Source organism: Pseudoalteromonas sp. CO342X, assembly GCF_004208915.1.
Lineage (GTDB): Bacteria > Pseudomonadota > Gammaproteobacteria > Enterobacterales > Alteromonadaceae > Pseudoalteromonas > Pseudoalteromonas maricaloris.
In genome coordinates this window covers 115,343-230,685 of record NZ_SGPH01000020.1, presented here as the reverse complement: position 1 = coordinate 230,685, position 115,343 = coordinate 115,343, and the positions used below count along the sequence as shown (strand labels likewise).

Sequence of the window (115,343 nt, the reverse complement as noted above, 5' to 3'; positions counted from 1 at the left end):
GGCAGTGGGGTACGCGCCTTTGAGTGCTCAGCCGGGTAAAACTGCGGGTGAGAAGCAGCTGATGGCCATTAAAGTCTCAAAATTAGAAGCCTATCGAGAATTGGCTGAGCAACTGTATGGCCAGAATTTGACATCCACTATTACGGTAAAAGGTGCTATTGCCCAAAACGACGGCCTTAAGAGCCAAGTAAATGGACTCGTACGAGGAGCTAAGGTGCTGAAAAGTTACGCTGTTGGTGATACTTACGCTACGGAATTAGAGCTTGATATGAAACGCGTTTATGATTTGTATATTACTCAAGTCAAGCCGCAGAAAATTAAGAAGATATCTTACAGCTTTAAGTAAGCACCCATCGCATGTTGCTTACTTAATGCGCTTCACTTCGGTTGTTCTTCAAAACTAAAATATGGCTGGCGTGGCTACGCCTTTAGATTACGTACTAACTCACTGTCGCTACTTTTCACACTACCATCCTGACCATATGTAATCGAAGTTGGTGCGCCAATTAAGATCCCTTTTAGTTCACGTGTGCTTACATTGGCCTGATGAGCCGTTTTAGCATTGATTTCATTTTTGGTTTGGCACTCACTGAGTAATGCTCGCACTTTAGCGACGAGCGGGGCTACTTCATTGTGTTCAAAGACGTGAGACTCAGTTTTTGACAATTCATTGTCGAGCTTTTGCAGTTTTGAAATGAGAGTTAGCTTTTCACGAGCGATTTCTTTTAAATTGTCGCCACGTCGGGACGCAAGCTCGTCAAGCTCACGCGCTAGAAGCTGGGTCATCGCTTCTAGCGTCGAGATTTGTTCTGAAAGTTTGTGGTGGCAAAGCCGAACCAAATCATCCATATATTTCGAACTCAAATGCAGCTATGTTTTTGGCGAGTTTTTCCGCGTCAACTTGATACTTGCCTTCTGCTATCGCTTTTTTCAGTTCTTCGACTTTCTTGTCGTCAAAGCCTGATGATTGCTGCGCTTTTTCGTTGACTGTTTTCAGCTGTTGCGCTTGTGGAGTCAGACTGACTGAATCCGCCGCTGCTTTCGGTGTAGCTGGTGATTTAACTGATGCGCTATTGGCATCATTTCTTTGCAATTCAGCTTTCTGTTGCTTAACATTATTAGCAACGGATGTAGACTGATTCTGACCGTTAACTTGATTAACCATGATTGTAGACCCAATAAAATTATACTCTCAGCCTTGTTATCGGCGTTTAGTAGTATTACTTTAGCAAATTTTTTATAAATTCACCTCTACTGTTTCCACTTCTATTACTCTAGCACGTAAGGTTTTGCCAGAGCGAGAGTTTTTAATATTAATAAGTTCACCACGGTTGCCATCTTGCTGTGCTTCTCCTTGAGTTTTGATCACGAGTCCACCTGATTTAGCAATAATCGTCACAGTATCGCCTTTGCAGACCATGCAAATATGGGCTTGGGTAAAGGCTTGGCCCTCTCTTATATTACGTTTGCTGCGACTGCCTATTAGTATTGACTTATCTTCTATATAAGAAACTCTGCGAAAACGTTTTGGCTGATACTCTATTTTTACATCTTCATCTTGAATAACACGGCCTTTTTCTAACATGGTTGCACTAACTAATATGGGGAAGAGGTGATCGATACGTACGTGGACGTATTGAGTCCAGCTGAGGGTATCGTTGCATCTAATTTGAACTGTCACTTGAGTATCAAAAGGTGGAGCCATCGCTGTACTATATTGCAATGGCGATTGACAATCCCGTGCTGGAATTCTTGAATCAAGTGGTATAGCAGTCAGTGACAGCTGACTATCGGGATCTTGCTCTACATTCGGTTCAACAAATTCTATTGCGTTTTGTTCTAAAGTTTTGTTGTCATATTGCTGACAATAACCATAGTCAACGCCTATAAAATAAGCGAACAAACAAAAAAACTGAATGTAATGGGTTTTTTTTAACAAACTCATGATGTTTCGACTATGCTTATGGGGTGAAACAAGGTATAAAGATTCTGCTTTAATAACTGCACCTAATCAAGGGTGGTAAACCATATCAGAGTCGAAGCAAAGATCGTTCCGATTAGCGGTTTATACAGTAGGAGATTGAAATGGCAGGTATTTTAGACTCGGTTAACCAACGTACACAGCTGGTTGGACAAAACCGTCTCGAGCTATTACTTTTTCGACTTCAAGGTCGACAGCGCTTCGGCATTAATGTTTTCAAAGTCCGAGAAGTGCTTCAATGTCCAGCATTGACAAGCATGCCCAAGTCAAACCCGCTTATCCGAGGGGTTGCTCATATTCGAGGCCAAACTATATCCGTAATTGATATGTCACTTGCGGTAGGTGGACCTCCTATTCAAGATATTCGTAACTGTTTTATTGTGATTGCAGAATACAACCGTTCAGTTCAAGGTTTTCTAGTCAGTGCAGTAGAACGCATTGTGAATATGAACTGGGAAAAAATAATGCCCCCGCCATCTGGGGCTGGTCGTTATTCCTATTTGACAGCGGTTACAGAAATTGAAAACGAGCTAGTTGAAATATTAGACGTAGAAAAGATCCTCAATGAAATTTGCCCAATCAACACAGAAGTCAGTGCTGACATTGTATCTGATGGTGAAATGCAAAAAGATTTAGGCGAACGTATTGTCTTTATCGCTGATGACTCCGCAGTTGCTCGTAATCAGGTCAAACGCGCATTGGAGCCATTAGGTGTTCAGACTGAACTTGCGAAGAACGGCAAAGAAGCACTCATTAGGCTTCGTGAAATTGCGGAAATGGACTGTCAAAATAATGTCACTGAGCGAGTAGGGCTATTAATTTCTGACGTTGAAATGCCAGAAATGGATGGTTATACGCTAACGGCTGAAATAAAAGCTGATCCAAAATTAGCGCCATTGCATGTGATACTCCATACTTCACTGAGTGGTGTATTTAATCAGGCCATGATTGAGAAAGTTGGCGCTGATGATTTTATTGCTAAGTTTAACCCAGATGAATTAGCTTCAGCGGTTAAAAAATGGGTTCATTGTGATTAAAGCTGGTGGTAGCACTTGGAAAATAAGCATTTAGAGCAAAAAGAGTACGACCAATTTAGAACCTTTTTGGAGCAACAGTGCGGTATTGTACTGGGTGATAATAAATTGTACTTGGTCAAAAGCCGACTCGCTCCTCTGATGGCTCGCTTTGGTGTGGAAACACTTTCGTCCTTAGTAGCTAAAACACTCAGTCCCCATGAGCGGCAATTGCGTGCCGCTGTGGTGGACGCGATGACAACGAATGAAACACTTTGGTTTAGGGATACTTATCCGTTCGAGCTAATTAAATCGAAAATCTTACCAGAGTTTAAAGACTTGAGACGTCCAGTTAAGATTTGGTCGGCGGCAAGTTCATCAGGACAAGAGCCATATTCAATCGCGATGTCTGCGAGTGAGTATGTGAGTAAAAGCCCTGGCGCGCTAAAAATGGGTGTACAGATAGTCGGTACAGACATTTCTAACACCATGCTGGATATGTGTAAGAATGCTGAATATGACGCGCTAGCGTTGGCGCGAGGGTTGTCGCCTGAGCGTAGAAAGAAGTTCTTTATGGATAGTGGCAATGGAATGGCTAAGGTTGTTGAACCGATCCGTAAAATGGTCAGTTTTAGACATTTAAACCTGCTAGATTCTTATGCATTGATGGGTAAGTTTGATGTAATTTTCTGCCGTAACGTCCTGATATACTTTTCACCGGAAGTGAAAGCCAAAATCATTTCGCAATTTGCTCAGTCGTTAAATCCTAATGGTTATTTGTTTTTAGGTGCGTCAGAATCGATGGCGGGTTTAAGTGACGACTTTAATATGATCCGTTGTAATCCTGGTATTATCTATCAGAAAAAGACTTAATATTCACATATAGCGGCAGGGACGTTCGCTATAATTAGGTATTGAATATTTGTACTCAGTCGCAGTTCCAGTGTCTACACTAATTAACCTTGGATTTTCTAAGTTCAACCGCTGACTCTTCAGACGCTTCCTCTTATTTATTTCACTCATCAATATTGGCTCAAGTTTAATTATTCCAAAAACACGATGTAAAACATTGAAATTTAATGAATAAATCTTGTTTTAAAACTGGCCTAAAGATTGCTTTGTCATACCTGAGTCAATTTTTTGGAGTCAGATAATGGCAATTAGTTTCGATAAAGCGTTGGGTATACATCAGCATACGATGCTGCTGCGCTCGCAGCGCGCTGAAATTCTAGCAAGCAATATCGCAAACGCAGACACTCCAGGATACAAAGCTAAAGATATTGACTTTGCTAGTGCTTTAAAAGCGGCAAAGACAATGCAAAGAAGCGGCAATGATATGGTTAGAACAGATGCAAAACACCTTAGTGGTGGTACCAAAATGAGTAATTCATCTGAGCTATATCGTTCGCCAAATCAAGCAGATACAGGTGATGGTAACTCAGTTGATATACAAGTGGAACGAAACTTGTATGTACAGAATGCATTAGAGTACCAAGCCAGTTTGCAATTTCTTGGTGGTAAGTTCAGTAGCCTTAAAAAGGCACTCGGCGGGCAAGGGGCATAACAATGAGTCTATATAACGTTTTCGATATTGCGGGTTCAGGAATGAGCGCACAGAATGTGCGACTTAATACCACCGCAAGTAATATCTCAAACGCAAACTCAGTGAGCTCTAGTCAGGATACTGTGTATCGCGCTAGACACCCTGTATTTGCCGCTGAACTTTCCAAAGCTGCAGCTTCCCAGAACAATGTTGCGGGATCTTCAGTTGGAGTAAAAGTCTTAGGTGTGGTTGAAAGCGACAAGCCGCTTCAAGTTGAGTACAACCCAAACCACCCAAGTGCTGACGCAAATGGCTACATTTATAAACCGAATGTGAATGTGGTAGAGGAGATGGCAAACATGATTTCTGCTTCTCGCTCTTACCAAACCAATGTTCAAGTTGCAGACGCTGCAAAGCAAATGCTTAGTAAAACATTGCAACTAGGCCAGCGCTAAATTGGGAGTAACAGCTGATGAGTAATAATGTAAATGCCACTTCTTCAACGGGTGTAGATTCACTCTACTGGGATAGGCAAAAACAGGCCGAGGAGAAAAAGCCCAGAGATGAGCTATCGCAAGAAGATTTCTTCTCGCTGCTTACTCAACAGCTCTCTTTCCAAGATCCAAGTAAGCCTGCGGACAACGATCAGATGATCGCGCAGATGACCAGTTTTACCATGGCTGAGGGGATCTCGAAGCTAAATGAGAATTTTGACTCGTTAGCTGCATCAATGACTTCTAACTCAGCGCTTCAAGCATCAACGCTGATTGGTAAAAAAGCATTACTCGAATCAACGACGTTAGAACATGGTGATGATGCACTTACAAAGGGCTCGGTGATTGTCCAAGAGCCTGTGCAGAATTTATCTGTGGGTATTTATGACGAATCTGGAGCGATTGTTAAGACGCTTGAGTTTGGTGAGCAAAGTGTAGGCGCTGTGCGTTTTGAGTGGGATGGTAAGAATAAAGATGGCGAGATGATGCCCCCTGGGGAATACACCATAAAAGCCGAAGGCATGATTGAAGGTGAATATCAGACTTTACCTTCGGCCACATTTAGAAATATTGACAGTGTTAATGTTAATGGTGCTAACGGCATCGTCATTAATACCAAAGAAGGCGCGGTGCGCTTAACTGATATTGCTGAAATAGCATAGTAGTTTTAAAGAATTAACCTTAAGAACTTAGAGGTGAGAGTATGAGTTTCAATATAGCACTGACAGGTATTGCCGCCGCGCAAAAAGACTTGGACGTAACAGCAAATAACATTGCTAACGTGAACACGACGGGTTTTAAAGAATCTCGCGCAGAATTTGCTGATGTTTACGCGTCTTCGGTTTTTAGCTCTGGCAAAACGAAAAATGGTGATGGTGTACAAACTACTATGGTAGCGCAGCAGTTTCACCAAGGGTCATTAAAGTTCACGCAGAACTCGCTAGACTTGGCGATTGAGGGCGAAGGCTATTTTGCCATGTCAAATTCTCTTCAATCACAGGATTTTACGTATTCTCGAGCTGGTGCATTTAAATTAAATAAAGACAACTTTATCGTGAATGCAAAAGGTGACTACTTGCAAGGCTTCCCTGTTGATCCATCAACAGGTGATACAACGTCTTTGAGTCTAAGCACAACATCGCCAATTCAAATTCCAGATGCATCAGGGTCTCCTCGAGCAACATCGCAAATTTATACATCATTTAATCTAGATGCAACGGCGCAGCCACCTACGATTGCATTCGATCCTACGCAAAGTGCATCGTATAACTCAAGAACGGCAATTACGGTATATGACTCACTGGGTGAATCACATACACTGCAGCTATTCTTCAGAAAAACGGCGGATAATGAATGGTCAACTTACGCAACAATGGACGATAAGCCATTTAACCACAATGCGCAGCAAATTGACCCAACCGCCACACCACCTGTGCCATACACTCCAGTAAGCGTATTTCGTTTTGACGCAAGTGGTATTCCTTCACAAACGGCGGATGATCCATCAGCTTCACCACTGACATTTAGTAACAATACGGGTACGACGTTTAACCCGCTTAGTCTTGCAGGTCCTCAAGATGCGGTCGATCCAACTATTGGTATGTCAAACTTGTTAGAAAACGGCGCAACCTTCCCGAATGATATTGTTGTTAACTGGCGTGATGAAGCAAACACGGCTCAGAAGTTACCGACACAATATTCATCAGGTCGATTTGAAGTGAAAGCTCTGGAACAAGACGGTGCAACCGTAGGTCGACTAGCTGGTATTGATATTGGTACTGATGGCAAAGTAGTAGCTTCATACACTAACGGTGACTCGACTTTCCTAGGGCAAGTCGCGCTCGTACGCTTCCCGAATTCTCAAGGCCTCCAAGCGATTGGTAATACTGAGTGGAAGAAAAGTCTATCTTCCGGTGAGCCCCTAGCAGGCGAGCCAAACACAGGTACGCTTGGTGGTATTAGTTCATCGGCGTTAGAGCAATCGAACGTCAACCTCACAAACGAGTTAGTTGACCTTATCAGTGCCCAGCGTAACTTTCAAGCGAACTCTCGAGCGCTTGAGGTTAACTCAACATTACAACAAAATATATTACAGATCCGATAATATATTATGCCCTCCAAAGGCTGCTACAAAGGCAGCCTTTTTTATGCCCGTCAAAAACATCTCATCACTTTGGCACTGTGTTTGCATTAACTAGATTAAGTTTGAATTTTATAGGTCATCGTCATGGATAAAATGGTGTATATCGCAATGTCAGGCGCTAAGCAGAGCTTACGCGGTGTGGCACTTAAAGCGAATAACCTTGCTAATGCCAACACGACTGGCTTCAAAGCAGATTTTGCTCAAGCGCGTTCAATGCAGGCATTCGGAGAAGGATTACCCTCTCGGGTTTTTGCTATGCAAGAACGTCCAGGTACTAATATGACCGGTGGTGCAATCGTTGAAACTGGCCGTGAGCTTGATATTGCTGTAGATGATAAGTCGTGGATCAGTGTAGTTGATGCATCGGGCGAAGAAGCTTACACCAAAGTCGGCACGCTAAACATTCGTAATGACGGTGCGTTAGTTACAGCTCACGGGCGTCAACTTATTGGCGAAGGTGGACCTATTGTCTTACCTATCCCCGTTGATAAAGTGGTGTTTAGTGACGATGGCTCTATTCAAGTGCGTCCACAAGGTGCCCCCGCTAACTTTCTTGAGGTGGTTGATAGGCTGAAAATTATTGAAGCAGATAATAGTAAGCTACAAAAAGGCAATGACGGCCTGTTTAGACCAAGAGAAGATAAGTTAGAAGATGGGATCTGTGGTTTTTGTGAAATATCTCCAACTGCAAAGGTAATGAGTGGCTTCTTAGAGATGTCCAACGTCAATCCCGTTCATGAGATGGTGGATATGATCAACCATCAAAGACAATTTGAAATGCAAATTAAGCTGATGAAAACAGCTGAAGAAATAGATGAGCGACACACTTCGCTCCTACGCATAGTTTAAGAGTGAGGTAGAGATTATGAATCCAGCATTGTGGATAAGTAAAACAGGCTTAGATGCTCAGCAAACTGATATTTCAGTTATTTCGAACAACTTGGCGAACGCCAGTACCGTCGGCTACAAAAAGAGTCGGGCGATATTCGAAGACTTGCTGTATCAAAACATCAATCAACCAGGTGGCCGCAGCTCTCAGGATACAGAACTACCATCAGGCTTAATGCTTGGTGCAGGTGCCAAAGTGGTCGCTAACCAAAAGAATTTTTCTCAAGGTAATATGTTAAGTACCGAAAACTCTTTGGATTGGATGATCCAAGGTCCGGGCTTTTTTGAGATTCAGATGCCAGATGGCACAACTGCGTATTCAAGAAACGGTCAGTTCACGACGGATGAAGAGGGACGGATAGTTACTTCTGGTGCGGGTTTTCCTGTGTTACCAGAGATGAATGTGCCCGACGATGCACAGTCAATCACTATTTCTCAAGATGGCGAAGTATCAGTGCGCGTTGCAGGGCAAGCTGAAAACGTTGTCATTGGGCAATTGACGATCAGTGACTTTATTAATCCATCAGGTCTTGAACCAATTGGTCAAAACCTGTACACAGAAACTGCGGTAAGTGGTGCACCTGTACAAGGTAACCCAAGCGTTGAAGGGTTAGGTAAAGTAGTTCAAGGCGCACTTGAGACGTCAAACGTTAATGTGACCGAAGAGCTTGTAAATCTAATCGAGACACAACGCGTGTATGAGATGAACTCAAAAGTGATTTCAACGGTAGATCAGATGCTGAGCTACATTAATCAACAGTTGTAATTGGGTAGGGGGTATTATGCGTGCATTATATTTAGCCATCGTAACGGTCGCTGCATTATCTGGATGTAGTACAACACAAAATAAAAATGTGGTGCGTGACGATCCGTATTATGCACCTATCTATCCCGAGGATAATCAAGCCCAAATGGTGGCAACAGGGTCATTGTTTAATACGCAGTTTTCCAATGATCTTTATGCTGACAAAAAAGCGTTAAGAGTCGGTGATATTATTACCATTGTACTCAGAGAAACGACCCAGGCGACCAAAGCTGCGAATTCTCAACTTGATAAATCTAGTGACGCTAGTCTTGATCCGATTATTGGCCTTGGTGGCAATGCCATCAATATTGGTAAGGAAGCGATACAATTTGGAGCAAGTTCAAGCTCTTCATTCTCTGGTGATTCTCAAGCCAATCAGTCAAATAGCCTATTTGGTAATATATCGGTCAATGTCACCCGAGTACTTCCAAACGGCAATTTAGTGATCCGTGGTGAAAAGTGGTTAACGCTCAATACTGGCGAAGAGTTTATTCGCTTAGAAGGGTTAGTAAGGCCTCAGGATGTGACCGCAGATAACACCGTTGAATCCAATCGAGTGGCAAACGCTAGAATTCAATATTCAGGTAAAGGCGACCAACAAGAAGTGCAAAGTGCAGGTTGGTTAACGAGTTTCTTTATGAGCGCGCTGATGCCGTTTTAAGGTGCTGAAAATGAACAATATGCTTAAGAATATTTTGCTTATCGGTGCGGCCATTACGTTGGTTGGTTTTTCTTCTTTGGCATCTGCTGAGCGAGTTAAAGATGTCAGTATGGTTGAAGGTGTTCGTTCAAACCAACTGGTTGGTTACGGCCTAGTTGTGGGCTTACCTGGTACCGGTGAGCAAACCAGATTTACCGAGCAAAGCTTTAAAGCGATGTTGAATAGCTTTGGGATCACGATGCCAGCAAGCTTAAAGCCAAAAATTAAAAATGTCGCGGCTGTTGCGGTTCATGCTGACTTACCACCTTTTGTTAAACCCGGTCAAACCATTGACGTTACTGTGTCATCTATTGGTAGTGCTGGTAGTTTACGAGGCGGCACGTTACTTCAGACCTTTCTTAAAGGGGTTGATGGTAACGTATATGCAATTGCGCAAGGTAGCTTGATTGTCGGTGGTTTGGGCGCTGATGGCGCCGACGGGAGTCGAGTTGTGATCAATACCCCGACAGTAGGTCGGGTGGCAAACGGCGCGACAGTGGAGCGAGCAGTACCAAGTCCGTTTACTCAGGGTGATTACATTACCTTTAACTTGAATAGGCCGGATTTTACTACCGCAAAGCGCTTGGCCGACACTATCAATGGTCTTGTTGGACCAAACAGTGCTAAACCTATGGATGCAGCTTCAGTTCGAGTAATTGCACCAAGAGATCCGTCTCAGCGCGTTGCGTATCTATCTACGCTTGAGAATCTTGAATTCAAACCAGCGGATACCGCTGCGAAGATCATCGTTAACTCGCGCACAGGTACTATCGTTATCGGCAAAAATGTCAAGTTGCAGCCTGCGGCAATTACTCATGGCGGTCTTACCGTAACGATTGCTGAGCAACAAAATGTGTCTCAACCTAATGCGCTGGCAAATGGCGAAACAACAGTGACGCAGCAAAGTATTATCGACGTAAATCAGGACGACTCTCGAGCGTTTGTGTTTGACCCAGGCGTGAGCCTTGATGATTTGGTTAGGGCAATTAACCAAGTTGGCGCAGCGCCTGGTGATTTAATGGCGATCCTTGAAGCGCTAAAAGAAGCGGGCGCAATAAATGGTCAATTAGTCGTCATTTGATGTTCTATTATTAATCAACTAGTTAGCCTCACAATTGTGGGGCTTTTTTTTGGCTCGGATTTTGCATTTCTATTTGTATAGTTATTAACGTCAAACAGTGCTGAGTGTATGAACACCGACCAATTGAAAAATCAAAGCTTTTTTGACCTAGGAAACCTTGATTCGATCCGTAAAGAGGCGCTGAAAGGTGCTGGCGATCAAGGTGCCTCAGATCAGGCATTGAAAAAGGCGGCACAACAGTTTGAGTCTATCTTTACGCAAATGTTGTTACAAAGCATGCGTAAAGCGAATGAGGCGCTAGAGGATAAAGACAGTCCATTTAACTCTAGTGGTGTCAAATTTTTTGAAGAAATGCATGATCAGCAACTTTCGATGCATTTATCTGAGCAGGGCAGCTTAGGACTTGCAGATCTGATTGTGCAGCAGTTGTCTCCTAATTCTGAAAAGTATAAGCCTGCCTCAGTAATGAGAGCTGACGGCGATATTTCCTTTAAAAGACAGGCGACAGCGAGTGAGAGTGTACGTAAACCTGAACCGCAGGCTGTCAATGTTAAGGCAGATACCTCAAGCGATGAACAAACAGGCTTTGGTTCTCCTGAGGAATTCGTCGACAAAATTTGGGAATACGCTCAAACAGCTGCGAAAAAGTTAGGCTTGAACCCTGCGGTAATGGTTGCACAAGCTGCACTGGAAACCGGTTGGGGTAAGCACATCATCAGCAAAAAAGATGGTAGTAGCAGTTTTAATCTATTCAATATCAAAGCGGATAGCCGCTGGAGTGGTGAAAGTGCCAGAAAATCGACACTTGAATTTGAGCAAGGGTTACCGGTGCAAAAGCAAGCCGATTTCCGTGCTTATAAGTCGCTAGAACAAAGCTTTGATGATTATGTCAGTTTCCTAAAAGGTAATCCGAGATACGAGCAAGCCTTAAACAAGGCTGGTGATAGTCATGCTTATTTAAGTGAGCTTCAAAATGCAGGCTACGCGACCGATCCGAATTATGCCAACAAAATTAAGTCAGTTTTAAAGCGTATTGATGTATCCGATTTCTTATCCGGTGCGCTAACAAAGGGAGTCAGATGAGATGTCATTTGATCTATTAAATATTGGTGCAGCAGGGGTTAGGGCTAACTCTGAGTTACTACAAACCACCAGTAAAAACATCGCTAACCTAAATACCAAAGGGTATATCCGTGAACGGACTGAACACGGAACAATGATAGGTGGCATGGTTGGCCGCGGTGAAACCGTGCGTTTGCTCAACCAATTTGCGCAGCAGCAATTAAATCGTGATATTTCTAATCAGTCTTACTATGAGCAGTTTGTCACTGAGGCAAGCCGCGTTGATACGTTGTTTGCACAAGACTCAAACAGTCTGAGCAAGAGCATCAACTCTATGTTTAACAATTTACAAAGCGCGATTAACTTACCTTCATCGACAACTAACCGCTCTTTATTTATGACGGGCGCTCAAGGCCTTGTTGATCAAATGGATAGACTGTCAGGTATTGTTGTTGATCAAAACAGTATTGTGAACGAGCAATTGGATATTTTCTCAGAAGAAGCCAACAATCTTGTGCAAAAAATCAGCGAATTAAATAAACAAGTAGCGAGTAAATCAGCACTCAATCTGAACAATGTCGATCACAGTGTACTTAACGAGCGAGATCAAGCTATCAAGGAGCTCGCTGAACTTGTAGATATAGAAACACTCGATGGTGAAAATGGCGAGAAGCTCGTATTTTTAGGCACTGGGGATGCACTTGTGATGCAAGGTGGAGCCTTCAATTTATTCGCGATGAAAGGCAATCCAGATCCTAATCATAAAGAACTAATCCTAGACATTAAAGATAAAAATGTTGTGCAGCTCGAGTTAGATAGCGGCAGCTTGAAAGGCAAAATCGGTGGGTTACTGGCGTTTAGAGATGAAGTGTTGATCCCGGCACAAAACCAACTAGGTCAAATTGGCCTCGCATTGGCAGATGCTTTTAATCAGCAAAATAGATTGGGAATGGACTTAGATGGCAACATAGGTGGAGATATATTTAAAATACCTACCGTGGGTGGCTTTGCTTACAGCGAAAATACAGGCACCGCAGCGCTTACGGCAACCCTTGAGCCAGGGCGCGGCAATGAGTTGCCAGCTACCGATTTCCAAGTTACTTATACCAGTGCAACAACCGTTGAAATAACAGCTGTAGATGCCAAAGGCAATCCTATCGGTACTCCGACGACTGGTAATATTGCAGGTGGAGTCATCACGGGAACGGGCGATTATTTTGGCTTACAAATGAACGTAACGGGTAGTGGTGCAACAGGTGATAGATTTCTTGTGAAATTAAATCAACAGGCTGCAACTGGCTTGGAGCTTGCAACTCAAAGACCAGAAGCACTCGCATTAGCGTCGCCAATTCGTACTGAAAAATCAGCAGACAATAATGGTACGGCGACCATTTCAGCCGGAGTCGTCACTGATACCGATCCCACGACCAGTGCGTTTACTGCGGGAACGCCGCCAACGTTGAATGATGGTCCTTATACTTTGACTAAAACAGCCAATGCTAACGAATATACGTTAACCAGTAATTCAGGTACAACGCATACCTTTACGGCTCCTGCGGATGGCAAAGATATTCTTTCTGGAGTGGGAGCTGCGCCTGCACCTTTTGATAATCTTGGCTTCACTTTCGATATTGAGGGTACGCCGAATACCGGTGATAGTTTTGAGATTAGTTTTAACACTGGTGGCTTTGATGACAACCGTAATGGTGCAGCGCTCGATGGTCTGAAATCATCGGATTTAGTTAGACAAAATGTAGAGTCTACAGGTAGTACAGAAAGCCATAAAACCTTTAATGAAGCATATGCCGATATTGTCACTGGTGTAGGGGTTATTACCAATCAAGCGAAAACCAATGGCGCGGCATTTGAAGCGTTAGCCAATCAGTCAAGCGCATGGTTTGAGTCTCTTTCGGGCGTGAACCTAGATGAAGAGGCGGCTAACTTGTTACGTTTCCAACAGTCTTACTCGGCTTCGGCGCAAGTCATTTCGGCAGCAAGAACTGTGTTCGATACCTTATTAAGTGCAGCGAGGTAATTATGCGTTTATCTCAAAATCAAATTTTTAATTCTAATCTCAATTCTATTTTGCGTAATCAGCAAGACGTGAATAAAGCAACACAGCAGTTGAACACGCAAAAGCGGGTGTTGAGTGCTTCTGATGATGCTTCAGCGACTGCTAGAGCCATGCTTTTTGACGACCGGATCCAAGCAAACGATCAGTTTACTAAGAATTTGACTATGTTGTCTTCGAGATTAGACACTCAAGAGTCAGTACTAGAAAATATTAAAACGGCCATTGATAGTGCTTATACCAAGTCGATACAAGCAGGTAATGGTGGGTTATCCGATGTTGACCGCCAAGCAATCGCTGACGAGCTAGAGTCAATCCAAGATACTATTTTGGATTTGATGAACTCAAAAAGTGAAGATGGTAAGTTTATATTTTCCGGCTACCAAGACAATACGCAAACTTATAGTTTCGATTCAGCCACTGGAAAGTACGTATATAACGGTGACCAAGGACAGCATAAAATAAAAGTCTCTGAAGGGGTCGAGATACGTTCCAGTGATAACGGTTTTGATGTATTTGAAAGTGCAGAGAAGCGACTGAATATTACTTCAAATACAGGTGTGGTTTCTGGTGGTATCACCTCTGCATCGGTTTATGTAGATGAGCAAGCTGTGTTTGATAAGTTTCATAAAGCGAATTACAACGCGGATCCAAGTGCGCCTGCAGGTGCAAACACCTTTGACTTAGTGGTGACAGCGGGTACGCCAAATACTTACCAGCTTGAGCAGGGGGGAACGGTTATTTCAACCGGTACTGCAGAAGGCGGAACTATTAAAGTCGCTGGCATGGAGTTTGACTTCGCTGGTGCTGCGCCAGGCCAAATAAGCTTTGATTTGGAAAAACCTCAGAAGGAAAACATTCTAAATACATTAGAATCTATGATTACGTCATTGAGAGACACCAGCATTACGGGTGATGATTACAAACAGGTACTGGCTGACGGCATTACTGGCCTAGATAATGCCAAGATTAAAATATCGCAAGGACAAGCGGGGCTTGGTGGCAGGTTAAATGCTGCAAAGCTTGTATCTGATGCAAATTCAGACTTGGACGTTGATAATAAAGCAAATAAAGCGGCTTTGATTGAAGTCGATTTTTATTCAGCGATTTCAGAGCTCACCAAGCATGAAACTGCATTACAGGCCTCTCAGGCAACATTTGGCCGCCTAACTAACCTTTCTTTATTAGACTACATTCGTTAAAAAGGTGGCCTTTAAAGGTTACCTTCTTCAAAACAGCCTAAAACACTACTATCTAATTTAATGTATTGAAAGTAATAGTACTTTCAATACATTTCTTCAGTATAAGCTCATAGCCATAACTTCCTGTCCTTTGTTCCATATAAAACAAAAAGTCTCTATCAATCAGTTGTTTATGTTTTTTTTAAAAAAAACACTAAAGGAAAATTTTTGCCGACCGATAACTTAAATAACCAAGCCGGAGAGTGAAAAACATTCAAAGGTTGGAAAGTTTCTAAGTTTGAGAGTGAAAGACTCGATTTAAAGTGGGAGAACCATCATGGCACTTTATGTAAATACTAACGTAAGTTCATTGAACGCACAAAGACAATTAATGCAATCTGGTAACGCACTAGATACATCATTTAAGCGTCTATCTTCAGGCTTTCGTATCAACAGCGCTGCTGATGATGCTGCAGGCCTACAAATTTCTGACCGTTTGACTTCACAAATCAATGGTCTTAATCAAGGTAACCGTAACGCGAACGACGGTATCTCTCTTGCTCAAACTGCAGAAGGGGCAATGGACGAAGTAACTTCAATGTTCCAACGTATGCGTACCCTAGCTCAACAAGCTTCAAACGGTTCGAATACTGATGAAGACAGATTGGCGATTCAAGAAGAAATCCGTTCTTTAGCATCAGAAGTTAACCGTGTAGCAAAAGATACAACTTTTGGTGGACAAAATTTACTAGATGGCTCATACGAGGCTAACTTCCAAGTCGGTGCTGATGCAGTACAGACAATTGGCTTCAGCATGAAAAACGTTGGTTCGTCTGCGAATGGTTCCAACTCTTTGACAGCAAATGGCGGCTTCACAATGTCTGGTATCGCGGGGATCGCTTCCGCGGTAACTGGCAAAACAATGTCGACCCTTGCTGCTGGTATCAGTAATGTTGGTACAGGTGTTACAGAAGCGACAGCTGGTTTCACCAACATGGCAGCTACAATCATTAGTGTATCGTCACAGGAAAATGCACAACAAGTGTTAGCTGCGATGGATTCAATGATTGCAGTAGTTGATAAGAAACGAGCTGAGCTTGGTGCGGTACAAAACCGATTCCAATCAACTATTCGTAACCAATCGAATATTCAGGAAAACTTATCAGCTGCAAAATCTCGAGTGAAAGATACTGACTTTGCTCAAGAAACAGCTAGCTTGACTAAAATGCAGATTCTACAGCAGGCAAGCCAAACAATTCTAAGCCAGGCTAACCAACGTCCTCAAGCTGCACTAAGTCTACTAGGATAATTTAACTAGGATGGTAAAAGGTGCCTAAGCCAGATGGGGTATTTGCTTAGGCACCGAATTGGATGATAAAGCGGAGGAGCTAAAAAATCCAATAGCGTTCATTAAAACAATGAACACGTTAATTAAAGCACATACCATGCCAAGTTTGTGTTAAAAAAATGACACTCACTCTCAAACTTACTAAAGAGGGGCTAGCCAGCCCCTCTTTTACTTCATATAACTTCCTTTAGTACCAACTATATAGAGCGTAAAATCTATTTGTTTGCCGCTAAATCAATGTATGAGGCCTTGGATAAGGCGTTAGATGCTCGATGCACAGATTATTTAACCAGCTACTTCAATGCCTAGGCTATTTTGTCTAAGATTTATTGGTGAGCATCGCTCATACGGTATATGAGTACCGCTCAAATAAGCACAGTAAATTGACGCTAAGATAATCTCTATATCCAAATTTCAAAATAGAAATCTATAAATTTCATATTTATCATGGTTTTAAATTTATTCTTTAGCTGTGTCTATAACCTTGTGTCTTTTTGGCCTATAACTTGCTTTAAACCCAGTAGAGTTAATTTTGGCGTCAAAGTGGCAATTGGTTGCCTTAGTAAAAAGAAAACCTGAAACATGCATGCCGCTTTGTCATTTAACTATCTATCAATTAGATATTGATTTGGCAAAAAGAGAGTGAGTTATGGCTTTATATGTAAATACCAATGTCAGTGCAATTAATGCACAAAGACAATTGACTAATTCAGGTAATGAACTAGATACTTCTTTCAAGCGTCTATCATCTGGTTTGCGGATAAACAGTGCTGCTGATGATGCTGCAGGTTTGCAGATCTCCGACCGATTAAATTCACAGATCATGGGACTTGAACAAGGCAACCGTAATGCGAATGACGGTATTTCTCTTGCTCAAACAGCTGAAGGTGCAATGGACGAAATCACCTCTATGTTCCAGCGAATTAGGACGCTTGCACAACAGGCTGCAAACGGCTCTAATACCGATGAAGACCGTTTAGCGATCCAAGAAGAGATTCGTCAGCTATCAGCTGAAGTAAATCGAGTCGCAAGTGATACAACATTTGGTGGTCAAAATCTACTTGATGGAACCTACTCTGCAAACTTTCAAGTAGGTGCAGATGCCGTTCAAACAATTGGTTTTAGCATGAAGGAAGTTGGCTCTTCTGCAAACGGTAGCAACTCAATGACCACCAATGGTGGCTTCACTATGTCTGGAATAGCGGGGATTGCGTCTGCGGTTTCAGGTAAAGGGATGTCAGTGTTGGCTGCTGGTATTAGTAATATTGGCACCGGAGTAACAGAAACGACTGCCGGTTTTACGAACATGGCTGCAACTTTGATCAGTGTTTCTTCGCAAGAAAATGCTCAACAAGTTCTCGCAGCGATGGATGCAATGATAGCAGTGGTGGATAAAAAACGTGCAGAGCTGGGTGCTGTTCAAAACCGCTTTCAGTCGACCATTCGAAATCAGTCGAACGTATCTGAAAATCTAAACTCAGCGAAATCGCGAGTAAAAGACGCGGACTTTGCTTTAGAAACTGCAAAGTTAACGAAGAATCAGATTTTACAACAAGCTAGCCAAACTATATTAGGTCAAGCAAATCAACGACCTCAAGCAGCTTTAAGTCTACTACAAGGCTAATGAGTTAAATTTTTTAAAAAAAAAGCTAAAGCTTCCTCTTTTATAGTCGATAGAAGAGTTAGAGAACTATCAATCTAGTACTCTAACCTCTTCAATACTGCAGGGTAGGGGTATCCCGCAGCATTGAAATATGTATTATAAAGCGGAGGCTATTATGGCTATTTACGTTAATACCAATGTCAGTTCATTGAATGCACAAAGACAATTGATGAACTCAGGTAGTGCGCTTGATACTTCTTTTAAAAGATTGTCATCAGGCTTTAGAATAAACAGTGCAAAAGATGATGCTGCAGGTATGCAGATCTCGAACCGTCTAACAGGACAAATTAACGGATTAAACCAAGGTATTCGAAATGCGAATGATGGTATTTCTCTTGCGCAAACCGCAGAGGGTGCTTTGGATGAGACGACACAAATGTTTCAGCGTATTCGTACGCTAGCGCAACAAGCATCAAATGGTTCGAATACAGACGAAGACCGATTAGCACTGCAAGAAGAAATTCGCTCGTTGGCGTCGGAAGTTAACCGTGTTGCTAAAGACACAACTTTTGGTGGTCAAAATCTACTAGATGGCACCTATGATTCAAATTTCCAAGTTGGCTCTGATGCCGTTCAGACTATAAGCTTTAGTATGAAAGACGTTGGTTCGTCTTCAAACGGTTCTAACTCTTTGACAGCAAATGGTGGCTTCACAATGTCTGGTATCGCCGGCATTGCGTCAGCAGTATCAGGAAAAACAATGTCAACATTAGCTGCTGGTATCAGTAATGTTGGTACTGGAGTTACAGAGGCTACCGCTGGTTTCACCAACATGGCTGCCACCGTAATTAGTGTATCTTCGCAAGAAAATGCACAGCAAGTACTGGCTGCAATGGATACCATGATTGCGGTAGTTGATAAGAAACGTGCTGAGCTTGGTGCGGTACAAAACCGATTCCAGTCAACTATTCGTAACCAGTCAAATATCCAAGAAAACTTATCAGCAGCTCAATCTCGAGTTAGAGATACCGATTTTGCTCAAGAAACAGCCAACCTGACTAAGATGCAGATTTTACAACAAGCGAGTAGCTCTATTTTGAGCCAAGCTAATCAGCGTCCACAGGTAGCACTATCGTTACTTGGGTAATATTCTGAGAAAAGCGTCAAGTTTGGGAATGTTCGCGAACTTGGCGTATACTCTTTATAGGCTTTACAGGAGGTCTAGATGAGTGATGTTCAAATTTCTCAAGGGCTAAACTATTCGGTTGATAGCCAACTGATTAAGCAACCAAGACAAGAATTAAACAATGAACGCGGTAATACTCCAGATGGAGTAAAGCCTGAAGATTCACCTGAGCATAATGGCAAAGGTGCTAGCAGTAATGAACAGTTAATATCAGAAGTTAAAGACAATTTAGCTAGACTAAACGATGTTATCCCCGTTACGGCTACGAACTTACAGTTTCAACTTGATGAAGAGGGTGATCCTCCAGTTGTTCTTGTTTTAGATAAGTCTAGCAATGAAGTAATTAGGGAAATTCCTTCAAAAGAGTTTAGGGAAGTAGCTAAGGCTTTGGAAGAGTTTGCCGATAAACTTACAAAGCGTGGCGTGTTATTTGATAGAACCGCCTGATATAGATTTGGAGGTAGATTATGCCACTTATTACATCTGCGGGTGTTGGCTCAGGGCTTGATTTAGAGTCAATTATAAAAGCTTCTGTGGATGCGGAAAACGTACCCAAGATGCAAAGGTTTGCTGCAAAGCAAGAATCACTGAAAGTTGAGTTGTCTTCTGTCGGTGAGGTTAAATCTGCCATTTCAAAACTTAAAGACACAATTGAAAAACTAGCGGACATCGATAACTTTGGCAAGCGAATCGCGAATATTCGTCAACCAGATGGTGCTGAAATAATCAGCGTAACACCAACGTCAGATATTTCTACGGGTAATTTCAAGATTGCTGTAGAACAATTGGCGCAAGGAAGCCGAGCCGTTTCTGCGGACGGTGCTTTTGCTTCAGCCGACGCAGTTGTAAGTGCAAGCGGTGGTACTTTGTCTTTTTCAGCAGGTGCAGATAAATCATTTGATTTAGAAGTAACTGCTGGAATGACTCTGGCTGAGTTAAGAGATGCTATTAATGCATCAGATACCAACTTCGGTATCACTGCCAATATTATTAACACAGGTGATCCCGATGTAGGCTCCAAACTTGTTTTTACGTCAAATGTCAGTGGCGATGGAAACGACCTGGTGATTACAAGTGATACTGCTGAGCTTGATGCTATTGAGACATATGACGCGACAACAAACCCGTCCGGTGGCATGGTAATTGCGGATGCAGACAAAGCTCAAGATGCAATTATAACGGTAGATGGCCTTACAGTTAACAGCGATACAAACACATTTAAAGATGCTGTTCAAGATATGACGATAAGAGCACTCGAAGTTAGCCCTGAGGACACATCTGGTACAAAATTAACAGCTAAATTGGACGTAGATTATGACAGAGAGTCTGTCACTAAGCTCGTCGATGAGTTGATTACAAATTACAATAATCTCGTTGGAATGATTGGCCTGCAAACACGAGTCGGAAAGCCTCTAAATGGTGATGCTTCGATGAGAGCATTGAGTGATCAGTTGGTTTCTACTCTGGGTTCTACGTTGACTGATGCTGGACCATTTGAGTCAGTGTTTGACATGGGCCTTGGTGTTAATAAAGAAGGTTATTTAGAAAAGTCATCACTAGTTCGCAGCTTAAACGAAGCAATGGATGATAATTACGATGATATTGGTACAGCATTTGCAGGGGAAAATGGTGTAGCCAAAAAATTAGAAGAATTGCTCGGAAACTACGTCGATTCAGATGGACTTATGAAACAACGTGAGACTAGTTTGAATGCTCAACTTGACGATTTAGAGGACGATGTCATAAATCACCAGGAGCGTATGAAGTCATTTGAAGCTAGCTTACGTCAAAAATATGCAGGGCTTGATGTACTTATCGCGCAAATGCAGCAAACTCAATCTTATTTGGGGGCTCAACTTTCTAATCTTCCTGGCTTTACCAAATCCAAGTAATAGAGAGGATTGAACATGTATAATGCAAAAGTTAAGAATTACCAGAGAGAAGCACTTAAAACTCGAGTGGCAGGTGCGGATCGTTATGAAATTATCCAGATGTTGATGGCAGGCGCTATTGAAAAAATGGTACTGGCAAAGGTAGCTATTGATAAAAGAAATCTTGAAGCCAAATCCGAACATATTTCAAGAGCATCAGCAATTATTGAAGCGTTACGTGAATGCTTGGACTTTGATGTTGGTGGTGAAGTAACAGAAAACTTATATGCCCTGTACAGTTATATGATGGATAGGCTACTGGATGCATCAGTACAAAATGATTCAGCCATCGTAGATGAAGTGTCTAACCTGTTGAAAGAAATTAAATCAGCTTGGGATGCGATCCCTGTAGATGTCCGCATTAAAACACTGAATAATGCTTCTCAAGACGCTAGTCATGGATAGCCAGCATAGAGACGAACTTGGGGAATTGTTGTGTTTGATTTTCGAACACCTTCAAAGAGGTGAGATGGAACTCGCTGAAACAGAAACAAAGAAATTTTGTTTATATATTCAAAAGCGTTCAGACTTGATAGAAGATGTTGAAGAAAAAAGGGTCTACTTAGAAGAGTCAATCGCAATGTTGAATGAAGTGATTGAACGTATGAATCAAGAAAAAAGAAGTACCCGAGAGCAGTTGCTGAAGATTCAGCGAAAACAATCCTCAATCAAGAAATATAACGAGTTCAAATAATATCATGGATCCAATTAAGTCCCAGTTAGAAACTCTTGAAGTAAAATTAAAGGCCGTGGAAGAACAGGCGCTTAGAGAAGAGTTGTTTATAGAAGCTGCCAATTTAAAATTTGAAAGAAACCTCAAAGCCTTCAAATCACATTTTCCAGAAATTTACGAAAAATACTTAACCTACGAGCCAAACTCGCTGTTTAACTTATTTGTTAATCCTAACGGCAGCGCCAATATTATTGATTATAAAACTGGTGTACCGATGTATAGCGAAGACCCAGTTTCACAAATACAAAAGCAGACACAGAAAAATATCGAAAATCCAATTCTTGGACGTTTAGACCACTCCGGTGTTGCATTTGTTGAAAATGGTGACATCGAGTTTCTTCATGTTGAATTGATGCGAAACTTAGGGGAAATCTTTGTTGAGACGAAATCGAACTTAGCGCCATTTAAGAAGTTAGGTAGTGCAGTTCCAAACAAGATGATTTTTGGTATTGGGCTTGGCTATCACCTTGAAGACGTTATCGATGCTTGTAAAGCTGGTTACGTAAATATTTTTGAACCGAATGAAGACTACTTTTTTGCTAGTTTGTTTGTTTCCGATTGGGTTTCTATACTTGAAAAAATTGAGGCTCAAGGTGCTTACCTTTATCTAGGTGTAGGGGTCACAGAACATGAAATTTACGAAAAGGTTTATTCACGCTCAAGAGAAATAAGTGTAGCCAGTGTCTGCCACTCTTGGTTTTATCAGCATTATCCATCAGTTGAAGTAAATAAATGGATCGCAGAATTTAAAAAGAATTACCACCAGTTTTTCGCGGGATTTGGCTTCTTCGATGATGCTATGATCGGGATAGCTAACTCATTGGGGAATGTTAAAAACAACTGCAACTTCATGTTTTCTGCCAATGAACAGCAAGATAAAGCGCTATTGCATGATATACCAGCCGTAGTGGTTGCAAACGGTCCTTCATTAGACGCCAATATTGAACCGCTAAAGCGGATCCAAGATAAAGTCATTATATTCGCGTGTAACTCAGCGACTACAGCATTAATAAAGCATGGGATTATTCCCGATTTTCACGTTGCACTGGAACGAACTAAATCAACTTATTATTTCCTCAAGCAGCATATACCCGAATCGATGCGCAAAGACTTAAATTTGCTTGTTACTAATGTGATGCATCCTGATGTGGCTGGTCTATTTGGATGGGCGGGAATGGCGCTTAAACCTGGTGAGTCAGGTACACAAATGTTGCAACTATCTCACTACAGGAATGAGAATAAAGTGCTTCGAAGCCTGTCATTTTCAAATCCTCTAGTGGGCAACACTGCGCTGAGTTATGCATGTCATCTTGGATTTAAAGACATCTATCTGTTTGGTGTGGATAATGGCTACATAGACCCTGAACATCATCATAGTAAGGCAAGCTTTTATTACAGTGAAGAAGGTGAGACTGTCATTGAACCAACCAAAATAGGGGGGCAAGTCAGGATCCCAGGAAACTTTTGTGAAACGGTACTTTCTGATGAGTTTATGTATGTTGGCAACTGTCAAATGGAAAGGATTCTAGAATCATTTCTTAAAGAAAATGTAAACTGTTACAACTGTAGTAATGGTGCAAAGATTAAGCACTCTATACCACTGGAGAGTAAAGACATTTTGTTGCCTGAAAGGGGAGTTGATAAACACCAAGTTGTGGAGCATATCAAAACTAACCTTTTTGCAGCTAAAGCTGACATTGCATCTATGGAAAAGCTACTTTGCGAAGAAGAGTTTGAGCAGCTGTGCGGCACAATGGTGGAGCTTTTGGAAGAAGAGTTTGATTGTCGAGAATCTGCGCAAGAAATTTTACTGAAAAGTCTCAGGTATTTGTACTCATTTAGAAATTCTGCAGATCATTTAGGCTTGTATCAGTTACTAGAAGGTGAAGCTCTTTATACGTCATCAATATTAATTTCAATTCTTCATAACTTTGGTGATGATTACGAAGTGGTTCCGTATTTTAGAAAAGCGTTAAAGGCTTGGGTTGATTTTCTTAAGCAATGTCCTGAATACTACCGCCAAAGAAATAGACTTTGTCAGTAAAAGTCGATATGTAAAAGGGTGACAAGATTTTGTCGCGGCTCCGAAGTTAATGAGTAGACACTTCGGAGCCAGCTTAAACCAGAAATAATAAACGTTTTGCATGGCTTGTTACTCTCTACGTTTCCCCCCATTTTCTTTTAAAATTAGCTGTTTATTTAAAATTCCCTTACACTTTACTGAAATCTGATTCTTGAGTGAAAAATGTCAGTAAAACTCCCCTTGATTTCCCTGAAGGAGTTGTTTACTGAAGATTAAAAGTGACTCAAGCCAAATTTAAAGGTTAGTTACCACCTAATTGGTACTAACTTTGCTTCATCAGTGAAGTTGAAAATGTTAGTTGAGAAATCATGACGAATAAAAATACTGAAATGCAAGCAAAAGCGAAGCAACTGATCCCTGGTCTTTCACAATTATTGTCAAAGCGACCCGACATGTTTAATCAAAGTGTGTGGCCAGGTTACTTCAGCAAAGCGAAAGGTTGTTATGTTTGGGACCTCAATGAGCAACGATATCTTGACATGTCGATATCTGGCATAGGGGCAAACATTCTAGGGTATGCTGAGCCTGCCGTCGATCAGGCTGTAATTGAAACAATCAATAATGGGGTTAGTTCTAGTTTAAACTGTCCAGAAGAGGTCATGCTGGCAGAGAAATTAGTAGAGCTGCATCCATGGTCAGATCAAGTCCGATTCGCAAGGTGTGGTGGAGAGGCAATGACAATTGCAGTAAGAATTGCTCGCGCCGCGACAGGAAAAGATAAAATTGCATTTTGTGGTTACCATGGCTGGCATGACTGGTACTTGGCGGCAAATGTGTCCTCGAAAGAAAACCTAGATGAGCATTTAATTGCGGGTTTATCTCCGGCGGGGGTTCCAAAAGCGTTGGCCGGCACTGCAATACCATTTTCATATAATGACATTGACTCTCTAAAAGAGGTTGTCGAGCAACATGGCCCTGAGCTCGGCGCTATTGTTATGGAGCCAATGCGTAATATTGCACCTAATTCAGAGTATTGGAGTTTCGTTGGAAAAATAGCCAAAACACTGGGTATCCCATTAATAATTGATGAAATATCGATGGGTTTCAGAATTAACTGTGGAGGATCGCATTTACTGCTTGGTATAGAACCTGATATTGCCGTATTTTCTAAAGCATTAGCGAATGGTTATGCGATGGCCGCAATAATCGGAAAAGAGAAGTGGATGGATGCTGCACAATCAAGTTTCATTTCCAGTACGATGTGGACGGAGCGAGTGGGTCCAACCGCAGCACTAGCAACTATACGTTATTATGAAGCAAATAACGTGCATGATCATCTTCAAAAAATTGGTGCACTGGTTAAAGCCGGTTGGCAGTCTCTTGCTGAAAAACATGGTTTGAGCATTCATATTTCTGGTATTGATGCCCTGTGTCATTTTTCTTTCGAGCATGATAACCCACTGCAGTTGAAGGCGTATTTTATAGAGCAGATGATAAACCAAGGAGTGTTAGCTACAAATATGTTCTATGCAATGTATGCACATAAAGAAGAACACGTAGATGAATATCTATCTGCAGTAGACAATGCATTTAAAGCAGTAAAAGTCGCTCTGCATGATCCTGAAGTGCTGAAGGAGGTTACTCCGACAACTGCTGGTTTTAAAAGGTTAAATTAATATTAACAACCTTTTAAATACTGATATTTGATATTAGACGGGAAAGCACAAAATGATGATTGTTTCCGAGCGTTTCAAAATGAGAGGGTTAACTCCGTCCGACGCAACCGCTGATTATCTTTCATGGTTAAATAGTGACGTCAGTCAGTTTATTTTAAACCGACAACAAACGACCGACGATTTAGTGACATATATCAATACACAAAATAATACGCCAGATACTTATTTGTATGGAATTTTTACAAAGGAAGCTGAGCAGCATATTGGCAACGTGAAGTTTATTCTTTCAGAATATTCTGGTGGGACCTCGGCTGAAATGGGGATCTTGATTGGCGATAAAAATTGGCATGGCAAGGGAGTTGCGAAAGAGGCAATTTTTGCTTTTATCACAATAGCAAAAGACAAATACAACCTTAAGAGAGTGTTTTTGGGCGTTGATAAGTCTAATGTCCCAGCTGTGAAAGCGTACATTAAAATGGGTTTCAAGACTTTGGAACCTGATCAACTCGATGATGAAAGTCTCTCTGGGGTTAAAATGGAATTGTTATTAAATTAGTTATCGGTTTGGCCGATAACAAAGCATTGAAGTATTTTAGTTATTAGTATGAATCAGAGTAACTCTATTTATGAAAGCTTAAAAAATAAGGACTTTCATATTATTATTCAGGCGCGGATGACATCAACTCGCTTGCCGAAAAAAGTGATGTTGCCTTTGTGCGGACGTCCAGTGCTTCAGGTTATGATTGAGCGCTTATCCCCTTTCAAAGACAAAATTATTGTAGCAACAACCAATGATGGCTCCCAAACTCCAATTACCGAACTGTGCAAGTCTTTGGGGGTAAGGTTTGTTGAGGGGGATACTCACGATGTGCTCAGCAGGTATTACTTAGCAGCAGAATTAGTAAACGCGAAACCAGATACAGTACTTGTTCGCTGTACTAGTGATTGCCCTTTGATTGATGCCTATGAAACCGCTAAGGTCGTTTCTCATTTCTTTAATATCCGCAACAATTTTGATTATGTATGCGCGGGTCCTCATTGTGGATTTCCAAATGGCCTTGACACCGAGGTATTTACATTCGCAGCGCTAGCACAAGCACATGCCAGTGCTAGCCAAGATTTTGAGAGAGAGCACCTGACACAGTATATAGTGAAAAATTTGAAGGTCGCTGATTATAGTTATCATGAGGATTTATCTGGTTGGCGTTTGACTTTAGACGAACCAGATGACTATCTAGCAATACAGAAAGTTTTTCAGCTCTTCGATAATAAGACTGAATTTAGTTTTCCTGAACTGAAGAGAAAATTAAAAGCACACCCAGAAGTACTCGACATAAATAAACATGTTGAGCAAGTAAAAGTTGGATAAATATGTTTAAACAAGAGCTTAAAATAGATGGGCGTCTAGTCGGACATCAACACCCAAATTATATTATTGCTGAGATGTCTGCAAACCATGGACAAAGCTTAAGTCGAGCCAAAGAGTTGGTTTATGCGGCAAAGGAAGCGGGTGCCGATGCAATTAAATTACAAACATATAGTGCCGACACGCTTACAATGAAGTGTGACTTACCACATTTTTTTATTAAAGATGGGCCGTGGAAGGGGCAGTATTTATACGATCTTTATCAACATGCGTACATGCCTTGGGAGTTTCATGCTGAACTTTTTGAATTAGCTAAAAAAATAGGGATTACTTGCTTTTCTTCACCATTCGATAAATCAGCTGTTGATTTATTAGAACAACTTGATGCGCCGGCATATAAAATTGCGTCTCCAGAGCTGATTGATCATCAACTTATTCGTGATGTTGCCGCAACCGGCAAGCCTGTGATTATGTCTACTGGCGGTGCGACGCTGCCTGAAATTGCAGACGCAGTAAAAGTAGCAAAAGATGCCGGTGTCACTGAATTATGCCTGTTAAAGTGTACCAGTACTTATCCGGCACCTGCTGATAGTATTAATCTAAGAACAATACCGCATATGCGAGAAGCTTTTTCGGTTCCTGTTGGTTTGTCAGATCATACTCTAGGGAACGATGTGCCTTTAGCGTCGGTTGCTGTGGGTGGATGTGTTATCGAAAAGCACTTTGTAATGGATAAAAATGATCAAACTGCAGATAGCTTTTTCTCAATGACACCAGAAGAATTACAAAACCTTGTACATGGTGTAAGACAGATCGAGAAAGCAATGGGGCGAGTACATTACCCAGATACTCCTTGTCAAAAGCGCCGTTGTGTTTACCTTATTAAGGACGTTAAATCGGGTGAAACGCTGTCTGATATGCACTTGCGACAAATGCGCCCAGGTGGAGGCGAAATTCAACCAAAGCACTTGCCATCGCTTATCGGGCGACGAGCAAATAAGTCTTTACCTGCAGGTACTCAGCTTAAATGGGAGGATTTTTGTTAATGCCTAGCGAAACTCAGCTACTTGAATTTTTTCAGACCTTTCTATTAGCTCGTGGTGTAGCCGTTAAGAGTGAACAGCTACAAAGTTTTAATTTTATGGAGTCCGGGTTATTAGACTCATTTGAAATGTTATCAATGGTAATGCAGATCGAAACCGATTTTGGGGTTCGATTAACACCTGAGCAAATGTTGAGACCAGACTCAGCGACAGTGGGTGGCCTCATTGATGTAATCTTGAGGTCTTGATGTTTGTTTTTCGTGTTAACAGCACTCAAGGAATTGGCCACTTAAAACGATGCTTGAATTTGGCTAAGGAGCTTAGTGTTCGGGGTTGTGGTAGTCATTTCATTTTAGATGAAAATGACTGTCTGAGTGACTATATCAGTGGTATTAACGACAGCGTCACCCTAATTACTCATGGGACGAGTGAATATGATGATGCCCAACAAACTTTATCTATCGCTTACCAAGTAAGTGCTGAAGCTATCGTTGTTGACTCTTATCTATTAGGTAGAGAGTGGGAAAGCCAGATTCAAGATCAATTTAAACTTGTTGTAATAGATGATTTGGGTCGTGAACATTTAGCCAATACATTAATAGATATTAGATGGCGAGGAGATCAAACCGAAGCTTATTATCATCATTTGGTATCTCATGACTGTGAAACGCTTTTGGGACCTAAATATGCTTTACTTGAAAGTGTATATCACGACAGTTCGCGCGCAGATATAGAACGTTCTCATCTGCTATTTTCTCTCGGTGGTGGCGGGGATTGGGAGTTATTGACTCCTATAATTGAATTAGTGTGTCAGCTTAGGCCATGTCAGCCGATAGAAATTGTCCTAGGACCATCTGCAATAAATTATGAATCGATAATATCGTTGCAGCATATTTATCCACAAGTTGAGATAAACAGAAGTCCAGAGAGTTTGTACCCAAGCTTTATTAGAGCACAGTTATTTGTTGGTGCGTTGGGTACTTCGTTGTATGAACTTGCTGCAACAAAAACACCTGCACTAACATTTAGTATGGCTAAAAATCAAGAGCATAATCAGAGCTGGTTGGATGATTTAGGGCACTGTTTACATCTGCCTGAGTTTTTTTCTAGTGATCCGTTGGAAGTCGTTGAATTGATTAATATATTACTTGATAATTCAGACAAGCTAGCTGAGTACAGAAACCACAGTAAAGTTTGCGTTGATGGCCGGGGAGCTGCTAGAGTTTCAAGTCATTTATTATCACAACAGACACAGTCTGAAGCGGAAATACAGTCACTTTGTAAACGTGAATATCTACCTATAGCAGCAGATTTAACCGTTAGGATGGTAGACTTTTTTGATATTAATCGCTATTTACACGCCCGCAATAGTCAACATAATAACGTCAGAATGACTATCACGGAAGCTATCCCGACACTTGGTCACTACAAGTGGTGGCATCAAAATCAGCGTGAAAACTTTGTCGTTGAATTAGATGGTAATCCTCTTATCTATATTTGGCACCAATCACTTGAGCAAAACGGACAAACATACTTATATGGTGGCTGGTTTTCAGCTCTTGAGCAGGTTAATTTTGCGTATGTCCAGTTGGCATTAAACTGGCAGCTAAAACTCTGTGAGGAAGAATATCCTGATGGTATTTGGCTTGCAGTAATCCATAAAGACAATAAATTTGTTAATTTGCTGAATCAGCATAATGGTTTCAAAGCTATTGAGGTCGATAGTCCTCATTTTCAGGTTACACAATCAATTTTCCCATCAGCTGATCCTAAAAAGTTTAATTATGTAATGTTAACGAGAGAGAACGAGCATGGTTAATATATACCACCTTTTTCATCGAAATGTGGAAAAGTCGCCAGATAAGGTAGCAGTAGTATTTTCCGGAACGGAAGTTACCTACCGCTCGTTATTTAATTACGTCCTAATTTTAAGTCGCTTTTTTAAGGACCAGGGTCTAACACCGGGGCAGCGAATTGCATTGTTTGCACCCAATGGCATTGAATACCCTGTTGTATTGCTAGCTGCTGCGAAATTGGGTTTAGCTGTGGTACCGTTGCCAATAACCCTAAAGGGAGCTGCGTTAGAAATAGCGCTGAAGAAGACTCCTGTAAGTATGGCCATTTGTTGGCCCACTGTTAGTCGTACTTTACTGGAAAGTGCGGTTGTGAGAGAAGATGAGGTAATAACTATAGGTGAAAGCGTTCTCGGTGAACGTTGTTGGGAAGATATTTTCACCGATGTAGAACATGACGAAGAATACTCGGATGCAGCGCCTGAGTTGGACTTTATTTTGACTATGACGTCAGGCTCAACAGGTTCACCAAAACCAATCGTGTTAAGTCAAAAGTGTAAGATTGAACGCGCGTTTTCAGCAACGATAAATTACTATCAATTAACGTCAGATGATGTCATTTTGGTCGCAACACCGCTTTATCATTCCCTTGCCCAACGAGGGGTATTAATGCCGTTAATGCTCGGCGCTACAACTGTGATTTTACCTAAGTTTCAGTTACAAAGCTGGCTAGGTGCTATCGAACAGTATCAAGTCAGTTTCTTGTTTGCGGTGTCTTCACAGCTTGAGGGGCTAGTTGCCCAAGGTGTCGAAAACAAAGACATTTCCTCCGTCCGAATACTTGTGTCTTCATCAGCTGTTTTAAACACAGTTACGAAAGGGAAGTTATTAAAGTTACTTAGCTGCGAGTTTCATGAATGCTATGGCGCATCTGAAGTGGGGGTAGTAACGGACTTTTGTATCGATGATGAAGGTGGAAATCAGGGCAGTGTAGGTAAACCTCTCCCATTTGTTGATGTAAAGATCTGTGACGGCCACAGAAAGCCTGTTGAAATCGGAGTTGTCGGAGAAATTGCCTGTAAAACTACAACTCAATTTTCAGGTTATTTGAAACAGTTAGAGGCTACGAAAGCAGCATATGATGATACAGGTTATTTTTACACAGGCGATTTGGGCTACCTGAACAAGGAAGGTTTTCTATTTTATGTGGGTCGCAAAAAAGAGGTAATATCAAGTGGTGGCATCAATATTTACCCACAAGATATTGAAGAGGTAATAAAACGTCACCCCTTAGTTACTGATTGCGTTGCTTTTGGCGTTGCCGATCCTACTTTAGGAGAAGTCATTAAAGTAGTCTACGAGCAGGCGAATGTACAACAAGAAGAAAGCCTTGAGCGAGCGTTACGTAAATTATGCTTCGCTGAATTGACCGATTATCAACAGCCTCGGATTATTGAAAAGTGTGACAATTTAGCCCGAAATGCGATGGGAAAAGTACTCCGGCAGCAAGTCAAAGAGACATACAGCTAGTCAGGTAGATAAGCACTTTAGAGAGTAATAGCATGAAGATTTCACTAATAGTACCAACTTACAACAGCGCTGAGTATATTCAAGCTTGTCTTGCAAGTTTGGTGACTCAATTAGAAGATTTCGCTGAGATCATCGTAATTGATGATTGCTCAACGGATGGTACTTTTGCGTTGTTATCAGCTTTTGCAGAGCGCAATCAAGCTGTGCATGTGCTCCAGACTGAGACTAATAGTGGTCCGGGAGTTGCGCGTAATTTGGGTATAGAGCATGCTAAAGGGGAGTGGATTTTATTTGTTGACAGTGATGACGCATTGACTGATCTAGCGTTAAAGCAGTTGATACAATTTGTTGATCCCGAAGCTGTTAATTGTGATGTGGTGGCTTTTGACTGGCGATATAAAAAAGATAACGTTAACAATGAGACATTTCATTTTGAAGGTCGGTTTGATAAACCTGAATTTACAAATGAAAAAGCGTTGTTGTTAGAAAAATACGTAAAATTTAGAATGGATCATTCGGCAATTTACTTGATGATCAAGCGTCAATTATTGATAGAGCATCAGGTGTCCTTTGCTGGTGGCTTCCATGAAGATATTGACTTTACCTTTTTAGTGTACTGGCATGCAAGGGAAGTAAAATTACTGGATGAAGTTATCTATTTAAAAACCCCACGACCTGGTTCAATAGTGAATTCGGTTAGCACGTCTCACATCAAAGGGTTTTATCGTTCTTATGCAGTGATCCACACACTCCTCAAATCAGTTTCAAAGAACCAAAGCCTGCATACTGCTTTCTTAACCGGTGTAATTGGGTTGGTTGCTACTTGCATCCGGAAAATATTCTTAAAAGCGCCAAGTAAGGAGCTTCGAGAGCCTCTCTATGAATATACGTTTAAACAACTTAACGATTTTTCTGTGCCTATTGATAGCCTACCATTGGACAAAACCTATTACAGTTTGTTAGTAAAACACTTTCTTAATACCATGATGACGCATGAAGCCGCAGCGCAGCGCCGAAGTGAAGTAATAGATGAATTCCTAGAAGAAAACGAAGGGAAAAAGTGGAGCTGTATAGACTTACATCACTCCGCGTTTCTTGCACCAAAAGAAATTCGTACTTGTTGTAAGCGTTTCTTTGTTGACAACGAAATGCGTGGCGACGTAACTATTGTTAATAGTGAGCAGCTCGAGCAATCCGAAAATCTAGTAAAAACGATAATGGATGCAAAGAAAAAGCTATTTGCAGATATCAATATGGGTGAGCCGACAGGTTGCGATGGTTGCCCTTACCTAGAGTTTAAACAGTGGGGGGCGATTGAATCTAGTAAAATTACAAAGGTATCGTATGAGCATCACTCAGTATGTAACTTGAAATGTAGCTACTGTAGCGATACTTACTACGGTGGAGAAAAGCCAGCTTACGACGTACTGGCTTTGCAAAAAGCATTATTAGATGAGCAACGACTGAGTGAAAAAGCGCTTTGCATTTGGGGTGGGGGGGAGCCTACCTCTGATAAGCATTTTTCTAAATTACTTTTGCAGACAACGGAGCGATTACCGCTATCAAGCAACCGGGTTATAACTAATGCGGTAGTGTTTAATAAAGCGATCTATGAGCTACTGCTCGCTAAGAAAGTTAGCATATTTACGAGTATAGATGCGGGGACTGAAGAAACGTTTGTCAAGATAAGGGGTAAAAACAGCTTACATAAGGTGATGGAAAACCTTGTAAAGTACTCCAGTGCTAATGCCGAAGCCGTTACGGTTAAATACATATTCACGGATGGAAATAAGTTTCAAGCGGAAATTCGTGCGTTTGCCGAGCTAATTGATCGATATCAGCTGAAAGCTTGTAATTTTCAGATAAGTTTTGATTTTAAAGAAGAGCGTATTAGCAGCGATGATTTGGTGCTTATTGTGCGTTTATATAAATCATTAAAGCAGCTTGGCGCACACGTGGTTTATTTAGACGACTTGATACTCATGCGTATCGGAGAGTTAAGCGCTGATGAAGAGGCGTTGTTAGCGGATAAATTGGAGCTGGCTGGGCTGAATGATATCGTCGCGTTAGCGGACTCCAAAGTGCCTGTTGCTCTTTGGGGGGCAGGAGAAACAGCACGTCTGTTATTGGAGCATAGCAACTACTTCAAAAGAGTCGAGTTAGCTTATTTTGTTGATCCAGACCCCAATAAAATTGGAACCACGTTTATGGGTAAACCGGTTTATGCACCAGATGTGCTGACAAAAACCCAGACACCGGTGTTTATCGCAGCGGTTCAGTACTATGCTCCGATATATAGAGAATTTAAGCAACTAGGCTTGCCTGACAGCCGTTTGATTAACAAGCTTATTATCTAATCAGAACAGTGGACAAACAGGAAGGCCGATTGCACGTTTACGGCTGGCTTTGAGGCTACACGATGTAAAAGCACTATTATGTTCAGCACAAGGTGAGCTACAAAAGATAGGTTGAACAACACCTTATGCAAGGGGGAGATATCCCGAAAGTGATTTTTATTTTAGTGGTATGAAGAGCTAAACCGAAGGTAAAAGTCGTTAGCAAAGCTTGGCTCATTCAGAACTCGAGAGCGAAGTGTTTGATGCAATTGGCTGAAAATTTATTCCCTAAAATTGATTAGGGAATAAATAAGGTCTATTGAAACGATGTTAATTCGCTATTTTTTCCCATGTACCAGAGTGTACAGATTCTTTGGCGGCTTTAAATAGGCACAGACCTGCTTTAGCTTGCTCTAGGCCAAATACGTAGTCATTGCTTTTCTTTTCACCTTCCAGATATAAGCATAGCTCGTGGTGTATATCTGCGTATAGGTTAGCGAATGCTTCGACAAACCCGGTAGGGTGGCCTGGCTTCATACGGTTATACCGAAATTGACCTGCGTACTCACATTGCCCAGCGCGGTCCAAAATTTCTCTGCGGCCATCATTATAGTTGAGTTCAAGTTCATCTGGGTTGAGTTGATACCAAAACGCACTCCCTTTTTCACCATAAATGCGCACTTTTAAGCCATTCCTATGTCCTATTGCTGTCTTAGACATCCACATACTACCTTTAATATTACATGGATATTTTAATAGCATATGTACATCATCTACTAAATTTGGGTACTGCGAGTGATTCGCAAATTCTGCTATGGTTTCGTTCGGTTCAATGTCGAGCAAGTAAGTGGACAAGTGATGTAAATGAACGCCTAAATCCAAACAAATTGTTGGAACTTCGCTGTCGTGTAAGCGCCAAGCCTGAGGGCTAGAAGCTTTCCCCGCAATATCTGGAGGTCTACGAAAACCCTCTTGAGGCATCTCTAAATGAACTTTCTGTATGGTTCCCAGCTTATCGTGCTTAATCAGATGCTTTAGCTCTCTGATCATGGCATAACCTGAATAGTTATAGGTAACTGCTAAGAAGTGCTTACTGGCGTTATAAGTCTTCTCGAGAGTTGCTATTTCAAGTGGGCCGCAAACTAATGATTTTTCGCAAATTACGGGTATATCTTGCTCCAACAAAGTTGTGAGAACTTCGATATGGTGGGGTGTAGGTGTCAGTACAACAAAGGCATCTACGTTACTTTTCTCTTTTTTTATAAGCTCTTTCCAGCAACGATAAGTGCGTTGCTCTGATATACCCCAGCGATTTGAGGTTGCAATGTTTTGTTCCGTATCTCGTGAAAAAGCACCAGCAACAACGGTGAATTTGTTGTCGAGTTGAGTGGCTGCAAAGTGTACATAACCGACAGCTGAATTATTGCCACCACCAATGAACGCAAGCTTTAGTGGGGACTGGTTTGTCTTCATTTGCATTTTAATTCCTATTCGTTATGGCCACAGTGCGGGGTTGGTTAACGCTAAATCATCCACACTCAAATCTGGCAAGTCACTTGAAGCTATGTGAATCGCATTCTCAAAAGCTGATAGTATGTCAGTAAGCTCTCGAGCCTTATTTACTCCAACAACACAGTGATCTATCGCTTTTTGCTGTAATACATAAGCGAGGCTAATAACTAACTTGGAGGTATTGAAGGTCTCTGCGAGTTTTGAAATCTGTTCAAGGTTGCTTATCCAAGGCTTGAAGTAAGGCGGTACTTTGTCAGATTCCATCAAAAGCAACCCCTGTAGAAATATACTTCGAGCATGAACTTCAATTCCTCGTTGTCGGAATTGAGCTAACCATCCTGTCTGTTCAAAGTATCTGTCCAATACATTGTATGGTAGTTGAACTAGATCAAGCTGATAAAGTGATAAGAGCTGTTTACAGTCAGCATTGGCATACATCGATACACCTAGCTTTGAAATTTTTTTTTCACTTTGAAGGGCTGTTAGTCTTTGCCAGATTGCTTCTACTCCGGGCTTTAGGAGATCTGCACTTTGGTGAAATAACACGCCGTATAAAGAGTCGGCGCCGAGTTCCTCAAAAGCACTTTCAATATATTGCAGGTAATGGTCTACATCCGACTTTTCGAAGTAAGCTTTGTTGAGCGGAGGAAGTTTCGTGATCAGATTGAAATCACGTTTGGCTACATGATGATCGTTTAGGACGTTGTGACTATTGCCGTAACCGATAGCAGTATCAATCAAGTTGATATTATTTTTTTCAGCAATCTCTAGAATTTGAGCCACTTCTGCTGTGCCCGGTCTGCCATCAAAATTACTCACTCCATAATCTAAACCAAATTGAACGGTACCTAGTGCTAACTTCATAATAGCTCCGACAATATGGACGAGATGTAAGCAATATCTTGTGTTGTCAAATTAGGGTGTAGAGGCAAAGTAATGGCACGTTTATAGTACGCTTCCGCATTGGGAAAATCACCTTTTTTAAATCCGAGAGACTGGTAAAACGGCTGTAAATGAATCGGGATATAATGGACGTGTGCAAACACTCCCTTATCGCGTAAATGTGTGACCACGTATTTTTGGTCCAAGCCTTCAGGTAGCAGCACGATATAAAGGTGATAGGAGGAGCGACGATTAGATAGCCGAGTTAAATGGCAAAACTGCTTAGGCAAATTATCACTGTAAATCTCAGCCAACTGGTTTCGCCGAGTAACAAAATCTTCTAGGCGCGACATTTGACTTAGACCGAGAGCTGCTTGTATATCTGTCAGTCGATAATTAAAGCCTAAAGATTGCTGTTCATAATACCAAGGACCGTGACTTTGCTGGAGTAATTCTTTTGGATCAGAGGTAATACCGTGGCTTCTAAATGACTTGGCTCTGTGTGCTAATTGTCCATGCTTAGTTGTAAGCATGCCTCCTTCAGCACTTGTGACAATCTTTACTGGATGAAAGCTAAATACGCAGATATCACTGTATTTACAGTTTCCTACAGGTTCCCCTTTGTAATTCGCACCGATAGCGTGGGAGGCATCCTCTATTACTTTAAATCCATATTTTTTCGACAGTTCAGCAATTTCATACATATCGCAAGGCTGACCTGCAAGGTGCACTGGAATGATAGCTTTGGGTAATTTATTTTCAGATTTTGATTGCTCAAGTTTTTTTGTCAAAGCTTGAATCGACATATTACCCGTTTGGGTGTCTATATCAACAAAGTCGATGCTTGCACCGCAATATAGGGCACAGTTACTACTTGCTACGAATGAGACTGGTGATGTCCAAACGATATCATCTGGACCGATTTCTATTGCTAAGCACGCTATGTGCAAAGCTGAAGTAGCACTATTACATGCGATAGCATGTTCAACATTGCAGTGTTGCGCAACTTTTAACTCAAAATCTTGAACTTTAGGGCCTTGGGTTAGCCAGTCTGACCTTAGAACTTCAATGACAGCATTTATATCATCTTGATTAATATCTTGTCTGCCATATGGGATCATTTAATTGCCTCAATGTTAAATGCCAATATTTCTTCAACAGACATATAATCAGGGTTATCGAGAGAGTTAAATTCGAAGTTAGTACTAACAGGGTGGCCTTTTTCGCCAATTGCGTTGATCGTAAAGTCGTTACTTCGACTACTGAACTTTATACCCGGAGCGATAACGAAATGATCGTCATATTCAAAAGTATCAAAGCATAAGTCTGCAGGACACATTACTTCGTGAAGTTTTTCGCCTGGACGTATACCAATAATTTTCTGCGGTAAGTTGGGGGCCATCGCGGTCGCCAAATCCGTAATCTTTATGGAAGGTATCTTTGGAACGAAGATTTCACCACCTAGCATCCGCTCAAAATTCTTCAGTACAAAGTCAACCCCTTGCTGCAGGCTTATCCAAAAACGGGTCATTTCAGGGTGTGTGATAGGAATGTGATCTTTACCTTCATCAATGAACTTTTGAAAGACAGGAACTACAGAGCCTCTGGAGCAGACAACATTGCCATAACGGACAACGGAAAAAAGAGTTTTATGTCCACCTGCAATATTGTTCGCAGCGACGAAAAGTTTATCTGATGCGAGCTTCGTAGCACCGTATAAATTAATTGGATTTGCTGCTTTATCTGTAGAAAGTGCGATAACCTTTTCTACATCATTATCTAAAGCGGCTTCAATCACATTTTCAGCCCCATTAATATTGGTTTTAATACACTCCATAGGATTATATTCAGCAGCAGGAACTTGTTTCAATGCAGCGGCATGAATGACGTAGTTGACGCCTTGCATTGCTCTTCGTAACCTATCTTTATCTCGTACATCTCCGATAAAGTATCGCATGCAGCGTTGATTAAACTCTTGTTGCATCTCAAACTGTTTTAACTCATCTCGAGAAAAGATAATGATTTTTTTAGGCTTGTATCTCTCGAGCAAAGTTTTTACATATTTTTTGCCAAAAGAGCCTGTGCCGCCGGTTATTAAAATGGTTTTATTATCAAACATAGGGTGTCCACCTACAGGTGCAATCAAAACTTTACAGTATCGAGTATCGAAACTGCTCTAGATATCTCACCGATACAATAAATTAGCTACTACTCAATACTTTATATCACTTCTATGTGTTTTGCAGTATTTATGCCAGTCATTGCAGGAAATTTAACGGCTATGGTGACTTTTTGCTCACAATAGCGTAGATTTAACCTAATGATAGTGAATGGGGGTATATATGAAAATCCAATCACAAAGTACTGCTTTTTTTAATCGTACGGAGCAGACTGCTAATAAACTCAATCAACAGCTGGCTTCTGGTAAGAAGGTTAATTCTGCTGCAGACGACGCTGCGGCTTTGCAGATCGTTAATCGTTTGACGTCTCAACAGGACGGCTACAGTCAATCTATTCGTAACGCATATGATGGTATCTCGTATTCGCAAACTGCTGACTCGGCATTATCTGGTGTGAATGATGCGGTTTCCCGAATTAGAGAATTATCGATTCAAGCCGGTAATGGGGCGCTGACAGATAGTGACCGTCAAGCATTGCAAGAGGAAGTATCGCAGTTGCAAACGCAAATCAGCGAAACGTTTGAAAACACTACATTTGGTGGCGCACAAATTTTTGACGGTGAGTCTCGTAGTTTTCAGGTAGGTCCCGACGCTAATACCACTCAGTCGCTACAGCAGACTGATGGTGGTTTTGCCAGTGCAATATTGAGTGTGGACATTTCGACGCAGGCGGGCGCACAAGCTGCCATTGATGCGGCAGATACAGTCTCTGAGGATTTAAACAGCCAACGCGCGGAGCTTGGCGCATTTGAAAATGCGGTATCTAGTACAATTCGCTCTGCAAGTAACCAACGTGAGAACATTGCGGCGAGCCAAAGTCGAATTCAAGACACCGATTACGCGCAAGCGGTGAGCGATCAAGTTGCCAACGATATTTTATCGCAAGCTTCTATTGCTTTGCGTGGTCAAGCTAATCAGTCTGCATCATCGGTACTAGGTTTGTTATAAATTAATACCAAAGTATTGATATAGAACAGCTCTAGTGGCGATTTTTTGGCGTTAATGTCAAAAAGTTGCCACTTAGGTATTGCATCCCCCTTAATCTCTCTTACAATCTAACTATTGAAAAAATTTTAAGTAGATTGGTTCTCAAGCAATGGTCTTGATCTTAGATAACAACAACAAAAGAGCGATCGGATTAGGTGCGGCACTTAGTTTTGTCGGTCAAGCAAATGAAGTGCTGGCCGAAGAGCGTTATGAGCCCAAGATCCTTGATAACAACCAAGAACCAATTTTTGTGCTAGGCGCTTTGCAAAGCTTAACACACGAAGCGTTGATAAAATCTCATCCCGCCGTCCCGTTTTTATTAATAGGTGAAACGCTCAGGCCGCTACTTGCATTACCGAATGTAATAGGGCTTATCACCGAACCCTTTGGGCAAGAAGTCACGATGCAATTGCTACATGACTGCCAGCAATACTTGCGTATGCTTCCAAACAAAGAGAACAAGCTACTAAATAAGAGCTTTGATGGTTTAGTTGGGGAAACCGAAGCGGTTAAAAACGTTCGTTTCTTGATTTCTCAAGTGGCTAAAACCGACGCCAATGTCCTTATTTTGGGTGAATCGGGAACCGGTAAGGAAGTGGTTGCACGTAACGTACACCTATTGTCTAAACGTGCGCAGGGACCATTTGTGCCAGTTAACTGTGGTGCTATCCCTGGGGAGTTGTTAGAAAGCGAGCTTTTTGGTCATGAAAAAGGCGCGTTTACTGGCGCGATTTCAGCCAGAAAAGGGCGCTTTGAACTGGCGCAAGGAGGTACGCTTTTTCTCGATGAAATCGGTGATATGCCACTGCAAATGCAGGTGAAATTGTTACGAGTTTTACAAGAACGCACCTATGAACGAGTAGGGGGCACAAAGCCGATTCAGGCGGATGTTCGTGTGATTGCCGCAACGCACCGTAATCTTGAAACCATGATTGAAGACGGCAAGTTTCGCGAAGACTTATTTTATAGACTCAATGTATTCCCCATTGAAAACCCCTCTTTAAACGAGCGTGCGGAAGATATTGCGCTACTGCTAAAAGAACTAACACGTAGAGTAAATGAACAAACGGGCAATTCGGTTAAGTTTACTGATAGAGCCGTAGACAGCTTAAAGTCGCACGCTTGGCCTGGGAATATTCGAGAGCTTGCAAACCTTGTGGAACGAATGGTGATTATGTTCCCAGACAAGGTTGTCGATGTGACTGATTTACCACAAAAGTACCGTTATATAGAAGTCGAAGCGTTTGAGCCTGAATATCCAGAAGAACTTTTGGAAAAAGATGCCTTCAACGAACTATTTAGCGATGGTTTTAGTGACGATGAAGAGGATATGGTAGCAGAAGATTTTGCGCCGCAAGCATCGAATGTTGGCTTACTGCCGGACGAGGGGATAGAGTTAAAAGAATATTTAGCAGAGCTTGAAATTGATTTGATCACTCAAGCTTTAGAGCGCTACGATTATGTGGTTGCTCGCGCGGCTGAAATCTTGGGCGTTCGCCGTACAACATTAGTTGAGAAGATGAAAAAGTATAATCTCAATCGCGACTGATAGTTTATCAGTTACTACCGAATCAACTTAGCAAGGCCGCTTAATACGCGGCCTTGTACTTTATTGTTTAAAGTTGAGTAAAATCCAAGTCTTGATAACTGGCAATAATGGTTTGTTTGCAAAAACAGTTATCGGCATGGTCGTTAACCATGCCGCAAGCTTGCATATGTGCATACACGGTCGTTGAGCCTAAAAACTTAAATCCACGTTTTTTTAAGTCCTTGGCAAATTTGTCACTGAGTTCACTGGTGGCAACGGCATCGTGTTTGTCACGCATGGAGTTGATAACAGGCTTGTAATTAACGAATTGCCACTGGTATTTTGCAAAGCTGCCAAACTCTTGCTGAATTTCAATAAATCGCTTAGCGTTGTTTATCGTTGCTGCGATTTTTGCGCGGTTTCTGATAATTCCGTCAAATGCTAATAGCCGCTCGATATCTTGCTCTGTCATCAGGCTCACTTTGTGTACATCAAAATCGTGGAATGCTTTTCTATAGCCTTCACGTTTTTTCAAAATGGTATACCAGCTTAAGCCAGCTTGTGCAGATTCCAATGTGATAAACTCAAACAAGCTCTGGTCATCCAGTACAGGTCTTCCCCATTCCTTATCATGGTATTCAACATAATCGGGTTTGCTCTCGTCCACCCAGCCGCATCGTATTGTCATTGTTGGCTCTCTTCTATCTAATTGTGAATATGAATAAGCTAAATGATTTACTACGCCAACTACTCATTGCGGCATCACATTTGGCTTTCAAAAACTCTAGCATAATGCTGTATATAAAAACAGTGTCAATAAATTGATATTGTTAAGTGTTATATAACTCTATGTTTTAAATGGAATATAAAGTTGGATCGTTTTTTGCTTTTATCCATTGAGTTTATTTTTAAGAGAGCGGAAAAATGGCATTAGCACATGTTATTAATCCACAATTTGTACCAACGACGAATCGCTACAATCCCTGTTTGCTGCAAGAAGCCTACGTCGGTGAGCTAAGCGACCTTAGGCAGCAGGCGAGTTGGTTAAGCCATCTTGTTGATACTATGCCAGCAGGTGTCGTGGTACTTGATGGTCAAGGTATGATTGCCAAGGCGAATCAAATTGCGATGGATATGTTGGGTGAACCACTCGAAGGTGAAAAGTGGTTTAGCGTTATTCAGCGTTCATTTCGACCACAGCAGGACGATGGTCATGAAGTCTCTCTTAAAGATGGCAGAAGAATTAAGTTAGATATTACCGCGCTAACACCAGAACCTGGGCAACTCATTTTGATGACAGATCTCACCGAGACGCGCCGGCTTCAAAGCCGTGTTGCGCATATGCAAAGGTTAAGTGCGTTAGGAAAAATGGTTGCTTCATTGGCGCATCAAGTGCGTACGCCGTTATCGGCTGCGATGTTATATGGTGCAAACCTAGGTGCAGCTAATCTTCCTCCGGCTTCTCGAGAAAAGTTTCACGATAAGTTGATGTCTCGGTTAAAAGACTTAGAAAGCCAAGTTAATGACATGCTGTTGTTCGCTAAAAGCGGTGAGCAACAAGTGGTTGAGCGAGTGTCAATGCAACAGTTATTGAGTGAAGTCAAAGCGGGTGCTGACGCTATGGTTGAGCTTAACCAAGCAACATTGGAAGCATTTTTACCTGAGCCAGATATCGAAATATTAGGTAATCGTACTGCGCTTGCAAGTGCGATCCAAAACCTGATCCACAACAGTATTCAAATAATTGGCAGTGCGGCACACATTGAACTTAATGCAGAGCGCGAGCCGTGTGGCGAGTATGTACGTATCTCAGTTGTTGATAATGGACCTGGCATTGATGAAACCTTAGTAGACAAGTTGTTTGAACCATTTTTTACAACTAAGTCGCAGGGGACTGGGCTAGGACTTGCGGTGGTTAATTCGGTCGCTAACGCGCACAAAGGGTTTGCGCAGGCAGACAATGTTGAAGGTAAGGGTGCGCGTTTTAGCTTGGTACTACCACTAATTGAGGCGGAGGAACTATGAGTAACAGAGTTTTAGTTGTTGAAGATGATGCTGGTTTAAGAGAAGCACTCATCGATACATTGCAGCTTTCAAATATCGAGTGCGTAGAAGCAAGTTGTGCGGAGCAAGCCGTTTTATTGCTAAAGCAGGAAGCCTTTTCTTTGGTGGTGAGTGATGTGCAAATGGGTGCCATGAGTGGGCTTGACTTGTTAAAGACCATTAAACTCAACTATCCCGAATTACCGGTATTGATGATGACAGCATACGCGACCATTGATGATGCGGTTGAAGCGATGAGATTGGGTGCCATCGACTATATGGCTAAGCCATTTGCGCCTGAAGTATTGCTCAATATGGTTGGACGTTATCTACCTGAGAAGGAAAAAGAGACAGACGGCCCCATTGTTGCCGATCCAAAGAGTATTAAACTACTTGAACTGGCTGCAAAAGTAGCTAAGTCAGATGCCAGCGTTATGGTACTTGGACCGAGTGGTTCAGGTAAAGAAGTGTTGGCTCGCTATATTCACGATAAATCCGACAGAGCAGACGAGCCTTTTATCGCAATTAACTGCGCTGCAATCCCAGAAAATATGCTCGAAGCGACCCTGTTTGGTTACGAAAAGGGGGCATTTACAGGTGCCATTCAGGCGTGTCCAGGTAAGTTTGAACAAGCACAAAAGGGAACGATTTTGCTTGATGAGATCACAGAGATGGATTTGGGATTACAAGCAAAATTACTTCGCGTGTTACAAGAGCGGGAAGTAGAGCGTTTAGGCAGTAGAAAAACCATTTCACTGGACGTCAGAGTGTTGGCAACCAGTAACCGCGATTTAAAAGAAGCGGTGGAGGATGGGGTGTTTAGAGAAGATTTATATTATCGCCTCAATGTTTTCCCGCTAGAGTGGTTGCCACTGAAGGATAGAGCGGGTGATATCGCGGTGTTAGCCGAGCATTTGTTGGTAAGACATACGCAAAAAGCAGGCAAGCCAACACCTATATTAAGCAGCGGTGCAAAGCACAAGCTCAGTTCGCACAGTTGGCCTGGAAACGTAAGAGAGCTAGATAACGTTATTCAACGTGCCCTGATTTTGTTCCAAGGTAATGAAATTCAAGAAGATGATATTTTTATCGAAAATTTCTCACCTATGGCTTTGATTGAGTCTGCACCACTTGTAAATCATGAAGCATCAGCTTTAATGGAGCGCTCTCAAGGTGAGGATGAGATCATTAGCTATAAAGATGAGTTACAGGATAAAGAACACCAAATTATTTTAGATACGCTGGCAAAGTTTAACGGTAAACGCAAAGAGGTGGCGGAGGTATTAGGTATGAGTCCTCGCACACTTCGCTACAAGCTGGCAAAAATGCGAGATTTAGGGATTGCGCTACCCGCTTAACCTAAGTTAGCTGAGCTTAAAAAACAATGAGTTAGTTCGTTGCTTATCCAAACCTCAGGCTAAGCTTTATCTGTTAATTCAAATTTAATCAGGTGCCTATAAAGATCAGCAGATCTTAGGCGCCTAGTTTTCACTTCTATGTACTGCCAATTTTTCGACATGATTAAAATTCTATAAGGTGTTGAAAATAAAGGGTTTTAAGTTGGCACGTTTTCTGCTTTATTACAGGTAACTAAGAGTTATTTTGAGTAAAGCATCATGAAAGTACAATCATCAGCGCTATTTCAAGAAATGCAGGCAATGGCTGCAGAAGCGACGAGAAACACACAGCCATCAGTGCAGCCGGTTAAGACGGCGGCATCTTCATCGGCTCAGTTTGGCGATTTACTCTCAGACGCACTTAATACGGTTCATGGCTTACAACAAGAAGCGAAACAAAAAGTCACCGCTGTTGAAATGGGTGACAGAAGCGTTTCTCTTGCAGAAGCCATGATAGCGAAACAAAAATCGTCGGTCGCTTTTGAGGCAACAGTGCAAGTTCGTAATAAACTTGTTGAGGCCTATAAAGAAATCATGAGCATGCCAGTTTAATTGAGTGACTGTGGAGAGTAATCGTGGCTACTAATCAATCAACAGATCTTACGCTTTCCGATGCAGCGCTGAATAATGACAGCGGTTCGGATGAGCAACAAGAGCAAAAATCAGGCTACTTCAGTGCGCTAAGCGGTGTTGATATGTTGCGCCAGGTTACTCTGGTTATTGCCCTTGCTATTTGTTTAGCAATCGCAATCTTTATTATCATTTGGGCGCGCCAACCAGATATGCGCCCACTTGGTAAATACCCAACAGAAGAACTCGTTGAAACGTTAGACTTTTTAGACCAACAGAAAATTGAATACCAATTAGATGGTAATACCATTTTAGTTGCTGAGTCGGACTATCAAGACATAAAACTACGTATGGCGCGTGACGGTTTTACTCAGTCTCCGAGTTCTGGAACTGATATTCTGATGCAAGATATGGGTTTTGGTGTTAGCCAACGTCTTGAAAGAGAGCGCTTAAAACATAGCCGTGAGCAACAACTTGCGAGAACAATTGAAGAGTTACAAGATGTAAACCGTGCAAAAGTGTTACTTGCAATTCCAAAAGAAAACGTCTTTGCACGTCGCGAGAAAAAGCCCTCTGCAACCGTAGTTATTACCCTTAAACGTGGCAAAACGCTTGGCGGCGAAGAAGTTGATTCAATCGTAGACATCGTGGCATCAGCGGTACAAGGCCTAGAGCCTTCACGCGTGACCGTCACCGATCAAAACGGTCGTCTACTCAACTCTGGTTCTCAAGACTCTTTAGCTGCACGCTCGAGAAAAGAGTATGAAATCGAACGTAAGCGTGAACAAGAATATCTAGAAAAAATTGATAGCATCCTGATCCCAACTGTAGGTCTTGGTAACTTTACCGCGCAGGTTGACTTAACGATGGACTTCAGCGCAGTTGAAGAAACGCAAAAACGTTATAACCCTGATCTACCAGCGGTTCGTAGCGAAACGACGTATGAAGAAAATAATATTGGTGGTTTAGCTGTAGGTATTCCGGGGGCGCTGACTAATCAACCTCCCATAAACTCAAATATCCCAGAGATTGCGGGTCAAGGCGGCAATGGTCAAAGTGCAACACCAAGCAGTAATCAAAAAGAAGCAACCCGTAACTATGAGTTAGATACCACTATTAGCCATAAACGTCAGCAAACAGGGGTTATTCGCCGGATCAGTGTGAGTGTGGCCGTTGACTACCTCGCAAAACCTGATGCTGAAGGTAACATGGCAATGGCGCCGCGTACGCAAGAAGAGTTAAATAACATCCGTCGTTTGCTACAAGGTGGTGTGGGCTTTGATATGCAGCGAGGTGATGCGTTAGAGGTAGTTACTGTGCCATTCGTACGTGAAGATCTCACTGAAATGCAGGAGATACCACTTTGGGAGCAAGATTGGTTCCAAAAGACAATTCGTCTTGCAGCAGGTACCTTAGTGATCATTGTGCTAATCTTAGCGGTAGTAAGACCTATGCTTAAGCGTCTAATTTACCCAGATGATACGCTTGAAGATTTTGATGAAGATGCGTTGACCAGTGGTGTTGATTTAGGTGACAGTACACTCGATATGCTAAATAACGAATTCGATGAGTCTGCGGTTGGCTTCTCTTCTGACGGTAGATTACAATTGCCAGACTTACATGGCGACGAAGACCTACTCAAAGCAGTACGTGCCTTAGTTGCTAACGAACCAGAACTCTCATCACAAGTTGTGAAAGCGTGGTTGACAGAAGATGACTGATCAAGAACAAAAACAATTGCCCGCAGCCTTTGACGTTGACAAGCTAGATGGCGTCGACAAGGCTGCCATCTTACTGCTTAGTTTGACTGAAGAAGATGCGGCTCAGATTTTGAAACACTTAGAGCCAAAACAAGTGCAAAAGGTCGGTATGGCAATGGCCTCCATGGATGACCTATCTCAGGCTAAAATAGCAGCTGTGCACAATTTGTTTATCGAACAAATTCAAAGTTTTAGTACAATTGGTTTCCAATCGGAAGATTTCATTAAGAAGGCGCTAACCGCAGCACTTGGTGAAGACAAAGCGGCAAGTCTTATTGACCAAATCGTTATGGGCTCCGGTGCAAAAGGGTTGGATTCGTTGAAGTGGATGGACTCGAAGCAAGTTGCCAATATTATCCGCAACGAACACCCGCAGATCCAAACGATTGTATTGTCTTATCTCGAGCCTGAGCAATCCGCCGAAATCTTGTCTCAGTTTCCTGAGAAAGTACGCTTAGATTTAACTATGCGTATTGCAAACTTAGAAGAAGTACAACCTGCGGCACTACAAGAACTCAACGAGATCATGGAGAAGCAGTTCGCTGGTCAAGCTGGTGCACAAGCAGCGAAAATGGGTGGCTTAAAAGCCGCTGCAGATATCATGAACTACTTGGATACTAATATTGAAGGTCAGTTGATGGATTCAATCCGAGAACATGACGAAGAAATGTCGCAACAAATTCAAGACCTCATGTTTGTGTTTGAAAACTTGATGGATGTCGAAGACCGAGGGATCCAAGCCATACTGCGTGAAGTACAGCAAGACGTACTGATGAAAGCAATTAAAGGCGCGGACGAATCTTTAAAAGAAAAGATTATGAAGAATATGTCTAAGCGTGCTGCTGAGATGATGCAAGATGACCTTGAGGCTATGCCTCCAGTGCGGATCAGTGAAGTGGAAGCTGCACAAAAAGAAATTTTGGCAACGGCTAGACGTTTGGCTGACTCAGGCGAAATTATGCTTGGTGGCGGTGGTGGCGAGGAGTTCCTATAAACCATGGTCGATAAAAAGTTGTATAAAGGCCGCCCAGTCAGCACCGAAGCGCTGGATGAGTTATTAGAAAACTGGCCTATTCCAGATGTTACGGATAAGCCCGAAAAATTCCGCGGTCGTTCGACCGCATTCGGTACACCACTTGAAGAGTTGTATACGAAAAAGCAGGCACACCCCGAACCTGAGCCACAAGAGCCTGAATTTCCTACTTTGACCATTGAAGAATTAGAGCAGATCCGCCAGGACGCCTACGACGAAGGAATAAAGCAAGGCCATGAGCAGGGCTATATTGAAGGCTTTGACAAAGGGGTTTCTGAAGGTAAAGAAGCCGGTTATAAAGAAGGCGTAGAAATAGGTAAAGAAAAGGGACTTGAGGAAGCACAACCGCTTATTGAAGAGAGGATGAAGGCGCTATCCACTATACTAGATGGCATGCAAACGCCACTGAAAAAGGTTGATGATGAGTGTGAAAAGCAGCTGGTTGTACTTGTCAATTTATTGGCGGAGCAGGTTATTTTTAAAGAGCTTAAGACCACGCCTGACCTCATTTTAAACGCGTTGAAAAAAGCAATGGACGCGTTGCCTGTCAAAGATCAAACAGTACGCATCCATCTGCATCCAGAAGATTTGGCCTTAGTGCAAGCCATGTACGGCGAAGAACATATACAATCACAGCATTGGCAGTTACTTCCAGAGCCGACGTTGGACAGAGGTGGCTGCGAGGTGAAAACGCCACAGTCATCCATTGATATGACGCTTAAGAACCGTATTAGCGAAGTGTTGGAATCATTTTTGCAAGATAGCGGTATAAACCAATAATACTGCACTGTTATCTAGATAAGCGAAGCAATCAAATCAGGATAACGATGCCTTCCTAAGGTAATTGCGAACATGTCGACATCTGCTGCTATGAGCGAGCGCATCAGTAAGTATCAGAAATTTATTAAACCATATGGGGTTGCGGTTGCAGGCAGCCTCACCCGTGTGGTTGGCCTCACCCTTGAAGCTAGGGGGCTAAGTGCTCCCGTCGGCAGCCAATGTAAAATCGAGACACTGGGCGGTTTTATTGATGCAGAAGTCATCGGTTTCAATCAAGAAACGCTTTACCTTATGCCAAACGATCATATTACAGGCGTCCTTCCTGGAGCGCGAGTGATCCCAAAAGTTAAGGATGCTGGATTACCTGTCGGAATGGGTCTACTTGGCCGCGTGGTTGACGGACTTGGTAGGCCACTAGATGGCCTTGGTGCCATTGACGCTGAGAAACATCTGAAATTTGCCGCAGCGCCCATTAACCCACTAGCAAGGCGTCCAATCGACTCACCAATGGATGTAGGTGTACGCGCGATAAATTCGATCGTGACAGTGGGTCAAGGCCAACGTATGGGTCTGTTTGCAGGGAGTGGTGTGGGTAAATCGGTACTGCTTGGCATGATGACACGAGGCAGTGAGGCGGATGTTATCGTCGTTGGCTTGGTCGGTGAACGCGGTCGTGAGGTGAAAGAATTTATTGATGAGATTTTGGGCGTCGAGGGTAGACGCCGCTCCGTAGTGGTTGCCGCTCCCGCCGATGCCTCACCGCTGATGCGCTTAAAAGGCTGTGAGAGTGCAGTGACTATTGCGGAGTATTTTCGCGATCAAGGATTAAACGTACTGTTATTACTGGATTCGGTGACGCGTTATGCCATGGCACAGCGTGAGATAGCGCTTGCGGTTGGTGAGCCGCCAGCCACAAAAGGATATCCGCCTTCCGTGTTTGCAAAGCTCCCAGCATTGGTTGAGCGCGCAGGTAATGGTGGTGAAGGACAAGGCTCAATTACCGCATTCTTTACGGTATTGAGTGAAGGTGATGATATGCAAGACCCCATTGCCGATGCTGCCCGAGCTATTTTGGATGGTCATATTGTGTTATCACGAGAGCTTGCCGATAGTGGTCATTATCCAGCGATAGATATTGAAAAGTCCATTAGTCGAGTCATGCCTCAAGTAGTATCAGAGGCACATATGCAGCAAGCCAGAGTGCTCAAACAAGTCTATTCAATGTACCAGCAAAATAAAGACATGATCACCTTAGGTGCTTATCAACGTGGCAGTGATCAGATGTTAGATCAGGCGATAAATATGATGCCTGCGGTGAATAACTTCCTTCAGCAAGGCATGAAAGACGTGATCAATTATGACGAGTGTTTACAAGGCCTCGCTAAGCTACTAGGACAAGCATAATGGCAAATAACAAACTGACTTTATTGCTTAAGCTAGCAAAAGACAAAGAAGATAGCCTTCGAGCGAACTTTGTTCAAGCCCAGCAGCACTTAGCAACAAACCAACAACGGTTATCGGGACTAAACGATTTTCGTCTGGAATACAGCATGCAGCTTCATAGTAAAGCACAAGTTGGTCTGTCTAGTGGCGGATTCAATCAATATCATAACTTTATTAATAAGATTGAGCAGGCAATTGATCAGCAAGCAAAAACGGTCAACACCGCGAAGCAGGTGGTTGAACAACGTCGCAAGCTATGGCTAGCGCAACAGGCTAAAACGAAGGCAATTGAAAAGCTTATCGAGAAGCAAGCCCTCGCGAAGCAAACTCGTCTTGCCAAAGCAGAGCAAAAGATGCTGGATGAGTTTGCAACGAATCAGTTTGTACGAAGAGAGCGTGCTTGGTAAGTTGGCTCGAAATATGCTTCGTAATAATTAGCGTTTTATTATTTAGGTAGTTCACTCGTAAAAGTCACTAATATTCATAGTGTTGGTTTTTAACGGTGTATTACAACGGCAGGACATTGCCACTTTATGAGGTAGCTTTAAGATGAATCTAATGCTTGCATCCATGCTGCAACGAGGCAGTAACGAGGTTGATATTAAAGAAAAATCCCAAGATATGGATGCTGAGGGTTCTGAGGGCGGCTCTGGGTTTAGTGCTTTAATGGCTGAGTTAGCGGAACAAGAGAGTGCAAGCAAGCAGGTAAAAGAGTCTGCAGATCCTGTAACCTCAGATCTGGATGCGCCAATAGATAGCGAAGTCGCATCAGATGATGCTCCGCAGTCTGATAGTAAAGCACAAGCCTCTTCTTCTAAGCAGCAAGGGGAAGTACCAACTTCTACTGTTAGCTACACTGACAAAGGTCAGATAGTTGTGGACAAACCGCTTCCTGATTCCCCGGATAATGACTTGTATGCTCAGATCAACGCTGCAAAACAGCAGAGCACTTCATTGAGCCAATCCCCAACAGCAATTGCGCAATCAGTCAAAGAAGCATTGGGCAATGCTTCTTTGACTGATGAAGAGGTTGTAGCTAGCGATAGTGCGCCATCTCAGGAGCCGCTACAAGACGAAGCAAGTAAACTCATTCGAGGGGGGAAAGGCCAAACTGAAAACGCCGGCACTAAAACAAATACTTTGCTACAACCAACCGTTTCTTTGGATAGTCAAGACGCAGACGGTGAGGTTGCTAAACCTTCGTTAAGAAACGACAGCGCAGAGACTGAAGAGCAAATATTACAGCCTAAGTTGCAAAAGGATACTGGCACTCAAGCCTTGGCTACCAATACAAACGTAGAAAAGCGGGATCTAGGTGCTGATAAGTCAGTTGGGACTCAAGTTGAAGATGAGTCTGAAACCGCGCAACTGAAAGAACTCTTAGGCGCTAAGAAATCAGAGCTTGCTCAATCGGTTTCCTCATCTGAAGCTAAGCAATCAGAGACAAAGCAAATCGTCTCTGAGGCTAGTACACAAACTGCGAAAGACAAAAACTCAGTAAGTACAAAAAGCACTACAGATGTGCAAACCATGGTAGAAAAGTTGACCGTACAGCAACAACAAGAATTAAAAGCCGTGATGGCTGGTAAGCTTGATATTTACGATGCGTCACCAAGTGTACAAAAAGCCGTAGCTCAGTTAATTGGTAAAGGTGTTGATATCGCAAATGTACAGCCGTTTAAAGCATTTGTGCCATCCTCTGTCGCAACACAAACTTCAACAAACACGCCGCAAGGAGCTGCTCCGGATGTTAAAAATGCTACTCAAGCGTCTTTGAATCTAGATAGCACGCAAGAAAAGTCTAACAATAGTGAGCAGCAGGCTGTGGTAGTTAAAGAGGGTGAACGTGCTGAAAAAAATATAGCTGTAAATAAATTGACTAGCGATGAAAAGTTGGCTGCAGAGAAGCAGAGTTCAGAAAAACAGAACTTAGAAAAACAAATAAGTGAAAAGGTAGTTGATAAAGAAAATAGTAAGCTGATGCAAGCGGAAGCAAGCATCGCGAAAGAGGCTGTCAAAAATGAGCGTCAATCGGCCAATGCCGCAACAGCGATACCAACTCCAGTCAAGCCTGAAGCAAGCCCTGTAAGTGCATCGCAAGACACAAGCTCACTAAACCAAACATTGAAAGAAGTTCAGCAAATTCAACAGTCTCAGCCAACAAACCAAAGTACAACACAGACAAAACAAGCAACAGATGCTAATCTTCAACAGGCGATTAACATAGCGCGTCAAGATGCCGCTAAAGAGCTTCATCAACGGGTAGGGCTGATGCTTAATCTTAACAATAAAGAAGCTGAAATTCGCTTAGACCCACCAGAGCTTGGCGCAATGCAAATTCGGATAAAAAGCGATGCAGAGCAGGCTCAAGTGAATATTGTGGTGCAAAATCAGCAAGCTAAAGAGTTGTTAGAGCAATCACTTCCAAGACTAAGAGAAATGTTAGCTGAGCAGGGTATTGAACTGGGTGACAGCCAAATATCACATCAGCAAGGTGGAAATACTGAATCAGAGTCGCAAACTGCTGGTGGCAATACGAGTGGACAGCAAACTTTAGGTGATGAATCGGGGGGTTCTGATAATTCACAATCGCCGCAAAAGAGAAATACTGATTCTGCAATAGATTACTATGCCTAACACCTGCTATTATTGTAATTAATAAAGATCATAAGGGCTTGCTATGGCTGAAGAAACCGACTTAGAAATAGAAGAAACGGGTGGTTCTAAGAAAAAGCTGATTATCATTATTGCCGCGGCGGTATTGGTACTCGGCGGTGTCGCAGGGTTTTTCTTATTTTCAGGCTCAGACGCACCAGAAGAATCCTTAGCAGAAGAGACGACAGCAAGCGAAGTTAAAGCGGAGCAAGGTAGCGCTGCGCAAATGGGGAGCGCACTGTACGTTGCTATGCCTCGCCCTTTTGTTTTTAATGTGCCAGGTGCCAGTCGCGATAGAATCGTGCAAATTAAAGTTCAGCTGTTGGTTCGCGGTGATGTTAATGAAGAAGTAGCAAAGAAGCATATTCCCTTGATTGAAGGTACTTTACTGAGCGTGTTTTCAACGACTACGGCTGATGAGCTAAGCACGAGTGCAGGTAAAGAAACTTTGCGCTTAACGGCGCTAGATAAAGTCCAAGCTGCGATGGAAGGGGTTGAAGGTAGCAAAGTAATCGAACGTGTGTTGTTTACTGGCTTTGTAATGCAATAAGGTAGTATTTGTGAGCGATTTATTATCCCAAGACGAAATTGATGCGCTACTCCATGGTGTAGATGAAGTCGAAGAAGACGAAATCGGCGACGGTGGTGACGGCGAAGGTGCAGGTGCCTTACAGTATGACTTTTCGTCTCAAGATAGAATTGTGCGTGGGCGAATGCCGACGCTTGAAATCGTAAATGAACGATTTGCCCGCCATATGCGGATCAGCCTTTTCAACATGATGCGCCGCACCGCTGAGGTGTCTATCAATGGCGTACAAATGCTGAAATTTGGCGAATATATCCATACTCTATTCGTTCCTACCAGCTTGAATATGGTGCGCTTTAGACCGCTAAAAGGTACTGGCCTGATAACCATGGAAGCGCGTCTGGTCTTTATTCTTGTAGACAACTTTTTTGGTGGGGATGGTCGTTATCATGCCAAGATAGAGGGGCGTGAGTTTACACCAACAGAACGTCGTATCGTGCAGATGCTCCTTAAGATCATCTTTGAAGATTACAAAGAAGCCTGGGCGCCGGTGATGGATGTGTCGTTTGAATACCTCGACTCAGAAGTGAACCCTGCGATGGCTAATATTGTGTCACCGACAGAAGTGGTGGTGATTAGCTCTTTTCACATCGAGTTAGACGGTGGAGGGGGCGATTTCCATATTTCACTGCCTTACTCTATGTTGGAACCTATTCGAGAGTTACTCGATGCTGGTGTTCAATCAGATACTGAAGATACCGATCTGCGTTGGAGTAAGGCGCTTCGTGATGAGATTATGGATGTAGAAGTTGAGATTTCTTCCCAGCTACTGGAAGTTGACTTATCGCTTGAGCAAATAATGAAGCTTCAAGCTGGTGATGTTATTCCTGTGGAAATGCCAGAACATGTAACGGTTTTTATTGAGGAATTGCCAACGTTTAGAGCAAAAATGGGCCGTTCTCGTGACAATGTCGCGTTGCAGATCAGTGAAAAAATTAAACGTCCAGAATCAGTTAAGTCTGAGCTTCATGTATTTACCAAAGGTGGTAAAAAGCTCGATTCTGATGCTGAACTGGCAGAATTAGAAGAAGATCTACATCTTTCCGAAGGTGTAGATTTAGATTGGTAGTCGCGGACTTGTATAGGCAAAATCGTGAGACTAATTATGGACAACAAATTAACTTAATCAGGTAGTAATCCAATGAGCGATGATCAAGATACTATGGACGAATGGGCAGCAGCACTCGCTGAAGCCGAAGGTGCCGAAGGTGGCAGTGAGCCAGAAGTTGCAGAGTTAGATGAACTCAAAGATTCAGCGCCTGCATTATCGTCAGATGAAAAACGTAAACTCGATACCATTTTAGACATTCCAGTCACCATTTCTATGGAAGTTGGCCGTTCTAAAATTAATATTCGTAATTTACTCCAGCTAAATCAGGGTTCTGTTGTTGAGCTTGATCGCGTGGCCGGTGAACCGTTAGATGTGCTTGTTAATGGCACATTGATAGCGCACGGTGAAGTGGTTGTAGTAAACGACAAGTTTGGTATTCGCTTAACGGACGTCATTAGTCAGGTTGAGCGTATTAAAAAGCTACGTTAATGCGCTGGGGTTGGTCTTTAGCAGTATTTGGCATCGCTTTTTATACACGGGCTGTCACTGCAACAACCTCAGAGACAGTACCTAAATCTTCTGTAGGGGCTGGTACCACGGGGTTAAGCTCAGAGCTACTTTCCATGGGATTGTCTCTGATGTTGGTGATCCTACTTATTTTAGGCTTAGCGTTCGTTTTAAAACGTTTAAATCCCAATATTGTAAACCAGAAAGACTTTAAGGTGATCCGCAGTATATCGCTCGGTACGAAAGAACGTTTGCTGGTTATCGAATTGGATGAAAAGCAGCATTTGCTTGGAGTAACACCAAATAATATCAACTACTTATACCAGTTGGAAACACCGTTAGATGATGTTAGCCGAACACCATTTGCAAATGAGTTACAAAAGTTTTTAGCGGGCAAAGGGCGAGTAGCCAATAACCATAATAAGAAAAGTCATGATTAGATTGCTGATACTCTGTTTATTACTGTTTTCTGGTGTAGCTTCTGCAGAAGGGATAGAAGCAATAAACGTTACAACAAACCCTGATGGCTCTCAAGAGTACTCAGTGACACTTCAAGTACTCGCCATTATGACAGCGCTGAGTTTTATTCCAGCAGCTGTTATCATGATGACTTCGTTTACTCGAATAATTGTTGTGCTTGCGATTTTGAGACAGGCGATTGGTCTGCAGCAGTCGCCATCGAATCAAATTTTACTCGGTTTATCGTTGTTTTTGACGCTGTTTATAATGGCACCCATATTTTCGCAGATAAATGATGAGGCGGTGCAGCCGTACATAAAGGAAGAAATCACGTCAATCCAAGCACTTGAACGTGCTAAAGAACCGATGAAAGCCTTTATGCTGTCACAAACTCGAATTAAAGACCTTGAAACCTTTGCCAAGATAGCGGGTTATGACAAGCTTGATAGCCCTGAAGACACGCCGTTTATCGTTATTATTCCGGCTTTCGTTACATCCGAGCTGCAAACGGCTTTTATTATCGGCTTTATGTTCTTTATTCCATTTTTGATAGTCGACTTAGTCGTAGCCAGTGTCTTGATGGCCATGGGTATGATGATGTTATCTCCAATGATAGTTTCCTTGCCGTTTAAGATTATGCTTTTTGTGCTCGTCGATGGTTGGAGTTTGGTCATGGGTACACTGGCCAGAAGCTTCGGATTGGGGGTGTAATGTGGAACCAGAAGTCTTTGTTGATATCTTAAGTGATGCATTGTTTTTAGTCATCAAGCTGGTGGCGGCGATTGTAGTACCTGGGCTTCTAGTTGGTTTAGTTGTTGCTGTGTTTCAAGCAGCAACATCGATTAATGAACAAACATTAAGCTTTTTACCTCGTCTCATTATTACTATCCTTGCGCTGATCATTGGCGGCCATTGGCTCACTCAAGAACTAATGGACTATTTTACCTCTTTGGTGATGCGCATCCCTGAAATTGCAGGCTAATCATGGAGTTCACCTTTGCGGTAATCATGCAGTGGCTAAGTGATTTTTTACTTCCACTGGTGCGGATAAGCTCAATGATGATGGTAATGGCGGGGCTTGGGGCACAGAGTGTACCTGCCCGAATTAAGTTTGCACTCGCCGTGGTCGTTACTTTTGCCGTGGTCCCCGTTTTGCCCAAATCAGAATTTACCGATTTGTTCTCCTTTTCGATGATTTTAGTTGTTATTCAAGAAATGGTCACTGGGGTAGCTATTGGGTTTGGTTCATTGCTACTTCTGAATACTTTTATCATTGCGGGTCAAATCCTTGCTATGCAAACCGGTCTTGGTTTCGCATCTGTAGTAGATCCGGCCAATGGGTTGAGTGTACCTGCTGTCGGTCAGTTTTATTTAATATTAGCGACATTACTGTTTTTTGTTTATAACGGCCATCTGATGATGATCCAAATGGTTATGTATAGTTTTGAAAGCTTTCCCATTGCAGGGAACTGGTGGGCGGTAGACAATTTTTGGCGAATAGTTAATTGGGGGGGATGGATGTTCTCTACGGCTCTTGCACTTGCATTAGCTCCATTAACTGCAATGTTGATTATCAATATCTCATTTGGGATTATGACTCGAGCCGCGCCTCAAATGAACATTTTCTCTGTGGGGTTTGCTTTTACCTTAGTTGCAGGGCTTACCATTATTTGGGCGACATTGGGTAATTTTTTAGCACAATTTGAATTTCAATGGCTCAAAATGACAGAGCTGATGTGCGATCTAATTGGTTGCACGGTATAGGAGTCTGAAATGGCAGAAGATTCCGGTCAAGAACGCACCGAAGAACCCACCTCCAAGAAAATAGACGATGCTAGGAAGAAGGGCCAAATAGCCCGTTCAAAAGAACTCGGCACGACGTTTGTGTTATTGTTTTCTGCAATAGCTCTACTTTTGTATGGGCCTGGAATTGGGAAGGCGCTCTACAATGTTATGGGGCGAATGTTGTCGCTCAATCGCAATGAAACCTACGATACAACCAAAATGTTTGCTGTGTGGGGAGATATTGCTGCTGAACTGCTATTTCCAATGGCCATGTTTGTTTTTATCATCGCAATTGCAGGAATAGTGGGGAATACGTTACTCGGGGGCTTTAACTTTTCTTGGCAGGCAGCCGCTCCAAAAGCAAGCAAAATGTCTCCAATGAAGGGATTGAAGCGAATGTTAGGCCCGCAAGCGGCAATAGAGTTATTGAAGTCCGTTCTTAAGTTTGTATTAGTAGCTGGCTTTGCAATCTTGCTTATTAATATGTATTTTAACGAAATATTACACTTGAGTATTGAACAAATCCCTTCGAGTATAGAGCATGCGTTAGAAATCATTGCGTGGATGTTCTTAGCACTTAGTTGCACTATGATCATTATTTCAGCGATTGATGCCCCTTATCAAAGTTATAATCACCATAAGCAGCTAAAAATGACGCTGCAAGAAGTCAAGGATGAATACAAAAACTCAGAAGGTGACCCTCAGATAAAAGCGCGGATCCGTCGAACACAAAGAGAAATGTCGCAACGACGTATGATGCAAGATGTACCAGATGCAGATGTTGTTGTGACCAACCCTACTCACTATTCGGTTGCGCTTAAATACGACACTGAACGAGCGGGAGCGCCTATAGTTATTGCAAAAGGGGTTGATGAACTTGCGATGCAAATTAGAAAAATAGCCAAAGGAAATGCAGTGCCGATTGTGGAGTCACCCGTATTGACTCGTTCACTTTATCACACCACAGAAGTAGGTGATCAAATCCCTGAACAATTGTTTACCGCGGTTGCACAGGTACTTGCTTATGTATTTCAGCTAAATCGTTTTCAAAAGGGCAAAGGGAAAAGACCCGTTGCACTTACTCGAGATTTACCAATCCCAGACGATTTGAAGCATTAAAATTGCTCTCATAAAAATAAGCTATTAATTGGAACGTATATTGCATTTGTTGCTATGTGTCAATTTTTTGCTTGTGTTAAGTTATGGAATTTAAAGCAGTTTTACAACAACTCAATCGAGATAAAAAAGAATATGCTAAAGGTGTGGGTACTCCATTGTTGGTGCTTGCAGCACTTGGCATGGTTATTCTGCCGCTACCTCCTTTTTTGCTTGATATTCTATTTTCCTTCAACATTGCATTGGCACTTGTGGTGCTATTGGTGACTGTTTATACCTTGAAGCCACTTGAATTTGGTATGTTTCCTGCGGTACTACTGATCGCGACTATCATGCGATTGGCACTAAACGTAGCGAGTACTCGCGTCGTATTACTTGAAGGTCATAATGGTGGTGATGCGGCAGGTAAGGTGATCGAAGCCTTTGGTAGTGTTGTTATTGGTGGCAACTACGCCGTCGGTTTAGTTGTATTCCTTATCCTTATTATTATTAACTTTGTCGTAATTACCAAAGGTGCAGGCCGTATTTCTGAGGTGTCTGCGCGTTTCACCCTTGATGCTATGCCGGGTAAGCAAATGGCCATTGATGCAGACTTAAATGCCGGTTTTATCTCTGCAGATGACGCCCGGGCTCGTCGTGAAGAAGTGACTCGAGAAGCTGACTTTTACGGTTCAATGGACGGTGCAAGTAAATTCGTTAAAGGTGATGCTATTGCAGGTATCGTGATCCTTGCCATTAATATAATAGGTGGCCTTTTCGTTGGGATGATCCAGCATGATTTAAGCTTTGGTCACGCGATGGAAGTATATACCATGCTGACAATCGGTGACGGTCTGGTCGCGCAAATTCCTTCTCTTTTACTCTCAATTGGCACTGCAATTGTCGTAACGCGTCAAAATGAATCGCACAACATGGGCGATCAGTTTAAAAACCAACTGGGTAATGAAAAGTCGCTGGCTATCGCGTCAGGCATTTTGATCACCATGGGACTCGTTCCAGGCATGCCACATGTTGCCTTCTTAGGATTAGGCGTATTACTTGGCTATATAGCCTATTACACAAGTCAGCAAAAGAAAAAGGCGGAGATCGAAAAGGCGGAACAAGCTGCCAAAGGGCCTGCCGCCAAAGGAGGCCATCAACAAGATCAAAAAGAGCTTGGTTGGGATGATGTACAACCTGTTGATGTGATTGGTTTAGAGGTAGGTTATCGCCTAATTCCTCTAGTTGACCAAGCCCAAGGCGGGGAGCTTCTCAGTCGTATTAAAGGGGTGCGTAAAAAGCTATCTCAGGAACTGGGCTTTTTAGTACCGCCGGTACATATCCGCGATAACCTAGAATTAGATCCAAATGCATACAATATTACTTTAATGGGAGTTGGCTCAGGAACCGGTGAGTTGAAGCATGGCGATGAGCTCGCAATTAACCCAGGGCAGGTGTTTGGGCCGATTAAAGGCATAGAGACTAAAGATCCTGCATTTGGCCTAGATGCAGTATGGATTAAGCCAGACCAAAAAGATGAGGCGCATTCACTTGGCTATACAGTAGTAGATGCTGCAACTGTGGTGGCAACACATATCAGTCAATTATTAACGAATAATGCGTCACTATTACTTGGTCATGAAGAGGTACAAAATCTATTAGATATGCTTGCGAAAAGTCACCCTAGATTAGTAGAAGGCTTAGTACCTGATATTTTACCGCTCACTACCGTGGTAAAAGTGCTACAAAATCTGCTTAATGAGGGCGTTGCAATTCGAGATATGCGCTCGATTGTACAAACTTTAGTTGAGTACGGACCACGTAGCCAAGACCCTGATGTATTAACGGCTGCGGTAAGAATTTCATTACGTAGATTGATTGTTCAAGATGCCGTTGGAAGCGAAGAAGAAATTCCTGTCATAACATTGGCGCCTGAGTTGGAACAGATGTTGCATCAGTCACTTCAGAACGCAGGTGATGAGGGGGCAGGTATTGAACCTGGCTTGGCTGAGAGGCTTCAAGAATCATTAAGAGAAGCACATCACAACCAAGAAATGCTAGGGGAACCGTCCATCTTATTAACCTCAGGTATGTTAAGAAGTGTGTTATCTCGATTTGTTAAACATACAATTCCAGGTCTTAGAGTGATGTCATATCAAGAAGTGCCGGAAGAAAGACAAATTAAGATAGTGAGCTCGGTTGGACAATAGAGGATAAAGGGGCTGTAACATGAAAATTAAACGTTTCTTCGCAAAAGATATGCGTACGGCTTTAAATGAAGTAAAAGAAGAGCTTGGTGCAGATGCTGTCATTATGTCTAACAAAAAGTTAGCAGATGGTGTTGAAATCGTCGCAGCAGTTGATAATGACCGTGCTGCTGCACCAGTTAAGCAAGCTCCCACTGCCCGTGCGACTGCCTCAAATGAGGCTCCGACCCGCTTTGTCCGTCCAGAGCCTCGCCAAGCACAGCCAGCAAAACAAGCGCAAGTTGCCGATAGCTTAGCGGCATTGCTCGAGCGTCAGGCACCGCGCCCGCGCTCACCAGAACTTGCTTCTATGTTCTCCCAGTCGGGGATTGATACAGAGCAAATGTTAAGCAGCCAACGTAAAACACAAACTGCTGCACCGACGCATCAAGCGAAGCCACAGCAAGCTCGTCGCCAATCTTTTGACTTTGATGATGATGCATTTGAGCAGCCACAGCAGTGGGGCGAGTCGGATGAGTTAGACAACGGTTTTGGTGATGATTTACCGGAGTTAAATGCCAAGCCTGACGAAATGAGTGCAATGCGTGAAGAAATGAACGCTATTCGTCAATTACTTGAACATCAAGTATCTGGTCTAATGAAACAAGAAATGGCTCGTCGCGATCCAACCCGTGCGTGTCTTGTAGATCGTTTGGAAGGAATGGGCATAGACAAAGATGTTGCTGAGCAAATGGCATGCTTTATCCCTGATGATGTTTCTCGTAAAGAAGCCTGGAATGCATTGTTAAATATGGTGATCAACCAAATGCACACCACTAACAATGATATTCTTCGTCAAGGTGGCGTATTTGCGATGGTGGGTCCAACTGGTGTTGGTAAAACCACAACGGTTGCAAAATTAGCGGCATTAGGTGCACAAAAATACGGTGCAGATAAAGTGGCGTTAATAACGACTGATACCTACAGAATAGGCGCTTACGAGCAGTTAGCTACCTATGGTAGAATTATTGGTTGTCCGGTTAAGCAAGTTAAAGATGCAAATGAACTTGCAGAAGTGCTTTATCATTTACGCAATAAGCGTCTAGTATTAATAGATACGGCGGGAATGAGTCAAAGAGATTTGCGCTTAACTGAACAGTTAAATACACTTATGCGTAGCGCGAGAGTAGATATTCGCAGCTATTTAGTATTAAGTGCGACAGCACAGATGAATGTGTTACAAGAAACAGTAAGACACTTCAAAAAAGTAAATTTAAGTGGCTGTATTTTCACAAAACTTGATGAAAGTCTAAGTTTAGGTGAGATAATTAGCATAGCGATTCAAAATCGCTTGCCAATAGGGTATCTTACCAACGGTCAGCGAGTGCCAGAAGACATTCGCGTAGCAAATGCTCAAAAGCTAGTAAAAAAGGCTGAGCAATTGTATTTAAAAAGAATAAAAGCACAGCACTCTCGACGTGTACCTGTAGCGTCAGAGTCAGTAGGAATGTATGATTAACACAGTTTTAGATCAAGCAAGTGGCCTGCGTAGAATGAGTCAAAATAGCAACCAGGGTGTAAAAGTAATAGCCGTGACCGGTGGAAAAGGTGGGGTGGGTAAAACCAACGTCTCGCTCAATACTGCCATCGCTATGGGCCAACAAGGACAGCGAGTTCTCGTTTTAGATGCGGACTTGGGCTTGGCAAACTGTGATGTGATGTTAGGTCTAAGGGTAGAAAAAAATCTGTCGCACGTGTTGTCGGGTGAATGTGAACTAGATGAGATTCTCGTAGAAGGTCCCGCTGGAATTAAAATTGTACCGGCGACCTCAGGCTCTCAAAGTATGGTAGAGCTGACTCCCGCAGAGCATGCAGGACTTATTCGTGCATTTAGCGAGCTTAACACGCAATTTGATGTCTTAATTGTTGATACCGCAGCTGGTATCTCAGATATGGTTCTGAGCTTCTCTCGAGCTGCACAAGATGTGATGGTTGTGGTGTGTGATGAACCGACTTCCATTACAGATGCTTACGCGTTGATCAAAGTTTTGAGCAGAGAGCATGGTGTCTATCGTTTTAAAATTGTTGCCAACATGGTCCGCAGTATGCGTGAAGGGCAAGAATTATTTGCTAAACTTTCAAAAGTTACAGACCGTTTTCTTGATGTAGCACTGGAATTAGTGGCCACCGTACCGTTTGACGAAAACATGCGTAAATCTTCTCGCAGACAAAGAGCTATCGTGGATTTATTTCCGAGTTCCCCTGCGGCGATTGCGATTAAGGGACTAGCTGCTAAGGCAGTTAAATGGCCAATTCCGCATCAACCTTCTGGTCATCTAGAATTTTTCATTGAACAACTTGTAAACGGGTGATTATGGCTTCTCCGGTCAATAGAGCTGCGGGATATCAAACTTCAGACCACATTCATAAGGTGGTTGAACGGCATGCTCCACTTGTCAAAAAAGTGGCATGCCACCTGATTGCTCGACTTCCGGCAAGTGTGCAACTCGACGATCTGATCCAGTCAGGTATGATTGGATTGATTGAAGCATCTAAAAATTTCGATGCAACTAAAGGCGCTAGTTTCGAAACCTTTGCGGGGATCCGTATTCGAGGCGCAATGCTGGATGAAATCCGTCGTGGTGATTGGGCGCCTCGTTCTGTTCACAAAAATAGCAGAATGGTTGCAGAAGCTATCTCCGAGTTAGAATCTCTCCTTGGTCGAGAACCAAAAGACACTGAAATCGCTGAAAAACTTGATATATCTCTAGATGAGTACCATCATATTTTACATGATGTAAATGCAAGTAAAGTCATCGGTATTGAGGATCTTGGGGTTGATGAAGACGTGATAACCCCAGCAAACAGCGATTTTGCGCTAGACAAACCGTTTAATAACGTTAAAAATGAACGTTTTAACGAGTCTTTAGTAAATGCTATCAAAGCGTTACCCGAAAGGGATGCTCTGGTTTTATCACTTTACTATAACGACGAAATGAATTTAAAAGAGATTGGTGCCATCCTTGATGTCAGTGAATCTCGAGTAAGCCAAATTCACGGTCAGGCAATGATAAAGCTTAAAGCTAAAATCAATGACTGGATAAATTAGAGTACATAAAATAGTTGGGTTCGAACCTCACTGGAGGAAGTTTTGGATAAGAACATGAAGATTCTCGTGGTTGATGATTTCTCTACTATGAGAAGAATAATCAAAAACCTATTAAGAGATTTAGGCTTTACCAATGTTCAAGAAGCTGATGATGGTAGTACAGCACTTCCGATGCTACAAAATCAGGAGTTTGACTTTGTAGTAACTGATTGGAATATGCCGGGCATGCAAGGTATTGATTTGCTTCGTGCAATACGCGCAGATGAAAAGCTTAAGCACATTCCAGTGTTGATGGTTACCGCAGAAGCGAAAAAAGAACAAATTGTTGCAGCAGCGCAAGCTGGGGTGAACGGATATATTGTTAAACCGTTTACTGCAGGTACGCTCAAAACTAAGCTTGAAAAAGTATTTGAGCGACTAGGCTAACAGCAAGGGGATATGGCCTATGTCTGTAAATGCTGCGCCTCAAATTACACTTGAACAAGCTAAGCAACTTGTTGAGCTTCTAGAGCAAGGTGAACAAGAAAAAGCTGACCAGCTGATTTTAGAAGCTGCTAACAAAGAGCAATCGGAGTTATTTGCAGAAGTCGGAAAGCTGACTCGCCAATTACACGAGTCCTTGAAGAACTTTGAGCTGGATACTCGCCTCGCAGATCTCACGACAGAGGCTATTCCTGACGCCAAGCAGCGTCTTAATTATGTTATGGAAATGACAGAAAGCGCTGCTAACAAAACGATGGACGCGGTCGAAGAAAGCTTACCTCTTGCGCAGAACCTAGCGGATGAGTTAGCGCAAATAAAGCCCACTTGGGATCGATTGATGAGCAGAGACATTCAACTCGGTGAGTTTAAATCTCTGTGTCATGATCTCGACAGCTTTATGCAGACTTCAAAGACACGTACAGACGAATTACAAGGTTTAATGACGAATGTGCTGATGGCTCAGGACTATCAGGATTTGACTGGGCAGGTTATTCGGCGCGTCATTGAGCTTGTGAGAGAAGTAGAAGATAGTCTCATTCACCTCCTGACTGTTTTTGGTACTTCAGATGAAGCGCCTTCAACTGCTGTGAAAGCGAATGAAAACGAAATAAAAACAACCGAGACTATCAGTGATGAATTGTCTGGACCTGAAGGTCCAATTATTGACGCTGAATCGCGAGATGACGTGGTTTCTGGTCAAGACGAAGTCGATGACTTGCTATCTAGTTTAGGCTTCTAGTTGGAGAGTGTGTATGAGCTTTGAAGTCGATGAAGATATCTTGCAGGACTTTCTTGTTGAAGCAGGCGAAATATTAGAACTGTTATCTGAACAGCTTGTTGAACTAGAAAATAATCCTGAAGATAAAGAACTTCTCAATGCGATTTTCCGTGGCTTCCATACCGTAAAAGGTGGGGCTGGCTTCCTAGGTATGACCGAACTGGTCGATGCCTGTCACGGTGCGGAGAACGTGTTTGATGTACTACGACAAGGGCAACGAAAAGTAACTTCCGAACTGATGGATGTTATTTTGCAATCTTTGGATACGATCAACGAAATGTTCGCTTGTATTCAAAACCGTGAGGAACCAGAAGCGGCCGACCCTGTGTTGCTTGAAACACTCCACAAACTTAGCCAGCCTGCATCTGAAGACGAAGTCAGTGAAGTGATTGACGAACCTACTTCTGAGCCAGAACCTGTGGTGCCAGATTTAAGTGCTGATGATATTTTATTCGACGCCGATGTTGGTTCAGGCGATGATAGCGGCTCCAGCATCGATGAGATAACAGAAGAAGAATTTGAAAATCTTTTAGATGAATTACACGGTTCGGGTAATGCGCCTGCTGTTGCTCCGGCAACTAAACCTGAAGCTGTATCAACCGCAGATGATGGTGATATCACCGATGACGAATTCGATAACCTCTTAGATGAACTTCATGGTGTTGGTAAATTCGGTGGAGCACCAAATGCAGAAGATGCTGTTGCCCCAGAAGCGAGTGAACCTAAGGCTAAATCAACCTCACCAGCAGCCCCAAGTGGGTCTACTGGCGACGAAGAAATTACCGACGATGAGTTTGAAGCTTTGTTGGACGAGCTTCATGGTAAAGGCAGTGCACCTAAAGCGGTCGATGAATCGCCAGTAGAGGTTTCAGAGACTAAACCTGCGCAACCAGAGCCTGTTAAAGCCGCGCCGGCGCCGAAACCTGCACCAAAGCCTGCGCCCAAAGTTGAAGCTAAGCCTGCGACTCCAGCACCAGCACCGCAAAAAGAGCCCGAGGCTGCAAAAGCTTCCACACCAGCCGCTGCGAAGAAACCTGCGGCACAAGCTGAGACCACGGTCCGAGTTGATACTAAACGTCTTGATGAAATCATGAATATGGTTGGCGAATTAGTATTGGTTCGTAACCGTTTGGTTAGCTTAGCGAATAACACCAACAGCGAAAGCATGGGTAAAGCTATTTCGAACCTTGATGTAGTCACTGCTGATTTGCAGGGCGCCGTGATGAAAACGCGGATGCAGCCAATCAAAAAGGTATTTGGTCGCTTTCCTCGAGTAGTGAGAGACCTTGCTCGCAGCTTGAAAAAAGAAATCAACCTAGTTTTACAGGGCGAAGAGACGGATTTAGATAAAAATTTGGTTGAAGCGCTTGCAGATCCATTGGTCCACTTAGTGAGAAACTCAGTAGATCATGGCATTGAAATGCCTGACGTACGCGAAGCGTCGGGCAAACCAAGAATGGGTACAGTCACATTGTCAGCATCTCAAGAGGGAGATCACATTCTTCTCACGATTCGAGATGATGGTGCCGGTATGGACCCTGAAAAGCTCAAAAAGATTGCTATAAATAAAGGCGTTATTGACTCCGATCAAGCAAGCCGACTGTCCGATACCGAAGCCTATAATTTGATCTTCGCACCAGGGTTCTCAACAAAAGAGCAAATTTCAGACATTTCTGGTCGTGGTGTTGGGATGGACGTTGTTAAAACGAAGATCACTCAATTGAATGGCTCGGTAAATATCCAATCAGAATTGGGTGTTGGTACCGTATTAGAGATTAAGGTACCGCTTACATTGGCTATTTTGCCTACCTTGATGGTGGTAGTCGGAGAGCAAACGTTTGCGTTACCACTTGCCGGCGTGAACGAGATCTTCCATTTAGATTTGACAAAAACGAATGTGGTTGATGGTCAGTTGACTATCATAGTGAGAGAAAAAGCAATTCCGTTATTTTATCTTGAACATTGGTTGGTAAAAGGTGCGAACAGGGGCATGAGAAAGGCTGAAGGCCATGTTGTCATTGCGCAAATTGGCACTAAACAAGTCGGTTTTGTGGTTGACTCTCTGATAGGTCAAGAGGAAGTCGTAATCAAACCACTAGATGCGTTATTACAAGGTACACCAGGTATGGCTGGTGCTACCATCACATCTGATGGTGGTATTGCGCTAATCCTTGATGTCCCCAACTTATTAAAACACTACGCCTAATTTTATTAGGCGTAGTTCGAATTCTAGAGCGGCATTTGCTGCTCTGCTGTAGAGCAAATTAAAGAGCGTTGCCAATGGCAGTTAAAGTGTTAGTCGTAGACGATTCTAGTTTTTTTCGTCGTCGAGTCAGTGAAATTTTAGAAAAAGACAGTGAAATCAAAGTTATAGATTTCGCAGTTAATGGCAAGGAGGCGGTTGAAAAGGCCGCTTCATTGCGTCCAGACGTAATTACGATGGACGTGGAAATGCCTGTGCTTGATGGGATCAGTGCGGTGAAGCAGATCATGCAGGCCACTCCGACCCCAATCTTAATGTTTTCTTCGTTAACTCGTGAAGGCGCTAGTGCTACGTTAGATGCACTGGATGCGGGCGCTGTAGATTTTTTACCGAAAAAGTTTGAAGACATCGCTCGTAATAGCGAAGAAGCAATTAAGTCGTTACAAAATAAGGTAAAGGAAATTGGCCGCCGTCGCGTTAGCCGTTTTACTCGCCCTACTATTGCGACTCCGCCAAAGCGCGTCGAGTCTAGAGCAACTCGCGCTGATACAGGACGAGCAACGATCCCTCAACCGGATAGAAGTTTTCAGAGGCCTGTATCTGGTGGTACGTCTAGTGCTGCGGGTGCTAGAGCATCGGGTAAGAAATATGGACTGGTTGCAATTGGTACATCAACAGGTGGACCCGTTGCACTGCAAACAATACTAACTCAGTTGCCTGCAAACTTTCCTCATCCAATTTTACTTATCCAGCATATGCCGGCCGCATTTACACCTGCGTTTGCAGCAAGATTGAATAGTTTATGCCAGATTAAGGTTAAGGAAGCCGAGCAAGGTGATAGATTAATGCCTGGGGTGGCCTATTTAGCCCCTGGCGGTAAGCAAATGCTGGTTGAAAATCGCGGTGGTAGTAAGACACTAAAAGTGTTCGAAGATGATAGTCCAAGGATCACCTATAAGCCCAGCGTTGATGTGACATTTGCAAGTGTTGCAAAAGCTTATGGTGGCGACACGTTAGCGATTGTCTTAACGGGAATGGGCGCAGATGGCCGAGATGGTGCTCGTATGCTAAAACAGGTAGGGGCCACTATTTGGGCGCAAGATGAAGCGACTTGTGTTGTTTATGGTATGCCTCAAGCTGTCGCTGGCGCTGGACTTTCGTCGGATAGTATCGCCCTACAAGACTTTGCTGCGAGAATTAATAAAGAAGCGGGTAACCAATAGACTAAGTCATCACTTGGTTGCTTTGCTTGAAGCTTGTAAATATCAAACGTCTAAAAAGAATGAATAACATTGAGTTGGTATAGTATCTATTGAATGAAATCAATAGTGATAAGCGAAGGAATATAGAGTGAAAATTTGGACAGTAGCAAATCAAAAAGGTGGCGTGGGTAAAACCACGACGACGGTGAGCTTAGGAGGCATTCTTGCTGAGCAGGGTCACCGAGTTTTGCTTATTGATACTGATCCACATGCTTCACTGACATATTACTTTGGTATTGATTCTGAAGAGTTAGAAGTCAGTGTGTATGATATTTTTGCACGCGGCAGCAGCATGACGAGTGAAGAAATTTTACAGTCTCTTTGCCCATCAACCATAGAGAATCTTGATATTTTGCCTGCCACTATGGCCATTGCTACGCTTGATCGTAGTATGGGTAATAAAACGGGCATGGGACTTATCTTAAAGAAATCGCTCGAAAAAATAGCGGATCAATATGACTATGCTATTTTGGACTGTCCACCAGTGCTTGGCGTACTGATGGTCAACGCATTAGCAGCGAGTGAGCGGATTTTAGTACCTGTCCAAACTGAATTTTTGGCATTGAAGGGACTAGATAGAATGATGCGCACGATGGAGCTGATGCAGTCTTCACAGCAGAAACAGTATCAATATACTATCATTCCAACTATGTATGATAAACGGACCAAAGCGTCGTTGGAGGCGTATAAAACGTTGCTAGCAACATACAAAGAGGCTGTTTGGCCAGGTGTGGTTCCTGTAGATACTAAATTTAGGGATGCGAGTCTTGCACAGCAAGTCCCAGTACAATTTTGTCCTAAATCACGAGGCGTGTTCGCTTATCGTGCACTTTTGGACTATTTGAAGCAGTTAAGCTAGAGAGCATAATGAGTAAGCATTTATTTGCAAATGAAAAGGTGATGAAGCAGTATCTTGGCGCTCTATTACAAGAGGAGCCAGAGATTGAACAATGCGAATTATCACCGGTTGCAAAGCTACTTGAACAAGTAAAAGAGCCGGAATCCGAACTTGAGGATATAGACCTTCCAGTTGTCGTTGCTACAGAGCCTCAGGAGTCGGTGAGTGAAGTTATTGAAGAACAACCGAGTAAATTAGCTCAAGATCTTGAAGTCACTGAAAATACATCTATTATCAAAGAACAGACAACGATAGAATCCGTTTCTGCAAGGGAAGCCTATCAAGAAGGTGAATTTCAGGCATTGTTTTTTGAAGTTGCAGGCTTAACACTGGCGGTTCCGCTTAAATCACTTGGGGGAATACACCAACTGGGTGAAGTCAATCAACTCTTTGGTAAACCTAAATGGTTTAAAGGCGTGATGCTAAATCGTGAAGAAAAGCTTAATGTTGTTGATACTGCGCGATGGGTAATGCCTGAGAAGTTAACACCAAAATTAGAAGATGCTCTGGATTACCAGTATTTGATTACGCTTGGGGATAGTAACTGGGGACTGTTAGCAGAGAAACTAGTCAACAACTTAACACTCAAGCCTGAAGACATAAAGTGGCGCACAGCAGATGGTAAACGGCCTTGGTTGGCTGGGGTGATTAAAGAGAAAATGTGCGCGCTGATTGATGTAGAGAATTTAAACCGTTTGCTAGAACAAGGCCTCGATAGTCGAGAGCAGTAACTAGTATATTGATGGAGTGAAACCATGAGCCAAGATAGACTACTTTCTGCAGACAAAAATGCTGATAGTAATGATGAAGTATTGCAATGGGTTACTTACAAGCTTGAAGAGGAAACTTACGGTATCAATGTAATGCAAGTGCAAGAAGTATTGCGTTATACCGAAATTGCACCAGTCCCAGGTGCGCCAAGCTACGTACTCGGGATCATTAATCTGCGTGGTAACGTTGTAACGGTTATAGACACGCGAGCTAGGTTTGGCCTGCAAAGTGCAGAAGTAACGGATAATTCAAGAATTGTGATTATCGAAGCCGAGAAGCAAGTTATTGGTATATTAGTCGATAGCGTTGCTGAGGTGGTTTACTTACGTAGCTCGGAAATTGACAGCGCGCCAAACATCGGCACTGAAGAGAGCGCTAAGTTTATCCAAGGCGTATCAAACCGAGAAGGCGAGCTATTGATCTTAGTCGATCTTAATAAGCTATTAAGTGATGACGAATGGGATGAGCTGAGTCATATCTAGATGTCTGAAGTAGTAAACGCACAAACCGTTTTACTCGTCATATCAATAACCTCAAGCATACTTGCGTTAGTATGCTTGAGGTTTGTTTTTGTGCTGGGTAAAAAATTACAAGATGCGCAGGGTCAAACAGCGCAACTTTCGAGCTCACTGCAAGGCTCTGAGCAACAAATAGCAATATTACGCAGCGAAGTTGCGGAGTTACGCGCCAGTATCATGAGTATTGGTAAGCGGGTGGTCGCAACCGAGCAAGAATTAAATGATGTTGCGAATCAGCAAGCAGCACAGAAATATGATGACCCCGACGCAAAAATGTATTCTCGCGCCGTGAAAATGGTGGAACTTGGCGCTGATATTGAAGAGGTGATGCGCGAGTGTGAGTTGCCAAGAGCTGAGGCAGAGCTGCTCATGTCTTTACATAACAAATCAAAATAATCGTCTAGAAAGTAGCAAGTTAGAAAATTTTGGCTATGCCTTAATATCTAGCTTGCCACGAAAACCTTCCCAGCCAGGTGGAAACTTACCACGCATAATGTAAGAAAAAGCGATGAGTTCAGCAATCACATAGTAGAGCTCCCGTGGGATCTCTTGGTGTAACTCAAGTGCACTGAGTGTTTGTGCTAATGATTCATCTTCATGGATCATGATGTTTTTCTCTTTTGCCAGCGCAATAATTTCCTCTGCCAGCTCGCCATATCCTTTAAAGGTGACCTGAGGTGCGCTTCCAGCTTCATATAACAGTCCAATAGCAGATTTTTGTGTCATCTTTTTTACACCTTAATGTTGATAATTGCGTGTTCATTAAAGAACTTATCTTGAAAGCTGGCTTCTTCCCTAAGGCCTATCTCTGCGACTTGTAGCCCATGAGATGCTAACTTATGTCTGAGCGTTGCTAAATGTGGCTCTGCGAGCTGCTTGACCTGATTGGAGGTGGCTACTAATGCACATTCTAGGGCTTTATCCATCAGCTCGGCTTGGGCATGGATCTGACCTTTTTCTGCAAAATCAAAACAAAGACGAATAAACCACACAGACTTCTCTGGCATACCAGGTTTGGGCGACTTTTTATATTCACCTATTTGTAATTGTGTTTGCTGTTGCTCTTGTCCTACTTTAGTGGGGAAGAGCAGGTTTACAATCAACTGTGCTTCGCTGTCTTGTTTCGCAGAGTTGGTCGCTGTAGTTGGTGATTTTTGCGGTTGTAATTGGTTGTGCAATTGCCCCAATTCGTTTAACAGCTCTTTTGCTTGTGGTTGTTGAAGCGCGTCTGCTATTTGCTTGGGGGAGAGCAGCTTCAGCTGTGGTAGTAGCGTATCCAGCAAGGCTTGTATTTTTTGCGTTGCTTGCTCATTGCTCTGAGCTTGGTTTGCCACCTGGCTACCTAATAACGACACAATTAAACGGTCCAACATTTGTGTAAAGCTCGATTGAGCTAAACTTGTTGGCGTGTTAGCAAAGGTTGCCATGCCCAGTTGGCTTTCTAACTGGTTCTTAACGGTAAGCGCGCTCACTGAACGGTCATCAAGCAAGCGCGTAAATGCTTGGTTGACTAATTTCTGTAATTCAGGCGTTTGTTTGAATGTATCTGCTTTTACGAGTTTTTCGATAGTTGCAGAAGCTTGGCGTAACATGTTTGGTGTGTTTTCTTTTTGTTCGGATTTAGCCATGGGCAGAGTAAGCAGGGCTTCAATCACCCCTTTAATTTGATTGCTGGTAGACTGCGGTACTTGAGAAGGCGTAGCGGTTACTTGTGTGCGTTGTGAATGTGTAGATGGCAACTGGAACGTTTTAGCCGAATCTACAGGCGCAGAACTCGTTTTACGATAAAGCGGCCGCGCTAATGCTTGTGTTAGCTGTTCAACTTGCTTGTTGCTAAGCGACAGTTTACCTGTGAGGGTGTCCAATAATAAGGACAGGGCTTTTTGTTTTACCTCAAAATCGACCGGGGGCGACTGATATTTTGGTGTCTCTGCGAGCTGGTGTTGTAAGTAACGAGCAATGGAGCTGGCTAACTTTTCGTTTTGCAAAGGTGTGTGACTTTTTTGCAATGGTAATGGTTGCTTTGCCATCAGCTCTGTAAGATTAAGTTTTATTTGGTTTGAGAGTTGCTGCAGTGGCGTGCTTGGTTTATTTTCATTGTGAGCACTTACTTTCTCGCTTGGCTCAAGCAGAGTTGCGACCGAGTGACTCAAAACATCATTTTTACCTTTATTGACAGGGGAGTTCGCGGGCTGAACAACCTGATTTGTAAGTGGCTTCCCAAAAGGTCTTCCGATCAGTACTTGCAACGCTTTTACTACCGTTGACTTAATTTGTTGCAGATTGACTTCAAGTAACGGTTTGTCATACGCCAGCGTATGTACTGATGCTAAGCGTGACTCAAGCGGTGAAGGTGCATCCTTATTGACTGCGCTTACGTGTTGCAGCAAAGCGCTAAGCGGCTTTATGGTTTCTACTTTTACTTGTTGTGTCGATTTTGTGATATCAATTCCATTGAAAGCCGTTTTTACTTCGCCCTTTTGCCATGTGGTTGCTGCAGGCCAGTTACTGCTTATTGGCGATAAGGTTACTGAACGATCATGAATGTTAAGTGTTACTCCACTTGGCTGCGGCTTCACCTCAACACTGCTAAGTTGACTAGAGATAAGTTTTGCAATCATTGACTTAGGTAAAGCCGTACTAAACAGCAAGTCTTTAAATTGATTGACGACCTGCAAGGAAACATTACTTTGTTGGGCACTAAGATGCGCAATAAGTTTACTTTCACTTGCGAGCAAGTCTGCCACGGCTTGCGGAAGCGGTATTTTTAAATCAAGCGCCTTGATGTGTAATGTGGCGTTTTGCAACGTGGTTGCTGAAGACTGTATTACTGGGCTTGGCGTATGCGTCTTTAGCGTCGTTAAAATATCAAAAAGCTGTTTTGTTAGTGTTACTTGTGCTTGTAGTTTGGGCGTTTGAAAGGTAACCACCTTGCCAGTTTCATCAATACTAACCTGTGCTTCTGGAAGCTGATTGGGCTGGGTTGGAGGCTTAAGCGCAAGTTGGATAGTTTGCCAGCGGCCATCAATTGCCACATCCATTTTTAGTTTATCGTTACTAATTTGGATATTCTTTGCTGCAAACGGTTGGTTTTTGGCTAAGTCTAATCTCGATACTTCGCTATTATCTGTGCTTATCACAGATGCTGTCGTCGTATTTGTTGTAATTGGCAGCTTATTCATTATTTTAAATCAAATTTTCGCTAATCGGTCGCATCGGATTATTCGTATTACCATACCATTATGTTAGACTAACGCCCAATTTTAGGTAAAGAGAAGCCCAAGTTTGCTAGAGATAGACGCCGTCACTTGTACCAAACAAGATAGATGCTTGTTTGACTCATTAAGTTTCACTCTCCATGCGGGGCAGATCATGCAAATTGAAGGCCCAAATGGTGCCGGAAAAACCTCTTTGTTGAGGATCATTGCTGGGTTCGCCAGAGCGGACGAAGGGCAGATCCGCTACAACAGCACTGATATCCGCGATGATTATGATTCATTCGCTGCCGATTTATTATTTATTGGTCATAAGACAGGTGTCAATCAACAACTTAGTGCCTACGAAAATGTCCAACATTGGCTTATGGTTCATGGCGCTCAGGCCGATGAAGAAGAAGTCTATACACTGCTTGCCAAGCTCGGTTTAATAGGGCTTGAAGATGTACCTGTGCGGACATTGTCGGCAGGCCAACAGCGCCGTGTTGCATTAGTACGTTTGTGGCTGAATCAAGCCAAGCTTTGGGTGCTAGATGAACCATTTACTGCGCTGGATAAAAAAGGGGTCGCCATGTTGCAAACCCAATTTCAGTCTCATCTCGACAAGGGGGGCGCCATTTTATTGACGACCCACCAAGATCTCACCGCACATTTTGCACAGTTACAAACCTTGGCGTTGGAGTACCGTTTGTAATGCAGACTCAACATTCTTATTGGTTAGCTTTTAAATCGGTTTATGCCAAAGATGTGACCTTGGCCTTTAGACAGCGAGCTGAGATAGTCAATCCTTTGTTGTTTTTCTTAATCGTGATCACCTTATTTCCGTTAGCGATTGGGCCCGAACCTGCGCTGCTTACCAGAATGGCTCCGGGTATTATTTGGGTAGCGGCGCTTTTATCGACTATGTTAGGTCTAGATAAATTATTTAGGGACGATTACAACGACGGCTCATTAGAGCAATTGATTGCTTCACCTTATCCTTTATCGCTATCAGTATTAGCAAAAGTAGCAGCGCATTGGACAGTCAGTGGTTTGCCAATGGTGGTGCTTGCGCCCTTATTCGCGCTGTTAATGAATCTCGAATCGCAGTCTCTCAATGCGACTGTATTGACCTTACTGATAGGTACACCGTTATTAAGTTTTATTGGGGCTATTGGCGCAGGACTCACCGTTGCATTGCAAAAGGGTGGCATTTTAATGAGTTTACTCGTCCTTCCGCTTTATATCCCCGTATTGATCTTTGCAACGTCCGCCATAGATACCAGTAGCATGTCTTTAGCGTATGGTGGTCAGCTTGCAATCCTTGGTGCGATGCTTGCCGTCGCAATTGTTGCCGCACCAATTGCCATATCGTCAGCTTTAAGAGTGAGTGTAAGTTAAAATGTGGAAGTGGTTACATCCTTATGCCAAAGCGGAGCGTGCTTACCAACTGTGTAACACCTTGCTTCCTTACTTTGCCGTGATTGCGGTAGTGGGCTTAATTGTTGGATGGGTTTGGGGGTTAGCCTATGCGCCAGCCGACTACCAACAAAAAGACAGCTATCGTATTATCTTTATTCATGTGCCGTCGGCTATCTGGTCGATGGGTGCATACTCTTCTATGGCTATTGCGGCTATTGTTGCCTTGGTATGGCAAATTCGTAATGCTGAACTGGCGGTTATTGCCATTGCTCCTATTGGTGCGGCAATGACCGCGATTGCGTTAATCACCGGTGCGGCTTGGGGTAAACCTATGTGGGGCGCTTGGTGGGTCTGGGATGCAAGATTGACGTCAGAGCTTATCCTACTGTTTTTGTATTTTGGTGTTTTGTCTCTATATCACGCCTTTGAAGATAAAAAATCAGGTGGTAGAGCTGCCTGTATTCTTGCCATTGTCGGGGTCGTTAATCTGCCTATTATTCATTTCTCGGTAGAGTGGTGGAATACGCTGCATCAGGGGTCAACTATCACCAAATTTGATACGTCAGCGATTGATCCTTCCATGTTGTGGCCTTTGTTGATCAACATAGTGGCGTTTGCTGGTGTGCTTGGCGTGGTTACGCTAATTCGTTTGAAAAATGAAATTTTACGAAGCGAGCAACACCGTCCTTGGGTCCGCGAATTAGTGAATAGGGGTTAATCATGCAGTTTGAATCCTTCAGTGAATTTTTAGCCATGGGTGGCTATGGCTTTTATGTTTGGCTCTCATTCGGCTCATGTGCATTAATACTGGCAGGTATTTTAGTCGGCTCTATCTTGGATGGTAAGGCGCTAAAGCAAGCAGTTAAAGCGCAAATGGCAAGAGAAGCACGCATTAAAAAAGCAAAAGAGGAGTCGCAAGCATGAATCCTAGACGCAAAAAGAGATTATTCACCGTTGTTGCCGTTATCTTTGGTATTGGCGCAGCGGTCGGGCTTACGCTTTACGCACTACAAGAAAATATTAATTTGTTTTACACGCCGAGCGAGCTTGTTGAAGGTAAAGGTGAGTTAAAAGAAATACCGCAAATTGGTCAGAAATTGCGCATTGGCGGTATGGTTGTGCCTGGTTCAGTGGTGCGTGATGAAACGTCCTTAGATGTGTCATTTAAACTTATCGACACCGGTCCTATGGTTACTATTCGTTATAAAGGCATTCTTCCTGATCTATTCCGTGAAGGCCAAGGTATCGTAGCACAAGGGACATTAGTTGAGTCTAATGTAGTTGAAGCGTTTGAAGTACTTGCCAAGCATGATGAAGAGTATATGCCATCAGAAGTGGCGGAAGCCGTGAAAGGCATTAAGCACGAAAAGCCAAAATATAATTTAAACAGCGAGAACTAAGATGGTCCCAGAAATAGGTTACTTCGCCTTAGTTCTGGCGATGGCATTGAGCTTATTACTGTGTATTTTCCCATTGTGGGGGGCTTATACGGGTAATTTGAGGCTGATGAAAGCCGCTCCTTCACTGGCCGTTGGTCAGTGTATTCTTGTGGTGTTCTCATTTATGGTACTGATCTACATCACGTTAATGGATGACTTTACGGTTGCGTATGTGGCACATCATTCGAGCAGTACTTTGCCTTGGTATTATAAAATCACCTCAACGTGGGGTGGACATGAAGGCGCAATTTTACTGTGGTTGGTAATGCAATCCATGTGGACCATGCTGGTTGCAGTGATGTCAAAGTCGCTACCGTGGGTTTTGCGAGCGCGTGTGTTAGGCGTCCTTGGCTTTTTAGGTGTGGGCTTTATGCTCTATACCCTGTGGATGTCGAGCCCGTTTGAGCGTTTGCTTCCTTACTTCCCTGTTGAAGGGCGTGATTTAAATCCATTATTGCAAGACCCTGGAATGATCATTCACCCGCCACTCCTTTATATGGGTTATGTTGGCTTATCTGTGTCATTCTCTTTTGCAATTGCTGCGCTTTTAACCGGTAAACTTGATAATACTTGGGCTAAATGGTCACGTCCTTGGACAATGGCCGCATGGGGCTTTCTTACTCTTGGCATTACAATTGGTAGTTGGTGGGCGTACTCAGAGCTTGGCTGGGGCGGTTGGTGGTTCTGGGATCCGGTGGAAAACGCTTCACTGATGCCTTGGCTTGTTGCAACCGCTTTATTGCATTCACTCGCAGTAACAGAAAAGCGTGGTGTGTTTAAGTCTTGGACCGTACTACTTGCTATCACCGCGTTTAGTTTATGTTTACTTGGTACCTTTATCGTTCGCTCAGGCATTATCGTATCGGTGCATGCGTTTGCAACCGATCCTGACCGTGGTTTATATATCCTGTCATTCTTGGCTGTGGTTGTGGGTGGTAGCTTAGCGCTTTACGCACTGCGCGTAGCTCAAGTATATAGTGAGGGGCGCTATCAATTCATTTCGCGTGAAGTGGCGCTGTGGATCAACAATATCTTCTTAGTGGTTGCGACCTTGATTGTATTGTTAGGCACGTTATTGCCTATGATCCACAAAGAGCTGGGCTTAGGCTCTATTTCTATTGGCGTGCCTTTCTTTAACCAAATGTTTGCGATATTAATCGTGCCATTCGCGATTTTGCTAGGTTTAGCACCTATGCTGCGCTGGAAACAAAATAAGATGCCGCCACTAGTTAAAAAGTGGGCTGTATTGATTGCGGTGAGTTTGGTACTCACGGCGACGTGGTTGTACTCGAGCTACGAAGTGGTGGCACCACTTACGTTTGTTGCGACAGCGTTGGCTGTGTGGATAAGTGTGGCTACCGCTGCTGACTTATTTAATAAAGTGACTGTTCACCCAAGTGTTGCGATCGGCTTTAAAAAGCTAGGATTGAGCTATTGGGCAATGGTACTCGGGCACGTTGGTATTGCCTTTGTTATCGCGTCGGTGACGTTAACTTCAGCATACTCAGTTGAGCGCTCCGTGAGCATGATACCCGGTGAAACGGCGATGCTAAACGAGTACGAATATCGCTTTGATGGCGTAAAAGAAATTCGAGGCCCTAACTACGGTGGTCATGCTGGCGTAGTGACGGTATTCAAAAATGGTAAAAAAGTCACCGAGCTGCATGCAGAAAAACGCCGTTATGATGTAGGGATGCAGTTTATGACCGAAGCCGCTATTGATGATGGTTTCTTCCGTGATTTATATTTAGCACTCGGCGAGCCGCTTTCTGCAGGCGCGTGGTCGCTTAGGATCTATCACAAACCATACGTACGCTGGATGTGGCTAGGTGGGCTACTTATCTCTTTTGCCGGCTTCATTGTGCTTGCGGATAAACGCTACCGCAACCGCGTTAAAAAATCATCCCAAGTGGAGGCTTAACATGAACCGCAAGTTATTAGGTTTAGTGCCTTTTTTGATATTTATTTTCCTTTGTGTGTTTTTGTACCAAGGACTATTTGGTAATCCAAGAGAGATCCAGACCGGCCGTTTAGGACACACTATGCCTGAGTTTTCATTACCCGATCTAATGGATAGTGATAAAACATGGACCGCCGACTCGCTTAAGGGTGAAGTCTACTTGATGAACGTATGGGGCACTTGGTGCCCAACCTGTATCGCTGAGCTGGGTTATTTAACTGAGCTTAGAGAGCGCGGCGTGAAAATAATAGGTCTGTATTACGAGCAGGCTTATGACCCTGATTTTGGCGACCAGTTTGATATCAATGCTCTAAGACAAGATGTCAATAACATGTTGAGTCGTGCTGGTAACCCATACCAATTTAACATTCTTGATTTGGAGCGTACATTAGCACTGGATCTAGGTGTTTCAGGCGCGCCAGAGACTTTTTTGGTAGATAAGCAAGGTAAGATTTTGTTGCATCATACTGGCGACATCAATGAACGCGTTTGGCGCACTAAGTTTGCGGCAATCTATCAGGAGTTGGCGCAATGAAATATGTAATTGTTTTGCTTTTAATGATGATTACCGCAGCGGCACAAGCAACGGAAGACAAATATAACTTTGCTACAGCTGAACGTGAGCAAACTTTCCGAGAGCTGACTCATGAGCTACGCTGCCCGAAATGCCAGAACCAAAACATTGCAGATTCAGATGCCGTCGTAGCCAAAGACCTGCGTGACAAAGTCATCGCTTTGGTTAATGAAGGTCAGTCTAAGCAAGAGGTCATTGATTATATGGTCGACCGCTATGGCTATTTCGTTCATTATCAACCACCTGTTACGCCTGCAACGATCGTACTTTGGGTACTGCCAGTGGCAATCATTATTTTAGGCTTCGGCTTTATTGTATTTCGTCAAAAACGCGCTGCGAAAAAGCAAGACTGGAATGCAGCGGACGAACAAAAGCTGACTGAGCTCATTAATCAATATCAACGTCAGGAGCGTGAGCAGTGAGCGAATTCTCGACAGATTTAACCCAAATGTGGTTTTTGTTTCTTCTGCTGGGCGTATTTGCCGGTCTCTTTGTGGTTTTTCCGTTTATTAAAAAAGAAAGACGCATCACGGTTGATCATGATGCGAATGCCGAGCGTATCGATATTTTCCATCAGCGTTTGGAAGAGTTAAAAGAAGAGCTTGCTAATCAGCGTATCGAAAAAGACAGTTATAATGAATCTGTGGTTGAACTCAAGCGTCGCTTATTGAATGAGTTATCGCCTGAACAATCATTGACAAGTCGTGGTGACAACCGTGTGTTGGCGCTCACGGGTATTGCTTTTATGGTGCTGGTGACAGGTGTCTTTTATTACTACACGGGTAGTCACAGGCAAATAGCGAGCTGGCATGAAGCCGTTGAAAAGTTACCTGAGTATGGTGAGCGTGCAGTAATGCAATCTGGAGAGCCGCTAAATGCCAACGAGCTACAAGCATTTGCGCTGGGGCTAAGAACTAAACTAGCAACCGCTGGCGACGATGCAGTTGCATGGATGTTACTTGGTCGTGTTGCAATGTCACTTAGTGACTTTGAGATGGCGATGCAGGCATTTGATAAAGCACTCGTGATGCAACCTAATAACAACAATGTCCTAGTGAATTATAGCCAAGCATTGTTGATAGAGGGCTCAGAGCCAAGTATGAATCGCGCGGCCAGAATGTTGTCAAAAGTGCTCAAGAATGATCCAACGAATATTGATGCGATAAGCTTGCTGGCGTTAATTGCCTATGAACGTCAAGATTGGAAAGAGTCAAAAGCCGCTTTTGAAGTCTTGTTGTCACAATTAACCAAAGATGATCCGCGTTATGAGATGATCGCAGGACGGATTGCTGAAATCGAACAAAAGTTAGGTCAACAAACAGATGAGTCAGTTGCTGCCAAAGCCAATATTGTCGCTACCGTAACCATTTCGGCAGAGTTACAGAACAAGATTCCAAAGGACAGTACCTTGTTCGTTTTTGCAAAGGCAGCTGAAGGTCCCGCCATGCCATTGGCGGTGGCCAAAATTACAAACTTTAACTTGCCAATGACGGTAAACCTAGATGATAGTATGGCAATGATGCCTGAATTAACCTTGTCGAAATTTTCTCAAGTTACGGTCACCGCACGTATTTCTAATGATGGTTCAGTAATGCCTTCAGATGGAGAACTAGAGGGTGCTTCAAGCGTAATTGAACTTCAACAAGGCGAAAATCAGCTCACTGTCGAGATTAGTCGTGTCTTAACAAATACAGGGAAATAAATGCTTAAAGCTGTGCTCACAGGTTTACTTGCGCTGACCGTTGTCGGTTGTGCGCAAGTACCCGAAGAGAAAAAGGATCCACGAGATCCATTTCAATCACTTAACCGTCCACTTTATGACTTCAATATGGATGTGTTGGACGCCTATATCTTACGGCCTGTTGCTAAAGGATATGTTGCGGTGACTCCCGCTCCTGTGCGCAGTAGTGTGGTTAATTTCACCACCAACATCGCCGCGCCGACCGATGCAGTAAACGCGGCATTGCAGGGCAAGCCTGATCATATGGCAATCAATGTTGCTCGCTTTTTAGTTAATTCTACGGTCGGTATTTTTGGCTTGTTTGATGTTGCGAAAACACTTGGCCTTGAGCTTAAAGACGAAGATTTTGGCCAAACCCTTGGGGTGTGGGGCGTTGGTGATGGTGCGTATATTATGATCCCAGCTATGGGACCGACGACCGCGAGAAACTTAACGGGTGATGTAGTCGATAACTTTGTCTTGCCAGAAATTGCACTCACCACGCCACAAACAGTATTAGTGTTTGCGCTGCGTGCAGTCGAGGCAAGAGCGGCTTTGATGTCACAAGAAAAGCTGCTAAATGAGTCGCTTGATCCATACACTTTCTTAAAGGATGTATATTATCAACGTCAATTGTACGAGCTATTCGATGGCAACCCGCCAATGGAAGAAGAGCCGGATGATTTTGACGAGAACTTTTTAGAGAACTTGTAAAAATAAGGTCGGCAATCGCCGACCTTTTGGTTATCTTAGTATACGGTTAGAAGCGCCAGTTAAGATTTGCCCAGAGCGTCCGTCCCGGCTCATTGACTCGATCAATTTGGTCAAAGCCACTTACCGCGGCGCCTGAACGACTTAAATGTTCGGCATAGGTTTTATCGAGTACATTATCTACGCCAGCACTGAGCTGTAATGCATCGCTATATTGATAATTGGTATTGAGTGAAAGCGTGCCAAACCCAGCCGTCGCAGTGACGTCCTGCCCTGCAATATTCCCTTGTCCAATCGCCACTCTGTGCTGATGTTGTACTAATCTTACCAATCCGCCTAGTTGCCACTTATCGCTTAGTTGGTAATTGCTCGCAATATGCAGTTGCAGAGGCGGTTGCTGAGCTAATGCGAGATTGTCGGTAAGGTTATTACCCTTTACGTAGTTGATACTACTGGTGAGTTGTAGCGCTTTGCTCGCTTGCCACATTACTTCACCCTCAAAACCTAAGGTTTCTGCGTCAATATTTCTGGTCACTTTTGACGTCATATTCATCTTTTTAAACATATTGTCGATTAATAAATAGTCGTCAATTTGGTTATAGAACACCGAGAAATTGACGTTAATGTCTTTGAACTGCTTTACCAATCCAGCATCTAATTGCACGGTTTTTTCAGCATCGACATTAAAGGCAGAAATAGACGTTTCACTTCCTCGGCTACCACCGACTACTTCCCAGTAATCGGGAAAGCGCTCTGTAACGCCGAAGCCGACAAAATAGCTACTGTTTTTAGATTGTGCTTGATAGCGACTAAATCCGCTGAATAACGTATCGTCTCTTGTTTGTAGGGCGGTTGGGTTTGGTTTCATCGACATCATTGCGCTTATCATGGTGCGATGATCTTCACTTTGCCAATCATCAATGCGCAATCCGCTAACCCATTGGCTAGTTTGACTCAATTGATATTCGAACTCGGCAAATACACCGAGCTGTCTAAATTCAGCATCTATTTGGCGCGGCATCGTTTCTACCGGATTGCTGAATTGATCTCGGCTGACTCGATTGCGGTGCTCATTTGCTTGATAATCGACACCGTAAATAAAAGGATGTTGGGCATTGATTTCTGAAGTCAACGTAAGCTTTGCGCCATAAGTTTTACGGTCAGGGTTGGAGGAGGTTGGGGTTTTCATCATCATGTTAGCAACAAAAGGACGTAAGCTATGATTGTCCATGATGTGGTCAACGTAGTTATAGTATGCGTTGAATGTTAACTCTTCAATCAGTGATGAAAGGGAAGATAATTTGATATTCAGGCCGATATTTTCTCGGTCGAAGAGGCTGCCATCCATCATGCGGTCGGCATAGGCAACTTCACCATCGCTTACCCCGTAAGTGATAGAGTAAAAAGCGTCATCGCTTGGGGTATAGGCAAACTCTGTGTCTATATTCCAGCGTTCATACGCTGAGTGAACTTTGGTGCCATTACCATCTTCATAATCATCTGCATCACTGTAATTTGCTGCGATCCGAGCGTATCCGCGTTCATTACCAGCCTTGATATCACTGTTAACACTGTGGCGGCCTTGGCTCGAAAGCACCGCATTGGTAAAGCCAATCACTTCAGATTTAGCTAGGCGTTCATTTTCACGTTCAAACACCACAGTTGCAGCACTGTTGCCTGGACCATACAACACGGTTTGTGGGCCTTTGATGACTTTTAAGGTGTCGTAGGATTGTGGCGTAATATATGCTGTAGGCGGGTCCATGCGGCTACCGCAACCACCAAGCGTTTGCCCATTATTGGCGATAATGGCAATTCTAGAGCCTGCCATGCCACGAAACACAGGGTCAGCACTTGCGCCGCCTTTTTTAATGAGTGAGAACCCCGCAATTGAAGAGAGTAAATCCGCGCCATCTTGTGCTGGTAGTGGTTGGCGTACTGCTTTGGTATCCGTTGTTAGCGTAATTGGTGTTTGCATCGGTGCAATAACAACGATTTTTTCGATTTCATCAGCATTGGTGATGGGGGATAAGGAAACAATAGCAAGAGAGAGTAGGGTGCGTTTCATAAGTTCACTTTGAAGTTGTTTTAGTGCACTTATTTTATCGCTATCAGGTGCTTAGTGGGATGCGACAGATTGTCGCATCCTTTGGTTGGTTACTCTATCGCTTTTATTTGAGTGTCACTCCAAACTTGCGATTTTTGATATAGCTCGGCGATATTTTGGCTGGTTACGTCAAGAGATTTTGATATGGTTTCAACGCTCTCCCAGTCACCCCTTTCCATAGATTCAGCGAGGTCCAGATAAATACCAAAAGCACTCGGTTTTTTCAGTAGGGTTGATTTAATTTCTTGAGATAAGGGTAGTTTCGTCAATAAACTGGCCATATCGTCATCGAGAATGGCGTCCATCAGTGACATCATGCCAACCAAAAATGTACTTCCAGTATCGGAGACTTTATTGGCCTTGGTTGCTATTGCTTCCATAAAGTGTGCGCGCAATAATGAGAGTGAAAGCAGCTCTTTGGGCTTTTCAGTATTAAGCTGTGAAGCAAATAATAATGAGATCAGACGCTTAAGCTCTTCACTACCGAGTACTACCAAGGCTTGTTTAATCGTTGATATTTCTGCTCGACGTTTAAATACAGCACTATTTGCATAACGAAGAAGTTTGTAGCTTAGGTTTACATCACGCTCAAAGACCTGTGTGATCCTAGCAAGGTCGGGCTCAACGCTTGAAGTCTCATAAAGCAATTCAGCCATGGCTAATTCTGAAGGAGCCAACGCTTTGGTTTTGACCATTTCGGGTTTGGCAAAAAAGAAGCCTTGAAAATATTTGAATCCAAGCGACTTGGCGAGTTCAAACTGTTCGTAGGTTTCTACTTTTTCTGCCACTAAATCAATGTTAGGGAAATCCTGTATTGCGGTTTTAATGGCATGGATTTGCTCTAGGTTAGTTGCCAACAAATCGACTTTTATCTGGTCAATATAGGGAAAAAAATGGCGCCATACATTTTGGTGATGGTAATCGTCAAGTGCAAGCGTATAGCCTTGCTCTTTAAGCTCTTTTACACACGCTAAGAGTCTTTTCCCCGGTTGTACCGTTTCTAATATCTCGACGACGACTTGTTCTGGCGCCAACATTTGCACATAGCCTTTTGCCAGCGTCTCTAGGGTGAAGTTAATGTAAGCAGGGCGTTGATTTGTGAGGTCATCAAGACCAAAGGTAAACTGGCTGCCTTCAACCAAGCGACTTGTTGCTTCATCACCGTCAATTTCGGGAAATACATTATTTAGGCCATCACGAAATAAAAGTTCGTATCCAATCAATTCCCTTTGGACATCAAAAATTGGCTGACGAGCCGCGTAAAAGTACATAGATACTACCGTCCAAACAAAATGCTATTGGCTTTAATATAAGGTAAAAGTGCAATCAGGTCACGCTGGGAAATTGAGTTTACAGAATATGGGTAAATACAGAACATAGACTGAATGATAATTAACCAGTTGAATTAGGTACGAATAAAATACTGTTTTGATCAATGGTCGCAGGTGGTTGGGTGTATGGTTTGTGCATGTTATAGTGGGTTCTTTATGTTTTTGGCTTTTATTCAAAGTGAGTTAGAAATCGAATAATTAAGTGATAGAAAAAGCTCACATTTGGAGAAGAGCCCAACTAACAATTAGGAGGCTAATTTGGAGATAGGTACGATAATCTCTCTCGCACTGTATTTTATTGCGATGTTGGGAATTGGGTTATACGCATATAAAAAGTCGACCAGTGATGTGTCAGGCTACATGTTGGGCGGTCGTAGCTTACCACCAAGTGTAGCGGCGCTTTCAGCGGGCGCATCCGACATGAGTGGTTGGATCTTAATGGGTCTGCCGGGTGCCATGTTCCTGTATGGTTTTAGCAGTACATGGATTGCAATAGGTCTTGTGATTGGTGCTTGGCTTAACTATTTATTGGTTGCACCACGCCTGCGTGTTTACACAGAGTATGCAAATGATGCGATAACTATTCCTGACTATTTTGCAAATCGTTTTGAAGATAGAGGAAACGCGTTAAGAATAGTCTCAGCGTTAGTGATCATTGTTTTCTTCACCCTATATACCTCCTCTGGTGTGGTTGCTGGTGGTAAGCTGTTTGAAAGTTCATTTGGCATGAGCTATGAGAGTGGTTTATACATCACCACCGGCGTTGTTGTGCTTTATACTTTATTTGGCGGCTTTTTAGCGGTAAGTCTGACCGACTTTGTACAAGGTTGTATTATGTTTATCGCTTTGATTTTAGTGCCTTTAGTTACCTTCTCACTGCTCGATAATCCGCTATCTCAAACACTAAATGAGTTAAACCCAACGATGTTAACTTGGGTTGGTTCGGCTGGTGCAATAGGTATTATTTCAGCAATGTCTTGGGGTCTTGGCTACTTTGGTCAACCTCATATTATCGTGCGCTTTATGTCTGTTCGAAGTGTGAAAGACATGCCGACAGCGCGTCGCATAGGGATGAGCTGGATGATAGTTGCAGCTCTCGGTGCTGTGGGCACTGGTTTGTTTGGTGCAGCTTACGCACATGAACATGGGATTGTTGTGGATGATGCCGAGACCATTTTCTTGATTTTATCTCAGTTATTGTTCCACCCATTGATTGCTGGTTTCTTACTCGCAGCAATTCTTGCAGCAATTATGAGTACCATTTCTTCGCAGTTGTTAGTGAGTTCGAGCTCGTTAACTGAAGACTTTTATAAGATATTCTTGAACAAAAATGCTTCGGATAAAGAACTTGTGCTTGTTGGTCGTATCAGTGTACTAGTTGTAGCGCTTGCTGCCATTTACCTTGCGTACGACAGAGATAGCTCGATTCTAGATCTTGTAAGTAATGCTTGGGCTGGTTTTGGTGCGGCATTTGGCCCGCTAGTATTGATAAGCTTATTCTGGTCTCGCATGAACTTTGCTGGAGCACTCGCCGGCATGGTATCTGGCGCGGTGACTGTGTTGGTATGGATCTATGGTCCGTTTACTTATAATGGTGAGCCGCTTAGCGCGACATTATATGAAATTGTTCCAGGGTTTATTGTTGCGACTATCGCTATCTTTGCTGTCAGCCTTCTGACCAAGGAGCCAAGTAAAGAGATCACTACCTTATTTAATAAAGTAGAAAACGCGCTTGATTAAAGCCGGTTGAAGTGAATAAAAAACGGAGCATTTGCTCCGTTTTTTATTTCTTAAAGATACGTAAATACGGTTTAAGGGGTCACTTTAAGCTTGTTCTTTTAAGTGGTTAATCACGACTTCATGGTGATCTTTGGTTTTAAACTTATTGAACACGTGCTTGATGGTGCCGTCTTGACCGACTAAGAAAGATAGGCGATGAATGCCGTCATATTCTTTACCCATAAATTTCTTTAATCCCCACACACCAAACTCATCGGCTACCGCGTGGTCTTCATCCGAGAGTAAGTCAAAGTTGAGTTCTTTTTTGTTTTCAAAGTTCTTTAACTTTTTCACAGGATCTGGACTAATGCCAACGGCTACGGTGTTTAATTCAGCCAGTTCAGCTTTGTGGTCACGCAGATTTTCAGCCTGAACGGTACAGCCTGGGGTCAATGCTTTAGGATAAAAATAGACTAAAACTTGATGTGACTTTAATAAAGTAGCAAGCTCAACAGTCTCGTCGTTTTGGTTTTGCAGTGAGAATAATGGTGCTTTATCACCAACTTTCAAAGTATTCATAGTAAATCCTTAGCGAATGCGTCTGAATATATAGTCTACGTTTAAGGAGTGTGAAAGATCTTCGAACTGAACTTTAAAGTTATCAATATCCACATCCACTGGAATATTAAACTCAAGCTCGCAGCGCATATGTAGCTCGTCTTCTTGCTCAAAAGTATCTGACTTTAGTGAACAAATATTCACTCCTTGTGCTGCAAAATAGCGCGTTACTTTGCTGAGTGTACCGGGAGTATCTAGTCCTTCATATTCCAAAGTATAACCTGCACTGTATTCGCCTTGCTGATGGCTCGACGTGCGTTTCATCATGGTTAAGAGACCGAGTTCCATCCCTTTTGCTGGTAAGGTATGTTCTACACGACTAATAGACGCCATGTCACCGGCTAGCAACATAATAAAGGTAAATTCATTTCCCAATATTGCGATACGACTGTCGATAATATTACAGTTGCAGTCACTCACAAGCTGTGTCAATTCGCCAACAATACCAGATCTGTCTTCTCCTATTGCGGTTAAGACAAGTTGATGGTTTGCATGCATGGTCATTTTGGAACCTCTGATTTCACGTAATGCGCTCAAGGTTAATAGTTAACGCGAAATACTACCATATCTGAGTTTTAGCGCTAGCGCGTTGTAATAAAAAATAGAATTAGGGTTGCGCGGCATGGTTGCTTGTTTTTCTAATGTATGACAAGTAACATAAGGCAAAATTTTGGCTATGAGATACGTGTTCCCGATATAGTACGTGGAATATTTGATAGCATAGCGTTATTAATTCAGAGATTGTCAATTTTTGGCAACTTTGTGTGAACCAATTCGGCAATCCTAAATCATAACTTTGATTCGAATAATAATAGGGTTTGCTAAGGAGTAAATGAGTGCAGTATTGGATCCCAAAATCACTGGTTCTTGGAATTGCCGTTAGTCTAAGCGGCTGTAGTATTTTTACAAATGATGCACATCATGAAAGAAATTATCGTGCAAATGCACCGGTGAAAGCCCCTGAGGGCTTAGCTCAGCCTTATCGAGACCCAGAATTTGCAATGCCAGTCGGCCAATATGAAAATACAGCTGAACCGGTAAGTTACCGTGCACCGCAACAGGTATTAACAGTTGCGCAAGGCAGTTGGGTAGAGCAGGGCGAAGAAGCTGCAAGGATCTTTTTTGATAAGAATGATGGTATAGAAGATTTACCGGCATTTATTTGGCGCGCTGTGGATGGCGTTGTGGCGATGCATAACGCCGGACTTGAAAGCGATAACAAGGCGCAAGGTTCGGTGACGACAACTTGGTATTCACTGATTAAGCCTAAAGACGGCTGGTTTTGGGAAGAAGCGGCAGAGCCATCTAAGCAAAAGTTTAAGTTTACTGTAGAGCAAAAAGAACATCAGCGTACGGCGTCAATTCGAGCGGAATTGGTAGATTATCAAGGCGATGGTGAGTTAACTGCGCTTCAGAAAAACCACCTCGAAGTTCGGGCACTGAACGAAGTCGTTTCAGAATTTGACTATCAATATCGTCTACTGCAAGTTGAAATGCGTAAGCGCCAAGGTGTACTGGCACTTGAACTTGGGTTTGACAAGAATGGTGATTCGGCGCTACTGACAGAAAAAGGTCAAGAAGCGGTGCTTGATCGCTTCTCAAACTTCCTAGAAAGAAGTAACTTTACGGTTGTTCGTGTCGATAGAGAAAAGCAGGAAGTTTTGGTCCGTTATGAAGCGCCTGAAAGCAGCGTTTGGGACTCTATTTGGGGTGAAGAAGCGGTTGTGTTGCCAATTGACAATGGTGATTACACGATAAAGATCGCTCAAGCGCAGGATACGCGTACTTCAATTACCTGGAAGGATAGCGAAGGTAACGTACTTGATGCAAACACCATGAATAATCTGCATCAAGCCTTGATCACTTTGCTTAGGCAAAAAGGTCTAACAATCTAATAAATATAATAATTTAAAAACGAAAAGAGCTTCGGCTCTTTTCTTTGTTTTTGTGGAAGTAAAAAATGACAGAGAGCACTATGACACCACGCTCCACCTTACAAACGTGGTTTGCGTTTATCGTACCGTCATTGATTGGTATCTTTTTATTTATGACGCCAGTGGCAGTGGGGGAAGCAATGACTATCCCAATCGCTGTTATGGCGAAGTGGTTACAAGCGCAAGTCGCTCCTTTTATTAAAGACATGATTGTCGCAATAGTATGTATTACCGGGATCATGAGTTTGGTGATGAAGCTCCTAAGACCCCAAGCGCTATTAAAAATAACCATAATAAAGCACTTATTTGACGTTAGCTGGGTTTGGTTGATAACCCGACTAGTCGGCATGGTGTTTATTGTGCTTACCTTCAATGGTGTTGGTCCAGAAGCGATCCATTCAGAAAACACAGGAGCATTAGTGCTAAATGACTTGTTACCTGTACTCTTTTCTGTCTTTATTCTTGCCGGCTTGTTACTGCCATTACTACTTAACTTTGGTCTACTTGAGATGGTTGGCACACTCTTGACCAAAGTGATGCGCCCGCTATTCGGTGTGCCTGGTCGTAGCGCGGTAAACTGTGTTGCTTCTTGGCTTGGCGATGGTAGTGTAGGTATCTTGATGACCGCTCGCCAATATGAGGATAAGCACTATACACAACGAGAAGCGGCTATCATCGGCACCACATTCTCTGCGGTTTCCATTACTTTCTGTTTAGTTGTGATTGGTCAAGTTAAACTCGAACACCTGTTTGCTCCTTTTTACCTCACCGTATGTGCAGCTGGCTTTGTTGCAGCGATCATAGTGCCGCGCTTACCACCGCTAAGGTTCAAAAAGGATATCTATGTAGATGGTAGTGATCACAATCAGGATTCAGAATCGGTACCAGAAGGAAAAGGCCTATTAGGTCACTCTTTGGATATTGCACTTGCTAAGGCAAAAACGGCACCAGGGCTTAAAGGTACATTAGAAGAAGGCCTGCATAATGCGTTAGATATGGTATTTGCTGTACTTCCCGTGGTTATGGCAGTTGGTACTTTTGCCCTGATCATCGCAGAATACACCCCTGTATTTCAATATTTAGGTACACCTTTCGTTCCTTACCTCGAGCTACTCAATGTGGCAGAAGCCGAAAAAGCAGCACAGACAATCGTTGTCGGCTTTGCTGATATGTTTATTCCGTCAATCCTTGCTGCAGGCACTATTGAAAGTGATACCACCAGGTTTATCGTTGCCGCAATGAGTGTTACCCAGTTAATTTATATGTCTGAAGTTGGGGCATTATTGCTTGGTAGCAAAATCCCGGTGAACTTGTGGGAGCTATTCCTAATATTTATTTTAAGAACGCTTGTTACCTTACCTGTTATCGTCTTTATGGCGAAATGGTTAGTCGGCTAACTTCATGCTGAATATTGACGTTTTATGCTCAGACTGGCCTAACCAAATTAGTCCAGACTGAGCATTATCTTTTATCGATAGCCTAACTTTTCAAAGCCGTTTAGTGCCGCTAATAACTGCTATAAAGTCCAAGTATAAAAAGCCGCAGTCGGGTTAGGAAGGCAGTTTTGGTCTACACCTGCAAGCACTTGCGTTAAGTCCATCATCTTACTTTCTTTTTAAGCGGTTAAGACCCAAGTGTCTATCCTGTTTCATGTGCCCGATGAATAGCTTTATAGTATTGTATTGTATTGTATTGCATCGCTTGCGCTTTCTCTTAATACTCGATGTCACTCCATGCTTTTGCCCAGCAATATATACATCATAATACGCAGCTAAGCACCCTCGATGAGCCCTATCTACAAAACAGCTGTAGGGTCGCTTATCAGTGATATTTTCCATTATTGGATAAAGAATTACACACCACAAAGGTATTACCAGACGGATTTTCGCACCATATGGCTACTGTGTTTTCGTCAGCAGTTTGTGGGTTTGTTTAAGATATTCGAGACCCGCGAGCAGGTGGATAGGCTTTGTGTCAGAACCTTTATCAACATAGTATTGTGTAAATTCAACCTATATTCGCTATCAATCAGTTTGGACGGCTTCACGAGTTCATGACGCAGTGACACGATATCAATGAGCTCGCTTTGAAACGGGTGCTTTTATGATGTTTGCGTGTATGGTTTTGGTTATCAGGTTCAAAAACTGCAATTTTAGGATAGTAGGGTCGTTTAGATCTTTATGTAATTCAATAAATTAAATTGATTTCAGGATGAGCCAACTAGAAGAGGAGGCAAGGGATATGCAAAATATGGTGGTCACGTTTATCTAGCCAAAATTTGAGGCCAAGTAGAAAGTAATGTCGTCAGAGGTGTTGGCTTTCGGAGTGCAAAAAAAGCCCCATTCGACATGAGGCTTTAGAAAGTCTGTGTTTAACAGTGAGGTTATCTAGATGTGTATAAAGTACCTAACACTTCAATTTTAGCTTCAACTACCTTTCCCGATTGCTTCAGCTCGGCAAGTTTACCAAGTAAATCTTGATTGCTATTTACACTAACAACGGCAATTCTGCCACCGTCATATGTATTTTCAACAGCAACGTCGAATTCACTTGCTAAATCGCTTGCAGACGCACCGTCTTTCAATAAAAGGTTGATATTGCCAGATACCGGAGCAATTTCACCATTAAAAATATTTTTTACTAAAGAACCTTTAGTGAACAACTTGCTGACAGAAGTTGACTTAACCAAAGCTTTATTACCTTTTTTGCTAATAACAGCATTAGGATCAGCAATTGCTGCAGGAACTAATGCATGATCAGACATGATTTTATAAGCGCCAAAGTCAGGTTGTTCAAAACTTGCCACTTTGTTGACCTTCTCCATTTTTGGAGTCAAGTTGTCATTAGCTTCTGCTTGAGTCAAGAATAGTGAACCCGTAATTAGTGCTGCGATTTTTAACTTGTTCATAATATACACTCCTATTACTCAGCAGACTGGTGACCAAAGATACGTACAGCTGCACCCATCAATTTTGATGGTGTAGAGTTGTTCACGTAACCATTATAGACAATATCGCCTGTGCTAGCTGTTGCAAACGATTTGTCAGAAACGTCTAGCACGCGAATTGTCCATTCCCCTTTGGCTGATTCGCCATAGAAGCTATTTGATAAAAATACCCCATTTTTCAGGATGTAGCCGTTCTGGAAGCCGGCTCCACTAAGGTCATATGCTGGGCGTATCAACGCTTGTCGAGATGACAGTAAAACACTTCTAGTACCACTTGGAGAGATAACTTCAATCGCTAAATCGGAGCCCGCAGTAGACTGAAGGACATCTTCACCGCTTTCTATTCCCATACCGAATTCATCGTTGAATACGTCTAGTTTGAACTGAGCTGCTTCAACTTTGATATCATCTTCAATTGTGACTTTGTATGTCGCACCAACCAAGCTATTATCAGGAATTGGCATTTCAAGTGATTCTTCTGCTACTACTGAGCCTGCGCCGGTCCAATCAGTAATTACTTCTTCACCTAAATTGTTCGAGTAAGACTTAGCCATTTTCACAGCCTCGCCAGCATCGACACGTCCAAATCCGTAAAGATTATTATGGCTATAACCAGCCGCATTCTCAACCCAACCATCATGTGCAACGAATTCGTTATCACCTACAGGTACAGTTACAGATGCATTTTCAGCATCATTCTTGGTACTAGTCGATGCAATGATGTGTCTCACATCCCTCCAAGTTAGTTCGTTGTTGGCTGAAAGGATTAAAGATATCACACCAGATGCATTTGGAGCCGCCGAAGAAGTTCCGTTCATAGAAGAACGATAATTACAATTAGGGTTTTCAGGATGACCAGGGTAATCGAATGGATACTGGCTTGCGGCAAACTCTTCACCATAAGCGGCAGTCCAACCAGCTATCGTGCGGCCGGTGTAGCCTGAGCTACCGCTCAAACATGTCATCGGGTCTGTTGTAACCATTGCTGGAGCCCAACGGCCATATTCACCAGCTGGGGCTGCAGCTAATAGGTTAGAACCAGCGCTTGAATAGCTTGTGTGTTTACCATTCGAGTTAACAGCGCCAATAGAAAAGTAGTATGGATGGCCTTGACTACTTTCACTGTTGCTGTTGTAACAAGTTAACCCAAGGTCATTTGCACCATTATCTTCACAAAATGACCCTTCTAAGTCTTCACTCATGAAGCTATTACCGCTTGATTTTACGTTGGTCGCTCCTTTACCTGAGCGAAGCTTTCTGTTTGGATAAGACTCAATGGCTTCGTCGAGTTCTGAATAGCTAAATTGAACTGGGTAAGTAAGACCATAGCTGCGGTTAAACACAGAAATAGACTCGCTTACAGTGATACCTGAACCAGGAAAGCCATGAACTAATAGCTCTTGCTTCGGCGTTTTTTCGCCGCTTGCCAATAAGTTCATTCCAATGAGGCCTGTATCAGGTGAAACACCTCGGCCGCCTAAGCCATTCCAACCTTTTGAGGCGATAAGGCCAGCTACGCTAGTACCATGGTCGCCATTGGTTGCCTTGCTTGTTGGGTCTGTTTTATCCAAAGCGTCGTTTAAAAGGTTTAATGATCGATTCGGAAGCACATTAGGTGCTAAATCTTCGTGTCGAATTTCAAGTCCTGAGTCTACTACTACCGCAGTAACGCCTTGACCAGTAACACCTTGAGCGAATGCATTTTTTACATTCATATCTTCGCCAGCGACTAAGATGTTTGTTTCTGCTTCTTCGAATTCTTTATCCCAATATTGTTGGGCTTCCTCTTCTGTCATTATTCCACGGCCTACATATAAGTCGACGAGACCTTGTTTCATTTCGTCACTCAGTGCATATGCTTTCTGACCGGTGTTGTTTAAGTGCCATTGTTGGCTAGCTAGGGGATCTGTAATGGCTGCTGGGATCTCAATGCTACCACTAGCTGATTTACTGTTTGCTGTTACTGTGAAGTTAATTGTTGCCGCTTCGCCTGTCACTGACAGGTAGTCAAACGCGTTGATACCTTTTAGTGTCAAAATACCATGTGAAAGAGTATAAACATTGTCTTCTGGGATGATCTCAGTTTCACCATCAAATATTGCAATTGATAGGTTATCACCATCAGCATCTGAGGCTTGAATTGGACCTGAAGTTGTTTGCCAATGCTTAACATTCTCTAATTGAGTAACGCCGGCTTGAGGGGCTTGATCTACTTCTTGAGCTGAGCTGTTCTTATTGTTATCACTACCACCACAAGCAGATAGCGCTAATACTATCGCTGCAGATAAAGCAGTATATTTGAATTTATTGTTATTCATGTTATTTACCTTCGTGATCTTTACGGCAACAAATGTACTCAAGTAAATTTATGTTAGCAATTTTATAATTTATTTTATTGTAACTATTTTGTAAGCAAAAAATATTTTTTATTTATATTTTCATGTAGTTAGGTTGTTTGAAAACAAATGTAAACAGGGGTAGGGGCTGTTGAAAAAACAAACAGGTTAGAGGGTGATTTAACCTGTTTGTAATCTTTGGTGGGTGGCTATTATAAACTGTTAATATCCTTTTTAACTTGATAACCTTCGTCAGTAACAATCTGCTCAAGAATGGCAACTCTTGATTTCAAAGCATTAAGCTCTGCGTGCAATTGGTCTCGTTCTTTTTGGCTTTGCGAATCTAACTTTTTGTATTCTAAACGGCGTTTATACATTTCGCTAAGTATGCCTCCACCAACGCTAATAAGTACAATTAAAAAAACCATCGTAGTGCCGGACATAATCAATTTACTCCTTTTTGTTGATAATTGATGTTGATATTTAGCTTAGTCGTATTTTATCCATCTATTACCGTATGGATGTAAATAGCCTGAATTTCTGATAATGCTTATTTATCATGGGTCTTGTGGAAATTATTCCATGGTTACTACATATTGCCTTTACTAAATGACAATAGATACTTTTGCGTTAGCAAGGTGATTAAGTGCTGTCACCGTAAAAACTCTATTGTTGTAAACGGCAGTAGCTATATAAAGGTTTTAACCACTATGCGCTATTTTACCGCTTACTCTAGTCTAAAGTTAATTATTCATGCTTATAAAGAGTAAACTAAAATCAGTAATTTAATCTGTATACACCATAAAAAATGGCACCATGATTTGCCATCATGATGCCATTAAGTCATCTATAAAGTGAACTGACAATTGTCAGTTAGCACTCAATAATATTTACTGCCAATCCACCGCGCGCGGTTTCTTTATACTTGGTTTTCATATCGTTACCGGTATCAAGCATCGTTTTAATCACTTTATCTAGTGATACTTTTTGATCGCCCGTACCGCGCAAAGCAAGGCGAGATGCGTTAATGGCTTTAATAGAACCCATTGCATTACGCTCAATACACGGAACTTGCACAAGCCCACCGACAGGGTCGCAGGTTAGACCCAGATTATGCTCCATACCAATCTCGGCTGCGTTTTCAACGTGTATAACGTTACCACCCATTATTTCAGTTAAAGCGCCAGCAGCCATTGAGCACGCAACACCTACTTCACCTTGGCATCCAACTTCGGCGCCAGAAATTGAGGCATTCTTTTTATATAAGATCCCAATCGCCGCTGCGGTAAGTAGGTAACGTGTGGCAATCTCTATATCCACTTCTTTGATAAAAGTGTGATAGTACATTAACACCGCTGGAAGAATACCGGCTGCACCATTGGTTGGTGCGGTCACTACGCGGCCGCCCGCTGCATTTTCTTCGTTGACTGCAAGGGCAAACAAATCCACCCAATCCATTGCGCGCAGTGGATCTTGGTGTGTTTCTACACTGAGTTTTAAATACAGGCTAGGTGCGCGACGACGAACCTTTAAACCGCCCGGTAAAATACCTTCGGTTTTCATACCACGTTCAATACACGCTTTCATTACCTGCCAAATGTGGAATAGCGTTTCTTTGATTTCAGATTCTTTACGTAGCGTTTTCTCGTTGGCCATCATTAACGAAGACACACTGAGCCCAGACTCTTTACACATTTCCAGTAGCTCGGCGGCTGAATTGAATGGGTAAGGTGCTGGGTTTTCTGTTCTGATATCTAGCGCTGCTTGCTTTTCAGCTTCAAAATTCTGATCGGTAACGATAAAGCCACCACCAATCGAGTAGTAAATTTGGCTATGAGCAAGCTCTTCGCCTTTATATGCTTTAATTTCCATTGCATTGGAGTGCTTAGGCAGCGTTTTGCGACGGTGAAAAACAATCGCACCTTGCTTAGGAAATTTTACTTTATGTTGCTTGTCGAGATAGATAACCTGTTCATTTTCTATGGTTTCTAAGATCTCTGGTACTAGATCTGCATCAATGGTCTCAGGGTCGTAACCCGCAAGTCCTAAAATAACAGCCTTGCCAGAGCCGTGGCCAATACCGGTTTGGCCTAAAGAACCGAACAGTTCCACTTTCACCGAAGTGATATCATCAACGATGCCTTGTGCCTGAAGGTCTTGTACGAATAACCTAGAAGCACGCATTGGTCCCACTGTATGAGAGGAAGAAGGGCCAATACCGATACTAAACATATCGAATGCACTGATCATAAATTTTACTCACATTGCCTTTAAAACGGACGCCATCATAACGTGTCTACTTTGGGAAGTAACCCATAATCGGCAAAAGTATATGCCAGTTTTGCAGTAAGCATGATAGAAAGGTCTCTAATCTGCAAGGTGGAAGGGGATTTTAAAAAAGGTCTTACCAGTTAAGGGCTAAAATAGGGCGGTGAACTGTTTGACGATTTTTGCCGTTGCGCCCCACAGTAAACCGTGCGGTGTCATAAACCCGTCGAGTGAAACGGGTTTGCCTTTATTGGTAAAATGGAAGGTTCGCCAATTCTTGGCCATGCTTAATTGGTTTAATGGCACCGTAAAAGTATGTTGCACTTCGTCGCTTTGATTCACCCAAGTCGCATCTTGTTGTACAGAAGCAACAACGGGGGTGATTTGGTAGCCGGTGAGCGTTTGCATAAACGGCAATATGCCCAATACTTGAGACTCAGAGATTGTCAGACCTATCTCTTCTTCGGTTTCGCGCAGTGCTGTGTTGATGATATTGCTATCTTGTTGTTCGACTTTGCCGCCCGGAAAGCAAATTTGACTCGGGTGGCTCGGCAATTCGCTGCTGCGTTTGCAAAACAACAGGTGGGCTCGAGCGTTTACATCAACAATAGGAATAAGCACCGCACTTTGCTTTAGAGTATGCAGTGTGGTTGGTGTTTGCGCCATTATGGGCGCCAACATAAATTGCGATATAACCTGATCAATCTTCATTTAATACCGGGAGGATTTTATTCACTTTGTGGTAAGTCTCTTCAAATTCCAACTGTACTTGAGAGTCTTTGACTATACCACCACCTGCCCAGCAATGTATCTTATTTTGATGACAAACTAGGGTTCTGATAGTGATAGAGGTATCCATATTACCACAGGCGCTAAGGTAGCCGATTGAGCCGCAATAAACGCTGCGTCTGTGCGGCTCCAGCTCTTCGATGATTTCCATGGCACGGATCTTAGGGGCACCTGTTATGGAGCCACCGGGGAAGGCGGCTTCGAGTTGATCAACAGCACATTTTTCTTCTGCCAGTTTAGACGTTACCGTGCTGACTAGATGGTGAACCGCAGGAAAACTTTCGATTGCAAAGAGTGATGGAACCGCAACAGAACCCGGCTTGGCCACTTTACCCAAGTCGTTACGTAGTAGGTCAACTATCATGACATTCTCGGCTCGGTCTTTGCTGCTGTTTCTCAGTTTTTCAGCTTGCGCTTTATCGGCGTCAGTATTTGGTAACCTTGGCAAGGTGCCCTTAATCGGCTTAGTTTCTACAATATTGTCTTTAACTTGGATGAAGCGCTCTGGTGACACGGAAACAATGGCACTATCGCCCAAGTTAAAAAATGCTGAGAAAGGTGCTTGGTTGTGGTTTCGAAGTTTTTTATACGCGAGCCACGGCGCGCCGGAAAAGCTCGCACTGAATCGTTGTGCTAGGTTTATTTGATAACAGTCGCCACTTAGCAAATAAGATTGAATGCGCTCAAAATTTTGCTCGTATTGTGCTCTAGTCATGTTTGATTGCCACTGTGACGTCAGTCTAAATGGTTCAAAATCTGAGGTGTCCTCGAGCCGCTGCAAATACATCTCTAGCCTTTGTGTATTAGGTTGTGACACATAAAACCAAGCTTTGAGTACTTTGTCATAAATTAACGCGTCTGGATACAAGCCAACACAAGCATCGGGGAGCCGAATATCATGTTCTGCACAATGTGGAATGTGTTCAATATAACGGCCGAGATCATAGCCAAAATAACCAAGCCAACCGCCATTAAAAGGTAAATCATGGGGAGCACTGCAATTACTATACTGGGCAAGCTTATCTTTCATCACAGTGAAAATAGAATTACTCTGCAGTTCGCCGTCTAAAAATACATTTCCGTCTTTAGCTTCAAGTAAATTAATTGGTGCAATCGCAATGATATCGTAGCGGCTATTGATGTGATCGGAATCGCTTGAATCTAACAGGATAGCCTGAGATCCGTTTGCAAAGTGTTCAAATAATTCTAGTGCATTATGCCTAATGTCTAATTTCGTACAGTTTATTCGCTCGTTTATCATTTACTTGACCTGCAAAGCTAGCCCCAAACGGGCGGGGAGGTTATCATAGTTACCTGCTATTCCATAGTTTAAGGTATTGAAATTGACTTTCTGACGCTGAATAACAACAATTGCCAGCGAAAGTTTCAATACCAAAAAATACCGTCGAAAATTGAGGAACCGTCATGAGTACAATCCGTCAGCAAGACTTTATTGATAGCATTGAAGATGCGCTTCAATATATCTCATTTTACCACCCACTTGATTTTGTCCAAGCATTAGAAAAAGCCTACGAAAAAGAAGAAAGTAAGGCCGCGAAAGATGCAATTGCACAAATCTTAATTAACTCACGTATGTCAGCAGAAGGTAAGCGTCCACTGTGTCAAGACACTGGGATAGTAACCTGCTTTGTTAAAGTCGGTATGGACGTTAAGTGGGATAAAACTGACTTGACGGTACAACAAATGGTAGATGAAGGAACTCGTCGTGCCTATATGAACCCAGATAATCCGCTACGTGCATCAATCGTTGCCGATCCTGCTGGTAGCCGTAAAAATACCAAAGACAATACGCCTTCGGTAGTACACATTGATTTAGTACCTGGTGCTGAAGTTGAAGTGATGATTGCAGCGAAGGGGGGCGGCTCTGAAAACAAGACTAAAATGGTGATGCTAAACCCATCAGATGATGTTGCAGAATGGGTAGAAAAAACATTACCGACAATGGGCGCTGGTTGGTGTCCTCCAGGCATGCTAGGGATAGGTATTGGTGGTACAGCAGAAAAAGCGGCTGTATTGGCAAAAGAGTCTTTAATGGATCCAGTTGATATCCATGAGCTGATGGAACGCGGTGCCGAAACCGCAGAAGAAAAACTGCGTCTAGAAATTTTTGAACGTGCAAATAAGCTAGGTATTGGGGCACAAGGCCTTGGTGGTTTAACAACCGTTGTTGATGTAAAAATCAAAACGGCACCAACACACGCAGCGTCTAAGCCAGTGGTTATGATCCCTAACTGTGCAGCTACACGCCACGTACATTTCACACTAGATGGTTCAGGTCCTGCAGATCTAAAAGCACCAAAGCTCGAAGATTGGCCAGAAGTGACTTGGGAAGTGGGTGAAGATACGCGTCGTGTCAATCTAGATACTTTGACTAAAGCAGATATCCAAGAATGGAAAATGGGTGAAACTGTCCTGCTTTCAGGCAAAATATTAACTGGTCGAGATGCGGCGCATAAACGTCTGCAAGAAATGATGAATTCTGGTCAAGGCTTGCCAGAAGGTGTCGATTTCACTAATAAGTTTATCTATTACGTGGGTCCAGTGGATGCTGTTGGCGATGAAGTCGTGGGTCCTGCAGGTCCTACCACATCTACACGTATGGATAAGTTTACTGATCTGATGTTAGAGAAAACCGGTCTTATCGGTATGATCGGTAAAGCCGAACGCGGTCCAGCAACTGTTGAGTCAATCAAACAAAATAAAGCCGTGTACCTTATGGCTGTTGGTGGCGCTGCGTACTTAGTGGCAAAGGCAATAAAGAAATCGCGTGTTGTGGCGTTTGAAGACTTAGGTATGGAAGCTATTTATGAATTTGAAGTAGAAGACATGCCGGTGACGGTTGCCGTTGATAGCAATGGTGAAAATGCGCATACTCAAGGCCCTGCAATTTGGAAAGCTCGAATTGAAGAGTTAGATAGCAAACTTAGTTAATCAGCTATACATTGATGGAGAGTACAATAGGTACTTTCCACTTTAAACATTCTGCTTCAGTGTTAAATTGAGCAGCCGAAGTATTATTTAGGAGGCTATTCGCCTCCTTTCTTGTATGGATATGTTTACAATGACTATTTACCTTCCGTTTACGTAAACAGTAACTTCAGAAAAATTCAATAAGTTAAATTAAAATTCCTTTAAATTTTTCATTTATGGTTTGTTTTTCCTGTATCTGTTTTTGTTTTGAATTAAATATTTGTATTTGCTTTGAATTGGGTTTATATCATCTCAATTTGTGGAATGGTGCTAGAGTTAGTGATAGAGTCTTGCCAATTTCAGCGCTATTTGCCCTTGGTGTGGTATTGAACGCAAAGTCACACCTAAGAGCTTACCCGTATGGGATAGATAATTTTTGGAGAAGAAGAAAGTGGCTGTATTTAACCAAGTTGAATTTGATAACCATGAGCAAGTCGTATTCTGTTCAGACGAAGCATCAGGCCTTAAAGCGATTATCGCGGTACATAACACTAAACTAGGTCCTGCGGTAGGTGGCTGTCGCCTATGGAATTATGCCTCTGACGAAGACGCAGTATATGATGTACTGCGTCTGTCTAAAGGGATGACATATAAGAATGCGGTTGCACGTTTACCGTTTGGTGGTGGCAAATCTGTCATTATTGGCGATGCTAAGACTATCAAGTCAGAAGCGCTATTCAGAGCGTTTGGTAAGCACCTAGACCGTTTAGGTGGCAGTTACTACTCAGCTGAAGACGTAAACATCACCACCGGTGATGTAATGGTAATGCATAAAGAAACAAACTACGTAATGGGTCTTGAAGGTAAAAGCGGCAACCCTTCTCCATTTACTGCGTTAGGCACATTCCTTGGAATTAAAGCAGCTTACCAGCACAAGTATGGTCACCAAGATTTGGCTGGTATCAAAGTTGCCGTGCAGGGCTTGGGTGCAGTTGCTTACACTCTATGTAAGCATCTCCATGAAGCGGGTGCAGAGCTATTTGTTACAGATATTAACGAAGAGTCAGTGCAACGAGTGGTTAATGATTTCAATGCGACTGCTGTTGGTATCGACGAAATCTATGATTTAGATGTTGATGTGTATGCGCCGTGTGCACTAGGTGCTACGGTAAATGACGACACTATTCCACGTATCAAAGCCACGATCATTGCAGGGTGTGCAAACAACCAGCTTGCAGAGTCTCGTCATGGTGAGATCATTCGTGAAAAAGGCATTTTATATGCACCAGACTATGTGATTAATGCTGGTGGGATCATCAATGTTTACTATGAAACAAAACCTGAGGGTTATGATGAGGCTGCAGCGACTAAACACGTAGAAGGTATCTACGACACGCTAACCGAAATCTTTAAGCGTTCTGAAGATGAGAAAGTTTCAACACATATAATTGCTGATAAATTAGCTCAAGAGATTATTGAAAACGGTCTATAATAACAGCGCCGTTTAATTACCAGAGAGGGGCACACGCCCCTTTTTTTGTATGAAAAAGAAAATACCTCTTGATACTTGGCCTCGCCAAGAACACTTTTCGTTCTTCAATGATTTTGCCCAACCTTATTTCACCGTTACTGTCAGCTTACAAATGGAAAGAGTTTACGAAATGAGTAAACGTAGTGCCGTTCCGTTTTCTCTTAGTTGCCTATACGCACTACAACTGGCATTACAAAGCTATACCCCCATTCGTTATCGTATAGAGGCTGGAGAGGTGATTGAATATGATGCTGTAGAAATTAGCAGTGTTTTTCTGCGAGGGGATGAAACCTTCAGATTTGTAAGGCTTGCACCTGAAAGTGATTTCAACCGCTTTATTAGCGCCAATATTCATAGCAAAACTGAACAACTAAATGGGCCGCTTGTCAGTGAGCAATTTTTAATGGAAAGTCAGGTGCCAAATTGCGTTCATGTATCTATACTTCCATGGTTATCTTTTTCCAGTTTTGGTCATGCGAGACACAGTAGAGATGACTTTGGCATCCCAAAATTTGTGTTCGGAAAATACAATAAAGCAGATGGTACGATGCCATTTTGTATTGAAGTCCACCATGCCTTAATGGATGGTCTACACGTCGCTGAATTCGTTCAAGTTCTGCAGGAAAAAATAGATCAAGCGATTTGGGATAGATAAACAAATTTTGCGTTAGTTCGCAGAAGATGAAATAATTTGCGTTCTTTGCAATGAAAAATCTAGCTTATATTGCTGTTTTTATAGGTTATTCATAATTTCTATTTGGAATATCTATTCAATTTATTGGAATAAATCTGATGTAAAATATTGTAAACAGCGTATGCAAAAGGTTGGTTTTACAAAGGATGTGTATCTTTTGCTGTGTTTTTGATGTTAATTTTTTGTTTTGTATATAATTATTACTTATTTATTGACAAAAAATGTTTTCACAGTGAAGTTGACACATCGTGTTGCATTTAGCATTATTGGACAGTTGATATCTGTCAAATGATATCAGGGTTGCTCTCACGTTGGTGAGAGCGCGAAAATTATAAAAGTAACATTACTTAATTGGTTGGGAACTATGTCTGTTAAAATCAGAAAGAGTCTTGTAGCTACGGCGCTTTTAGGCGCGACAGCTTTTGCAAGCAGCAATGTGATTGCAGATCCTTTGAATGACATACAAAAAGTAGGTCAACAAACTCAAACGGCTGCTAAAAAGTCTCAAGAAAAGATTGATAACCTTTACGGTCAGTCTCAAGAAATGATCGCGGAATACCGTGGTCTGGTTGAAGAAGCAGAACTGCTTAAAGTGTATAACGATCACGTTGCACGTCTTGTAGCAGATCAAAATGCAGGTATTGAGTCTCTTGAGCGTCAGATTGGTACTATTGACAAGACAAAACAGGACGTTGTGCCTTTGATGTATCGCATGATCGATACGCTTGAGCAATTCATCAAAGCGGACGTTCCGTTTAATCAAGAAACACGTCTAGAGCGCGTTGAGAAACTTCGCGGCATCATGACTAACTCGTCTGTAACGACTTCTGAGAAGTTCCGTCAAGTTCTTGAAGCTTACACTATTGAAACTGACTACAGCACAACAATGGTTGCGAGCCAAGGTTCTCTTGAGCAAAATGGCAAAAACATCAATGTTGACTTCGCACGTCTTGGCCGTATCGCATACGTAGCCCAGTCGTTCGACCAAAAACACGCTTGGGTTTGGAACAACGACTCTAAGCAATGGGAGCTACTTGGCGAAGAATATCTTAAGCCAGTTAAGAGCATGATCCGTATTGCACGTAAGCAAGCGGCTCCTGAACTTGTAAACCTACCTATCTTTGGCGCGGAGTAATTAATGATGAAGAAACTATTTAAAGGTTTTGCAATTGCTGCAGCGTTAACAGTTTCTGCTGGTGCCGCGCTAAATGCACACGCAAACACTGAAGCCTTAGACAAAATCCTAGAGCAGGTTAAACAAAACCGTATCTCTGAAGGCAAGATCAACAAGCAGCGCGAGCAAGAGTTTTTAAGTGACCGTGCTGACAAACAAGCATTGTTGAACAAAGCGAAGCGTGAACTTGCTGCAGAAAAAGCACGTGGTGAGCGTTTAAATGAACAATTCAAACAGAACGAAGTGACGCTTGCTGAGAAAGAAGTTGAACTAGAAAATGCCAAAGGTACACTTGGTGAAATGTTCGGTGTTGTACGTCGTTCAGCTGCAGACGCTATTGGTTCGATCGAAGCTTCACTAGTAAGTGCTGAAAAACCAGGACGCGCTGAAGTACTTCGTTCACTAGCTGAAGCGAAAGAGCTTCCGACTACTCGTGAACTTGAAGACCTTTGGATTGCTTTCCAAACTGAAATGACTGAGTCTGCGAAAGTAACTAAGTTTGAAGCTGAAGTTGCTGAGTTAAATGGTGACATTAACGTTAAAGAAGTAACTCGTGTTGGTAACTTCAACCTTGTAACTAAAGATGGCTATGTTATTTACGATGCTGAAAACAAACAAATCGTTCCACTTGGTAAGCAACCAAGCGGCGAGCTAGGTGGGGTTGAGCGTCTAGTCAGTGCATCTGCTAATCAGTACGTTAAGTTTGCAGTTGACCCAACTCGTGGTTCATTACTACGACTTAACACTCAACGCGCAACTCCGGAAGAGCGTTGGCATCAAGGTCAAGAAGTTGGTTACATCATCACTCTCTTACTTGCTGTTGGTGCGTTAATTGCACTAGTTCGATTCATCGATCTAACGATTGTTAGCTCTAAGATGAAAGCACAAATCAAAAACGCTAATAACCCTAACACAAATAACCCACTTGGTCGTATCTTGAAAGTTTACCATGATAACAAAGACCAAGACGTTGAAAACCTAGAGCTTAAGCTTGATGAAGCTATTCTACGTGAAACTCCACGCATCGAGATGGGTGTAAATATCATCAAGATTCTTGCGGCTATCGCGCCACTACTAGGTCTACTAGGTACCGTTGTTGGTATGATCATGACATTCGAATCAATCACACTACATGGTACTGGTGATCCGAAAATCATGGCAGGTAACATCTCTCTAGCGCTAGTAACAACAGCACTTGGTCTTATTGCAGCTCTACCTTTAATTCTACTTCACGCTGTTGTACATGGTCGTAGCAAAGCAGTTCTACACATCCTAGATGAGCAAAGCGCAGGTATTGTTGCTACTCACGCGGAGAAGGAGAAAGCCTAATGTTAGTCCTGATGGAGATATGGGAATCTATCAGGGATTTTGTTGCTACAGGCGGCGATGTATTATACGTGGTCGCAATAGCACTCTTTCTAATGTGGGTTTTAATGATTGAGCGCTATTGGTTCCTACTCGGTGAATTTCCTAAAATGCAAAAGGAAATCGTCGCTAAGTGGGACGCCCGCCAAGATACTACGTCTTGGTACGCACACAGAATCCGCGATGCTTGGATTTCTGAAGCGTCTGAAAAATTAGATGAGCGCATGTTGATTATCAAAACATTGGTTGCAATGTGTCCATTAATCGGTCTTTTAGGTACAGTGACAGGTATGATCACAGTATTCGAAACGATGGCTACTCAAGGTACGGGTAACGCACGATTAATGGCTTCAGGCATTTCAATGGCTACGATACCAACAATGGCTGGAATGGTTGCGGCACTATCAGGTGTTTTCTTTAGTACGCGTTTAGAAGCACGTGCAAAAATGGCTAAAGAAAAGCTAGTTGATAGCTTGCCTCATCACTAGAGAGAGATTGAACTATGGCACGTAAACAACGTTTTCGTGAAGAGGAAGATGCAGCAGTAGATATGACGCCGATGCTAGACATCGTATTCATCATGCTTATCTTCTTCATTGTAACCACTTCTTTTGTAAAAGAAGCTGGTATTGAAGTTAACAAGCCAAAAGCGGCACAGGCACAAAAGACTAAGAATGCGAACATCTTTATCGCAATCCGTGAAAACGGTGAGATTTGGATGGACAAGCGTCAAGTTGATGTTGAACGTGTAAGTGCAAACCTTGAAAGTCTGATGGCTGAACAACCTACTGACGTGGTTATTATTCAAGCTGACAAAGGCGCGAAGCACGGTGTAGTTGTTCAGGTTATGGACCAAATTAAAGCGACTGGCGACAATCTGAAGATTTCAATAGCTGGAGATCAGTAATGATTCGACTTCTGTTTTCACTTCTAGCAGGTGGGGCAGTAACTCTCGGCTTGTTCTTTTTCATGTCATATCTTATCTCCGGAGGAGCAGATAGGGCAGATGTACAAAAGGAACAAATCGTAGTCGAGATTATGTCGAATCCGCCTGAATCAAAGGTGCAGCAGCGGAAGCGTGTCCCGCCTCCGCCGCCGCCACCACCTAAGCAGCCGCCAAAACCGCAGCCGCCTCAGCCAGACACGGCTGATCCTTCTGCGGGTAACATCGGTTTTAACATGCCTAGTATTGACCTAGGTGGTACTGCAGGTGGTTTATCTGGACCTGGCGAGTTTGGCCGTGATGGTGATGCAACACCTATCGTTCGAATTGAGCCAAAATATCCACCTCAAGCCGCTCGTGATGGCAAAGAAGGTTGGGTACGTTTATCTTTCACAATCAATGAGCTAGGTGGAGTCGAAGATGTTGAAATTATCGATGCTGAACCAAAGCGTATCTTTGACCGTGAAGCGAAGCGTGCACTTCGTAAGTGGAAATATCGTCCTAAAGTTGTTGATGGTAAGCCACAGAAGCAACCTGGCATTACAGTCCAGCTTGATTTCACACTAAACCAAGGTAATTAAGGAGGCAGGCATGAAAAGTTTACCCAAATTTACAGCTCTTGCTCTTCTAATTGCATTGACTGGTGGCATTTACTCAGAGTCAGTTTCTGCTGCGCCTAACTATGAAGAAATAGAGAAGCGTAAAGCGGCAAAAACTAAGATTATGGGTGAGCGAGTAGGTAAAAAAGTTGCCAAAGCGTTCGAATTATATAACGAAGAAAAAGTCGATGAAGCGATTGCAATGCTTCGCGAGCTTGACCCTTCAGATGATTTCGATAAAGCAACGGTTAACCGTTACCTAGGTCAGCTTTATGCTCAAAAGGAAAACTACGGCGAAGCGATTAAGTATACGCGTTTAGCTATTGCTCCTGATGCGCTTAACTTTAAAGATCAAGGCGATCTAATGAAGTTGCTTGGTGATCTTCTGCTAGGTACTGAAAAGTACTCAGAAGGTATCAAAGCCTATGAAGCGTGGATGGACTTTACGGGTGAAAATGACCCTAAAGTGCACGGTCGTATCGCGCAGGCTTATTATGAGTTAAAGCAATATACTAATGTTATTGCTCCAGCTGATAAAGCTATCGCAGGTGTAGAAGAGCCAAATAAACAATATTATCTGATGAAAGTCGCAGCTTACTTTGAATTGAAGCAATTCAAAAAGGCTGTAGAGGTTGGTGAAGAGTTAGTACGTGTTTTCCCTGAAGACCCGAAAGCTTGGACACAACTAGGTGGCTTTTATTTGCAAACCGAAGATTACAGTAAAGGTATGACTGTAATGAAGGTGGCGTATAGCAAAGGTTACTTTGAAAAAGAGAATGACTATAAGATTCTTGGAAGCTTATACTCTTTGACAGAAGATCCTTGGCGTGCAGCTCAAACGTTCGAAAAGGCTATGAAAGATGGCAAAATCGAACGTACAAAGCAAAACGTGACAGCGCTTGCAAGTTATTACCACCAAGCTAAACACATCAGTGATGCTGCTAAATACTATGAAGAAGCTGCTAAATTTGACGATGACGCAGAACTTTATGGAAGAGCAGGTGGCCTTTTACTGCAAAATCTGCAGTACAGTGCAGCAGTAGTTAGACTAAATAAAGCTTTAGAGCTTGGTACCAAAAAGAAAGGCAGTACATATGCTGATCTTGCGGAAGCTTACTACTATCAAGATAAGTTCAAACAAGCTTATGCAGCAATTTTGAAGGCGAAGGAAGATCCTAGCACTAGAAGATTTGCGATTAGCTGGTCGAGCTTTATCAAAGAAAAAGCACAACGTAGGGGTGTTAGCCTCTAATTAAAAAGCCCCGAAAGGGGCTTTTTTGATTTCAAGTTTTAATGTGAAATTATGAAAAAGCATTTATTGTTCAGCCTTACTTTGGTCGCATTTATATTCCTATCCGCTTGTAGTGAGCACAAGCCAGTCGTAAATTATCAGGAACTCAGAACTTCTTTAATTTCTCTTAGCAGTAGTTTAAGTCATTCATCTACGGATGATATTACTGTTTTACCGTTCACAGAGGGCTATTTACAGTTACGGCACGCCTTATTATCAAGTAGTTTGAATGAACCAGATGTTATGGCGCATAAGGAGCTTGATTACTTAAGAATTCAAGAGCGATATCCAGAGCGTTACTTACCTTGGCCTAGTCATATCCCTGTACTCAAAAACGTAGAAGGTAGAGTGAGTGCTGAGGAACTTGATCTGTGGCTCAAATTTGTAATGACAAAACTAAAAGAGGCCGATGAAAGTAATATTCGCCTAAATCGGTTTGAGCGGGACGCCATAATAAAGCAACTTGAAGATTCAAATATTGACGCACCATCACGTTCAACGCTACTGGCTTATTTAAATGATTATAAATCAAGGGCGATGCTTGGGCTGCATCAGTTACCTAATGGGAAAGAGTGGTACCAATCAAAGCTAAATTTTTACGGAGCTATTCAAGAGTCGCCTAATAAAGTTTTGGCAATGTTATCAAAAATTGATGAGAAAAAGAGTAAGTCAATTGTGCTCAATACAATGCCTAATACTCAACAGCCTTATATACTAGAGTTATTGCCAGCTAATTGCCAAAGAATTAGTGGGCTCAACTGGCGTGATGAATTTATTAATGTGCCTTCTACAGTAGCAAAGTGTACAAAGGCAATAGAGCAGCATAAAGCGCTAATCGTGACTTTAATGGCAGTAGATTTAGGAATTCATTATCAAGGGTGGTCACAAAAGCAAGCATTTGTTGCGCTCAACTCAAAACTAGCGCTGAATGAACAACAAGCACAACAATTGATTGCTAATATAGTCTATTTTCCGGCGACTATTTTTGCTGCATATCCCCATTTTTTAAAGCCTTAGTCTTACAACTGCGACAGCGTTGAGTTGCTGGATCTTGTTCTAGCAACTCAAGCTCTATTGTCTGCTCGCAATCACAGCAATAACCAAACTGACCGATCTCCATTTGGCATAATGCCGCTTCGACTTTCATCAACCTATCATAGAGCGGAAACTGCTCGGGATTTATTTTTTCCATTACAATATCAAGCCATTTATTGGGTGGGTTGAGCTCTAAGGTATTGGCAAGGTTATGAGTAAACTCATTAGGTGAAGCTTTTAGCTCTCCTAAAAAGTCGCTTCTAAGTGTAGCGAGTTCAGCTTGTAAGCTTTGCTCGTAGTTATGTGTGTTTTCATTCATGGGCGCTCTCCTATCCGACGCCCCATTATCATTTCAGTCAAACTTCACTGTTATGATTTGAATCAAGGTCTGGAGACATTGCGTATTTCTGCAACACCTTCATGACGTCATCTTTGCTTTTGAGCGTTTTGATTTCATCAAAAAGAACATGTGCGCCGCTATACTGACGTTTCAAATAACTTAACCACTGTTTTGTTCTAGCTGAAAAGTACTTTTCACTCATATTCTCATCCTGATGCATGGAAGAGTGGAGGATATGGTAGACCACGTTTTCCCATGTGAGAGGAGTGTAATGAGTTCCGTTAACATGCGCTTTGATTTTTGCTGCCAAATCGGGGGTGGCTAGGGCACCGCGACCAAGCATCAAATCCTGGCATTGGCTGCGTGTTTGGCAGAGTAGTGCATCTTCAACTTGCCAAATCTCACCGTTAGCAACGACAGGAATGGTTAACCTTGATAATAAAGGGGGGATCTTTTCCCAGTACGCTGGCGGTTTGTAACCATCTCGTTTGGTACGCGCATGTATCGCTAAACTCGACGCACCACCTTGCTGGACCGCATCGACAATTTCAGTGCTATTGGCATCATCGTCAAAGCCAAGGCGTATTTTGGCGCTTACTTGATGTTCTTCTGGTACCGCATCTCTAACCGCTTTGATGATTTGATAGATTTGCTCAGGCTCTTTCAGTAAAACCGCGCCGCCGCGGCTTTTATTCACGGTTTTCGCAGGACAACCAAAGTTCAAATCGACACCATGAGAGCCAAGCTTTATGGCCTTTCGTGCATTCGCTGCAAGCGCATGGGGAACCTGACCTAGAAGCTGTACTCGTACCGGTGTTCCGGCTCTGGTATAGCCACCATTTAATAGTTCAGGGCAGTATCTAGTGAATACTCTGCGTGGAAAGGTGAGATCAACAACGCGAATAAACTCAGTCACACAAAGATCAAAGCCGCCGAGATCTGTGAGCAATTCGCGCATTTTAAAATCAACTACACCTTCCATCGGCGCCAGAACAAGCTTCATGTGTTAACCTTCAGATACAACAAAAATAAAATGAGTCACTAATGGCTCATCGAAAAGCGCGACATTTTAGCTAATTGTTTGCTGCAAGTCATCAACAGCCCCTAGTTATCCACAAATAGCAAAAAGACAACAGATGAACTATAACTGGATGTAAACCACAACTTAGCGAATGCAACTAAAATTTTTAAACGTTTAGCGAAATAAATATTTAGACGTTTGGGTCTACTAATTGAATCTACTATTTCTGAGAGAGCAAACATTATGAATACCGTTAAAAAGAACTCTATTGCCCTTACTTTAAGCGCTGTTGTTGCGGGTACCGCGGGGTTAACCGCAACAGACGCAAGTGCTAATCCATTTAGTTTTGAAACAATGACCGCTGGTTATCAACTAGACGCTGGTGAAGGAAAATGTGGCGAAGGTAAATGTGGTGGCGACGCCAAAGGCAAAAAAGAAGGAAAATGCGGCGAAGGTAAATGTGGTGGCGACGCCAAAGGCAAAAAAGAAGGTAAGTGCGGCGAAGGTAAATGTGGTGGCGACGCCAAAGGCAAAAAAGAAGGCAAATGCGGCGAAGGTAAATGTGGTGGTGACGCCAAAGGCAAAAAAGAAGGTAAGTGCGGCGAAGGCAAATGTGGTGGTGACGCCAAAGGCAAAAAAGAAGGTAAGTGCGGCGAAGGTAAATGTGGTGGCGATGCCAAAGGCAAAAAAGAAGGTAAATGCGGCGAAGGCAAATGCGGTGGTAACCACTAAATAGGAATACCATTTTGTTCGACCCAATAGCGCAGCTAGTTATGTTAAGGTAAGCGGCGCTATTGGGTAATCCCAAAGTGAAGCCATGCATACAGTAAAGCCTCTGTGATGCCAGCTTCTGATTAGTTCAAAATAATGTCTAAAGTGAGAGAAATATGGCAGTGCAGTTAGGCAACTTAGGACTTGGTTTACGCCGTGAAATGGTCGATGACGTGCTCAATGCGCCGCCAAAGCAAGTAGACTTTTATGAGGTTGCACCAGAAAACTGGCTAAAATTTGGCGGTAAGCTTGCAAAGCAATTTCAAGCATTGACGCAACAACATACCTTTATCTGTCATGGTTTATCGTTATCGCTAGGTTCACCTGCACCGCTTGATCGCGAATTTTTATCCCAACTCAAAACATTTTTTAACCAGCATAATATCGCTACGTATAGTGAGCATCTGAGTTATTGTTCGGGAGAGGGTCATATGTACGATCTGATGCCAATCCCTTTTACTGAAGAAGCAATCTATCATACCGCTAAGCGGATCCGAGCCGTCCAAGAGCACCTAGAACGCCGGATTGCAGTAGAAAATGTCTCTTACTATGCCGCTCCTGGACAAGAAATGTCGGAGTTGGAATTTACCCTTGGGGTATTAGCCGAAGCCGATTGCTATTTGCTACTCGATGTTAACAACATCTATGTCAACGCTATTAACCATGGCTACGATGCTGAACAATTCTTAGCGGCTATGCCATCCGAGCGTATTGCATACGGTCATATCGCAGGCCATTATGTGGAAGCCGAAGACTTACTCGTTGATACGCACGGCGCTGAGGTATCTTCACCAGTATGGGACTTGTTAGAGAAAGCCTATGAGCTACATGGGGTATTTCCGACGTTACTAGAGCGTGATTTTAATATTCCTCCCATGGCAGAATTACTGGCAGAAGCGGGGCAAATTTCAGCAATACAGGCCAAATACGCCAAGCGCTTGGAGCAGGTATAGCTATGTCTTTTGTAGAAACTCAGCAGCAGTTTATGGCGCATATCAGAGATCCAGACAACCACCCAGCACCCGAAGGCATAGAAGCTCGGCGCTTAAGAATCTATCAAGAGCTGTTTTTTAATAATGTCGAAGGCTTCGTGAGCAGTGCGTTTCCTGTACTTAAAAGCTTGTATACCAATGAAGATTGGTTGACGTTAATTAGGCTATTTTTTGCTAAGCACGATTGTCATTCGCCATACTTTTTAGAGATTAGCAAAGAGTTCTTGCAGTTTTTACAAACAGAATACGAGCCCACTGAAGTTGATCCTGAGTTCTTGTTAGAGCTTGCTCATTATGAATGGCTAGAGCTAGATGTGGCAACGACCGTTGAGGCAGAGCATGAGCTTTCAATTGAGGTACAAGCGCTTGCAGATGTTGAAATTAGCTTGGCAAGTACAGCCAGAGTTTCACATTATCAATATCCAGTTCATCAGATCAGTGAAACCTTTCGGCCAACTAAAACAGCAGGGCAAACGTTTAGTTTTGCACTGTATAGAGACGAAGACGACGACGTTCAGTTTGTCGCACTAAATCCAATGACGGCCTTAATGTTGTCGGTGATTGAAGCCAATGATGGTATGCAACTCACTGACATTGTAAATGTTATCGCGCAGCAAGTGCCTCAGTTTACTGTTGAGCAACTACATCAAGGAGCTCAGCATACACTAGCTGAATTCGCGGATCTTGGCATTATCAAAACAAAAAACCTTTAAGCTATTGGCAACATCGACTATTATACGGCCTGTTTTTGTCGTGCTTAAACTCGGACTAGGGCGCTAGTCAATGCTTTCTGCAACTATGCAGTTGGCGCGAGTTGTAAAATTAAAGGTAGTATCTATGTCTAAAGGTGACTTTAAAGATCCGTTCAATGCAAAGTATTTTCTTGCATTTGTTGCTGTATTCGCTGGAATTGGCTGTTTAAACGCGATTCTAGGCTGGGCAACAGCGCTTGCTTAAGTCAAGCTGAGCGTATTTACCTAGAGGCTGCTTTTCGCAGCCTTTTTCGATTGAATACAGATATATACCAATTAGTCTTAATACTCGCTCAATTTGAAGGAGCAAATCTGACGCTAACTGCGTTAAAAATTTCTCATTTAGAACAACTAAATCGCAAAACTTTCGCCTTGTTATCGACAAGATTTTCTCGCCTCAAAATAGATCACTTAATTAAGCTAATTGGTATAAAATACTCGCTAAATTGTTCGCTTTTCCTCCATCCTGACACACAAAGTCACTCAGTCGGTTTCAACCGGATAGAAAATTGTTATAATCTCACTCTTTTGTAATAAACTTAAAGCAAAGCAATTATGACGACAGAGAATATGTCATTGATCAAAAATAGTATCGCGACGGTTCCTAATTACCCAAAACCTGGGATCATGTTCCGTGACGTGACTTCACTTCTAGCAAATCCTGCTGCGTTTAAGGCAACAATTGATGCGTTCGTTGCAGCTTATAAAGATGGCGGCTTCACTAAAATCATCGGTACTGAATCGCGTGGTTTTATCTTCGGTGCACCATTGGCGTATGAGTTAGGTATTCCTTTTATTCCAGTAAGAAAGCCGGGTAAATTACCGCGTGAGGTGATCAGCCAGTCTTACCAGCTTGAATATGGTGAAGATACGCTTGAATTACACTCAGATGCGATTGAAGCAGGTGATAAAGTGCTACTTGTTGATGATTTACTTGCAACAGGTGGTACTATTGAAGCAACAGCAAAACTGGTTAAGCGCTTAGGCGGTGAAGCTACTGATGCTGCGTTTGTTATTTCATTGCCTGAGCTTGGTGGTGAAAAGAAAATCAATGATCTTGGGATCAAAATCCTTTCACTTGTAGAGTTCGAAGGCGAATAAGCATGAGCTATCAGGTTCTGGCGCGAAAATGGCGTCCGCAAAACTTCCATGAATTAATGGGGCAAGAGCATGTTAAACAAGCTCTGGTCAACGCACTCAATGAAAAGCGTTTACACCATGCCTATTTATTCACAGGAACACGTGGTGTGGGCAAAACAACCATTGCTAGGATCTTTGCTAAAAGCCTTAACTGCGAACAAGGCGTTACTTCAACGCCTTGTGGTCAGTGTAGTGCCTGTACTGAGATTGAAACTGGTAAGTTTATCGATTTAATCGAAATTGATGCGGCTTCTCGTACAAAAGTTGAAGACACGCGAGAAATCTTAGACAACGTACAATATGCACCAACTCGTGGTCGCTACAAGGTTTATCTCATCGATGAAGTGCATATGCTGTCGAAGCACAGTTTTAATGCGCTCCTGAAAACCTTAGAAGAGCCGCCAGAGCATGTAAAATTTTTGCTCGCCACAACCGATCCACAAAAGTTGCCTGTGACTATTCTGTCCCGTTGTTTACAGTTCAATCTGAACGCAATGACACAAGGGCAAATAGTTGAACAGTTAGAGAAAATCCTGCCGCTAGAGCAAGTTGCCTTTGATCCAGTAGCGCTACAAACGTTAGCGAAGGCCGCTGATGGCAGTATGCGTGACGCACTCAGTTTGACTGATCAGGCTATTGCACAAACAAATGGCAATTTAACTGTGCCTGCAGTGCAATCTATGCTGGGACTGATGGATAGTGCGCATGCGGTCATTTTGCTGTCTGCAATTTTATGCCACGACGGTGAAGCCTTACTCAATGCGATTGAAAAAATAGCACTACAAAATGGTAATTTTGTTAGTGTGCTGGACGATTTAATTGCGTTATTGCATGTTATTCAGCTCACTCAACTCGTGCCTAGTGCTGCGCGATTATCAAATTTTGATAACAACGACATCAAGCTATTTGCCGAGCAATTAGCACCGCAACAGGGCCAGTTGTTGTATCAACTGCTGTTGAATGGCAAAAAAGACCTAAAGTGGGCACCCGAGCCTAAACTTGGGTTTGAGATGGTCATGCTGCGCTTAATGGCGTTTGAAAAAGAAAGTCATAGTGTAGTGCCTAGCGCTCCGGTGAGCCAGGAGACTTCTGAAAAGCAAAGCAAAGTAGGGGATTTACGAGCACTGTTAAAAAAGCCAACGGAAGATAACGCTACAGTAGCGGAATCACCTCAGGTACAGCCGACAGCAACACCTACATATGCACCAGAAGTAACGACACCAGCCGCGCAACAAACAACACAGTATGAGCCTGTGTCGCCAAAGCCTGCTGCGCAAAGCCAAGCACCAGTTGCCTCTGTGCCATCTGAGGCGGAGATGGCCAACCAATACGACAGCATTATGTCACAGGCGGTAGAGCAGGGGTTCCAAGAACAAGTTCCTGTACATCATCATGAAAGTGCTCCAGTTGATGATGCTGCATACGCGCAAATGGCATCACAAAACCAAGAGGATTGGTCTCGACCTGAGGTGCAAAATCAAAGCGCTTCAGAACCTGCTGCTACAGCAAGTGTTACCGAGCAGCAAAATCAAGCCCAGTCAGCAATAGCACGAATTTTAAAAAATCGTAATATCTCTGGGGCGGGTCGATTGGTGGGAGCCAATGGTGAGGTAAAAAAGTCTGAGGCGCCTAGTGCGCCAAAGCAAGCGCCAGCTACGACAGTAACCACACCTGAGTATCAGCCTGAACCGCAACGCGCACAGC

General features: G+C 42.8%; 111 protein-coding genes (2 of these 111 running past the window's edge). 89 read left to right on the top strand and 22 right to left on the bottom strand.

Going from position 1 to position 115,343, the window contains the following annotated elements:
• Nucleotides 1-346: the 3' portion of an LPP20 family lipoprotein gene (locus EXT47_RS11245; RefSeq protein ID WP_039492591.1), read on the top strand. The gene continues 131 nt to the left of window position 1, outside the view; 346 of the gene's 477 nt are visible here — the last part of the coding sequence; its start codon lies beyond the left edge, outside the window; the stop codon is at nucleotides 344-346.
• 74 nt (nucleotides 347-420) lie between these two features.
• Here the strand turns inward: EXT47_RS11245 and flgN are convergent, their stop codons facing one another.
• From flgN to flgA, 3 genes are all read right to left on the bottom strand, one after another.
• Nucleotides 421-849: a flagellar protein FlgN gene (flgN, locus tag EXT47_RS11240; protein ID WP_045961738.1), complete on the bottom strand. Its 429-nt coding sequence runs from the start codon at nucleotides 847-849 to the stop codon at nucleotides 421-423.
• Nucleotides 842-1,165, bottom strand: a complete 324-nt coding sequence (gene flgM / locus EXT47_RS11235) for a flagellar biosynthesis anti-sigma factor FlgM (RefSeq protein WP_010369298.1) — start codon at nucleotides 1,163-1,165, stop codon at nucleotides 842-844. The genes flgN and flgM overlap by 8 nt, the downstream gene beginning before the upstream one ends.
• 72 nt (nucleotides 1,166-1,237) lie before the next feature.
• Nucleotides 1,238-1,945 carry a flagellar basal body P-ring formation chaperone FlgA gene (gene flgA, locus EXT47_RS11230; protein ID WP_069018739.1) on the bottom strand — a complete coding sequence of 236 codons (708 nt, stop codon included), beginning with the start codon at nucleotides 1,943-1,945 and terminating at the stop codon, nucleotides 1,238-1,240.
• Between the two features lie 140 nt (nucleotides 1,946-2,085).
• Here flgA and EXT47_RS11225 point away from each other — a divergent pair, with 140 nt between their 5' ends.
• From EXT47_RS11225 to EXT47_RS11085, 29 genes are all read left to right on the top strand, one after another.
• Nucleotides 2,086-3,018, top strand: coding sequence for a chemotaxis protein CheV (locus tag EXT47_RS11225; protein WP_010606301.1), 933 nt, complete (start codon nucleotides 2,086-2,088; stop codon nucleotides 3,016-3,018).
• Between the two features lie 15 nt (nucleotides 3,019-3,033).
• The gene (locus EXT47_RS11220) at nucleotides 3,034-3,867 is read left to right on the top strand and encodes a protein-glutamate O-methyltransferase CheR (RefSeq protein ID WP_010369291.1); all 834 of its coding nucleotides are present in this window, start codon (nucleotides 3,034-3,036) and stop codon (nucleotides 3,865-3,867) included.
• 280 nt (nucleotides 3,868-4,147) lie between these two features.
• Nucleotides 4,148-4,558: a flagellar basal body rod protein FlgB gene (flgB, locus tag EXT47_RS11215; RefSeq protein ID WP_130126600.1), complete on the top strand. Its 411-nt coding sequence runs from the start codon at nucleotides 4,148-4,150 to the stop codon at nucleotides 4,556-4,558.
• Between the two features lie 2 nt (nucleotides 4,559-4,560).
• Nucleotides 4,561-4,992 carry a flagellar basal body rod protein FlgC gene (gene flgC, locus EXT47_RS11210; protein WP_010369286.1) on the top strand — a complete coding sequence of 144 codons (432 nt, stop codon included), beginning with the start codon at nucleotides 4,561-4,563 and terminating at the stop codon, nucleotides 4,990-4,992.
• A 17-nt stretch (nucleotides 4,993-5,009) separates the two neighbouring features.
• Complete coding sequence (locus EXT47_RS11205) at nucleotides 5,010-5,693, top strand: flagellar hook assembly protein FlgD (RefSeq protein ID WP_010606303.1); 684 nt, start codon at nucleotides 5,010-5,012, stop codon at nucleotides 5,691-5,693.
• A 41-nt stretch (nucleotides 5,694-5,734) separates the two neighbouring features.
• Nucleotides 5,735-7,135 carry a flagellar hook protein FlgE gene (flgE, locus tag EXT47_RS11200; protein WP_039492582.1) on the top strand — a complete coding sequence of 467 codons (1,401 nt, stop codon included), beginning with the start codon at nucleotides 5,735-5,737 and terminating at the stop codon, nucleotides 7,133-7,135.
• Nucleotides 7,136-7,258: 123 nt separating this feature from the next.
• Nucleotides 7,259-8,023, top strand: coding sequence for a flagellar basal body rod protein FlgF (locus tag EXT47_RS11195; protein ID WP_039492580.1), 765 nt, complete (start codon nucleotides 7,259-7,261; stop codon nucleotides 8,021-8,023).
• 16 nt (nucleotides 8,024-8,039) lie between these two features.
• A complete protein-coding gene (flgG, locus tag EXT47_RS11190) occupies nucleotides 8,040-8,828 on the top strand; it encodes a flagellar basal-body rod protein FlgG (protein ID WP_039492578.1) in 789 nt (262 codons plus the stop codon).
• Nucleotides 8,829-8,844: 16 nt separating this feature from the next.
• Nucleotides 8,845-9,528 carry a flagellar basal body L-ring protein FlgH gene (gene flgH / locus EXT47_RS11185; RefSeq protein ID WP_010369278.1) on the top strand — a complete coding sequence of 228 codons (684 nt, stop codon included), beginning with the start codon at nucleotides 8,845-8,847 and terminating at the stop codon, nucleotides 9,526-9,528.
• 19 nt (nucleotides 9,529-9,547) lie between these two features.
• Nucleotides 9,548-10,648 (top strand): flagellar basal body P-ring protein FlgI, encoded by a 1,101-nt coding sequence (locus tag EXT47_RS11180; RefSeq protein WP_010606307.1) that lies wholly within the window; start codon nucleotides 9,548-9,550, stop codon nucleotides 10,646-10,648.
• Between the two features lie 108 nt (nucleotides 10,649-10,756).
• Nucleotides 10,757-11,731: a flagellar assembly peptidoglycan hydrolase FlgJ gene (gene flgJ / locus EXT47_RS11175; RefSeq protein ID WP_039492576.1), complete on the top strand. Its 975-nt coding sequence runs from the start codon at nucleotides 10,757-10,759 to the stop codon at nucleotides 11,729-11,731.
• 1 nt (nucleotide 11,732) lies between these two features.
• The gene (flgK, locus tag EXT47_RS11170; protein ID WP_039492574.1) at nucleotides 11,733-13,745 is read left to right on the top strand and encodes a flagellar hook-associated protein FlgK; all 2,013 of its coding nucleotides are present in this window, start codon (nucleotides 11,733-11,735) and stop codon (nucleotides 13,743-13,745) included.
• A gap of 2 nt (nucleotides 13,746-13,747) precedes the next feature.
• A complete protein-coding gene (gene flgL / locus EXT47_RS11165; RefSeq protein ID WP_039492572.1) occupies nucleotides 13,748-14,983 on the top strand; it encodes a flagellar hook-associated protein FlgL in 1,236 nt (411 codons plus the stop codon).
• Nucleotides 14,984-15,299: 316 nt separating this feature from the next.
• A complete protein-coding gene (locus EXT47_RS11160) occupies nucleotides 15,300-16,271 on the top strand; it encodes a flagellin (RefSeq protein WP_039492570.1) in 972 nt (323 codons plus the stop codon).
• Nucleotides 16,272-16,959: 688 nt separating this feature from the next.
• Nucleotides 16,960-17,934, top strand: coding sequence for a flagellin (locus EXT47_RS11155; protein ID WP_039492569.1), 975 nt, complete (start codon nucleotides 16,960-16,962; stop codon nucleotides 17,932-17,934).
• A 154-nt stretch (nucleotides 17,935-18,088) separates the two neighbouring features.
• The gene (locus tag EXT47_RS11150) at nucleotides 18,089-19,060 is read left to right on the top strand and encodes a flagellin (RefSeq protein WP_039492670.1); all 972 of its coding nucleotides are present in this window, start codon (nucleotides 18,089-18,091) and stop codon (nucleotides 19,058-19,060) included.
• Nucleotides 19,061-19,138: 78 nt separating this feature from the next.
• Entirely contained in the window at nucleotides 19,139-19,546 is a 408-nt protein-coding gene (locus EXT47_RS11145) for a flagellar protein FlaG (RefSeq protein WP_039492567.1), read from the top strand.
• A gap of 20 nt (nucleotides 19,547-19,566) precedes the next feature.
• Entirely contained in the window at nucleotides 19,567-20,991 is a 1,425-nt protein-coding gene (gene fliD, locus EXT47_RS11140; RefSeq protein ID WP_039492565.1) for a flagellar filament capping protein FliD, read from the top strand.
• A 15-nt stretch (nucleotides 20,992-21,006) separates the two neighbouring features.
• Nucleotides 21,007-21,435: a flagellar export chaperone FliS gene (gene fliS / locus EXT47_RS11135; protein ID WP_039492563.1), complete on the top strand. Its 429-nt coding sequence runs from the start codon at nucleotides 21,007-21,009 to the stop codon at nucleotides 21,433-21,435.
• Nucleotides 21,428-21,724, top strand: coding sequence for a hypothetical protein (locus tag EXT47_RS11130; protein WP_130126599.1), 297 nt, complete (start codon nucleotides 21,428-21,430; stop codon nucleotides 21,722-21,724). Before fliS ends, EXT47_RS11130 begins: the two co-directional genes overlap by 8 nt.
• A gap of 4 nt (nucleotides 21,725-21,728) precedes the next feature.
• The gene (locus EXT47_RS11125; RefSeq protein WP_039492558.1) at nucleotides 21,729-23,807 is read left to right on the top strand and encodes a 6-hydroxymethylpterin diphosphokinase MptE-like protein; all 2,079 of its coding nucleotides are present in this window, start codon (nucleotides 21,729-21,731) and stop codon (nucleotides 23,805-23,807) included.
• A 347-nt stretch (nucleotides 23,808-24,154) separates the two neighbouring features.
• Nucleotides 24,155-25,462, top strand: a complete 1,308-nt coding sequence (locus tag EXT47_RS11120) for an aminotransferase class III-fold pyridoxal phosphate-dependent enzyme (protein ID WP_069018746.1) — start codon at nucleotides 24,155-24,157, stop codon at nucleotides 25,460-25,462.
• A 52-nt stretch (nucleotides 25,463-25,514) separates the two neighbouring features.
• Entirely contained in the window at nucleotides 25,515-26,018 is a 504-nt protein-coding gene (locus EXT47_RS11115; RefSeq protein ID WP_083229820.1) for a GNAT family N-acetyltransferase, read from the top strand.
• A gap of 48 nt (nucleotides 26,019-26,066) precedes the next feature.
• Entirely contained in the window at nucleotides 26,067-26,831 is a 765-nt protein-coding gene (locus EXT47_RS11110) for an NTP transferase domain-containing protein (RefSeq protein ID WP_083229821.1), read from the top strand.
• Between the two features lie 2 nt (nucleotides 26,832-26,833).
• On the top strand, nucleotides 26,834-27,874 hold the full coding sequence (pseI, locus tag EXT47_RS11105) for a pseudaminic acid synthase (protein WP_130126598.1): 1,041 nt from the start codon (nucleotides 26,834-26,836) through the stop codon (nucleotides 27,872-27,874).
• Nucleotides 27,874-28,119 carry a phosphopantetheine-binding protein gene (locus tag EXT47_RS11100; protein ID WP_039492552.1) on the top strand — a complete coding sequence of 82 codons (246 nt, stop codon included), beginning with the start codon at nucleotides 27,874-27,876 and terminating at the stop codon, nucleotides 28,117-28,119. Before pseI ends, EXT47_RS11100 begins: the two co-directional genes overlap by 1 nt.
• Nucleotides 28,119-29,690 carry a UDP-2,4-diacetamido-2,4,6-trideoxy-beta-L-altropyranose hydrolase gene (gene pseG / locus EXT47_RS11095; protein WP_069018748.1) on the top strand — a complete coding sequence of 524 codons (1,572 nt, stop codon included), beginning with the start codon at nucleotides 28,119-28,121 and terminating at the stop codon, nucleotides 29,688-29,690. The genes EXT47_RS11100 and pseG overlap by 1 nt, the downstream gene beginning before the upstream one ends.
• Nucleotides 29,683-31,194 carry a class I adenylate-forming enzyme family protein gene (locus EXT47_RS11090; protein ID WP_069018749.1) on the top strand — a complete coding sequence of 504 codons (1,512 nt, stop codon included), beginning with the start codon at nucleotides 29,683-29,685 and terminating at the stop codon, nucleotides 31,192-31,194. The genes pseG and EXT47_RS11090 overlap by 8 nt, the downstream gene beginning before the upstream one ends.
• 32 nt (nucleotides 31,195-31,226) lie before the next feature.
• Nucleotides 31,227-33,551 (top strand): glycosyltransferase, encoded by a 2,325-nt coding sequence (locus EXT47_RS11085; RefSeq protein ID WP_130126596.1) that lies wholly within the window; start codon nucleotides 31,227-31,229, stop codon nucleotides 33,549-33,551.
• Nucleotides 33,552-33,860: 309 nt separating this feature from the next.
• Here the strand turns inward: EXT47_RS11085 and EXT47_RS11080 are convergent, their stop codons facing one another.
• The 4 genes from EXT47_RS11080 to pseB are packed head-to-tail and all read right to left on the bottom strand — an operon-like array spanning nucleotide 33,861 to nucleotide 38,043.
• Nucleotides 33,861-35,009: a Gfo/Idh/MocA family protein gene (locus tag EXT47_RS11080; protein WP_223193695.1), complete on the bottom strand. Its 1,149-nt coding sequence runs from the start codon at nucleotides 35,007-35,009 to the stop codon at nucleotides 33,861-33,863.
• 15 nt (nucleotides 35,010-35,024) lie between these two features.
• Nucleotides 35,025-35,906: an aldo/keto reductase gene (locus EXT47_RS11075; RefSeq protein WP_069018751.1), complete on the bottom strand. Its 882-nt coding sequence runs from the start codon at nucleotides 35,904-35,906 to the stop codon at nucleotides 35,025-35,027.
• The gene (gene pseC / locus EXT47_RS11070; RefSeq protein WP_069018752.1) at nucleotides 35,903-37,045 is read right to left on the bottom strand and encodes a UDP-4-amino-4,6-dideoxy-N-acetyl-beta-L-altrosamine transaminase; all 1,143 of its coding nucleotides are present in this window, start codon (nucleotides 37,043-37,045) and stop codon (nucleotides 35,903-35,905) included. The genes EXT47_RS11075 and pseC overlap by 4 nt, the downstream gene beginning before the upstream one ends.
• Nucleotides 37,042-38,043 (bottom strand): UDP-N-acetylglucosamine 4,6-dehydratase (inverting), encoded by a 1,002-nt coding sequence (gene pseB, locus EXT47_RS11065; protein ID WP_039492537.1) that lies wholly within the window; start codon nucleotides 38,041-38,043, stop codon nucleotides 37,042-37,044. The genes pseC and pseB overlap by 4 nt, the downstream gene beginning before the upstream one ends.
• A gap of 223 nt (nucleotides 38,044-38,266) precedes the next feature.
• Between pseB and EXT47_RS11060 the strand changes: the two genes are divergently transcribed.
• The gene (locus EXT47_RS11060; RefSeq protein ID WP_130126595.1) at nucleotides 38,267-39,052 is read left to right on the top strand and encodes a flagellin; all 786 of its coding nucleotides are present in this window, start codon (nucleotides 38,267-38,269) and stop codon (nucleotides 39,050-39,052) included.
• Between the two features lie 148 nt (nucleotides 39,053-39,200).
• Nucleotides 39,201-40,640: a sigma-54 dependent transcriptional regulator gene (locus EXT47_RS11055; RefSeq protein ID WP_039492533.1), complete on the top strand. Its 1,440-nt coding sequence runs from the start codon at nucleotides 39,201-39,203 to the stop codon at nucleotides 40,638-40,640.
• 67 nt (nucleotides 40,641-40,707) lie between these two features.
• Here the strand turns inward: EXT47_RS11055 and EXT47_RS11050 are convergent, their stop codons facing one another.
• Nucleotides 40,708-41,307 carry a DNA-3-methyladenine glycosylase I gene (locus EXT47_RS11050; RefSeq protein ID WP_130126594.1) on the bottom strand — a complete coding sequence of 200 codons (600 nt, stop codon included), beginning with the start codon at nucleotides 41,305-41,307 and terminating at the stop codon, nucleotides 40,708-40,710.
• Nucleotides 41,308-41,543: 236 nt separating this feature from the next.
• Between EXT47_RS11050 and EXT47_RS11045 the strand changes: the two genes are divergently transcribed.
• The 29 genes from EXT47_RS11045 (at nucleotide 41,544) to EXT47_RS10905 (ending at nucleotide 70,387) form a co-directional block, all read left to right on the top strand.
• Nucleotides 41,544-42,644 carry a PAS domain-containing sensor histidine kinase gene (locus EXT47_RS11045; RefSeq protein WP_130126593.1) on the top strand — a complete coding sequence of 367 codons (1,101 nt, stop codon included), beginning with the start codon at nucleotides 41,544-41,546 and terminating at the stop codon, nucleotides 42,642-42,644.
• Nucleotides 42,641-44,020 carry a sigma-54 dependent transcriptional regulator gene (locus EXT47_RS11040; RefSeq protein WP_130126592.1) on the top strand — a complete coding sequence of 460 codons (1,380 nt, stop codon included), beginning with the start codon at nucleotides 42,641-42,643 and terminating at the stop codon, nucleotides 44,018-44,020. The genes EXT47_RS11045 and EXT47_RS11040 overlap by 4 nt, the downstream gene beginning before the upstream one ends.
• A 258-nt stretch (nucleotides 44,021-44,278) precedes the next feature.
• Nucleotides 44,279-44,611, top strand: coding sequence for a flagellar hook-basal body complex protein FliE (fliE, locus tag EXT47_RS11035; RefSeq protein WP_010369155.1), 333 nt, complete (start codon nucleotides 44,279-44,281; stop codon nucleotides 44,609-44,611).
• Between the two features lie 20 nt (nucleotides 44,612-44,631).
• Nucleotides 44,632-46,350, top strand: a complete 1,719-nt coding sequence (gene fliF, locus EXT47_RS11030; RefSeq protein ID WP_130126591.1) for a flagellar basal-body MS-ring/collar protein FliF — start codon at nucleotides 44,632-44,634, stop codon at nucleotides 46,348-46,350.
• Complete coding sequence (fliG, locus tag EXT47_RS11025) at nucleotides 46,343-47,383, top strand: flagellar motor switch protein FliG (RefSeq protein ID WP_010369151.1); 1,041 nt, start codon at nucleotides 46,343-46,345, stop codon at nucleotides 47,381-47,383. Before fliF ends, fliG begins: the two co-directional genes overlap by 8 nt.
• Before the next feature lie 3 nt (nucleotides 47,384-47,386).
• Nucleotides 47,387-48,202 (top strand): flagellar assembly protein FliH, encoded by an 816-nt coding sequence (fliH, locus tag EXT47_RS11020; protein WP_039492521.1) that lies wholly within the window; start codon nucleotides 47,387-47,389, stop codon nucleotides 48,200-48,202.
• Nucleotides 48,203-48,274: 72 nt separating this feature from the next.
• Complete coding sequence (fliI, locus tag EXT47_RS11015; RefSeq protein ID WP_017218040.1) at nucleotides 48,275-49,606, top strand: flagellar protein export ATPase FliI; 1,332 nt, start codon at nucleotides 48,275-48,277, stop codon at nucleotides 49,604-49,606.
• Complete coding sequence (gene fliJ / locus EXT47_RS11010) at nucleotides 49,606-50,052, top strand: flagellar export protein FliJ (RefSeq protein ID WP_130126590.1); 447 nt, start codon at nucleotides 49,606-49,608, stop codon at nucleotides 50,050-50,052. The genes fliI and fliJ overlap by 1 nt, the downstream gene beginning before the upstream one ends.
• A gap of 142 nt (nucleotides 50,053-50,194) precedes the next feature.
• Entirely contained in the window at nucleotides 50,195-52,282 is a 2,088-nt protein-coding gene (locus EXT47_RS11005; protein ID WP_130126589.1) for a flagellar hook-length control protein FliK, read from the top strand.
• Between the two features lie 43 nt (nucleotides 52,283-52,325).
• Nucleotides 52,326-52,850, top strand: a complete 525-nt coding sequence (gene fliL, locus EXT47_RS11000; protein ID WP_039492515.1) for a flagellar basal body-associated protein FliL — start codon at nucleotides 52,326-52,328, stop codon at nucleotides 52,848-52,850.
• A gap of 10 nt (nucleotides 52,851-52,860) precedes the next feature.
• Nucleotides 52,861-53,955 carry a flagellar motor switch protein FliM gene (gene fliM / locus EXT47_RS10995; RefSeq protein WP_010369125.1) on the top strand — a complete coding sequence of 365 codons (1,095 nt, stop codon included), beginning with the start codon at nucleotides 52,861-52,863 and terminating at the stop codon, nucleotides 53,953-53,955.
• 72 nt (nucleotides 53,956-54,027) lie between these two features.
• Nucleotides 54,028-54,426: a flagellar motor switch protein FliN gene (gene fliN / locus EXT47_RS10990; RefSeq protein WP_010369124.1), complete on the top strand. Its 399-nt coding sequence runs from the start codon at nucleotides 54,028-54,030 to the stop codon at nucleotides 54,424-54,426.
• A complete protein-coding gene (gene fliO / locus EXT47_RS10985) occupies nucleotides 54,426-54,884 on the top strand; it encodes a flagellar biosynthetic protein FliO (RefSeq protein ID WP_130126588.1) in 459 nt (152 codons plus the stop codon). The genes fliN and fliO overlap by 1 nt, the downstream gene beginning before the upstream one ends.
• Entirely contained in the window at nucleotides 54,877-55,614 is a 738-nt protein-coding gene (gene fliP, locus EXT47_RS10980; RefSeq protein WP_010369122.1) for a flagellar type III secretion system pore protein FliP, read from the top strand. Before fliO ends, fliP begins: the two co-directional genes overlap by 8 nt.
• 1 nt (nucleotide 55,615) lies before the next feature.
• A complete protein-coding gene (gene fliQ / locus EXT47_RS10975; RefSeq protein ID WP_039492511.1) occupies nucleotides 55,616-55,885 on the top strand; it encodes a flagellar biosynthesis protein FliQ in 270 nt (89 codons plus the stop codon).
• Between the two features lie 2 nt (nucleotides 55,886-55,887).
• Nucleotides 55,888-56,667 (top strand): flagellar biosynthetic protein FliR, encoded by a 780-nt coding sequence (fliR, locus tag EXT47_RS10970; protein WP_039492509.1) that lies wholly within the window; start codon nucleotides 55,888-55,890, stop codon nucleotides 56,665-56,667.
• A gap of 9 nt (nucleotides 56,668-56,676) precedes the next feature.
• Nucleotides 56,677-57,807 (top strand): flagellar biosynthesis protein FlhB, encoded by a 1,131-nt coding sequence (gene flhB / locus EXT47_RS10965; protein WP_039492507.1) that lies wholly within the window; start codon nucleotides 56,677-56,679, stop codon nucleotides 57,805-57,807.
• Between the two features lie 83 nt (nucleotides 57,808-57,890).
• Nucleotides 57,891-59,993: a flagellar biosynthesis protein FlhA gene (gene flhA / locus EXT47_RS10960; protein WP_039492505.1), complete on the top strand. Its 2,103-nt coding sequence runs from the start codon at nucleotides 57,891-57,893 to the stop codon at nucleotides 59,991-59,993.
• A 19-nt stretch (nucleotides 59,994-60,012) separates the two neighbouring features.
• Nucleotides 60,013-61,488 carry a flagellar biosynthesis protein FlhF gene (gene flhF, locus EXT47_RS10955; protein ID WP_039492502.1) on the top strand — a complete coding sequence of 492 codons (1,476 nt, stop codon included), beginning with the start codon at nucleotides 60,013-60,015 and terminating at the stop codon, nucleotides 61,486-61,488.
• Complete coding sequence (locus tag EXT47_RS10950; RefSeq protein ID WP_010369106.1) at nucleotides 61,481-62,341, top strand: MinD/ParA family protein; 861 nt, start codon at nucleotides 61,481-61,483, stop codon at nucleotides 62,339-62,341. Before flhF ends, EXT47_RS10950 begins: the two co-directional genes overlap by 8 nt.
• A gap of 2 nt (nucleotides 62,342-62,343) precedes the next feature.
• Nucleotides 62,344-63,078, top strand: a complete 735-nt coding sequence (locus tag EXT47_RS10945) for an RNA polymerase sigma factor FliA (RefSeq protein WP_010369105.1) — start codon at nucleotides 62,344-62,346, stop codon at nucleotides 63,076-63,078.
• Nucleotides 63,079-63,120: 42 nt separating this feature from the next.
• Nucleotides 63,121-63,504: a chemotaxis response regulator CheY gene (cheY, locus tag EXT47_RS10940; protein ID WP_010369104.1), complete on the top strand. Its 384-nt coding sequence runs from the start codon at nucleotides 63,121-63,123 to the stop codon at nucleotides 63,502-63,504.
• 19 nt (nucleotides 63,505-63,523) lie between these two features.
• A complete protein-coding gene (locus EXT47_RS10935; RefSeq protein ID WP_039492497.1) occupies nucleotides 63,524-64,300 on the top strand; it encodes a protein phosphatase CheZ in 777 nt (258 codons plus the stop codon).
• Between the two features lie 13 nt (nucleotides 64,301-64,313).
• A complete protein-coding gene (locus EXT47_RS10930) occupies nucleotides 64,314-66,545 on the top strand; it encodes a chemotaxis protein CheA (protein WP_039492495.1) in 2,232 nt (743 codons plus the stop codon).
• 74 nt (nucleotides 66,546-66,619) lie between these two features.
• On the top strand, nucleotides 66,620-67,765 hold the full coding sequence (locus EXT47_RS10925; protein ID WP_010369101.1) for a chemotaxis response regulator protein-glutamate methylesterase: 1,146 nt from the start codon (nucleotides 66,620-66,622) through the stop codon (nucleotides 67,763-67,765).
• A 127-nt stretch (nucleotides 67,766-67,892) separates the two neighbouring features.
• Nucleotides 67,893-68,663, top strand: coding sequence for a ParA family protein (locus EXT47_RS10920; RefSeq protein WP_010369100.1), 771 nt, complete (start codon nucleotides 67,893-67,895; stop codon nucleotides 68,661-68,663).
• Between the two features lie 8 nt (nucleotides 68,664-68,671).
• Nucleotides 68,672-69,433, top strand: a complete 762-nt coding sequence (locus EXT47_RS10915; RefSeq protein ID WP_039492493.1) for a chemotaxis protein CheW — start codon at nucleotides 68,672-68,674, stop codon at nucleotides 69,431-69,433.
• Nucleotides 69,434-69,457: 24 nt separating this feature from the next.
• Nucleotides 69,458-69,955, top strand: a complete 498-nt coding sequence (locus EXT47_RS10910; RefSeq protein WP_010369098.1) for a chemotaxis protein CheW — start codon at nucleotides 69,458-69,460, stop codon at nucleotides 69,953-69,955.
• Nucleotides 69,956-70,387 carry a DUF2802 domain-containing protein gene (locus tag EXT47_RS10905; protein ID WP_010369097.1) on the top strand — a complete coding sequence of 144 codons (432 nt, stop codon included), beginning with the start codon at nucleotides 69,956-69,958 and terminating at the stop codon, nucleotides 70,385-70,387.
• 33 nt (nucleotides 70,388-70,420) lie between these two features.
• On the opposite strand, the gene EXT47_RS10900 is transcribed toward EXT47_RS10905, so the two are convergent.
• A complete protein-coding gene (locus EXT47_RS10900; protein ID WP_010369096.1) occupies nucleotides 70,421-70,717 on the bottom strand; it encodes an EscU/YscU/HrcU family type III secretion system export apparatus switch protein in 297 nt (98 codons plus the stop codon).
• Nucleotides 70,718-70,722: 5 nt separating this feature from the next.
• Nucleotides 70,723-73,173, bottom strand: coding sequence for a flagellar hook-length control protein FliK (locus EXT47_RS10895; RefSeq protein ID WP_039492492.1), 2,451 nt, complete (start codon nucleotides 73,171-73,173; stop codon nucleotides 70,723-70,725).
• A gap of 103 nt (nucleotides 73,174-73,276) precedes the next feature.
• On the opposite strand from EXT47_RS10895, the gene ccmA reads away from it, so the two are divergent.
• From ccmA to EXT47_RS10845, 10 genes are read left to right on the top strand one after another with little or no spacing between them, the layout of a single operon-like run.
• Nucleotides 73,277-73,900 carry a cytochrome c biogenesis heme-transporting ATPase CcmA gene (gene ccmA / locus EXT47_RS10890; protein WP_081489968.1) on the top strand — a complete coding sequence of 208 codons (624 nt, stop codon included), beginning with the start codon at nucleotides 73,277-73,279 and terminating at the stop codon, nucleotides 73,898-73,900.
• Complete coding sequence (gene ccmB / locus EXT47_RS10885; RefSeq protein WP_010606377.1) at nucleotides 73,900-74,586, top strand: heme exporter protein CcmB; 687 nt, start codon at nucleotides 73,900-73,902, stop codon at nucleotides 74,584-74,586. The genes ccmA and ccmB overlap by 1 nt, the downstream gene beginning before the upstream one ends.
• 1 nt (nucleotide 74,587) lies before the next feature.
• The gene (locus EXT47_RS10880; RefSeq protein WP_010369087.1) at nucleotides 74,588-75,325 is read left to right on the top strand and encodes a heme ABC transporter permease; all 738 of its coding nucleotides are present in this window, start codon (nucleotides 74,588-74,590) and stop codon (nucleotides 75,323-75,325) included.
• 2 nt (nucleotides 75,326-75,327) lie between these two features.
• Nucleotides 75,328-75,531, top strand: a complete 204-nt coding sequence (ccmD, locus tag EXT47_RS10875) for a heme exporter protein CcmD (protein WP_039492491.1) — start codon at nucleotides 75,328-75,330, stop codon at nucleotides 75,529-75,531.
• Nucleotides 75,528-76,007 carry a cytochrome c maturation protein CcmE gene (gene ccmE, locus EXT47_RS10870; RefSeq protein ID WP_010369083.1) on the top strand — a complete coding sequence of 160 codons (480 nt, stop codon included), beginning with the start codon at nucleotides 75,528-75,530 and terminating at the stop codon, nucleotides 76,005-76,007. Before ccmD ends, ccmE begins: the two co-directional genes overlap by 4 nt.
• Before the next feature lies 1 nt (nucleotide 76,008).
• Nucleotides 76,009-77,967, top strand: a complete 1,959-nt coding sequence (locus tag EXT47_RS10865) for a heme lyase CcmF/NrfE family subunit (protein WP_130126587.1) — start codon at nucleotides 76,009-76,011, stop codon at nucleotides 77,965-77,967.
• Nucleotide 77,968: 1 nt separating this feature from the next.
• On the top strand, nucleotides 77,969-78,541 hold the full coding sequence (locus tag EXT47_RS10860; RefSeq protein ID WP_069018771.1) for a redoxin family protein: 573 nt from the start codon (nucleotides 77,969-77,971) through the stop codon (nucleotides 78,539-78,541).
• Nucleotides 78,538-79,002, top strand: a complete 465-nt coding sequence (locus EXT47_RS10855; RefSeq protein WP_130126586.1) for a cytochrome c-type biogenesis protein — start codon at nucleotides 78,538-78,540, stop codon at nucleotides 79,000-79,002. Before EXT47_RS10860 ends, EXT47_RS10855 begins: the two co-directional genes overlap by 4 nt.
• Nucleotides 78,999-80,282, top strand: a complete 1,284-nt coding sequence (gene ccmI / locus EXT47_RS10850; protein ID WP_130126585.1) for a c-type cytochrome biogenesis protein CcmI — start codon at nucleotides 78,999-79,001, stop codon at nucleotides 80,280-80,282. The genes EXT47_RS10855 and ccmI overlap by 4 nt, the downstream gene beginning before the upstream one ends.
• Nucleotides 80,283-81,014: a VacJ family lipoprotein gene (locus EXT47_RS10845; RefSeq protein WP_130126584.1), complete on the top strand. Its 732-nt coding sequence runs from the start codon at nucleotides 80,283-80,285 to the stop codon at nucleotides 81,012-81,014.
• Between the two features lie 46 nt (nucleotides 81,015-81,060).
• Here the strand turns inward: EXT47_RS10845 and EXT47_RS10840 are convergent, their stop codons facing one another.
• Both EXT47_RS10840 and EXT47_RS10835 read right to left on the bottom strand, forming a co-directional pair.
• Nucleotides 81,061-83,079, bottom strand: a complete 2,019-nt coding sequence (locus EXT47_RS10840; RefSeq protein ID WP_130126583.1) for a TonB-dependent copper receptor — start codon at nucleotides 83,077-83,079, stop codon at nucleotides 81,061-81,063.
• A gap of 89 nt (nucleotides 83,080-83,168) precedes the next feature.
• Complete coding sequence (locus EXT47_RS10835; protein ID WP_130126582.1) at nucleotides 83,169-84,389, bottom strand: EAL and HDOD domain-containing protein; 1,221 nt, start codon at nucleotides 84,387-84,389, stop codon at nucleotides 83,169-83,171.
• Between the two features lie 318 nt (nucleotides 84,390-84,707).
• On the opposite strand from EXT47_RS10835, the gene putP reads away from it, so the two are divergent.
• Nucleotides 84,708-86,189, top strand: coding sequence for a sodium/proline symporter PutP (gene putP, locus EXT47_RS10830; RefSeq protein ID WP_130126581.1), 1,482 nt, complete (start codon nucleotides 84,708-84,710; stop codon nucleotides 86,187-86,189).
• Nucleotides 86,190-86,273: 84 nt separating this feature from the next.
• On the opposite strand, the gene bcp is transcribed toward putP, so the two are convergent.
• Both bcp and EXT47_RS10820 read right to left on the bottom strand, forming a co-directional pair.
• A complete protein-coding gene (bcp, locus tag EXT47_RS10825) occupies nucleotides 86,274-86,747 on the bottom strand; it encodes a thioredoxin-dependent thiol peroxidase (RefSeq protein WP_130126580.1) in 474 nt (157 codons plus the stop codon).
• A gap of 9 nt (nucleotides 86,748-86,756) precedes the next feature.
• Nucleotides 86,757-87,290, bottom strand: a complete 534-nt coding sequence (locus EXT47_RS10820) for a glycine cleavage system protein R (RefSeq protein ID WP_010369065.1) — start codon at nucleotides 87,288-87,290, stop codon at nucleotides 86,757-86,759.
• 332 nt (nucleotides 87,291-87,622) lie between these two features.
• Between EXT47_RS10820 and bamC the strand changes: the two genes are divergently transcribed.
• Together bamC and EXT47_RS10810 are read left to right on the top strand one after the other, a co-directional pair.
• Nucleotides 87,623-88,681: an outer membrane protein assembly factor BamC gene (bamC, locus tag EXT47_RS10815; protein WP_045990484.1), complete on the top strand. Its 1,059-nt coding sequence runs from the start codon at nucleotides 87,623-87,625 to the stop codon at nucleotides 88,679-88,681.
• Between the two features lie 65 nt (nucleotides 88,682-88,746).
• Nucleotides 88,747-90,117, top strand: a complete 1,371-nt coding sequence (locus EXT47_RS10810) for a YjiH family protein (protein ID WP_130126579.1) — start codon at nucleotides 88,747-88,749, stop codon at nucleotides 90,115-90,117.
• 986 nt (nucleotides 90,118-91,103) lie between these two features.
• Here EXT47_RS10810 and EXT47_RS10805 read toward each other — a convergent pair.
• The 6 genes from EXT47_RS10805 to pabB form a co-directional block, all read right to left on the bottom strand.
• Entirely contained in the window at nucleotides 91,104-91,628 is a 525-nt protein-coding gene (locus EXT47_RS10805) for a hypothetical protein (protein ID WP_039492476.1), read from the bottom strand.
• Between the two features lie 14 nt (nucleotides 91,629-91,642).
• Entirely contained in the window at nucleotides 91,643-93,985 is a 2,343-nt protein-coding gene (locus tag EXT47_RS10800) for a S8 family serine peptidase (protein WP_130126578.1), read from the bottom strand.
• 230 nt (nucleotides 93,986-94,215) lie between these two features.
• Nucleotides 94,216-94,446, bottom strand: a complete 231-nt coding sequence (locus EXT47_RS10795; RefSeq protein ID WP_017218017.1) for a hypothetical protein — start codon at nucleotides 94,444-94,446, stop codon at nucleotides 94,216-94,218.
• Nucleotides 94,447-94,876: 430 nt separating this feature from the next.
• Nucleotides 94,877-96,253: an L-serine ammonia-lyase gene (locus EXT47_RS10790; RefSeq protein WP_010369030.1), complete on the bottom strand. Its 1,377-nt coding sequence runs from the start codon at nucleotides 96,251-96,253 to the stop codon at nucleotides 94,877-94,879.
• 168 nt (nucleotides 96,254-96,421) lie between these two features.
• Nucleotides 96,422-96,937, bottom strand: a complete 516-nt coding sequence (locus EXT47_RS10785; protein ID WP_235368043.1) for a CoA pyrophosphatase — start codon at nucleotides 96,935-96,937, stop codon at nucleotides 96,422-96,424.
• Between the two features lie 34 nt (nucleotides 96,938-96,971).
• Nucleotides 96,972-98,321 carry an aminodeoxychorismate synthase component I gene (gene pabB / locus EXT47_RS10780; protein ID WP_130126577.1) on the bottom strand — a complete coding sequence of 450 codons (1,350 nt, stop codon included), beginning with the start codon at nucleotides 98,319-98,321 and terminating at the stop codon, nucleotides 96,972-96,974.
• 164 nt (nucleotides 98,322-98,485) lie between these two features.
• Here pabB and EXT47_RS10775 point away from each other — a divergent pair, with 164 nt between their 5' ends.
• The 10 genes from EXT47_RS10775 (at nucleotide 98,486) to EXT47_RS10730 (ending at nucleotide 108,605) form a co-directional block, all read left to right on the top strand.
• A complete protein-coding gene (locus EXT47_RS10775) occupies nucleotides 98,486-100,012 on the top strand; it encodes a fumarate hydratase (RefSeq protein WP_010606398.1) in 1,527 nt (508 codons plus the stop codon).
• A gap of 430 nt (nucleotides 100,013-100,442) precedes the next feature.
• Complete coding sequence (locus EXT47_RS10770) at nucleotides 100,443-101,483, top strand: Glu/Leu/Phe/Val dehydrogenase (protein WP_010369022.1); 1,041 nt, start codon at nucleotides 100,443-100,445, stop codon at nucleotides 101,481-101,483.
• A gap of 49 nt (nucleotides 101,484-101,532) precedes the next feature.
• Nucleotides 101,533-102,177 (top strand): CatA-like O-acetyltransferase, encoded by a 645-nt coding sequence (locus EXT47_RS10765; protein ID WP_039492471.1) that lies wholly within the window; start codon nucleotides 101,533-101,535, stop codon nucleotides 102,175-102,177.
• 403 nt (nucleotides 102,178-102,580) lie between these two features.
• Nucleotides 102,581-103,351, top strand: a complete 771-nt coding sequence (locus tag EXT47_RS10760; protein WP_039492469.1) for a DUF3450 domain-containing protein — start codon at nucleotides 102,581-102,583, stop codon at nucleotides 103,349-103,351.
• A 6-nt stretch (nucleotides 103,352-103,357) separates the two neighbouring features.
• Nucleotides 103,358-104,719, top strand: a complete 1,362-nt coding sequence (locus EXT47_RS10755) for a MotA/TolQ/ExbB proton channel family protein (RefSeq protein ID WP_039492663.1) — start codon at nucleotides 103,358-103,360, stop codon at nucleotides 104,717-104,719.
• Nucleotides 104,719-105,243, top strand: coding sequence for a MotA/TolQ/ExbB proton channel family protein (locus tag EXT47_RS10750; protein ID WP_039492467.1), 525 nt, complete (start codon nucleotides 104,719-104,721; stop codon nucleotides 105,241-105,243). Before EXT47_RS10755 ends, EXT47_RS10750 begins: the two co-directional genes overlap by 1 nt.
• Nucleotides 105,244-105,257: 14 nt before the next feature.
• Nucleotides 105,258-105,662: a biopolymer transporter ExbD gene (locus EXT47_RS10745; RefSeq protein WP_045961628.1), complete on the top strand. Its 405-nt coding sequence runs from the start codon at nucleotides 105,258-105,260 to the stop codon at nucleotides 105,660-105,662.
• Nucleotides 105,662-106,279, top strand: coding sequence for an energy transducer TonB (locus tag EXT47_RS10740; RefSeq protein ID WP_010369012.1), 618 nt, complete (start codon nucleotides 105,662-105,664; stop codon nucleotides 106,277-106,279). Before EXT47_RS10745 ends, EXT47_RS10740 begins: the two co-directional genes overlap by 1 nt.
• A gap of 10 nt (nucleotides 106,280-106,289) precedes the next feature.
• On the top strand, nucleotides 106,290-107,549 hold the full coding sequence (locus EXT47_RS10735; protein ID WP_017218010.1) for a hypothetical protein: 1,260 nt from the start codon (nucleotides 106,290-106,292) through the stop codon (nucleotides 107,547-107,549).
• A 51-nt stretch (nucleotides 107,550-107,600) separates the two neighbouring features.
• Nucleotides 107,601-108,605, top strand: a complete 1,005-nt coding sequence (locus tag EXT47_RS10730) for a hypothetical protein (protein ID WP_240701607.1) — start codon at nucleotides 107,601-107,603, stop codon at nucleotides 108,603-108,605.
• Here the strand turns inward: EXT47_RS10730 and EXT47_RS10725 are convergent.
• Nucleotides 108,568-108,942: a TraR/DksA C4-type zinc finger protein gene (locus tag EXT47_RS10725; protein ID WP_010369006.1), complete on the bottom strand. Its 375-nt coding sequence runs from the start codon at nucleotides 108,940-108,942 to the stop codon at nucleotides 108,568-108,570. The two genes, EXT47_RS10730 and EXT47_RS10725, sit on opposite strands and share 38 nt — an antisense overlap.
• 37 nt (nucleotides 108,943-108,979) lie before the next feature.
• Nucleotides 108,980-109,966 (bottom strand): tRNA-dihydrouridine synthase, encoded by a 987-nt coding sequence (locus tag EXT47_RS10720; RefSeq protein ID WP_039492462.1) that lies wholly within the window; start codon nucleotides 109,964-109,966, stop codon nucleotides 108,980-108,982.
• Nucleotides 109,967-110,227: 261 nt separating this feature from the next.
• On the opposite strand from EXT47_RS10720, the gene EXT47_RS10715 reads away from it, so the two are divergent.
• The 5 genes from EXT47_RS10715 to dnaX all read left to right on the top strand — a co-directional run.
• Complete coding sequence (locus tag EXT47_RS10715) at nucleotides 110,228-110,716, top strand: hypothetical protein (protein WP_130126576.1); 489 nt, start codon at nucleotides 110,228-110,230, stop codon at nucleotides 110,714-110,716.
• Between the two features lie 155 nt (nucleotides 110,717-110,871).
• Entirely contained in the window at nucleotides 110,872-111,708 is an 837-nt protein-coding gene (locus EXT47_RS10710) for a DUF692 domain-containing protein (RefSeq protein ID WP_130126575.1), read from the top strand.
• Between the two features lie 2 nt (nucleotides 111,709-111,710).
• Entirely contained in the window at nucleotides 111,711-112,460 is a 750-nt protein-coding gene (locus tag EXT47_RS10705; RefSeq protein WP_039492459.1) for a DUF2063 domain-containing protein, read from the top strand.
• 594 nt (nucleotides 112,461-113,054) lie between these two features.
• Nucleotides 113,055-113,600, top strand: coding sequence for an adenine phosphoribosyltransferase (apt, locus tag EXT47_RS10695; RefSeq protein ID WP_010368992.1), 546 nt, complete (start codon nucleotides 113,055-113,057; stop codon nucleotides 113,598-113,600).
• Nucleotides 113,601-113,602: 2 nt separating this feature from the next.
• Nucleotides 113,603-115,343: the 5' portion of a DNA polymerase III subunit gamma/tau gene (dnaX, locus tag EXT47_RS10690; RefSeq protein ID WP_130126574.1), read on the top strand. 578 nt of this gene lie beyond the right edge of the window; 1,741 of the gene's 2,319 nt are visible here — the first part of the coding sequence; the start codon lies at nucleotides 113,603-113,605; its stop codon lies beyond the right edge, outside the window.

Bases quoted from the DNA above. Each gene is read 5' to 3' on its own strand.
- flgN (WP_045961738.1), bottom strand. From the start codon at position 849: ATGGATGATTTGGTTCGGCTTTGCCACCACAAACTTTCAGAACAAATC.
- flgM (WP_010369298.1), bottom strand. From the start codon at position 1,165: ATGGTTAATCAAGTTAACGGTCAGAATCAGTCTACATCCGTTGCTAAT.
- flgA (WP_069018739.1), bottom strand. From the start codon at position 1,945: ATGAGTTTGTTAAAAAAAACCCATTACATTCAGTTTTTTTGTTTGTTC.
- EXT47_RS11225 (WP_010606301.1), top strand. From the start codon at position 2,086: ATGGCAGGTATTTTAGACTCGGTTAACCAACGTACACAGCTGGTTGGA.
- flgB (WP_130126600.1), top strand. From the start codon at position 4,148: ATGGCAATTAGTTTCGATAAAGCGTTGGGTATACATCAGCATACGATG.
- flgC (WP_010369286.1), top strand. From the start codon at position 4,561: ATGAGTCTATATAACGTTTTCGATATTGCGGGTTCAGGAATGAGCGCA.
- EXT47_RS11205 (WP_010606303.1), top strand. From the start codon at position 5,010: ATGAGTAATAATGTAAATGCCACTTCTTCAACGGGTGTAGATTCACTC.
- flgE (WP_039492582.1), top strand. From the start codon at position 5,735: ATGAGTTTCAATATAGCACTGACAGGTATTGCCGCCGCGCAAAAAGAC.
- EXT47_RS11195 (WP_039492580.1), top strand. From the start codon at position 7,259: ATGGATAAAATGGTGTATATCGCAATGTCAGGCGCTAAGCAGAGCTTA.
- flgG (WP_039492578.1), top strand. From the start codon at position 8,040: ATGAATCCAGCATTGTGGATAAGTAAAACAGGCTTAGATGCTCAGCAA.
- flgH (WP_010369278.1), top strand. From the start codon at position 8,845: ATGCGTGCATTATATTTAGCCATCGTAACGGTCGCTGCATTATCTGGA.
- EXT47_RS11180 (WP_010606307.1), top strand. From the start codon at position 9,548: ATGCTTAAGAATATTTTGCTTATCGGTGCGGCCATTACGTTGGTTGGT.
- flgJ (WP_039492576.1), top strand. From the start codon at position 10,757: ATGAACACCGACCAATTGAAAAATCAAAGCTTTTTTGACCTAGGAAAC.
- flgK (WP_039492574.1), top strand. From the start codon at position 11,733: ATGTCATTTGATCTATTAAATATTGGTGCAGCAGGGGTTAGGGCTAAC.
- flgL (WP_039492572.1), top strand. From the start codon at position 13,748: ATGCGTTTATCTCAAAATCAAATTTTTAATTCTAATCTCAATTCTATT.
- EXT47_RS11160 (WP_039492570.1), top strand. From the start codon at position 15,300: ATGGCACTTTATGTAAATACTAACGTAAGTTCATTGAACGCACAAAGA.
- EXT47_RS11155 (WP_039492569.1), top strand. From the start codon at position 16,960: ATGGCTTTATATGTAAATACCAATGTCAGTGCAATTAATGCACAAAGA.
- EXT47_RS11150 (WP_039492670.1), top strand. From the start codon at position 18,089: ATGGCTATTTACGTTAATACCAATGTCAGTTCATTGAATGCACAAAGA.
- EXT47_RS11145 (WP_039492567.1), top strand. From the start codon at position 19,139: ATGAGTGATGTTCAAATTTCTCAAGGGCTAAACTATTCGGTTGATAGC.
- fliD (WP_039492565.1), top strand. From the start codon at position 19,567: ATGCCACTTATTACATCTGCGGGTGTTGGCTCAGGGCTTGATTTAGAG.
- fliS (WP_039492563.1), top strand. From the start codon at position 21,007: ATGTATAATGCAAAAGTTAAGAATTACCAGAGAGAAGCACTTAAAACT.
- EXT47_RS11130 (WP_130126599.1), top strand. From the start codon at position 21,428: ATGGATAGCCAGCATAGAGACGAACTTGGGGAATTGTTGTGTTTGATT.
- EXT47_RS11125 (WP_039492558.1), top strand. From the start codon at position 21,729: ATGGATCCAATTAAGTCCCAGTTAGAAACTCTTGAAGTAAAATTAAAG.
- EXT47_RS11120 (WP_069018746.1), top strand. From the start codon at position 24,155: ATGACGAATAAAAATACTGAAATGCAAGCAAAAGCGAAGCAACTGATC.
- EXT47_RS11115 (WP_083229820.1), top strand. From the start codon at position 25,515: ATGATGATTGTTTCCGAGCGTTTCAAAATGAGAGGGTTAACTCCGTCC.
- EXT47_RS11110 (WP_083229821.1), top strand. From the start codon at position 26,067: ATGAATCAGAGTAACTCTATTTATGAAAGCTTAAAAAATAAGGACTTT.
- pseI (WP_130126598.1), top strand. From the start codon at position 26,834: ATGTTTAAACAAGAGCTTAAAATAGATGGGCGTCTAGTCGGACATCAA.
- EXT47_RS11100 (WP_039492552.1), top strand. From the start codon at position 27,874: ATGCCTAGCGAAACTCAGCTACTTGAATTTTTTCAGACCTTTCTATTA.
- pseG (WP_069018748.1), top strand. From the start codon at position 28,119: ATGTTTGTTTTTCGTGTTAACAGCACTCAAGGAATTGGCCACTTAAAA.
- EXT47_RS11090 (WP_069018749.1), top strand. From the start codon at position 29,683: ATGGTTAATATATACCACCTTTTTCATCGAAATGTGGAAAAGTCGCCA.
- EXT47_RS11085 (WP_130126596.1), top strand. From the start codon at position 31,227: ATGAAGATTTCACTAATAGTACCAACTTACAACAGCGCTGAGTATATT.
- EXT47_RS11080 (WP_223193695.1), bottom strand. From the start codon at position 35,009: ATGCAAATGAAGACAAACCAGTCCCCACTAAAGCTTGCGTTCATTGGT.
- EXT47_RS11075 (WP_069018751.1), bottom strand. From the start codon at position 35,906: ATGAAGTTAGCACTAGGTACCGTTCAATTTGGTTTAGATTATGGAGTG.
- pseC (WP_069018752.1), bottom strand. From the start codon at position 37,045: ATGATCCCATATGGCAGACAAGATATTAATCAAGATGATATAAATGCT.
- pseB (WP_039492537.1), bottom strand. From the start codon at position 38,043: ATGTTTGATAATAAAACCATTTTAATAACCGGCGGCACAGGCTCTTTT.
- EXT47_RS11060 (WP_130126595.1), top strand. From the start codon at position 38,267: ATGAAAATCCAATCACAAAGTACTGCTTTTTTTAATCGTACGGAGCAG.
- EXT47_RS11055 (WP_039492533.1), top strand. From the start codon at position 39,201: ATGGTCTTGATCTTAGATAACAACAACAAAAGAGCGATCGGATTAGGT.
- EXT47_RS11050 (WP_130126594.1), bottom strand. From the start codon at position 41,307: ATGACAATACGATGCGGCTGGGTGGACGAGAGCAAACCCGATTATGTT.
- EXT47_RS11045 (WP_130126593.1), top strand. From the start codon at position 41,544: ATGGCATTAGCACATGTTATTAATCCACAATTTGTACCAACGACGAAT.
- EXT47_RS11040 (WP_130126592.1), top strand. From the start codon at position 42,641: ATGAGTAACAGAGTTTTAGTTGTTGAAGATGATGCTGGTTTAAGAGAA.
- fliE (WP_010369155.1), top strand. From the start codon at position 44,279: ATGAAAGTACAATCATCAGCGCTATTTCAAGAAATGCAGGCAATGGCT.
- fliG (WP_010369151.1), top strand. From the start codon at position 46,343: ATGACTGATCAAGAACAAAAACAATTGCCCGCAGCCTTTGACGTTGAC.
- fliH (WP_039492521.1), top strand. From the start codon at position 47,387: ATGGTCGATAAAAAGTTGTATAAAGGCCGCCCAGTCAGCACCGAAGCG.
- fliI (WP_017218040.1), top strand. From the start codon at position 48,275: ATGTCGACATCTGCTGCTATGAGCGAGCGCATCAGTAAGTATCAGAAA.
- fliJ (WP_130126590.1), top strand. From the start codon at position 49,606: ATGGCAAATAACAAACTGACTTTATTGCTTAAGCTAGCAAAAGACAAA.
- EXT47_RS11005 (WP_130126589.1), top strand. From the start codon at position 50,195: ATGAATCTAATGCTTGCATCCATGCTGCAACGAGGCAGTAACGAGGTT.
- fliL (WP_039492515.1), top strand. From the start codon at position 52,326: ATGGCTGAAGAAACCGACTTAGAAATAGAAGAAACGGGTGGTTCTAAG.
- fliN (WP_010369124.1), top strand. From the start codon at position 54,028: ATGAGCGATGATCAAGATACTATGGACGAATGGGCAGCAGCACTCGCT.
- fliO (WP_130126588.1), top strand. From the start codon at position 54,426: ATGCGCTGGGGTTGGTCTTTAGCAGTATTTGGCATCGCTTTTTATACA.
- fliP (WP_010369122.1), top strand. From the start codon at position 54,877: ATGATTAGATTGCTGATACTCTGTTTATTACTGTTTTCTGGTGTAGCT.
- fliR (WP_039492509.1), top strand. From the start codon at position 55,888: ATGGAGTTCACCTTTGCGGTAATCATGCAGTGGCTAAGTGATTTTTTA.
- flhB (WP_039492507.1), top strand. From the start codon at position 56,677: ATGGCAGAAGATTCCGGTCAAGAACGCACCGAAGAACCCACCTCCAAG.
- flhA (WP_039492505.1), top strand. From the start codon at position 57,891: ATGGAATTTAAAGCAGTTTTACAACAACTCAATCGAGATAAAAAAGAA.
- flhF (WP_039492502.1), top strand. From the start codon at position 60,013: ATGAAAATTAAACGTTTCTTCGCAAAAGATATGCGTACGGCTTTAAAT.
- EXT47_RS10950 (WP_010369106.1), top strand. From the start codon at position 61,481: ATGATTAACACAGTTTTAGATCAAGCAAGTGGCCTGCGTAGAATGAGT.
- EXT47_RS10945 (WP_010369105.1), top strand. From the start codon at position 62,344: ATGGCTTCTCCGGTCAATAGAGCTGCGGGATATCAAACTTCAGACCAC.
- EXT47_RS10935 (WP_039492497.1), top strand. From the start codon at position 63,524: ATGTCTGTAAATGCTGCGCCTCAAATTACACTTGAACAAGCTAAGCAA.
- EXT47_RS10930 (WP_039492495.1), top strand. From the start codon at position 64,314: ATGAGCTTTGAAGTCGATGAAGATATCTTGCAGGACTTTCTTGTTGAA.
- EXT47_RS10925 (WP_010369101.1), top strand. From the start codon at position 66,620: ATGGCAGTTAAAGTGTTAGTCGTAGACGATTCTAGTTTTTTTCGTCGT.
- EXT47_RS10915 (WP_039492493.1), top strand. From the start codon at position 68,672: ATGAGTAAGCATTTATTTGCAAATGAAAAGGTGATGAAGCAGTATCTT.
- EXT47_RS10910 (WP_010369098.1), top strand. From the start codon at position 69,458: ATGAGCCAAGATAGACTACTTTCTGCAGACAAAAATGCTGATAGTAAT.
- EXT47_RS10905 (WP_010369097.1), top strand. From the start codon at position 69,956: ATGTCTGAAGTAGTAAACGCACAAACCGTTTTACTCGTCATATCAATA.
- EXT47_RS10900 (WP_010369096.1), bottom strand. From the start codon at position 70,717: ATGACACAAAAATCTGCTATTGGACTGTTATATGAAGCTGGAAGCGCA.
- EXT47_RS10895 (WP_039492492.1), bottom strand. From the start codon at position 73,173: ATGAATAAGCTGCCAATTACAACAAATACGACGACAGCATCTGTGATA.
- ccmB (WP_010606377.1), top strand. From the start codon at position 73,900: ATGCAGACTCAACATTCTTATTGGTTAGCTTTTAAATCGGTTTATGCC.
- EXT47_RS10880 (WP_010369087.1), top strand. From the start codon at position 74,588: ATGTGGAAGTGGTTACATCCTTATGCCAAAGCGGAGCGTGCTTACCAA.
- ccmD (WP_039492491.1), top strand. From the start codon at position 75,328: ATGCAGTTTGAATCCTTCAGTGAATTTTTAGCCATGGGTGGCTATGGC.
- ccmE (WP_010369083.1), top strand. From the start codon at position 75,528: ATGAATCCTAGACGCAAAAAGAGATTATTCACCGTTGTTGCCGTTATC.
- EXT47_RS10865 (WP_130126587.1), top strand. From the start codon at position 76,009: ATGGTCCCAGAAATAGGTTACTTCGCCTTAGTTCTGGCGATGGCATTG.
- EXT47_RS10860 (WP_069018771.1), top strand. From the start codon at position 77,969: ATGAACCGCAAGTTATTAGGTTTAGTGCCTTTTTTGATATTTATTTTC.
- EXT47_RS10855 (WP_130126586.1), top strand. From the start codon at position 78,538: ATGAAATATGTAATTGTTTTGCTTTTAATGATGATTACCGCAGCGGCA.
- EXT47_RS10845 (WP_130126584.1), top strand. From the start codon at position 80,283: ATGCTTAAAGCTGTGCTCACAGGTTTACTTGCGCTGACCGTTGTCGGT.
- EXT47_RS10840 (WP_130126583.1), bottom strand. From the start codon at position 83,079: ATGAAACGCACCCTACTCTCTCTTGCTATTGTTTCCTTATCCCCCATC.
- EXT47_RS10835 (WP_130126582.1), bottom strand. From the start codon at position 84,389: ATGTACTTTTACGCGGCTCGTCAGCCAATTTTTGATGTCCAAAGGGAA.
- bcp (WP_130126580.1), bottom strand. From the start codon at position 86,747: ATGAATACTTTGAAAGTTGGTGATAAAGCACCATTATTCTCACTGCAA.
- EXT47_RS10820 (WP_010369065.1), bottom strand. From the start codon at position 87,290: ATGACCATGCATGCAAACCATCAACTTGTCTTAACCGCAATAGGAGAA.
- EXT47_RS10810 (WP_130126579.1), top strand. From the start codon at position 88,747: ATGACAGAGAGCACTATGACACCACGCTCCACCTTACAAACGTGGTTT.
- EXT47_RS10805 (WP_039492476.1), bottom strand. From the start codon at position 91,628: ATGAACAAGTTAAAAATCGCAGCACTAATTACGGGTTCACTATTCTTG.
- EXT47_RS10800 (WP_130126578.1), bottom strand. From the start codon at position 93,985: ATGAATAACAATAAATTCAAATATACTGCTTTATCTGCAGCGATAGTA.
- EXT47_RS10795 (WP_017218017.1), bottom strand. From the start codon at position 94,446: ATGTCCGGCACTACGATGGTTTTTTTAATTGTACTTATTAGCGTTGGT.
- EXT47_RS10790 (WP_010369030.1), bottom strand. From the start codon at position 96,253: ATGATCAGTGCATTCGATATGTTTAGTATCGGTATTGGCCCTTCTTCC.
- EXT47_RS10785 (WP_235368043.1), bottom strand. From the start codon at position 96,937: ATGGCGCAAACACCAACCACACTGCATACTCTAAAGCAAAGTGCGGTG.
- pabB (WP_130126577.1), bottom strand. From the start codon at position 98,321: ATGATAAACGAGCGAATAAACTGTACGAAATTAGACATTAGGCATAAT.
- EXT47_RS10775 (WP_010606398.1), top strand. From the start codon at position 98,486: ATGAGTACAATCCGTCAGCAAGACTTTATTGATAGCATTGAAGATGCG.
- EXT47_RS10765 (WP_039492471.1), top strand. From the start codon at position 101,533: ATGAAAAAGAAAATACCTCTTGATACTTGGCCTCGCCAAGAACACTTT.
- EXT47_RS10760 (WP_039492469.1), top strand. From the start codon at position 102,581: ATGTCTGTTAAAATCAGAAAGAGTCTTGTAGCTACGGCGCTTTTAGGC.
- EXT47_RS10755 (WP_039492663.1), top strand. From the start codon at position 103,358: ATGAAGAAACTATTTAAAGGTTTTGCAATTGCTGCAGCGTTAACAGTT.
- EXT47_RS10750 (WP_039492467.1), top strand. From the start codon at position 104,719: ATGTTAGTCCTGATGGAGATATGGGAATCTATCAGGGATTTTGTTGCT.
- EXT47_RS10745 (WP_045961628.1), top strand. From the start codon at position 105,258: ATGGCACGTAAACAACGTTTTCGTGAAGAGGAAGATGCAGCAGTAGAT.
- EXT47_RS10740 (WP_010369012.1), top strand. From the start codon at position 105,662: ATGATTCGACTTCTGTTTTCACTTCTAGCAGGTGGGGCAGTAACTCTC.
- EXT47_RS10735 (WP_017218010.1), top strand. From the start codon at position 106,290: ATGAAAAGTTTACCCAAATTTACAGCTCTTGCTCTTCTAATTGCATTG.
- EXT47_RS10730 (WP_240701607.1), top strand. From the start codon at position 107,601: ATGAAAAAGCATTTATTGTTCAGCCTTACTTTGGTCGCATTTATATTC.
- EXT47_RS10725 (WP_010369006.1), bottom strand. From the start codon at position 108,942: ATGAATGAAAACACACATAACTACGAGCAAAGCTTACAAGCTGAACTC.
- EXT47_RS10720 (WP_039492462.1), bottom strand. From the start codon at position 109,966: ATGAAGCTTGTTCTGGCGCCGATGGAAGGTGTAGTTGATTTTAAAATG.
- EXT47_RS10715 (WP_130126576.1), top strand. From the start codon at position 110,228: ATGAATACCGTTAAAAAGAACTCTATTGCCCTTACTTTAAGCGCTGTT.
- EXT47_RS10710 (WP_130126575.1), top strand. From the start codon at position 110,872: ATGGCAGTGCAGTTAGGCAACTTAGGACTTGGTTTACGCCGTGAAATG.
- EXT47_RS10705 (WP_039492459.1), top strand. From the start codon at position 111,711: ATGTCTTTTGTAGAAACTCAGCAGCAGTTTATGGCGCATATCAGAGAT.
- apt (WP_010368992.1), top strand. From the start codon at position 113,055: ATGACGACAGAGAATATGTCATTGATCAAAAATAGTATCGCGACGGTT.